Genomic DNA, 114,181 nt, shown 5'->3' with positions numbered 1-114,181 from the left:
GACGAGCTGCGGGCGGACTCCCGCCTGCGTCCGGCCCTCGAGCTGGTGCGGGGGGACGTGCTCGACGTGCCCGAGCCGCGGCGCCGGGTCCTTGACGAGGCCGCGGTGCGGGCCCGCGCGGTGGAGATCGTGATCACCGATCCCGACACCGCCCAGGGGTGAGCCTGCGCACGCCCCACCGCGACGAACCGTCGGCGATCCGTACACTGAGGTGATGGTCGTTCGCCTGGAATAATCCCTGACATAGGCACGGTACCCGCCTGAGGCTCCCCGAACGGGTCGTAGCTCCGGCGGCAACGTTATACCCACCCGACCACCGATCGTCAGCATACGGAGTCGCTTGTGATCACGGCTACCGGCCTTGAACTGCGCGCCGGTTCGCGCATCCTGCTCACCGACACGGCGTTACGCGTCCAGCCGGGGGACCGCATCGGTCTCGTCGGCCGCAACGGCGCGGGAAAGACGAGCACGCTGCGCGCGCTGGCTGGTGAGGGGCAACCGTATGCCGGTGAGATCACCCGGGCCACCGAGCTGGGATACCTGCCGCAGGACCCGCGAGAAGGCGACCTGTCGGTCACCGCGAACGACCGGGTTCTCTCCGCACGGGGCCTCGACGAGATCGCGCGGGAGATGGAGAAGTCGCAGGTCGCCATGGCAGAGCTTGCCGATGACACGGCGCGGGAACGCGCCGTGCGGACCTACGGCAGGCTGGAGGAACGGTTCGCCTCGCTCGGCGGTTACGCTGCCGAGAGCGAGGCGACCCGCATCTGCGTGAACCTCGGCCTCGAGCAGCGGGTGCTCGGCCAGCCCCTCGAGACGCTGTCCGGCGGGCAACGCAGGAGGGTTGAGCTGGCCAGGATCCTGTTCGCCGCGACAGAGGGCGGGCTCGGAGCCAAGTCGAACCGCATCCTGCTGCTGGACGAGCCGACCAACCACCTCGACGCCGACTCGATCAGCTGGTTGCGTGCCTTCCTCAAGGCCCACGAGGGTGGCCTCGTCGTGATCAGCCACGACGTCGACCTGCTCGACGAGGTCGTGAACAAGGTGTGGTTCCTGGACGCCCAGCGCGGCGAACTGGACGTCTACAACATGAGCTGGAGCCGCTACCTCGACGCCCGCGCGACGGACGAGAAGCGACGCAGGCGCGAGCGAGCCAACGCCGAGCGCAAGGCTTCGGCGCTGCAGCAGCAGGCCGCCAAGCTCGGCGCGAAGGCCACCAAGGCGGTCGCCGCGAAGAACATGGCGCGCAGGGCCGACGAGATGCTCGCGAACCTGGAGTCCGAGCGCACCAACGACAAGACGGCGTCGATCACGTTCCCCGCTCCCGCGCCGTGCGGGAAGACGCCGCTAAGCGCGGAAGGGCTGTCGAAGTCCTACGGCTCGCTGGAGATCTTCACAGGTGTCGACCTCGCGATCGACAAGGGTTCGAAAGTGGTGGTCCTCGGCCTCAACGGTGCGGGCAAGACCACGTTGCTCCGGCTGCTCGGCGGGTTGGAGCGACCCGACGCCGGCCGTACCGTGTCCGGGCACGGTTTGCGTATCGGGTACTACGCTCAGGAGCACGAGACCCTCGACCACTCGGCGAGCGTGTGGGAGAACATCCGGCACCTGGCCCCGGACACCGGTGAGCAGGAGCTACGAACCCTGCTCGGCACGTTCCTGTTCTCCGGCGAGCAACTGAACCAGCCTGCCGAGACGCTCTCCGGTGGGGAGAAGACACGTCTCGCACTCGCGGGCCTGGTCTCCAGCGCCGCGAACGTGCTGCTGCTCGACGAGCCGACGAACAACCTCGACCCGGCCAGCCGGGAGCAGGTTCTCGACGCGCTACGCAGCTACGCAGGCGCGGTCGTGCTCGTCACGCACGACCCCGGTGCCGTCGACGCGCTCGACCCGGAACGGGTGATCCTGCTGCCCGACGGCAACGAGGACTTCTGGTCCGAGGAGTACCGGGAACTGGTGGAGCTGGCATAGCACCACCGGACGACAGCCGGTCCGGCCGAGGCCACGCTGCCGGCTCTGGCCGGACCGCGGGTACACCCGCGGCTCCGTTCCGGCGGCGTGGTGGGTTCCACGGACGTGATTAGGCCGTCCGTGGGTGATCTTCCAGGGCATTTTCCTCTCCCGTCTGGCGTTCTGCGGCGCAGTGTTCGATCATTGCGACATAAGGGGCTGGCTGTGGCCCACACCACTCTCCGGTAGGAGGCGGGATATCGTGGCTGATCTGAAGAAGGGCGCGCGCATCACCGGTGACTCACGGGACAAGTTGGCGGCCGACCTGAAGAAGAAGTACGAGAAGGGCGAGAGCATCCGGAGCCTCGCGGAATCGACCGGGCGCTCCTACGGTTTCGTGCACCGGGTGCTCTGCGAGTCCGGTGTGCAGCTCCGCGGACGTGGCGGAGCTACCCGGACGAGGAAGAAGTAGCCCTGCCAGGCGTGCGGGCCGTGCCAGGGTGGCGGGCCGGTCCGCCACCAGGAATGTCCCGAGCAGTACCAGCGGCTACACCGCCCGGCTCGGCCGCATCGCCGGTGTGAGCACTGTGGCGACGCAGGGCCCGATGGCGGGGCGGGTCCGGCGGCACCGCGGCCGTTCGCCCGCGGGATCCGCAGATGACGCTCGATGGGGCGGGACGCCGTCCCGGGCGCGTACGTCCGTGTGACCGTGCGCGGACGCGTGTGCCTGACGTCCTGGCCTGCCGGCCGAACCGCCCGCGAGCCCGTCCGGCAGCGCCGGAACGCGTGCGCGCCGGCGCCCGGAGATCGGCGCCGGTGTGCGGGCGAGTCCCTGTCGCGCCCGTGCGGATCGGCCGGGTTGCGCCTTCCGGGAATCAATGCGACTCGATGATGCGTTAACCTGCTCAGGAAGCGCATAAACTTCGAGTATTGATTAACTTCGGAAGGTGTGCCGGGGCGATGGACAATACATGGTCACTGCTGAGTAGCACGATGCGCGGCGTCGACGCCCCGGCGCGACTCCGCACGGGCACGATCTCCCGGGTAGCCGGATTCTCCCGACCGTACTGGGCCCGCCTGTCGGTCTTCGGCGTCCTCACCGTGGTCGGGGCCGTGCTGGCGGTGAGTACCCCGTTACTGGCGGGCGAGGTCGTCAACACCATCGTGGACAGGCAAGACACCCGGATGGTCGTGATCCTGGCGCTGGTGATCGCGGCCGTGGCGTGTCTCGATGCGGCTGTCGGCCTCGCCGAGCGGTGGCAGTCCGCCCGGATCGGCGAAGGGCTGATCTACGACCTGCGCCGCGCGGTCTTCGAGCACGTCCAGCGCATGCCGGTCGCGTTCTTCCATCGCACCCGCACCGGTGCGCTGGTGAGCAGGCTGAACAACGACGTCATCGGCGCCCAGCGCACGTTCACCGCGACGCTGTCCGGACTGGTCACCAACTCCGTCCAGCTGATACTCGCCGTCGCGGTGATGGTCACGCTGTCCTGGCAGATCACCGCACTTGCCTTGGTACTGCTTCCGGTGTTCGTACTTCCCGCCCGCCGCATCGCCCGGCGGATGGCACACCTGCAACGCGAAGCCGCTCGGCTCAACTCCGGAATGACCACCCAGATGACGGAACGGTTCTCCGCGTCGGGTGCCACGCTGGTGAAGCTGCTCGGTGATCCGCACGCGGAGGCCGTCGAGTTCGGGCAGCATGCCGCACAGGTGCGCGATGTCGGGGTGCGCACCGCGATGCTGACCCGCTGGTTCATGACCACGCTGACGCTGGTCTCGGCGCTCGCGCTGGCCCTGGTGTACGGCCTGGGTGGCTGGCTGGCCCTCGGCGGTGCGCTGGACGCCGGGACCGTGGTCGCCATGGCCCTGCTCCTGACCCGTCTGTACACACCGCTGACGGCGCTGGCGAACCTGCGGGTGGACATCATGACCGCGCTGGTGTCCTTCGAGCGCATCTTCGAGGTGCTCGACCTCGAGCCGGCCATCACCGAACATCCGGACGCGCGGCGGATTCCCGCGGGTGAGGTGTCCGTGGAGCTGCGCGATGTACGGTTCGCCTACCCGCCTGCCGAGCACGTCTCGCTTGCCTCGCTCGAGGAGGTCGCCACGCTGGACTCCCGCGAAGGTGAGCAGGTCCTGAACGGCGTCGATTTCCGGGTGCAAGCCGGCCGGACGGTCGCGCTGGTCGGCGCCTCCGGAGCGGGCAAGTCCACGATCGCCTCGCTGGTACCGCGGCTGTACGACGTCGACACGGGCTCGGTGCGGCTTGCCGGGGTGGACGTGCGCGAGGTGAGCTTCGCCAGCCTGCGCGAGACGGTCGGCGTGGTCGCTCAGGACGGCCACCTCTTCCACGACACGATCCGGGAGAACCTCGCCTACGCGAGCAGGGACGCCACCGAGGAACAGATGTACGCCGCGCTCGACCGCGCGCGTCTCGGATCGCTGGTCGCCTCCCTTCCCGACGGGCTCGACACCGTCGTCGGGGATCGCGGGTACCGGCTCTCCGGAGGGGAACGGCAACGCCTGACGATAGCGCGGCTGCTGCTGGCGCAGCCACGCGTCGTCGTGCTCGACGAGGCGACGGCCCACCTCGACGCCGAGTCCGAGGCCGCGGTCGCCGCCGCGCTCGCTGACGCGCTCGACGGGCGGACGGCGCTGATCATCGCCCACCGGCTGTCGACCATCCGCTCCGCAGACCAGATCCTGGTCGTCGACGGCGGCACCATCGTCGAGCGTGGTACCCACCAGGAGCTCCTCGAAGCGGGTGGCCGGTACGCCGACCTCTACCGGACCCAGTTCGCGGAGACGGAGCCGGCCGCGTGAGGATGGCGAGGTGCATACCTGGCCCCGCGAAGTGATCCGCCGCCCCGGACTGTCCGTGCTGCCCGCCCGTGGCCCGACCAGAGGGGTGGTGATGGTCCTGCACGGCGGAGCGCAACACGGCGTGCGCGAGGTACGGCCCTGGTCACCGCCGTTCCTGCGGATGGCCCATCTTGCCGGTGTGGTGTGGCGTGCGGTCGCCGGGCAGGGCATCGAGGTGTGGTTGCTCCGCAACCGGGTGCGCGGTTGGAACGCACCCCGGCTGGATCCGGTGCACGACGGTCGTATGGCTATGGCGCGACTGCGTGCGCTGCGTCCCGGGGTACCCGTCGCGCTGGTCGGCCATTCCATGGGCGGACGGGTCGCCTTCCGCCTCGCGGACGACCCGGCGGTCACCGCGGTGTGCGGCCTCGCGCCCTGGACTACCGAGAAGGACTGGACGGGCCAGCTGGAGTCGGTCCGGACGGTACTCGTTCACGGCAGCGAGGACAGCGTGACCAGCCCGGAGAGCTCGTACGCGTTCGCCGAGCGGGCCTGTGCGGGTAGCGAGGTGCTGCGGTTCCTCGTGGTCGGGGAGGAGCATCGTATGCTGCGCCGCCCCGGCGTCTGGAGCCACGTCGTTCGGGCGTTCGCCAGGGACGCTTTCGCGGTGGGCCACCCGGACGGCGTCCTCGAACGAGCCAGGTCGTACCCGGCCGCCCGCCGACTCGAGATCGCGCTGTAGGCACCGCCGGCTGCGCGTCCGGCACGAACACCGCAGGCGCCCGCGCGGGGGCGCCGCGCTCGGTGCGACCGTACGGTGGGATTATGTGCGTCACATTCGTGGGTGTCCGCCGTCGCCCGTACCGGTGCCAAGCCGCCGCCGAGGAGGTAGGTGTGGACGTGGCCGGATGGGCCGCCCACGCGCACGGGAAGCGGCCGCACGGAAGGGACCGTGATGAGTTTTCGCGGAGGCGATGACCGGAGGGCGGATCGTGGTGCGCCACGCACCCAGCCCGGCTGGCAGGGGGGTGGCCGGCGCGGGCAGCGACGCGAACACCAGCCGACCCAGATGATGCCGCTACCCGGGCGCGGGTCCGCTCGGGCGGCAGGCGGTCGGGGGCGGGGCCGCGAGCAGCCGCCATCCCAGCCGCCGCACCGCCCCACGGTGCGGCCGAAGCGGATGCGCAAGCGGCGCAGGCGCCCGGGACGTGTGCTGATGAGCGTGTTCCTTGTGCTGCTGCTGGCGCTCGTCGCGGCGTGGGTCTACGTGGACTTCTCGCTCGACCGCGTCGAGGCCGTCAACGACTACGAGGGCAGGCCCGCCGCCGCATCGGGTACGAACTGGCTCATCGTGGGGTCGGACAGCCGGGAAGGGCTCGATCCGGAGGACCAGCAGCGCCTGTCGACCGGCGACAGCGGCGGCAGGGTGGCCGACACCATCATGGTGGCGCACCTGCCGGACAACGACACCCGGCCGACCCTCATGAGCGTGCCACGGGACCTGCGGCTGGCCATTCCCGGTCACGGGTCCGGGCGGGTGAACTCGGCCTACTCCCTCGGTGGTGCGCCGACCCTGGTCCGCACCGTCGAACAGGCCACCGGCCTGCGCATCGATCACTACGCCGAGATCGGCCTCGCGGGGTTCGAGGACATCGTGGACGCGATCGGTGGCGTGGAGTTGAACATCGAGTCCGATATGCACGACACCCGGACGGGACGGACTGTCGAGGCAGGTAATCGCAAGCTCAGTGGCGAGGAGGCGCTGCACTTCGTGCGCATGCGTCACAGCGACGCCACGCCACGTTCCGACCTGGACAGGGTCGCCAACCAGCGCCGCTTCATCGGCGCGCTCGCCGACCAGGCTGCCAGCCCCGCGACGGTACTCAACCCGTTCCGGCTGATACCCCTGCTTTCCGCCGGACCGGACGCGCTCACAGTGGACGACAGCGACCGGCTGCACCACCTCGTCCGGCTGGCATGGTCCATGCGCGGCATCTCGGATGACTCCGTGGTGACCACGACGGTTCCGGTGGCATCGGCTGCGGCGTCCGCGATGGACGAGGCGCGGGCACAGCAGATGTTCGACGCCTTACGGACGGACCAGCCGGTCCCCGAGGAGCTGGTCTTCGAGTAGCGTGCCGCGCGGCGTGCGTGCCGTCACGAGGACCTGCTCCGCAGGGCCGCCAACGCCTTCTCGGCGTGCACGCTCATCCGGACCTCGCTCTTGATGACCTCGAGGACCCGGCGGTCGGTGTCGATGACGAACGTCTGGCGTTTGGTCAGCAGCGGACCGAACCGCCGCCGTACCCCGAACCGCGCGGCGACCTCGCCGTCCGGATCGGACAGCAGGGGGTAGTCGAAACGGTGCTTGTCGGCGAACGTCGCCTGCTTGTCGACCGGATCGGGGCTGATACCGACACGCTGGGCGTCGAGCTGTGCGAACTCGGCGGCCATGTCCCGGAAGTGACAGCTCTCCGCGGTGCATCCGGGTGTCATAGCGGCGGGGTAGAAGAACAACACGACCGGGCCCGCCGCCACGAGCCCGGACAGGCTCCGCTCGGCGCCGGTATGGTCCGCGAGGGTGAAGTCGGGGGCGATCTCTGCGACCTTCATGCGGACAATCCTGCCTACCGTGCTCGGTGTGAGCCAGGGGGACCGGGACGGTCCCGTCACCAACCCCCGGTCCGGGCGACCTCGCTCGCCGAGCCGGTGAGCAATGTCTCGATCCGCTCCGCCGACGCGGACTCCAGGTAGAACGGTCCGCGCGCGGCTATCACGCCCAGTTCGCCGAGCTTGCGCGCCTGTTCGGCGGTGCGCACACCTTCGGCTCCGGCCCGGACACCGAGCTCGGCCGCGGTGGCGAGAAGGTGGTCGATATGCCGGACCGCCGAGCGGGGCTCGTCGTCGGTCCGGCGCCCCAGCCCCTCGATGATGGAGCCGACGAGGACGACGTAGCTGACCGGCAGCGAGTGTCTGTGGATCACTTCGAGGTCGGCCACCGACGAGACCTCCAGCACCAGCTGGGCACCCAGCTCGCGCAGCACACCGAGCGAGTCGAGCACCTCGCCGCGCGGGTCGCGCACGGTGTCGGCCGCGGCGCACAGCCGGAGCGACTGCGGAGGGACACCGGTGTTCTCGAGATCGCGCTTGACCATTCCCACCAGGTCGTGGTCGATGGCCAGGCGGGTGGGAAGCCGGAGGCACAGGTCGGGAACCGTGCCGTCGTCGCCGATGCTCTCGCGCCAGCGCGCGTGCGTGGACAGTGCCTCGGTCAGCATCCACCGCCCGATCGGCAGGGTCATCCCGGTAGCGTCGGCCATGGGCAGGAATTCCTCGCTCGGCAGCCGTCCCCATTCCGGGTGGTCCCACTGCAGCATCGCGTTGACCACGGGCAGGGCACCGCTGCCGTCCAATTTGACGGTCGGCTGGTACACCAGCTCGAACTCGCCGTTCTCCAGGGCGCCTGCCAGCGACGCCGCCATGCGATAGCGGTCGCGGTCGGCAGCGTCGGCATCGTGCTCGAACAGCACCCACTGGGCCCGGCCGCGCTCCTTCGCGCGGTGCAGTGTGGTCTCGCCCTTACGTTTGAGGTCGCGCGCCTGCCCTTCCCCGGTGCCCTGGACCACGATCCCTGCGCTGGCGTTGACGCCGACCGCTTCACCACCGATGTAGATGGGCTCGCTCAGCTCGTTCAACGCGCCGCTGACCTGCTCGATCACCTCGTTCGTGGTCAGCTCACCGCGCACGAGGACACCGAAGCCGTCCCCCGTCAGGCGTGCGACGAAAGTGTCGGGGGTGCTGAACGTGTCTGTGAGCTTGCCTGCGACGGCACGCAGCAGCGCATCGCCGACCTCGGAGCCGAGCCCGTCGTTGATCACCCGGAACCCGTCGAGGTCGAAGAAGACCAGCGCGATGCGCGAGCGCGAGGGGTCGGCCAGCCACGCTTCCAGGTGGTTCTCGAAGCTGCCGGCGTTGGGCAACCCGGTCAGCGGGTCGTGCACGTTCTGGTGCAGCAACCGCTCGCCGAGGGAGTGCTCCTGGTTGACGTCCTGGACCATCGCCACCGGGTACTCGCGGTCGGTGGTGTCGGCGGGCAGCGTGGTCAGGGTGACGACGGTGCGATGCTCCTCGTCCGTGCTGTGCCGGAAGTCGACGTGCAGCTGCCGGGGCTCGCCACCGTGCTGGACGTCGGCCAGGTGCTCCCGCAGGAGCTGGGCGCCGTCGGCTGTCGTCACGAGGTCGGGAAGGCACTGCCCACGCAGCTGCTCCGGTGAGTCGCCGAGGACGGTGGCGAGCGCCGCGTTGGCCTCGGCGATCGTGCCGGACTCGTCCGTCAGTGCGATGCCTACCGGCGCGTGAGCGTAGATGCGGGCGAACCGCTCCACCGCGGCGGTGTGCGCGGTCCGCAGGTCCTCGCGCGCCTCGGCGACGATCTGGCCGATCATCCGCTCGGCCTCGTCCCGCTCGAGATCGACGCCCCGAGTGTGCGTCAACGCCTCCGACCATCGTCGCGTGAGCTCGGCCTCACTATGGTCGTCCACGGTTCACCTCTCTGGTCACCTCTCTGGCCATGGCTTCGGCCCCGAACCGTCGTGCACTCGCGGCAGCGGCCGCCGCGATCGTCCCCGACTCACTTGACCGCACTACTTGGTCCAGCAGTGACCTTGCCAAACGACCACGAACAGGTGGGGATGTCTACCGGCCAAATGAGTGACGCGAGCGACACTCACGGATACATAACGTTATCAACATGTACACCGGTTCGCGACGCTCCCACAGGGGAAAGGAGCAGGCAGGACGGCCGATTGCCGTGTCACGCGCGGGTGCGGTCCGTAACTGCGCGTAGCCGGACCGGGAGACCATCGACAGGCACCGGCAGGGCGACATAGTCCCAACGGGCAAGGTAGTCCTGCGGAAGTGACCACGTGTAATGCATCAGGAGCTCGTGCAGCAAGGCTTTGACCTCGATGGTGCCGAAATGCATGCCGATGCATTTATGTGCCCCACCGCCGAACGGAATCCAGGCGAACCGGTGCGACTTGTCCTCACGCCTGCCCGGAGAGAAACGCTCCGGGTCGAACGTCATCGGGTCGGTCCAGCACTCCGGGGTGAAGTGGTTGACGGCAGGCGAGACGCCGATGAGGGTGCCTTGCGGGATGTAGTGGCCGAGCACCTCGGTATCGGTCAGCGCCTTGCGGGGCAGGCTGGGTACCGGCGCCACCATGCGCAAGGACTCCTTGATGACGAGGTCCAGGGTGTGCAGCGACTCGAGGGCCTCCAGATCGGGGGAGCCCGTACCGAGCGCGCGGGACTCCTCCCTGGCACGCTCCTGCCAGTCGGGGTGCGTACCGAGGTAGTAGGCGGCCGCTGTACTGGTGATGGTCGAGGTGTCGTGCGCCGCCATCATCAGGAAGATCATGTGGTTGATGACGTCCTCGTCGCTGAACCGCTCGCCATCGGAGTCCGTGGCGTGGCACAGCGCCGAGAACAGGTCACTGCCGGAGCCGGCGCGCTTGTCGGCGAGCCGCTCGGCGAAGAACCGTTCCAGCACCTTCCTGCCGCTCAGTCCCGCCGACCACCGGCCGCCGGGTACCGGATGCCGGATGAGGGCGGTACCCCCGCGCACCGTGTCCACGAACGCCCTGTTGAGCTCGTCGGCACGCTCCCCAGGCGGCATGTCCATGAACACGCGAGCGGCTATATCCAGCGTGAGCTGCTTGAGCGCCCAGTACAGCCGCATCGTACTGCCGGTCGGCCACTGCCGGATGCCCTCGCGCGCGACCCGGGTCATCTCCTCGGTGTAGGCGGCAAGGCGATCTCGGGTGAACGCCTCCTGCATGATCCTGCGGTGCATGCGGTGCTCGCCGAAGTCCAGCAGCATCAAGCCGCGGTGGAAGAACCGCTCGATGAAGAAGTTCCAGCCCTGCTGGGAGAACACCTTGTCCTTGTTGATCAGGGCGGTCTGGGTGGCATCCGGGCCCGCGAGCGCCACCATGCGTTGCCCGAACATGCCCATCCAGGACACCGGCCCGTAGCGCTCGTAACGGCGGAGGGCGAAGTCGGGGCCGAAGCGCATCGCGGTGAGGCTGTGCCCGACGAACGGTGGACCGAAGTCACCTGGCACCGCGGTCAGCCCGCTGCCCGGCGGGGGATCGGCCAGCGGCTCGCTCCGCCCGCGTGGCGCGAGCCACCGGGCATCGACCGCACGGGGCAGGGGCACTGCGGTCAGCGGCGGCACCCGTCCGCGCACGGCATCGGTAGCCTTGCTGAGCGCGGTCCCCATGACCCCTCACCTCCCGGTGCCGATCACACGGCTACTGTCCCGCCGCAATTGACAGTACGTCAAGAGTGTCCGCGCGGACTCACCCGAATAAACAAGCACTCATGCTTGCTTTTTTCTGGTGCCGATGCCATGCTTCCGGCATCGCCGAAGGAGACGTGCATGGTTCAGCTGGTGGAACTACTCGACGACCTCGATGCCGAGGGCGCCGACCTGGATACTCTGGTCGCCGAACTGCCGGCAGGGAAGTGGCGGTTGCCGACTCCCGCACCAGGGTGGACGATCGCACACCAGATCGCCCACCTCGCCTGGACCGATGAAGTGGCGCTGCTGGCGGCAACCCGGCCGGAAGCGTTCCGGTCCGAGCTGGACCTGGCGGCGAACGATCCGGAGGGCTTCGTGGACACGGCCGCGGAACGGGGAGCGGGCAAGGACGTGACGGAACTGCTCGCGACATGGCGCACCGGGCGGTCGCGGCTGCGCAGCGCGCTCGCGGAGCTGCAAGAGGGGACCAAGCTCCCGTGGTTCGGCCCGCCGATGAAGCCCGCATCCATGGCGACCGCGCGGCTGATGGAAACCTGGGCGCACGGTCAGGACGTCGCGGACGCGCTCGGCGTGGTGCGGACCGGCACGGAACGACTGCGGCACGTCGCCCACATCGGGGTCCGTACCCGTGACTTCGCCTACCTCGCGCACTCGTTGCAGCCCCCCGCCGAGGAATTCCGCGTGGAGCTCGAGGGGCCCACGGGCCGGCAGTGGACATGGGGACCCGAGGATGCGCGCCAGCGGGTGACCGGCAGCGCACTGGAGTTCTGCCTTGTGGTGACGCAGCGGCGGCACCCGGACGACACCGCGCTCACCGCCGAGGGAGACGAGGCCGGTCGCTGGCTGGGAATCGCACAGGCATTCGCGGGACCACCCGGTCGGGGACGGAAGGCTGGGCAGTTCGCATGATCCGGATCGGGAACGCATCGGGCTTCTACGGAGACCGGTTCGACGCGGTGCGCGAGATGCTCGCCGGTGGGCAGCTCGACGTGCTCACCGGTGACTACCTTGCCGAGCTGACCATGCTCATCCTGGGGCGGGATCTGCTCAAGGACCCATCCAGGGGTTACGCGAGGACGTTCCTGCGCCAGATGCGTGAGAACCTCGCTCTCGCCAAGCAGGCCGGGGTGGCGATCGTGGCCAACGCCGGGGGGCTGAACCCGGCAGGGCTGGCCACCGCGCTGCGTGAGCTGGCCGAGGAGCTCGAGGTTCCGCTGTCCGTCGCGCACGTCGAAGGCGATGACCTGCGAGAGCGGGCGCAGGACCTGGGTCTGGCCGTGCACACGGCTGACGGGCGTGAGCTGGCCCCGTTGACCGCCAATGCCTACCTCGGTGCCTGGGGCATCGCCGAGGCACTCGGCGCGGGCGCCGACATCGTCGTCACCGGCCGGGTCACCGACGCCTCGCTGGTGGTCGGACCCGCGGCAGCACACTTCGGCTGGCGGCGAACCGACTACGACGCGCTCGCCGGAGCTGTCGTGGCCGGGCACGTGATCGAGTGCGGGGCGCAGGCCACGGGGGGCAACCTGGCGTTCTTCACCGAAATAGGCGACATGACCCGGCCGGGCTTTCCGATCGCGGAGGTCGACAGCGACGGGTCCAGCGTGATCACCAAACACCCCGGGACCGGCGGTGCCGTCACCGTGGACAGTGTGACCGCGCAGCTGCTCTACGAGATCGCGGGCCCCAGCTACGCCGGTCCCGATGTCACGGCCCGGTTCGACACGATCGAACTGCACGCCGAGGACGTCGACCGGGTCCGGATCAGCGGGGTACGCGGGCAGGAGCCCCCTGCCCGCCTCAAGGTCGGGCTCAACGCCCTCGGCGGATACCGCAACCAGGTCACTTTCGTGCTCACCGGCCTGGATATCGAGGCCAAGGCCGAGCTCGTGCAACGGCAGCTGGTGGCGGCGCTCGACACCGCACCGAGCGAGCTGCGCTGGTCACTGGCGCGCACGGACAGCACCGACGCCGATACCGAGGAGGGCGCCAGCGCACTGCTGCACTGCGTGGTCAAGGACAGCGACCCCGCCGTCGTGGGGCGGGCCTTCAGCGGTGCGGCCATCGAGCTGGCCCTGGCGAGCTATCCGGGTTTCCACGTGACAGCGCCCCCGGCCGACGCGACCCCGTACGGGGCGTACGGCACGACCTTCGTCGGCGCGGCCGAGGTGCCGCACGTGGCCGTGCTACCGGACGGCGAGCGCGTGGACATCGCGCCCGCACCCGAGACCCGTGAGGTCGCCGAGCCGGACGAGCCCGCGTCACCGGAACCGGCCGGGTCGGCCGGGTCCGGCACGACACGTACGGCGCCGCTGGGACGGATCGCCGGGGCACGCAGCGGGGACAAGGGGGGAACCGCGAACCTGGGTGTCTGGGTTCGCGGCGCCGAGGCATGGCGGTGGTTGGTGCACACGCTGACCGTGGACGAGCTCAAGCGGCTTCTGCCGGAGACAGCCGACCTACCGGTCCGCCGGTACGTCCTGCCGAACATGCTCGCCGTGAACTTCGTGATCGACGGCATTCTCGGGGACGGTGTGGCATCGCAGGCCCGTTTCGATCCCCAGGCGAAGGCTCTCGGCGAGTGGTTGCGATCGCGGCATGTCGAGATACCCGAGGAGTTGCTGTGAACGAGTTCGAGACCGACGAGCGCCGCGCCCTGCGCGATACGGTGCGCCGCTTCACCGAGCGCGAGGTGCTGCCCTTCGCCGGGGCGTGGGAGCGCGACGGCGAGCTGCCGCGCGAGCTGCATCGCAAGGCAGCCGAACTCGGCCTGCTCGGGGTGGCCTTCCCGGAGTCGGCGGGCGGCGGCGGGGGAGACATCATCGACTCCCTCGTGGTGACCGAGGAGATGCTCTATGCCGGAGCTCCGGGTGGTGTGATCGCATCGCTGTTCACCAACGGCATCGCCCTGCCGCACATCGTCGCCGCCGACGATCCCGGACAGCTGGACCGCTGGGTACGCCCCACGCTGGCAGGTGAGGCCATCGGCGCGCTTGCCATCACCGAGCCGGACGGCGGGTCGGATGTGGCCGGGCTGCGGACCACGGCCAAGCGGGACGGCGCGGACTACGTGGTCAACGGTGCCAAGACGTTCATCACCTCAGGCACGAGGGCCGACTTCGTCACCACCGCCGTGCGCACGGGTGAGCCGGGCGCGCACGGCATCTCGCTGCTGGTGATCGAACGAGACACCCCTGGCTTCACGGTCAGCCGCAAGCTGGACAAGATGGGCTGGCAGTGCTCGGACACAGCCGAGCTGACGTTCACCGACTGCCGGGTGCCGGCGGCGAACCTGGTCGGCGAGGAGAACACCGGATTCGTCCAGATCGCGCAGAACTTCGTCGGCGAGCGCCTCGGGCTCGCGGTACAGGCTTACGCCGCTGCGCAGCGCGCGCTCGACCTGACCGTGCAGTGGTGCCGCGACCGCGAGACGTTCGGGCGCCCGCTGGTCTCCCGGCAGCTCGTGCAGCACACCCTCACCGAGATGGCGCGGCGAGTGGACGTGGCGCGCACCTATACCCGCGATGTGGCCGTGCGTCACGCCGCGGGCGAGGACATGATCGCCCAGGTGGCCTTCGCCAAGAACACCGCGGTCTCCGCCGGTGAGTGGGTCGTCCACGAGGCGGTGCAGCTGCACGGCGGGCTCGGCTACATGCGCGAGGCCGAGGTCGAACGGCAGTACCGCGACATGCGCATTCTCGGCATCGGCGGAGGAACCAACGAGATCATGACATCCCTTGCCGCGAACCGATTGGGATTCACATCATGACCGTACTCAAATCCATGGTGGACACCTCGGCCGAGGAGTTCGTCACCAACCGGGACGCGATGCTGTCCAAGCTGGACGAGGTCGAGGGCGAGCACGCCAAGGCCATCGAGGGTGGCGGCGCGAAGTACGTCGCCAGGCACAAGGAGCGGGGCAAGCTGCTCGCCAGGGAACGCATCGAGCTGCTGATCGACGAGGACTCGCCGTTCCTCGAGCTGTCCCCGCTGGCGGCATGGGGCTCCGAGTACCGGGTCGGCGGCAGCGTCGTGGTCGGGATCGGTGTGGTGGAAGGCGTGGAGTGCATGCTCATCGCCAACGACCCCACCGTGAAGGGCGGCGCGACGAACCCGTGGGGCCTGAAGAAGAGCCTGCGCGCCGCCGAGATCGCCGAACGCAACCGCCTGCCCGTGATCCACCTGGTCGAGTCGGGTGGGGCGGACCTGCCCGCGCAGAAGGAGATCTTCATCCCGGGCGGCAGGACGTTCCACAACCTGACGCGTTCCTCGGCCCAGCGGGTGCCGACCGTGTCGCTGGTGTTCGGCAGCTCCACGGCCGGTGGTGCGTACCTGCCGGGGATGTCGGACTACGTCGTGATGGTCGCCGAGCAGGCCAAGGTCTTCCTCGGTGGACCACCGCTGGTCAAGATGGCCACCGGGGAGGAGTCCGACGACGAGTCGCTCGGCGGCGCGGAGATGCACGCACGGTCCTCGGGGCTCGCCGACTTCCTCGCCGTCGACGAGGAGGACGCGATCCGTATCGGGCGCAGTATCGTCCGGCGGTTCAACTGGGACAAGCTCGGGCCCGCGCCCCGGGGTGAGTACACCGAGCCGCACTACGACCCCGAGGAGCTCCTCGGGGTGGTACCGAACGACCTCAAGGTGCCCTTCGACCCGAAGGAAGTCATCGCCCGCGTGGTCGACGGTTCCGACTTCGACGAGTTCAAGCCACTGTACGGAAACAGCCTCGTCACCGGTTGGGCCGATATCCACGGCTACCCCGTCGGGATCCTCGCCAACGCGCGCGGGGTCCTGTTCAGCGAGGAGTCCCAGAAGGCCACCCAGTTCATCCAGCTCGCCAACCAGACGGACACACCGCTGGTGTTCCTGCACAACACCACCGGCTACATGGTCGGCAAGGAGTACGAGCAGCTCGGCATCATCAAGCACGGCGCGATGATGATCAACGCGGTGTCGAACTCCACCGTCCCGCACATCTCCGTGCTGATGGGCGCGTCGTACGGGGCAGGCCACTACGGCATGTGCGGCCGCGCGTACGACCCGCGCTTCCTGTTCGCCTGGCCGAGCGCGAAGTCCGCGGTGATGGGACCGCAGCAACTGGCGGGTGTGCTGTCCATCGTGGCCAGAGAGTCCGCGGCGAGCCGAGGCGAGGCCTACGACGAGGACAACGACGCGGCCATGCGCCAGGCGGTCGAGCAACAGATCGAGGCGGAGTCCCTGCCGATGTTCCTGTCCGGGATGCTCTACGACGACGGCATCATCGATCCGCGGGACACCAGGACCGTGCTCGGTATGAGCCTGTCGTCGATCCACAACGCCGAGGTGCGGGGGACGGACCGGTTCGGCGTCTTCAGGATGTGAGGGGCGTATGACACACCCAGCGTTCGGCTTACCGCCCGCGCGGGCGGCGGGTATCCCGGGATACACAGTGAGGATGTCATGAGCAGCCAGTCACCGGCGGTGCCGGTCAACCAGATCGCCAACGTGCTCGTCGCCAACCGTGGCGAGATCGCGCGCCGCGTGTTCCGCACCTGCGGCGAGCTCGGCATCGCCTCTGCCGCGGTGTACTCCGACGCGGACGCGGACTCGCCCCACGTAGCCGAGGCCTCGGCAGCGGTCCGGCTGCCCGGCGACGCCCCAGGGGATACCTACCTGCGCTCCGACCTGGTTATCGATGCCGCCCGCGCCTGCGGGGCCGATGCGATCCACCCCGGATACGGCTTCCTGTCCGAGAACGCCAAGTTCGCGCGCGCCGTCACGGACGCGGGACTCACCTGGATCGGACCTCCGCCGGCCGCCATCGAGGCTATGGGATCCAAAGTGGAGTCGAAGCGGATCATGGCAGAGGCCGGCGTGCCGGTGCTCGCCGAGCTCGACCCCGCTGATGTCACCGAGGCCGACCTCCCGCTACTGGTAAAGGCGGCCGCGGGCGGTGGCGGCCGCGGGATGCGGGTGGTATACGCCCTCGACGAGTTGCCCGACGCCATCGCGGGCGCCAAGGCCGAGGCGGGCTCGGCGTTCGGTGACTCCACGGTGTTCTGCGAGCGCTACGTGGATACCGGCCGCCATATCGAGGTGCAGGTCCTCGCGGACGACCACGGCTCGGTGTGGGCTGTCGGGGAGCGGGAGTGCTCCATCCAGCGCAGGCACCAGAAGGTCGTCGAGGAGGCCCCGTCCCCGTTCGTGGACGACGGGATGCGGGCCGAGCTGTTCGATGCCGCGCGGAAGGCCGCCGAGGCCATCGACTACCGCGGGGCGGGCACCGTGGAGTTCCTCGCCACGGCCGACGGGGAGTTCTTCTTCCTCGAGATGAACACGCGCCTGCAGGTCGAGCACCCGGTCACCGAGTGCACGGCGGGAGTCGACCTGGTAGCCGAGCAGATCAGGATCGCGGAGGGACAGCGGCTGACCGACCCGGACGCCAGGGCGGAGCGCCCGAACGGGCACGCGATCGAGGTCCGGCTCTACGCCGAGACGGTCGTCTCCGCGGGCGACGACGTCGAGTGGCAGCCGCAGAGCGGCCCGGTGCACCGGCTGCACGTCCCGCGCGTCACAGCCGAGTTCGCGCTGCCGTCGCGGTTCGGGGTGCGGCTGGACTCCGGCGTCGGCGACGGCTCGGTCGTCGGCGTGCACTACGATCCGATGCTCGCCAAGGTGATCTCGTGGGCACCCAGCAGGGCCGAGGCGGCGCGCGCGCTTTCCACCGCGCTGGCGGAAGCCTCGGTTCACGGCCTGGCGACGAACCGCGACCTGCTGGTGAACATCCTCCGGCACCCGGCCTTCCTCGCCGGCGAGACCGACACGGCCTTCCTCACCCGGCACGACCTCGCGACACTGGCGTCCCCGCTGGCAGGCGAGGAGGCACACCGGCTGTCCGCGCTGGCTGCCGCGCTGTCGGCAGCCTCGATCAATCGGGACCGGGCGACGGTGTTGCGGGGTCTGCCGAGCGGGTGGCGGAACGTGGCGTCCCAGCCGCAACGCAAGAGCTTCACCGCGGGCGATCGGACCTATCAGGTGGAGTACCGGCTGACGCGGTCCGGACTGCACGCTGCCGAGTACCCCGGCGTCGACCTCGTCCAGGCGGGCCCGGACAACGTCACGTTGACGGTGCACGGTGTGCGCAGGAACTTCGAGGTCGCGCACCATCCGGGGCTCGTCTGCGTGGACTCGCCCCTCGGGCCCGTGGCGCTACGCCCGCTGCCCCGGTTCACCGACCCGGAGGCCGCGGTCGCGGAAGGATCGATGCTCGCACCGATGCCCGGAGCCGTCCTGCGGGTGGCCGTCCAGCGTGGTGAGCACGTAGCGGCGGGCCAGCCCGTGCTGTGGCTGGAAGCGATGAAGATGGAACACCAGGTCACGGCACCGGCCGACGGTGTCGTCAGCGAGCTCAACGTGGAAGCCGGTCAGCAGGTCGACCTCGGCGCCGTACTCGCGGTGGTGCGACCGGCGGACGAACAGGACGACGACTCTCGTCAGGAAGCGGGTACCTCATGAGCACAACCATGACCTTCACCGAGCCCGAGGAGCGTACCGCGCTGCGCAAGGCCGTCTTCGAGCTCGGCAGCTCCTACGGTCACGAGTACTACCTCGCGCAGGCGCGCAGCGGCGGGCACACCGACGAGCTGTGGGACGCGGCGGGCCGGCTCGGCTACCTCGGAGTGGCGGTACCGGAGCAGTACGGCGGCGGGGGAGGGGGGATCGGCGACCTGTCCGCGGTGTGCGAGGAGTTCTGCGCCGCAGGAACCCCCATGCTGCTGATGGTGGTCTCGCCCGCGATCTGCGCGACAGTGCTCTCCCGGTTCGGCACCCAGGAGCAACGAGACCACTGGTTGCCTGGCTTCGCCACCGGCGAGGTGCGGATGGCGTTCGCGATCACCGAGCCGGACGCGGGTTCGAACGCGCACAACATCACGACGACGGCGCGACGCGACGGTGACGGCTGGGTGCTCAACGGGCAGAAGGTGTTCATCTCCGGGGTGGACGAGGCCGATGCGGTGCTCGTGGTCGGCCGTACCACCGACGCGCGCACGGGCAACCTCAAGCCTGCCCTGTACATCGTGCCGACCGACAGCCCCGGGCTCGAGGCCAAGCCGATCGAGATGGATCTGACCTCGGCCGACAAGCAGTTCAGCCTGTTCTTCGACGACGTGCGGCTGCCGGGCAACGCGCTGGTCGGTTCCGAGGACGCCGCGATCGCCCAGCTGTTCGCCGGGCTCAACCCCGAGCGGATCATGGGGGCGTCGTTCTCGCTCGGCATCGCCAGGCTCGCGCTGGATCGGGCGACCGAGTACGCGAAGGTGCGCAAGGTCTGGGATACGCCCATCGGGGCGCACCAGGGCATCTCCCATCCGCTCGCGGAGATCAAGGTCGAGATCGAGCTTGCCAAGCTGATGACCCAGAAGGCGGCGGCACTCTACGACTCCGGCGACGACATGGGCGCCGGTGAGGCGGCGAACATGGCCAAGTACGCGGCTGCCGAAGCCGCGATACGTGCGGTGGACCAGGCCGTGCAGACCCACGGCGGGAACGGGCTCGCTTCCGAGTACGGGCTCGGCGCGATGATCGCGGCAGCACGTGTCGGGCGTATCGCGCCGGTGAGCAGGGAGATGGTGCTCAACTTCGTGGCACAGCACAGCCTCGGACTTCCCAAGTCGTACTGAGCCGGTACCGCACAGGTCGGGCGGACATCCGTTCGATACAGGGGCGGTGTCGGCGGGCCCGCCACGGGGCGGCGCCGCCCGCCCGCATAGTGTCGGGGTGGACGAGACACGTGCCGACCGTGTGACCGCGAACGCGAACGAAGGGCGACCCATGAGCACGCTCGCAGGTAAGACACTGATCATGTCCGGTGGCAGCAGGGGCATCGGCGAGGCGATCGCGCTGCGCGCGGCCGCCGACGGGGCGAATGTCGCCATGATCGCCAAGACGGCGGAGCCACACCCGAAGCTTCCGGGCACGCTCTACACCGCGGCCAAGGCTGTGGAGGAAGCCGGGGGACAGGCACTACCGATCGTCGGGGACATCCGCGACGACGACGCGGTCCACTCGGCGGTCGCCCAGACCGCCGAGCAGTTCGGCGGGATCGACGTCGTGGTCAACAACGCGAGTGCGATCGACCTCACCCCGACGGCGTCGATCGACATGAAGCGCTACGACCTGATGCAGGACATCAACACGCGCGGGTCGTTCCTGCTGTCCCAGAGCGCCATTCCGCACCTGCGGCAGTCCGGTAACCCGCACATCCTGACACTGTCGCCACCCATCAGTGTCGACCCCAAGTGGTTCGGTTCGGTCGGCACCGCCTATACCATCGCGAAGTACGGGATGAGCCTGGTGACGCTGGGGCTGTCCGAGGAGCTCCGTGCCGACGGCATCGCGGCGAACTCGTTGTGGCCCCGGACGACGATCGACACCGCCGCGATCCGCAACGTGGTGGGCGCCGAGCTGGCCGACCGGTCACGGACACCCGACATCATGGCGGACGCGGCGCACGCGATCGTGACGCGGCCGAGTGCCGAGGCCACCGGCCAGTTCCTCATCGACGACGAGGTCCTCGCCGCGGCCGGTGTGACCGACTTCGCCCGCTACCGCATCGGTGACCGGGAAGAGGACCTCGAGCTCGACTTCTGGGTGGAACGTGCCTGACCAGGGGCAGCCGAACGCGGTGCGGGAACCGCAGCAGGAACGCAGCAGGACCACGCGCCGCAGGCTGCTGGAAGCCGCTACCGCCTGCCTCCCGGAGCTCGGATGGACACGCACCACAGTCGCGGTCGTCGCCGAGCGGGCCGGCGTCTCCCGCGGCGCTGCTCAGCACCACTTCCCGGCGCGTGAGGACCTGGTAACCGCCGCGGTGCAACACATCTCCGATGTCCAGGTCGCGGAGCTGCACGAGAAGGCGGCGCAGCTGCCGAGCGGTCCGGTGCGGACCGAGGCGGTCGTAGCGATGCTGCTCGACCTGTACACGGGGCCGACCTTTCGTGCCGCACTGCACCTGTGGGTTGCCGCGTCGACCGAGGAACAGCTCGGCGCGATCGTGCGGCCCCTCGAGGCCCATGTCGGCCGGGAGGCGCACCGCACCGCGGTCGAGCTGCTCGGGGTCGACGAGACGGTGCAGGGGGTGCGAGAGACGGTGCAGGCCACCCTCGACCTCGCGCGCGGCCTCGGGTTGGCGAACCTGCTCAGCGACGACGCCGCCCGTCGCCGGAAGATCGTGCGGCAGTGGACGGCGCTGATCGAGCCCACCCTCGCCGAGGCGAGTACCGGTGCGCGGTCTGCCGGGTGAGATCCGCGAGCCACCGTCGACACGACCGGTGTGCCGCGTGACGCCTTCACTCCGCCAGATGGACTGAACGCGTCATGCGGCACGACTCCGGTCAGGTGCGCGCTCAGGCCGTCTCGGGCACCCGCAGGTGCGCAACGGCCAGCTCGAACTCGCAGACATCGAGAACCTCGACGCCTGCTTCCCGCGCACCTGCCGTGCGCAGGGAATCGGCGCGGTTCCTTGTGCGTTCCATCGCCTCCTCACTGTCGTAGGTCAACGACGAGACCGCGATCCCGGCCGCGCGGTCGACGAACAGGCTGGCGCTGCAGAACCCCTCGAGCTGCTCGATCTCGGGCAGTAAGCCCATCTTGTACACGTCGATGCCGCGATCGACATCGGCGGGATCGACCCGGAACCACGTTGCGCGGACGCAGGCTCCCTCGCCCGAGGCACGGTGGCGATGCAGCGCGGCGATCTCCCACTCGTCGACCTGGGCCCTGCCGCCGAGGAGCTCGGCGGCGCGATCACGGATGGTCCGGACTTCGTCTTCCGTGGCCCGCATGGCTTCCGCGGACTCCCATGAGCTCGTGGCAATGCAGCGACCCGATTCCCTGTCCACCAGCATGGACAGACCGTTGCACCCTGCCATGCCTTGCAACGCCGGCATGACCTCGTCGCGGATATGCCGGATACCGGCATCGATCAAGTCCGGACGCGCTTGGACTGTGGTGGAGCGCGCGTACACGATCCACCCCCTTCCGGATCGGGGTGGCACCCCGGTAGCGCCACCGCTCACCCTCCAGCCTGCTCCTCGGCGCCGGTCAGTGGCAATCGGGACGCCGAAGCCGGTCAGCGGCCGACCGGCGCGACACCCTCGCTCGCGGCTCGGCCCGCACACCTGCGGCAGATCGCCGGACACCGGGTGCCGGGTGTCGGACCACCGTGCGCCGGTGGTCCCTCAGCGCAAGGGCAGGCCCAGCATCGCCCGCATCGTGTCGGTGAGCACGCGGACCGGGATCGACGGGTCGATCGCGCGCTGCACGCCGAGCCCGATGCCGAGGCTGAGCACGGCCGCCGAGAGGTCTTCGGCGGGTACGGGCAGCTCGACGTCGAACTCGGTGAGGTTCGCCCTGATCAGGTCGGTGAGCATGCCCCGTATCGTGGCGTCCCGGTTGGCCAGCTCCGTCCGGAGCCGCTCGTCCCTGCGCACGTTGGTGGCGAACTCCACCTCCAGCGCGGTCCAGCTCTGGTCACCGATGGTCTCCTCGGCCCATTTCTCGAACCCGTCCAGTCGCTCGGCGAGCGTCTCCTTCCCGGCGATGGCTCGGACGATGCGTTCGGCCTGCTCGGCGTGGATCGCGTCGAGTACGGCGAGGCAGAGCTCGTCCTTGTTCCGGAAGTTCGAGTACACCGCGCCCTTGGAGTAGCCTGCGGCATCCGCGACCTTCTCCAGCGACGTCGCCCAGTAGCCGTCGGTCAGGAAGAGCTCCTTGGCCGTGCTGACGAGTTGCTCTCGGGTGCGCGCTTGGCTTTCCGCACGGGTGAGACGTGCCATGCGCACCACCCTACCGAGCCCTTCGTGGGAGGCGTCTCAGATCCAGCCGTTCCGGCACGCGTAGACGGCAAGTTGGAACCGGCTGACGACACCGGCACGTGTGGTCAGGCTCTCCACATGCCGGGAAAGGGTGCGCCTGCTGATCCCGAGCAGCTCGGCGATCCCTGCGTCGGTGATTCCGCTCGCGAGTAGCTCGATGATCCTGCGTTCGATCGGCCGGAGCGTGGACGGTTCCTTCGTGCCGAGATGCATGGGTAACGCGGCGCGCCAGGATGTCTCGAACAGGCCGTACAGCGCGTCGAGCAGGCTGGACTGCCGGACGAGCAGCATCGAGCGGTTGAGGTCGGCGCCGGTGTCGGACAGGGACACCATGGCGAGCTTGCCGTCATAGATCGTGAGCTTGACCGGGACGGTCGGTAGCACTCGCGCCTGCTCACCGGCGGCGATGCACGGCTGGATGTTCGACGAGTAGTAGTCCGGCTGGCGGACGGCAGCGCGGGCGTAGACCACCCGGTACGTGACACCGCGCCGCAGGTTGGCCACCTCCACGTCGTTCGGTCCGGACGGTGTGGAGTACGGCGGCGAGTCGAACCGGAGCACCTCGCTGCTTGCCGTGCTCTCCTCCAGCTCGACCCGTTCCGCGACATGGGGGGCCGTGATCACCTCGACGATGTCGTCCGGGGAGTGCTGCCACACCTCACGCTTGAACGAGCGGTAGGCGTTGACCGCTGCGACCTCGGCGGCCCGCAGCTCGGCCTCGCGGGTGCGGGCGAGGCGCTGCAACCCGGCGGTGGGCTCGACCGGGCTCGCGGTGTCGTCCTCGGAGCCGGTCGTGGTGACCAGGCCTGCTTGATAGAGGGTGGTGAGCCGCTTCCGCACCATGTCGGGGGACAGGTCCAACGCGGTGGCGAGCCGCTCGTGCCCGGCCGGTCCGGCGGCGAGCAGCCACACATAGACCTCGACGGCCCCGGGATCCAGCCCGAGCGTGTGCAGGTGGGTCGTCAGCTGATCATCCGTCATCGTGGATCCTCGCCGGGAACGCTACCCATGCGTAGATCCTACTGGCCAGCGGACCTCCCGGACGCGTTCGGCGTGTCGAGCGCGCCGAACCACATGCGGAAGTCCCGCATACTGACCGTGGCGAGCGGGCGGAGACCGGACAGGAATCCCAGCGGGCCGGCGTGCTCGACGGACCAGCGTGCGCGGCTCAGCGCCGGGCGCGCGCTGCCACGGACCCGGCTGAGTTGCGGTGTCGATGATCGCGACTGGAGGACACCGAGCGTGAACGGCACGCGGAAGGGGAGGGTGGCGAGCACGTCGAGGTCGGTCGTGGCGAGCACGCCCGCGCCGGGACCGACCTCCCGCGCCCGCCTGCGTGCTCCCGGCGTGACCTCGAAGGAGGCCAGCTCCTTCGGGATGGCCCACAGGGCGCGCCCGCCGTCCCGGGAGGCGGCGCTGTCGACCCAGATGTGGCTGATCGTCGGGAACAACCGCCTGCCGCGCCGCACGAGGACGGTGCACATCAGCTCCTCGTACTCCAGCACGCTGCCACGCTGGTAGCTCACCCATGCGGTGGCGAGCACGGCGCTGCGCCCGAACCGGGCCGGCGTGGCCCCGCGGGGTACCGCCCGCTGCACGGCGGCAGGCAGCCGCCGCGCGGGTACCCGCCACAGCGATACGTGTGCCTGCCCGCGCAGCGGCCACGGCTCGGGTGGGTAGGAGTGTCCTGCCTGCACGAGAACCCTCTCGTCGAGACGTCATTTATTGGCATTATGCCAGCAGCGGGTGCCGGACGACGCATTCACTCCCTCCCGTGGACCGAGAGCGTCATTCAGCCTGCACTCGCGGCGTGATCGAGACCACGGCTCGCGCCGATCGGGAAGCAACCGGCGCGCTCGCACGTTGACGCCGGGTGTGAGTGCACTGCAGGATGTGCCGCTGTCCGTGCTGGACCTCGCGCCGATCACCGAGGACGGGGACGCGCGCGCGGCACTACACAACACCGTCGATCTCGCCCGCCACGTCGAGGACCTGGGCTACCACCGGTACTGGGTGGCCGAGCACCACAACATGCCGGGCATCGCCAGCGCGGCGACGGCCGTGCTCGTCGGCCAGATCGCCGCGGCGACCGAGCGCATCCGGGTGGGCTCGGGTGGGGTCATGCTGCCCAACCACACGCCACTCGTGGTCGCCGAGCAGTTCGGCACCCTCGAGGCGCTGCACCCGGGCCGCATCGACCTGGGCCTCGGGAGGGCACCCGGTACCGACCCGCGTACCGCGCATGCCGTGCGCGGCGGCCGGATGGTCTCGCCGGAGGAGTTCCCGCAGCAGCTGAGCGAGCTCGTGTCCTACTTCGATCGCGACGGCGACCGCGCAGTCAACGCCGTCACCGCCGAGGGCAACGCGCCGCCGGTATGGCTGCTCGGCTCGAGCGACTTCAGCGCGAGGCTGGCGGGCCGGCTCGGGTTGCCGTTCTCGTTCGCACACCATTTCAGCCCGAAGAACACCGTACCCGCGCTGCGGGCATACCGGGACGCCTTCCAGCCGTCGTCCGTGCTGGATGCCCCGTACGTCCTGCTCGGCGTGTCCGTGATCTGCGCCGACACCGACGAGCGGGCCCGCACGCTCGCGGTGCCGGGGCTGCTCGCGCAGCTGAGCCTGCGCCGCGGGCGGCCGATCCCGCTGCCGAGCCCGCGGACGGCCGCACGGGTCGACCTCACCGAGCAGGAACGCGCCTACGTGGACAAGCGCCTGGAGAAGAGCATCGCGGGATCGCCGGACACCGTGCGGGCCCGGTTGCAGGACCTGCTTTCCGAGACGGGCGCCGACGAACTCATGGTCACCACCATGGTGTATGACCATGAGGATCGCCGGCACTCCTACGATCTACTCGCCAAGCTCGCACGCTGAGCGGGCACCGGTACCGGGGCGGCCGTGCCGATCGTTACGGCGCCCCGGTGCTGTCCGTGTCCTGCGCCGCTCGCTGGATATGCCTGCGCAGCAAGACGATGGACGCGGCGAGCCCGCCCCAGATCAGGGTGATGGCGATGATCATCATGATGATGGCACTCGTGGACATCAACGGCTCACTTTCGGGGTTTCGTCTGCGGGCTCTTCAGCGGACTCGGTAGTGGCACGCTTCCAGGGCAGGAAGGACATGATCACGCCGAAGACCACGGCGCCGATCGCTACTGCCCACCCCGCTGAGAGCAGGAACGACGTGGGGTAGTCCTCGTAGTTCTCCGCGATCTCCGAACGCAGGCTGTCCCACATCATCCAGCCGAGCACCAGCGGAGTGATCACGCCGAGCGTGACAGGCCACCACCAACCCAGCCGGATGGCCGAGGCCTCGTCCGCGTGCGTCTGCAGCTCCGGGAGCTTACGCAGCACCCAGCTGACGACCACGACCACGACCAGGCCTGCCAGCGCGATGCCGTACTGGTTGATGAAGTGGTCGGCTGCGTCGAGCAGGTACAGACCTTCTTCGGTGGGGAACAGCAGGATGGACGCCAGCGCGATCGCGCCGCCGACGCACAGCACCGCGGGTATCCTGCCGATCCCGGTGCGGTCCTGCACGGCGGCGATGACCACCTGGACGATGCTGATCAGCGAGGACATCCCGGCCACGACCAGGGAGCCGAAGAACAGCAGGCCGAACAGCGAGCCGGCCGGCATGTTGGAGATGATCTCCGGGAAGGCGACGAAGGCCAGGCCTATCCCGTCGGTGGCGACCTCGTCGAGCGCGATCCCGCCGGTGACGGCCATGAAGCCCAGTGTCGCGAACACACCGATGCCCGCGAGGATCTCGAACGAGCTGTTGGCGAACCCGGCGACCAGGGCAGAACCGGTGAGATCGGTACCGCGGCGCAGGTACGACGCGTAGGTGATCATGATGCCGAAGCCGATGGACAGGGAGAAGAAGATCTGGCCGTAGGCAGACACCCACACGGCGCTGTCGGTGATCGCCGACCAGTCGGGGGAGAACAGCGCGTCCAACCCGGACATCGCGCCGGGCAGTGTCACCGCACGCACCACGAGCACGAGGAAGAGCGCGGCGAGCAGCGGGATGAAGATCTTGTTCGCGCGTTCGATGCCGCGCCGCACACCGAGCGCCAGGATGCCCAGCGTCACCACCCAGACCGCGATCAGGGGCCACACGACCCCGGAGACGTAGGAGGAGACCATGCCTGGCTCCGCGGCGACCTGCAGGAAGTCCTGCATCAGGAAGCCTTCCGGGTCGTCGCCCCACTGCTGGCCGATCGAGAAGCCGGTGAAACGCACCGCCCAGGCGATGACCACGGCGTAGTAGGCGGCGATCACGAAGCAGATGGCTACCTGCCACCAGCCCAGTGCCTGGGTCGGCCGGGACATCCGCAGGAACGCGATCGGCGGGGAACCGCGGTACCGGTTGCCGAGGATGTACTCGAGCACGAGCAGGGGGATACCCGCTGTGAACAGAGCGATCAGGTAGGGCACGAGGAACGCACCACCGCCGCCTTCGTAGGCGACGTAGGGGAACCGCCAGATGTTGCCCAGCCCGACCGCCGACCCGATGGCGGCGAGCAGGAATCCGGCTCGCGTAGCCCATTGCTCGCGGACCTGGTTTGCCATGTACGAGGCTCCTTGTTCATACCTTCCATCGCTGCCGCGGGTGTCGCGGCAGCGACCGGCCGTACCGCTGGTTCGTGCCGCGCGTTCGCGGCAGCGCCCGACGATACTGAGCGGTATGTTCCTCGGCACAGCTGGGTCCGGCCCCGGGCGTGCCGAATGACACATTCAGTCCATTCGGCGGAGTGAAAGCGTCATTCAGCCGAGCTGCGCGGCCTCGGCGGCGAGACGCTCGATGCGCTGCCAGTCGCCTGCGGTCACGGCGTCCGCGGGGGTGAGCCAGGACCCGCCCACGCATCCGACGTTGGCGGCGGCGAGGTACCGCGGTGCGTTCTGAGCCGAGATGCCGCCGGTGGGGCAGAAGCGCGCGTGCGGAAGCGGTCCCGCCACCGACATGAGGTAGTCCAGCCCGCCCGAAGCCTCTGCGGGGAAGAACTTCATCTCGGTCGCCCCCCTGTCGAGCACCTCGAGCATCTCCGAGACCGTCGAGGTGCCCGCGAGATACGGCACCGGACACGCTGCCATGGCATCCAGCAATGCCGGCGTACTGCCCGGACTGACCAGGAACTGGGCCCCCGCGTCCACGGCTTCGCCGACCTGGGCCGCACCGGTGACCGTACCGGCGCCGACGGTGATCTCCGGTACCTCGGCCCGGATACGCCGCACGCCCTCCAGGGCCGCGGGCGAGCGCAGGGTTACCTCGACGATTCCGATCCCGCCGCGGGCCAGTGCACCCGCGAGGGGGGCCGCCTCGCCGGCATCGCCGAGCACGACCACCGGGATGACGGGGGATATGTCCAGAACGGATCCGGCGAGCTGTGCTGACATGGCCTTCCTCCTTCGGGTGCTCACTGTGTTCGCCGTACCGCTCACCGCGCAGGCGGGGACGACCGTTCCTGGAACCCGAACACGGTGGCTCCGCGGTCCGCGGCGCCGACCGTGCCCCGCATGGGTGCGAACAGCTCCCGTCCCGTGCCCGCGCCCGGCGGGGGAGCGGGGTCGGCCTCGCGCGCGCCGAACTCGTGCGCGTCGACAAGCACCTCCAGGGTCCCGGACGTGGTATCCAGCCGGATCGGGTCGCCGTCGCGCAGCCGAGCCAGCGTTCCGCCGTCCGCAGCCTCCGGGGTGAGGTGGATCGCGGCCGGGACCTTGCCGGAGGCTCCGGACATGCGCCCGTCGGTGACCAGGGCGACCCGGTGACCGCGGTCCTGCAAGACACCGAGCGTGGGGGTGAGCTTGTGCAGCTCGGGCATCCCGTTGGCCCGTGGCCCCTGGAAGCGCAGCACGGCGACCAGGTCGCGATCGAGCTCACCGGCCTCGAACGCGGCGAGGAACTCGCTCTGGTCGTCGAACACGCGCGCCGGCGCCCGCACCACGCGGTGCCCGTCGCGTACCGCGGACGTCTTGACCACGGCGTTTCCGAGGTTGCCCGTGAGCATCCGCAGCCCGCCCTCCGGGGAGAACGGGTCGGATGCGCCGCGCAGCACGTTCTTGTCCAGGCTCTCGGCAGGCGCGTCCCGCCACACAACGGATCCGCCGTCCAGCGCGGGCTCGGTCCGGTAGGCATCGGACAGCGCGTGCCCGCTGACGGTGCGGGTGTCGGGATGCAGCAGTCCCGCGTCCAGCAGCTGACCGAGCAGGAAGCCCATACCGCCTGCCGCGTGGAAGTGGTTGATGTCGGCCTGGCCGTTCGGGTAGATCCGCGCCAGCAGCGGGGTCACCGCGGAGAGCTCCGCGAAGTCCTCCCAGCGCAGGTCGATACCGGCCGCGGCTGCCATCGCCACCAGGTGCATGGTGTGGTTCGTCGATCCACCCGTCGCCAGCAGCGCGAGCACCCCGTTGACCACGGCGCGCTCGTCGACGACGTCGGCCAGCGGGGTGTAGCCGGAGTGCGTGGTGTCCTCGCCGGACGGTGCGGTCAACCCCACCACCCGCCTGCCTGCCTCGTGGGTCAGCGCCGCGCGCAGCTCGGTGCCCGGGTTGACGAAGCTCGTTCCGGGCAGGTGCAACCCCATCGCCTCCATCAGCAGCTGGTTGGAGTTGGCCGTTCCGTAGAACGTGCAGGTACCTGGACCGTGATAGGAAGCCGACTCGGCCTCGAGCAGCTCCTCCCTGCCGACCTTGCCCTCGGCGTGCAGCTGCCGGATCCTGCTCTTCTCGCTGTTCGGCAGCCCGGAGGTCATCGGCCCTGCGGGGACGAGGATGGTGGGCAGGTGCCCGAACGACAGGGCCCCGATCACCAGGCCGGGCACGATCTTGTCGCACACGCCGAGCAGCAACGCTCCGTCGAACATGTCGTGGGACAGCGCCACCGCCGTGGCCATGGCGATGACGTCGCGGCTGAACAGCGACAGCTCCATACCCGCGCGGCCCTGGGTGATCCCGTCGCACATCGCCGGAACGCCACCGGCGAACTGCGCGATACCGCCACCGTCGGCGACGGCCTTGCGGAGGGCGGCGGGGAAGTCCTCCAGCGGCTTGTGGGCGGAGAGCATGTCGTTGTACGCCGAGACGATAGCGATGTTCGGCTTCCTCGTACGTCGCAGCGCCTGCTTGTCCACCTCGCCGGCGGAGGCGAAACCGTGCGCGAGGTTCGCGCAGGCGAGCTCCCCGCGCGCGGGGCCCTGCCGTGCGGCCTGCCGCACCCGCGCCAGGTACGCGGCCCGGGACTGGTCGCTGCGCTCGCGGATCCGCTCGGTCACCGCGTGCACGACCGGATGGAGGTCTGCCGTCACTGAAAATCCTCCTCATGCCAGGTACGTCCGTCACGCTCGATCAGGGCGGTGGCGCCCGGCGGGCCACTGGTACCCGCGGCGTACCGCTGGGGGGACTCACCCGATGCGGCCCAGGCGGCCAGGATGGGCTCTGTCCAGGCCCATGCGGCCTCGACCTCGTCGCGCCGCATGAACAGGGTCGGGTTGCCACGTATGACATCCAGCAGCAATCGCTCGTAGGCGTCGGGCAGCGGCGACCGGAAGGTCTCCGCGAAGCTGAGGTTCAGTGGCACCGGCCGCAGCCGCACCCCGCCGGGACCGGGCTCCTTGGTGACCAGGTGCAGCCGGACACCCTCGTCGGGCTGCAGCCGCAGCACGAGCCGGTTCGGGGCGATACCGCCTTCCGTCCCGGGAAAGATGGAGTGCGGTACCGGGCGGAACTGCACCACGATCTCCGAGGCGTGCCGTTCCATGCGCTTGCCGGTCCGCAGGTAGAACGGCGTGCCCGACCACCGCCAGTTGGCGATGTCCACGCGCAGTGCCGCGAACGTCTCCGTCCGGCTCGGCGCGCCGTCCAGCTCGTCCAGATACCCGGGAACGGCGACGCCGTCGATCAACCCGGCGCCGTACTGTCCCCTGCAGGTGGCCCTGGCGACGTCGCTCTCCGACATCGGACGCACGGCCTGCAGCACCTTGAGCTTCTCGTCCCGCACGGCTTCCCGGTCGAGTGCGGTCGGCGGCTCCATGGCGACGAGGCACAGCAGCTGCAACAGGTGGTTCTGCACCATGTCACGCAGCGCGCCTGCGCGGTCGTAGTAGCCGGCACGGCTACCGACCCCGAGCGACTCGCTGACCGTGATCTGCACGTGGTCGATGGCACCGGAGTTCCATTGTGGCTCGAGCAGCGCGTTGGCGAACCGCAGGACCAGGAGGTTCTGCACGGTTTCCTTACCCAGGTAGTGATCGATGCGGTAGATCCGTTCCTCGGGAAAGACCGTGCCGACCTCGTCATTGATCCGCCTGGCGGAGGCCAGGTCGTGCCCGATCGGCTTCTCCAGCACGACGCGGGAGCGCTCGCTGACCAGGCCCGCCGAGTCCAGCCCTCGGCAGATGGTGCCGAACAGCTGTGACGCGCAGGCGAGGTAGAACACCCGTACCCGCTCGGCGTCCGCGCCGAGTACCTCTCCGACGGCACCGAACGACGCGTGCTCGGAGACATCGATCGTGATGTGGTGCAGCTGCCGCAGGAAGTCACCGATCGCCTCCGGGCCGGCGGATTCGGCAGGCAGGCTCGCCTGGAGCTCCGCGGCGACCTTGTCCCGGTACCCGGCGTCGTCGAGGCCGGAACGCGACACCGCGACGATGCGGGATCCGGGGTCCAGCTGACCGTCCCGTGCGCGCAGGAACAGCGCTGGCAGCAGCTTGCGCATGGCGAGATCGCCCGTTCCGCCGAACACGACCATGTCACACGGTTCGACCTGCGGTAGGGCAGTCATCAGTACGTCCTTCCGAATAGGGGCGCCTCGCCCAGACTAGTGACCCTTATGCATTCTTACAAGCATGCTTTTGCACTTAAAAGACAGTAGTGTTGGCTGGACTCAGCCGAACAGCAGCTCACACGCACGGCTGGGAACGTGGACGGGCGAGGACCGCCGGGCACCTCGGATAACCCGGACAACCCGGACACACGCGCGGATAGGGGAACGTGGGGTGAGGCGCCGATATGCGACGAGCGACAGCGGCACCGAGCGCACCGTCGAGCGGGGACGTGCTCCAGCTCATCCGGAACGGCACTGCTCAGACGCGGTCCGAGCTGGGCAGGCTCACCGGCCTGTCCCGCACCGCTGTGACCCTGCGTGTCGAGCAGCTGCTGGCGACGGGACTGGTGACCGAACGCCCCGACGGGGGGTCCACCGGTGGCCGCCCACCGGTACGGCTGGCCTTCGACGCCGGTGCCGGGACCGTGCTGGCCGTCGCGCTCGGAGGTAGTCGCGCCCAGGTCGCCGTCTGCGACCTCGCGGCAACGGTCAAGGTGCTGCGCACCCTGCCCGTCGACCTCGCAGACGGCCCGGAGGTCGTGCTGAACGCCGTGGCCACCGAGCTGGCAGACCTGATGAAGGAGTCGGGCGGCGACCCCGAACAGGTATGGGGAATCGGCGCGAGCATCCCCGGCGCCATCGACATCAGCACGGGACGCAGCCTCAGCCCACCGGTGCTGCCCGGCTGGGGCGACGTGCCCATCATCGAGCACTTCACGCCGCGGTTCGCCACACCCGTCGTGGTGGACAACGACGTCAACGCGCTTGCGCTGGCCGAGTACCGCAAGCACACCGGGGTGCGCGACCTGCTCTACGTCAAGGCTTCGACCGGTATCGGAGCCGGCATCGTCAGCGACGGGGAGCTGCGCCGCGGGACGCTCGGGGCGGCGGGTGAGATCGGGCACATCAAGGTGACCGGCGCCGACGAGCTCACCTGCCGCTGCGGTGACACCGGCTGCCTGGAAACGCTCGCGGCGGGGTGGGCGCTGGTACGTGCGCTGCCGGCGCGCGGCAGGCAGTTGACCGATACCCGCGATGTCACCGAGCTGGTGCGTACCGGCGACCCGGAGGCGGGCAGGATGGTCCGGAGTGCGGGGCGGGCGCTCGGCGAGGTACTGGCAGGGGCGGTCAACCTGCTCAACCCGGAGCTGATCGTGTTGGGCGGCGACCTCGCGCACGCCTACGAGCCACTGGTGGCCGGGGTCCGGGAAAGCATCTACCAGCGCGCGACGGCGATGGCCACGCAACGACTGCGGATCGAACAGAGCGCGCTCGAGGAGCAGGCCGGTGTGATGGCCTCGGCGGTCATGGCGCTCGAGTCGGTGCTCGCGCCACGCGCGGTCGACGAGGTGATCGCCCGCCGCGACGGTGAGGTCACGCGTAACCACCCCCGACGCCCGGAGTGAGAACCGGTCGCGGCCGGCCGGTCGCCGCCACCCGCGAAGACTCCGGTACGTACCCCCGGTTTGGGCAGCCTGCCCACGGGGTAACCCGACACGACCGGATACGTGCTCCCTGTACCGCGACATCGTCGACAGGGAGGGCTGTCCGTGCGACGCGAGAGTGGGCAACGCAGTCCAAGGGAGGACCTCCGAGATCCCCCCGTTCAGCCAACGCCAACAGCCGCGGGCGCGACCCGGTAGCCCGCGACACCGTCACCTGGTGCACGGAGTCCGAACATGCGCAACGAGGACGAGAACCAACGGCTCAGCGAGCTCGAGGAGCAGCTCGACGCCGCAGATCCCCGGCTCAGCCGTTCGCTCGACGACAGAGTACCGGCCGGATCGCGAGCGGCACCCGGGCATCTGATCGCCAGTGTCCCCGGCGTGTTGCTCACGGTGGCCGGCATCGTCTCGTTCGACGGGTCGCTCGTCGTCATCGGGACCATCGCCGTCATGGTCGCCGTTCTGATGTACGAGGGTGGCCGCGCAGAGGGGTGAGAACGATGTCCGAGTACGCGACGGACCCGCGTGGCGACGGGCCGACGCTCGTCAGTGACGGTCCGGTGAACGCACCGGCGGTCCTCGTGCTCGACCCGGCCGGTGCCGCCAAGCACGAGGACATTCCGGCCAGCTGGCACGAGTTGCTGGGCACCCGGCACGTCGTCTGGTGTCGCATGCCTGCCGGGGACGCGCTGTTCTCGGCAGGGGAGGCGCTCGCCGAGCTGGCGGACCGGCACGTCACGGTCGACGTGGTGACCAGCGGTCCGGACGCGGTCACGGCGATGGACTTCGTACGTGCCAGGGCGGATGTGGTGCGCGCACTGTTGCTGGTCGACCCGGCCGCCTCCGGCGCCCGCCTGGCGCACGACACGCGAGGCATGCGCGTCCCGGAGTCGCCGGGCGCGGACGCGCAGGCGGCGGATGCCGTATGGGAAGAGCGGTACCGGGCACGCATCGCGGCACTCGCCGACGCGGGTGTGGCAGTACGTACCGTCGCGCACAGCCCAGGGGGCGGCAGGGACCGGATACCGCCGCCCCTGCCCCTCGGCCATCCTGATGTGGTCGAGCGGATCACCGGCACGCTCCACGGCCTCGACGGCGAGACGGCCGGGGCGCTCGCCCGGTAGGCGGAGATCCCGCCGCGTCGGCCCCGATGCGGGGCCGTGCACCGTGCCGGCGGCGCCCGATAGCCGTCCGGCGACCGGTGAACGCCCTTCCGGCGCTGCTCCACCCGTGCGAACCTCCTTGAGGCCGAGCTGCCGGATCGGTCATCGTGTAGGTCGGTCGTGTCCACACCAGACCTGTCAGAGGGGGATTCTCGGGCGTTTTCCGGCACAGCCGTCCCTGTGCGCAGGGTGCCGGCTGCCGTTCACCGGTCGCGTAACGCACGGCGATTCCCCGACGAAACATCGGTGGGGAACGAACCGCCGGGTCAGGCAACGGTGCGTGCTCGGATACACCGGGAGGTGGCATCGCCATGATCGTGCCGCTGAAGATCGATATCGGGGCGGCGACGGTGCACGGCGCGATGATGCCGCCGGACGGCGCCGACAAGGGGCTCGTCGTCTTCGTGCACGGTTCCGGCAGCTCACGGCACAGTCCCCGTATCCGTGCCATGGCCAGGGGGCTGCAGGCAGAGGGTTTCGGCGCGCTGCTGCTCGACCTGCTCAGCACGCACGAGGAACGCATCGACGCGCGTACCGGTGGTTACCGGCTCGACGTCGAGTTCCTCGCGGCACGCCTGGTCCACAGCCTCGACAGGGTCTGGCTCGGCCAGGGGATACGGGCCATGCCGGTCGGGCTGCTCGGCTCCGGCAGGGGCGCGGCGGTGGCCCTGCTTGCCGCGGCACGTGTGCCGCACATGGTGCGTGCGGTCGTGTCGCACAGCGGCCGGCCCGAGCTCGCCGGTGCGGCCCTGACACGCGTGCGCGCCCCGACCCTGTTCGTCGTCGACGAGCGGGAGGAACACCTGCTCGAGCTCAACCACAACGCGGCAGCGCTGATGGTGACGCACGACGTCCGCACGGTGCCGGGTGCCGAGCATGTCGAGAGGGACGCGCACACCCTGGAGCAGGTGACGAAGTACGCCGGTGACTGGTTCACGCACCACGTGCGGTGGTGACCTCCGGTCCCACGGGAAGGACAGCCGGGGATGGGCCCCCTGCGAGGGATTGCCATTACGTTATGCAGCGATGATAATGCTCACCGTAATCACCTCGGAAAGGTCGTGAACCAGCCGGCAGGCAGGGCCGTCACGAATGTGGCGGTGCATGGCTGCCGGCTGGTTCGTGCGCCGACCGAGGGGGTACTCCCTTGCCGGCGAGGAGCGATTCGATGCAGGCGATCGGTTCCGACATAGTGATGCTCGACGGAGTTCCCCGTAACCTCGCGGGGTCGCGGCGGGAGCTGGAGGAGCTCGGCCTCCGGCTCGTCGACGTGACACAGGCCAACCGCCACCTCATCGCGGAGATGCTCAGCGCCAACGGCTACGGCGCACGGCACAGGTTCTGGGTGGAGTCCTGGGACGGTGTTCGCAACGACCCCGGCAACGGGACCACGTTCGTGGTCGCGGTCAACCAGCACGATCCGCACCAGCTCGACTGCGTGCTGGCCTCACCGAGCTACCCGTACCGACACCTGGCACAACGCGGCGGCTGACGCGCGTCTCAGGGCACGAGGACGATCTTGCCGACGTGCCTGGCCGCGCGGAACTCCCGTTGTGCCTCATGGATGCCGTCGAGCGCGTACCGCCCGGCGACACGGGGGCGCACGCTGCCGGTGCGCGCGAGGTCGACGAGCCTGTCGAAATGCCTGCGCGTGTGCATGGACGAGCCGACCAGGTTCCGGTTGTGCAGGTACAACCTGCGCAGGTCGAAGGGAACCACGGCCCCGGCTACGGCCCCGGCGATCACCAAGCGCCCCTCCTCGCGCAGCAGGGGCATCAGCTGCTCGAAGTCCTCACCACCGACAACATCGGCCACCATATCGAGGCCGCCCGGCGCGCACCCGGCGAGGCGGTCGGCCAGGCGGTCGGCATCGCGCAGCAGCACGTGAGCCGCACCCGCCTCGCGCACCCGGTCACTCTTGGACGATGTGGTCACCGCGAGGACCTCGGCTCCCCGTGCGGCGGCCAGCTGGACCAGCGCCAGCCCGACCCCACCCGAAGCCCCGGTCACCAGGACCGTCTCACCGGCACGCAACCCCGCTCGTTCCAGCATCCCCATGGCCGTGCCATAGGCCACCGGCAGGCATGCCAGCTCCTCATCCGTGAGCGGGGAGCCGGTGACGTCATGAGCATGCGTCTCAGGCACGGTCACGTACTCCGCGAACCCGCCGTCGGCCTCGCTGCCGAGCAGGCCGACCGGCGGCGCATGCCACCCCGTTCCGCGGTAGATCGCGGGATCGACGAGCACGCGGCTGCCGACGCGCTCGGCCGACGCGCCCGGCCCGACCTCGGTCACCGTCCCGGCGACGTCGCCGCCCTGAATGCGCGGGAACGAGACCGGACCGCGCCAGCCTGCCGGGGCGTGCGGGTTACCCGGTAGGCCGTAGGCGCCCTCACGTGTCCAGATGTCGGTGTTGTTCAGCGCGGCCGCACCGACCCGGACGAGCACCTCACCCTCCGTCGGCGCGGGATCGGGCACATCCTCGCGGTACTCGAGGGTCTCGGGTCCTCCGAACGCGGTGAGCACCACAGCACGCATGAACAGCCTCCCAGTTATACCAGTCGGTTTAGTGTCAGCGTGCCCGCGTGTCGCAACGCTGTCAACTCACCGGTAGGTATAGTGGATGTGTGGCCGAGCGCAACGAGATGACCGAAGCCGGGCGGAGCCTGCTCTCCGCGGCCTCCGAGCTGTTCTACCGGGAGGGCATCAACGCTGTCGGGGTAGCCGCCATCGCCGATGCGGCCGGGGTGACCAAGAAGACGCTCTACGACTGTTACGGCTCCAAGGCCAGACTGGTCGCGGCATACCTGGAGGATCGCCACGAGCGCTGGTGGGCCTACCTGCAGCAGCGCCTGGCCGAGGCGACCTCGCCGCGCACGCTGGTGCTCTACCGCGTCTATCTCGACCATCCGGCCCTTGACCTCTCCCGCGGATGCGGGTTTCTCAACGGGGCCGCCGAACTGCCTGCCGGGCACCCCGGGTTCGCGGTCATCCGTGAGCACAAGTCCGCCGTGCGTCGCCTGCTCACCGACCTCGTCGCGGAGGACCGCCCGGACGATCCCGATCCACGCACCATGAGCGAGCAGCTGTTCCTGCTACTCGAAGGCGCGGTGGCGCATCGTGCCGTCGACGGTGACACGCACCTGTTGCACAGCGCGGAGCGGATCGCCGAGGCGCTGCTCGTCCCGGGACGTGCCGGCGCGTAGCCGATTACACGGACAGCCGTTGCGGATAGCGAGACGGTTGCGCGTAAAGCAACAAACTGTCACGCTGGTGCTGTCCGGGAGCTGAGCCTCACGGGTCGCGCGCACCCGCCGGAGGACGGCTTCCCGGCTCCGTGCACGTCCATCGGAGCCCAAGGGGGCAGGCTGATGCACATCCTCCTCGCCGACGCCTTCCCGGAGGCCTACGTCCGCGGTCTCACCGAGCGGGGTCACCGGGTCAGCTACGAACCCGAGCTGGCAACGGAAGGCCTGGCGGGCCGTATGCCGGGCACCGAGGTTCTCGTCGTCCGCAGCACGCGCGTCACCGCACCGGTGCTGGGCGAGGCCGACGCGCTCCGCGCGATCATCCGCGCCGGCTCCGGCACCAACACCATCGACACCGCAGCCGCGACCCGGGCGGGGGTCGCCGTCTGCAACGTACCGGGACGCAACGCCGTCGCCGTCGCGGAGCTGACCTTCGGGTTGCTGCTCGCGCTCGATCGCAACATTCCCGACAACGTCTCCGACCTGCGCGCCGGGCACTGGGACAAGGCACGGTACTCCCGCGCGCGCGGCATCGCCGGACGCAAGATCGGTGTCGTCGGCCTCGGCGAGATCGGGCTGGCCTTCGCCGAACGCGCAGCCGCGTTCGGCGCCGAGGTCTTCGCCGTCCACAAGGCCGGTCGTTCCCGGCAGACGGCCGAACGCATCGACTCCACCGGCATCCGGCTGGTCGCCGACCTGCCGACCCTCGCGGAGACGTGTGACGTGCTGTCCTTACACGTTCCGGCCGGCGAGAACACAACGGGGCTGGTGGACAGCGAGCTGCTCGAACGGGTCCGGCCAGGAACCATCATTCTCAACACGGCGCGCCCGGAGGTGATCGACGAGGACGCTCTGATCGAGGCGATGGACAGCAAGGACATCCGCGCCGGAGTCGACGTATTCGCCGGAGAGCCGCAGCACAGCACCGGGACCGTCGACTCGCGGCTGGCCCGGCATCCCAACGTGTACGGCACGCACCACATCGGCGCCTCGACCGAGCAAGCCCAGCACGCCATCGCGGAGGAGGTGCTGAGCATGATCGACTCGTTGGAAGGCGGCACGGTACTGCACTGCGTGAACCCGGAAGCCGCGACCGCTGTACCGGTGCGGTCGAGCCACGCGGCGGCCGTGTCATGACCGAGCTGCAGACCCGCGCCGCGCGACCGGCCACGGATACCGGGCTGCTTCGACGTCCGAGCGTGCGTGTACTCGCCCCGAACGGCTGTGGAACCGGCGCGCTCGATCAGGCGCAACGCGATCACGCGGCTCTGACTCGGCTGCTCAGCGATGGAGCATCTCTCCAGCACGTGGAGCACTCCTACATCGTTTACCAGCTCGCCTCGGCAGGGCGGACATTGACAGGGGTAGTGGCGGAGATCTCCGTCGATGCCTACCGGCAGGGACGGATACGGCCACACGAGGACACCTCACCCGAGCGGGAACGGGAACTGGCCACGTCGCTGCGGGAACTGGGTGCCGCGTTCGTGCCCGTCACCCTCATGTTCGACGCGCCGCCCGCGCTGCGCGCGCGGCTGGCCGAGACGGCGACGGCTCCGCCGGACACGCACACCACCTCAGCGGACGGGGTGGTGCAACGCGCATGGCGGGTCACCGACCCCGACCTCGAGCTCGCTCTGCACAGCGAGCTCGCCGCCCTGTCGACCCTGCATATCGCGGACGGGCACCACAGGATGGGCGCGGCCGCGCGGCACGCGCGACGGGCCGAGCTGGGCGGGCAGCCGACCGCCTCCCGCTTCGTGCTGGCCGCGCTGTTCCCGTACGAGGACATGCACGTTCTCGGGTACCACCGCTGTGTGGCGCTGCCGGACGCCGTACCTGCCACGGACTTCCTGCACGCGATCCGGACCAGTCCCGGCTGCGCGAGGCTGAGCGAGTGCGACCGGGATGCCGCCGTGCACACCGCGCCCGGGGTGGTGGGGGTGTACCTGGACGGTTCCTGGTACCGGCTCGAGCTGCGCCGCCGCACCGGCAACTCGGACCCGCGATCCTCGCTCGACATCGTCGCGCTGACCGAGCGCGTCCTCGCTCCCGTGCTCGGCGTCGGCAACGTTTCCGCCGACCCGCGCGTCACACCTGTATCCGGCACGGCAGGGGCCGAGGGCATCGCCACGCGCTGTGCGGAGAACAACGAGATCGGCTTCATCCTGCACCCGCCGACAGCCGAACAGGTGATGGCGGTCGCCGACGACGGGATGGTCATGCCACCGAAGTCGACCTGGTTCGAGCCGAAGGCCCGTAGCGGACTGTTCGTCCACCTGCTCGACTGAGCGTGTCCGTGCACGGGTTGCCGATGAGGCCTTCCGACGTGCGGGCGAGCGGGGGCCGGGGTGGTGAGGTGCGTGCTTACCGGAGGAACCCGTAGGAGCCGGTGCTGATCAGGATGATGCTGGCGACCATGCCCCATGCCGGCGCGAAGATCCACAGGCTGTTCGTCCCGCCGATGAAGATCGCGAGGTTGCGTTTGGTGTGCCCGACGTACTCCTTGTTGAAGAAGTAGGCGACGTAGTAGAGGACCGTGCCGTAGAACATCATCCAGAAGATGAGCAGGCCCATGATCCCCAACGCGCGCGCCGGCATGATGTCGAAGGTGAGCCCGTAGATGAACAGCAGCGACGGGATCAGCGTCACGTACCCGTTGCCGGAGTCGGCCCAGAACCCGAACGACTTCCGGTTGGCATAGGCGGGATCGAACAGTGAGTACGACGACCAGACCTGCGCCCAGGTAGTGGGCCGCACGATCTCACGGAGCCGGATGGGGGTGGTGAAGAAGTCGATCACCCGGTCGAGTTCACGTCCACGGTAGTCCGCGACGAACTGCTCGTGCTGGCGCTCGATCAGGGAGATGCGCAGATTCAACGAGATCTCCCACAGCGCGATCATCACGTTGATCCAGGTGAACGTCACCAGGATGATGTGCCCGGCGTTGATGTCGTATCGCGCGATATGCAGGGCGATCGGCACCGCCGCACCTGCCACGACGAACGCGGCAACCACCATCCAGACACGGAGAATACCGGTGCCGCGCGCAGGGTGTTCCGATGTGGACTCGGTTACTTCCAACATTGGTTCCGGACTCCTTCGAAAGCTTGTTCGGTGAGCTGATGCAAGGTGGGGCCACGGGGATCGTCGCGTTCGAGCCAGCGCAGGAAGGCGAACTCGGCGGCAGCGAGGATCGTGTGGACGAGCAGGCCGGGCCGGAGGTCCTCCTCGGGTCGCGCGCCCATCCGGTCGCCGAGGATTTTGGTCAGCTGCGCGCGGTCGAACGGGCTGATCACCGCGGCTCGGTCGAGTAGATGCGGTGCTGCCCGAATCGCGGCGCGCCAGTTGCGCAGTGCCTCCTCATCGGCGATGAATGCGCGGCTCCACTGCAGGCTCGCCTGGCACAGCGCTTCTTCGGCCGACTCGCTGGCAGGCCGTGCCTGCAGGTTGTCGACGATGGCCGCGCCTGCCCGGCGAAGAGTGCCGAGCAGCAGGTCCTCCTTGCTGGTCACATACCGGAAGTAGGTGCTGTGCCCGATACCCGCGGCAGCCGCGATCTCCTCCGTGGTCACCGCGTCGAAACCGCGCTCGGCGAACAGCCGCAACGCTGCCCGTTGAATGTCTTGGCGGATCAGTGCCTTCTGCCGGTCCCGCAACGATTCAGCCACGCGTGGCCCCCACTTCCGGATGTGCGCGCCCGGCGACGACGGGCAGGTCCAGGCTGGACTTGATCCCGGGTGCGGCCGCGCAGACGTACGGGACGGAGTTGACGCAGTGGTTCGCGGTCGCCACGATGCCGGGATTACGTTTCAGTCCTTCCGCGACGGACGCGGGCTGCCAGCCCCGGATGGTCACGAAGGTGCCGGGGTCTCCCTTGATCTCGATCTCGTAGCGCTCCCCCTCGGGCCCGAACTCCCAGGCAGGTTCCAGGTCCTGCTGTCCCATCAGCCAGTTGACCGCGATCCGGACTACCGGCTGATCGCCGACCATCGCGTCCCACCCGAAGCGCTGGCCCGCGACCTGGCCCGGCTCGATGATCCCCATCGGCGACTCGATCGGCGCAGCGGCCACGGCGATCTCGTGGGAGGTCTGGATCGGGGCGTCGGCGAATCCGAGTGTGTCCAGGCACATCCGCACCGACTGGGTGAACCCGCCGGTCAGCAGCCCGAGCATCGGGGATGTGCGCGCCTGCTCGGGGGTGCCGCCGAAGCCCATCACCTCCCGCAGCACATCGGGGGCGTCGTAGCTGCGCATGTCGGAGAACTCCTCGGCCCGCACGAACGTCACCTTCGACGACATCGCCGAGAGCACCAGCGGATGCAGATCGGTAGTCCCACCGGGATTGATGCCGATGCCGTGCAACGTGACACCGCCGTCGGCGCACGCCCGCACCAGTTCGGCATCACGTTCGCTCGGATAGAACCAGCCGACCGGGGTGACCACGTTCTTGCCGGACCGCAGGATGCGCGCCACCTCACCCGCATTCGGGATCAGCGGGGCATACACCACCACGTCCGCGTCCAACGCCAGGATGTCCTCGACGTCGTCGGTTGCGGTGACACCCACCCGCTGCGTGCCGAGGATGTCGCCGACATCCTTACCGCGCTTGGCCACGGAATGGACATAGCAGCCGACCAGATCCAGCTCGGGATGAGCCCGCACCGCTTCGATCGCCGCCTTGCCGACTCCGCCGGTAGCCCACTGGACCACCCGCACCATGAACCCTCCGTAGATAGAGTCTCTTGATGTGAGAGAGACTCCCACACGGGGATAGAGTATCGCAACTGCGGTGTCGTCCAGATCCGGTTCGAACCCAGCGTCCTGCTCGTCCGCGTACACCACGCCGGACGCTCGTGGTCATCACCATGGGCTGCGGGGAACGCCTGCCCCTACGTACTTCCCCGGCGTCCACCCGGATTGCGAACCCGGCGACCCGGCAGGACGCGGCAGAGTGGGTCGAAACCGATCGTTCGTGCCCCGGTTCCGTCCCGCCGCACCGTCTTCGTGCCACCACGGGCCGCCCGCATACGGCAGGCCCGGTCGAATCGGCCCCAGCCAACGAACCAGCCAACGAGCAAGGGCCCGGGTCGCGTACGACCCGGGCCCTTGCTTCGTGTCGGAGGGGGGACTTGAACCCCCACGCCCGTTACGGGCACTAGCACCTCAAGCTAGCGCGTCTGCCTTTCCGCCACTCCGACGTGCTGCCCCGATAGCGTAGCGGATCCCGTGACCCGTTGATACACGGGGTACCCGGTGGCGATGAGCAGCGGAGCCGTACTCGGCGGACGGCGCACAGGCGCGGTCGCGACGCGCTCGGAGCCGGGGGATGATGATAGGAAGGACCGGTGACTGACTTGTTGACCATCGAAGACGTCGCAGCCGAAGCGGTCAGGTTGACCAGCGAGCTGATCCAGATCGACACCACCAATACCGGCGATCCGGACACGGTGGTCGGCGAGCGGGTCGCCGCGGAGTACGTCGCGGAGAAGCTGACCGAGGTCGGCTACGAGATCACCTACGTCGAGTCGGGGGGACGCGACCGGCACAACGTGGTGGCCAGACTGGCCGGAGCCGACCCGTCGCGAGGAGCGTTGCTGGTACACGGGCACCTCGACGTCGTGCCGGCGGACCCGTCCGAGTGGTCGGTGCACCCCTTCTCCGGCGCGGTGCGGGACGGGTACGTATGGGGCAGGGGAGCGGTCGACATGAAGGACATGCTCGGCATGTGCCTGGCCCTGGCGCGTTACTACAAGAGCAACGCGATCGTGCCGCCCCGCGACCTGATCTTCGCGTTCCTCGCCGATGAGGAGGCCGGTGGGTCGTACGGCGCGCAGTGGCTGGTGGACAACCGCCCGGAGCTGTTCGCAGGCGCTACCGAGGCGATCAGCGAGGTGGGCGGGTTCTCGGTCACCTTCGGGGACAACCGCGCATACCTCATCGAAACCGCGGAGAAGGGCATCCGGTGGATGAAACTGCGGGTGCGCGGAACCGCGGGGCACGGCTCGATGATTCACCGGGACAACGCGGTGACCGCGCTGGCCGAGGCCGTGACACGGCTGGGGAACCACCAGTTCCCGCTGGTGCTGACCGAGCCGGTGCGCGAGTTCCTCGACCGGCTCGGTCAGCTGACCGGCTGGGAGTTCCCGGAGGACGACCTCGACGGCGCCCTCGACAAGCTGGGCAACATCTCCCGGCTGATCGGGGCGACACTGCGCGACACCGCGAACCCGACGATGCTGGACGCGGGGTACAAGGCGAACGTGATCCCGTCGGTGGCCGAGGCGAGCGTGGACTGCCGCATCCTGCCCGGCCGGATGGAGGCGTTCAACGCCGAGCTCGACGAGATACTCGGTCCCGAGGTCGAGCGTGAGTGGATGGAGCTGCCTCCCGTCCAGACCACCTTCGACGGCGCCTTGGTGGAGGCCATGACCGCCGCGATCGTCGCCGAGGACCCCGAGGCCCACACGCTGCCGTACCTGCTCTCCGGCGGCACAGACGCCAAGGCGTTCGACAAGCTCGGGATCCGGGGCTTCGGCTTCTCACCCCTACGGCTGCCACCCGACCTCGACTTCTCCGCGCTGTTCCACGGTGTCGACGAGCGCGTGCCCGTCGACGCGATCCACTTCGGCACCCGCGTCCTCGACCGGTTCCTGCGCAGCAGTTGATGTCCGGGTTCACCCTGCCCGACGGAACCGCCCTGCACCTGGAGTGCCAGGGCGACCCGCAGGGGTCGGTGACGGTGCTGTTCGCGCACGCCTACGCTGTGGACCACCGTTGCTGGCAGGACATCGCGGGGGTCATCCCCACCGCGGTCGAGTGGCCCGTCCGGGTGATCAGCTGTGATCTGCGCGGGCACGGCTCGTCCAGCAGGGCTACGGAGAGCACCGCCACCGTGGAACAGCTCGCCGACGACCTGGCCGAGGTCATCGCGCACGCGGCTCCCGACGGCTCCGTGGTCGTCGTGGGGCACGGCATGGGCGGCCTCGCGACGCTGGCGCTCGGGCAGCGCCATCCGCAGCTGTTCGCGCGACACGCGCCGGATCAGCCGGCCAGGGTCGCCGGCATCGTGTTGCTGTCCACCGGGGTCGGTGACGTCGCAGCGGAGGCACGCGCCGCGACCGGCCTCGCCGTGGAAGGGTCGCGCTCACCCCCGAACCTGCTCAGCAAGGTCATCCAGGACCTGGAGGTGGTGCTGGGATCCCGGCTGGTGGACCTGGTCACCGACCGCGCGCACAAGGCGGCCGTGACAGCGATGCGGTGGTCGATGTTCGGCGAGGACCCCGACCCGGACGATGTGGTGCTCACCCTCCGCATGATCCGCGCGCACTGGCCCGAGACGATGGCCCTGTTCCGGCCGGGCCTGGACGCCTACATCAAGCAGGCACAGCTCGATGTTCCCGAACACACCCAGGTGATCAGCATGGTGGGGGAGCGCGACCGGCTCGTCGAGCCGGAGCAGGCGAGCGCGTTGCTGGGAACCGACCGCGCCGACGAACTCATCGTGCTACCGGACGCAGGCCATATGCTGCCCCTTGAGCGGCCGGCCCAGGTCATCCCCCGCATCGTCGCGGCGGTTCATGCCACCCACCGGAACCAGGGTGACGCTAGGTGATCAGCCCGGGCAGGCAGGCGCTGCTTGGCCGGTACCGCCGCCGGAGCCACACCCGGCGGCTGCCGTCGCCGTACAGGCGCACCGTGGACAGCTCCCAGTCGGCATACTCGGCATGGATGGACAGCTGGGTCACCGCGGCCGGGCGCGACACGCTCGACGGCAGGCGCAACCGCTGGTACTCCCAGCGCCCGTCGTTGTGATAGGACCCGTCGCTGTCGGCCTCGCCGCTCACCGCCTCGCTCATGGTTCGATCACCTGAATCCCTTCGCCCGCAGCAGATCCAACGACCACACGGCCGTCCTGGTTCTCGACGGTAACCGAATTCGGCTGGCGAACGGTGTCGAAGCGGTGGATTTCCTCCGGTTGCCCGCCTGCTACGTCGAACCCGACAACCTCGTTACGCGCTGTCACCGTGACCCACGCGATGTCGCGTCCGGCGTCGTAGGCGATCCCGTAGATGCCTCCGTGCACCGGGTAGCGTTGCACCAGCACCAGCGGGTCCGTCGCGAAGGCGAGCAGGCCGTCCGAGAGGGTATCGGTCACGAGCACGCGCCCGAAGCCGTCCGGAGCCGCGTTCGTCGCGCCCTGGCCCGCTCGCAGCCCGAGTCCGATATCGCGCTCGTCGAGGTCGACCTCGAAGACCGCGCTGCGCAACCGGTCCAGAACGACCACGGCGTCACCGGTACTGGCCACCCGATCGGCGCTGGCGATGTCGCCGCCGATGCTTGCGGTGCGTTGCTCGTGCTCGAACACGTCGACCTCGGCTCGTTCCCGGCTCGCCACGATGCGCGAATCGCCGTGCTGAGTGACACCGGCCGGAGCGCCTTCGATCCCGGTGCGTCCGGCGATGCCGCCCTCCGGAGAGAGGTGGAGCAGCTCGTCCTGTCCGGGAACGGTGGCCAGGAACCCGTTCTCCCCGGCGACGAGCTGCTCGACGTCACCGGGAACGACGGTCTCGTGTACCGGCCCGGTGAGATCGTCGAGCGGGTACACCAGCACCGTCGCCTCCGCGCCGCCGTCCGCGGTGAGCGCGGCCGCGAGAGTGCCGGACTCGGCGTGCACCGCCACGTCGGAGACACCGGCTGGCACGTCGATCACGGTCCCGTCCGGCGCGGAGGTCTGCTCCGGCGAGTCGACCGGGCCCACCGCCTCGGGGTCCTCGACGACCTGCAGCGCATCACCCTGGCCCTCGACCTCGGTGCACGCACCGAGCAGCAGCACGCAGGTGACGGCGAGCGCGGCGATCCGGACGCCGTGCCAGGGGCCGTGCCCGGCCATCCCGCGTGTCCGGGCGAACGATCGTTGCGTGGTGTGCACGGCACAAGCATCCCGCACGGCCGTGACACGGTCGCGCACAGGTCGCGGTGTCAGTGTTGCTCCGGGTAGCCCAGCTCGATGGCGCTGATGTCGTCCAATGCCGAGCGGATCTCGGCGGGCAGCACGATCTCCTCGGCCCGCAGCGCCCCGTTGAGCTGACCGGTGTCCCGAGCGCCGACGATGGGCGCGGTCACTCCCGGCCGGTCACGCACCCACGCCAGCGCGACCGCCAGCGGCGACGTTCCGAGACCGTCCGCTGCCGTGGTGACCGCTTGGACGATCCGCGCCGCCCGCTCGGTGCGGTGATGCTCCACATAGGCCGCGTACCGCGCCGAGGCCCCGCGCGAGTCGGCGGGAGTCCCCGACCGGTACTTCCCCGTCAGCACGCCCCGCCCCAACGGAGCCCACGGCAGTAGCCCGATCGCGTGATGCTCCGCGGCCGCGACGAGCTCCCGCTCCACACCGCGTTCGAGCAGGGAGTACTCCATCTGGGCCGAGACGATCGGACTCGCCGGGTTCGCGGCACGGCGGCGCTCGGCAGCGGTCGCCAGTTGCCAGCCCGCGTAGTTGCACACCCCGACGTACCGGGCCCTGCCGGACGACACCGCGGCGTCCAGCGCCCCGAGCGTTTCCTCCAGCGGTACCCCGCTGTCCCAGGCGTGCAGCTGCCACAGGTCGACGTGCTCGGTCCCGAGCCTGCGCAACGACGCGTCGAGCGCGGCGAGCAGCGCGCCTCGCGAGGCCCCGCCACCGAACGGCCCCCCTGCGCGGCGCGCGGCCGCCTTGGTGGCCAGCACGATGCTGTCGCGGGAGACGTGATCGCCGAGCAACGAGCCCAGGATCTCCTCAGCGGCGCCGTCGTTGTACACGTCCGCGGTATCGACCAGGGTCCCGCCTGCCTCGACGAACGCGGTGAGCTTGTCGGCCGCCTCCTCGCTGCCGGTCTCACCGCCCCAGGTCAGGGTGCCGAGCCCCATCCTGGATACCCGCAGACCCGACCCGCCGAGAGCTCGCAGTTCCATGGCGGTGAGCTTATCGACGATCACGCTCAGCGGCGCGCCGGAGGGTGCGCCGGCCGCGAGGCGCGGGATCTCGCCTGATCCGGTGACGGCCACGACGGCTGGTCGGGACGCGTGGCGATTTCGCTCGGCACGGGTGACTACGCTGGTGGTGTGGGTACCGTCATCTTGTTGCGGCACGCGCGATCCGACGCCAACGGGTCGGGCGTGCTTGCCGGGCGGACGTCACACGTCGACCTCGACGACACGGGCAGGCGGCAGGCCGCCGATCTGGTCGGGCGCCTCGCGGGCGTCGAGCTCTCCGGGATCGTACGCTCCCCCCTGCTGCGCTGTGCGGAGACGCTCGGGCCGCTGGCTCGGGCACGCGGCATCGATCCGGTCGTCGACGACGGTCTGAACGAGGTCGACTACGGGGACTGGACCGGGCGCTCGCTCACCGAGCTGCAGGAGGAGCCGCAGTGGAGGGTCGTCCAGGCCCGCCCGTCCGCGGCCCGGTTCCCGGGAGGGGAAGGGTTGTCACATGTCCAGCACCGGGCGGTCGAGGCCGTTCGCACCCATGACAGCAGGTTCACCGCCGAAGGCGGGGAATCGGCGGTGTGGCTGCTGTGCAGTCACGGTGATGTGATCAAGTCTATTCTGGCCGACGCGCTCGGGATGCACCTCGACCTGTTCCAACGGCTGGTCGTCGACCCGGGCTCGCTCTCGGTCGTGCGGTACACGGAACTACGGCCGTTCGTGCTGCGCCTCAACGACACCGGCGCCGGGGTGTCCGGCCTCGTCGCCGAACGTGCCGACCGGGCGGCTTCCGGGTCCGATGCCGCGGTCGGAGGGGGCGCCGGAGGCTCGGCGGCCGGGCCCGAATGACCCGAGCTACTCCGAGCAGGGCTGTCGCCTGCCCTGCTGGCGCCCACCCCGGCGAGCGGGCGCCAGCAGCGTGCCTCACACCAGTCCGAGCTTGCGAACGGCGTCGCGCTCCTCGACGAGCTCGTTGACCGAGGCGTCGATCCTGGGACGCGAGAACTCGTTGATCTCCAGGCCCTGCACGATCTCGTAGTTGCCTCCGGAGCACCGCACCGGGAACGACGAGATCAGGCCTTCCGGCACGCCGTACGAGCCGTCCGAGGGGATGGCCATGGACGTCCAGTCATCGCTCGGCGTGCCGTTCACCCAGGTATGCATGTGGTCGATCGCCGCGGACGCCGCGGACGCCGCCGAGGACGCGCCGCGAGCCTCGATGATCTCGGCGCCACGCTTGGCTACCCGCGGGATGAACTCCTCGGCCAGCCACTTCTCGTCGTTGATGGCCTCGGCGACGTTCCGCCCGGCGGCCTCGGCGTGGAAGACGTCCGGGTACTGGGTCGCGGAATGGTTACCCCAGATCGTGAGCTTCTTGATCTGCGAGACCGGGGTGTTCAACTTGCCGGACAGCTGTGCCAGCGCCCGGTTGTGGTCGAGTCGGGTCATGGCCGTGAAGCGGCCGGCAGGGACGTCCGGCGCGTGTGCCTGCGCGATCAGCGCGTTGGTGTTGGCGGGGTTGCCCACGACCAGGACCTTGACGTCGGAGGCAGCGCCGGCGTTGATCGCCTCACCCTGCGGCTTGAAGATGCCGCCGTTGGCCTCGAGAAGGTCGCCGCGCTCCATGCCCTTGGTGCGCGGGCGAGCGCCGACGAGCAGGGCGACGTTGCAGCCTTCGAACGCGCGCTTGGCGTCGTCGAAGATGTCCACACCGTCCAGCAGGCCGAACGCACCGTCCTCCAGCTCGAGCGCGGTGCCCTCGGCTGCGCTGACGGCCTGCGGGATCTCGAGAAGGCGGAGTCGCACGGGGGTGTCCGCGCCGAGCAGCTGGCCGGACGCGATTCGGAAGAGCAGCGCATAACCGATCTGGCCGGCCGCGCCGGTGACCGTGACGTTGACGGGAGCTTGGCTCATGACGTTCTCCTGCTAGCGGGTATACGACTGTTGCACGCGAGATGATGCTATCCGGCGCGCTCAGCGGCGGTCGTTCGCGTCGGCGGCAACGGTACCGCCGTCCGCTGGGCTGCCCAGGAGTGCGTACCCGCGCTGTGCGGTGCGGTCACGGGCATCTCGCGACCCGCCCCGCTCGCCTCCGCCCGGCCACGCCGCGGCGGGACGGTGCCGGATATCACAGGCCGGGTGCCGCACGGGGAGCCGTCGGTCACGTTGCCGCGTGGGAAGAAGCACACCAGCCGCTCCAGCGACTGACATCGATGCGCACGACCGGTCCCTGCGGCGTGCGTCCCGCGTACTGCCCGTACTTCTCGCACAACGCCCGGACCGATTCGTCCCGCGCGGCGCTCGCGGTGCCTGCGGGCAGGACCGTCGCCGTGCCGTCCGCGCGTGCCCACCACAGGTACGTCCAGTCCTCGTCATAGTGGTCGACCAGCAGGCTCACCGGTGGGTTCTGGTCGATGTTGCGCAACCGGCGCAGCATCGTCGTGCTCTTGGGTTTGTGATCGACCGCGAAGCACAGCCGGCCGCCGGCCAGTGCGAAGGTCACCGGCACCACGTGCGGCACAGCCTCGGCGTCGGCGGTCGCCAACCGGGCCACCCTGGACCGCCGGAACCGCTCGCGGGCCTGTTCGTCACTCAGCCGCATACCCGCAACCGTAGCTGCATGTACGGCGCTCCCGGGCCGCCGTGAACGGTCCGTACACCAGGCCCCTCGCGGCGTGACGGCCGATCCCAGGGGCGGCGGATGCCGAGTCACCGGGCGTGGCTTAAGGTCGGGGGTGCCATGGCTCGTGTCATCCACGTCTTCCGTCATCCCGATCGGTTCGTCTCCGGCACCGTCGGTGAACCCGGTGAGCGCACGTTCTACCTGCAGGCCAGCTCGGAGTCCAAGCAGGTCAGCGTCACGCTCGAGAAGCAGCAGCTCACCGTGCTCTCCGAACGGCTCACCTCGCTACTCGAAGAGGTCGCCAGCCGGTTCGACACCGAAGTCCCGCCGTCGGCACCGGAGGAGCTCACCGACACCGACCCTCTCGACGTTCCGGTCGAGGAGGAGTTCCGGGTCGGCACCATGGGGCTCGGGTGGGACGCCGAGAGCAGTTCGGTGGTTATCGAGTTGCTCGCCATCACCGAGGGGGAGGTCGACGAGAACATCGTGCTCGACGACACCGAGGAGGGACCCGACGCCGTGCGCGTGTTCCTCAGCCCGGCGCACGCCCGCGCCTTCGCCGAGCGTGCCGAGCGCGTCATCAACGCGGGCCGCAAGCCGTGCCCGCTGTGCGACGAACCGCTGGATCCCGAAGGTCACATCTGCCCACGGCAGAACGGTTTCCTGCGGGACAACCCCTTCACCGAGGGCTGAGGCCGAGCGTGTACGGGTGGCAGGGTTCCGAGGCTCTCCAGCTCGTCACCGACGGCACCCTGGAGATCGAAGGCAGGCTGCTCGACGCGTCCAACGTCACGCTCTACTGCACCGTGCGGCTGAACGGGATCAGCGCGCCCGCCGTGTACAAGCCGGTCCGTGGCGAGCGGCCGCTGTGGGATTTCCCGGAAGGCACGCTGGCCGGGCGGGAGGTGGCGAGCTACCTGCTCGCGTGTTCGGCGGAGCTGAGCACGATCCCACCGACGGTACTGCGGGACGGCCCGCTCGGTGCGGGCATGGTTCAGCTGTGGGTCGACACCAGCGAGGCCGAGCTCGTCGACGTGCTCGGTCCCGACGAGGTGCCGCCCGGCTGGCGCACGGTGCTGCACGCCTACGACCGCGGGGGATCGCCCGTCGTGGTCGCCCACAGCGATCACCCGCGGGTACGTGACATGGCCGTGCTCGACGCCGTCCTCAACAACGCGGACCGCAAGGGCAGGCACGTCGTCCAGGGCACAGACGGCGAGGTGTACGGGCTCGACCACGGCATCTGCCTGCACGCCGAGCCGAAACTGCGGACCGTGTTGTGGGGATGGGCCGGTGAGGACCTGCCTGCCGACGCGGTGGAGAAGCTGCGTAAGCTGCTCGCCGACCTCGACGGCACCCTCGGCGAGCAGCTGGCGGCGCACCTGACCGCGGCGGAGGTCGAGGCCGTGCGCTCGCGCGCGAGCGCGCTGATCGCGGAGGGAGCGTTTCCCGTCCCGGTCGACAACGCCCGGGCCGTGCCATGGCCGCTGTTCTGAGGGCCTGCTACCCGGCCGCTACGCCGCACCGGCCGCGGGGCGCACGGCCGAGCCCGCGACGCGCGGGAGCGTCCCGAACACACGCCGGGCACGCGTGCGGCGTAACGGCGAGGAACCCTGGAACACTGAGCGGTATGCGACGGCACTCGTACCGCGACAGGCTGACATCCCCACTGCCCGGCCCGCGAGACTTCGTCAGGATCATGCGCGAGGGCGGGTTCCGCGGCTCGACCGCCAACGCCGACCGTATCCCCGTGATGCGCACGGGCCTGCCGCCACTGCCACCCGGCGCGGCGAGCTGGACCTGGATCGGCCACGCGAGCTATCTCGTGCGGGTCGGGGGGCTGTGTGTACTCACCGACCCGGTGTGGTCGACGCGGCTACCGGGTACGCCGCCTCGCCTGACGCCGCCGGGGCTGTCCTGGAACGACCTTCCCGCCATCGACGCCGTAGTGATCAGCCATGACCACTACGACCACCTGGACGCGCCGACCTTGCGCCGGTTGCCGAGGAACACGCCGATCCTGGTCGGCGCCGGGCTGGGGCGGTGGTTCCGGGTACGCGGTTTTCACGCCGTGACCGAGCTCGAGTGGTGGGAGCACACCGAAATCGCTGGTGTACGGTTCGACTTCACGCCGACGCACCACTGGAGCCGGCGCGGGTTGTTCGACACGTGTGCCTCGTTGTGGGGTGGCTGGGTCATCACCGCACCGGACGGCACCCGGACGTACCACGCGGGCGACTCCGGGTACGGCCACAGGTTCGCCGAGGTCGGCGCGCGGTACCCGGGTATCGATGTGGCGATGATGCCGATCGGTGCGTACGAGCCGCGGTGGTTCATGCGCTACGTGCACATGACCCCGGCAGAGTCGGTCCGGGCGGTCGCCGACCTCGGCGCTCGTACCATGGCATGCATGCACTGGGGGACGTTCGTCCTGACCAAGGAGCCGGTGGACGAGCCGCTCCAGCTGGTCCGCAAGGAATGGGCGGCAGCCGGGGGCGACCCGGCGAACCTGTGGTCACTCGCCGTCGGGGAGACGCGCACGCTCGGCGCCGGCGACGAGTAGGACGTCCGGGAAGCGGGGCGGCAGGCACGGCGATCCGGCACACGACCGGACACGCGCACGCGCCTGCCGCAACCGGGCACGGCTGCCCGGTACGGTTGGCGATCGTGCGTGCTCACTCCTACGGTCGCGATGTCCTGTCCCGTTCCCGCAAGCCGGCTCCGGCAGAGGTCGAGGCCGAGCCCGGTCTCGTGGTCGAGGAGCGCGGGAGCGGGTTCTGCGGGGCTGTCGTACGTGACGATCGCCGCGCTGTCACGCTGGAGGACCGGCACGGCAACCAGCGTGTCTTCCCGTTCCTGCCTGCCGGGTTCCTGCTCGACGGCTCGCCGGTGACGCTGGTGCCGCATCGCGGGCGCTCCGCCGCGACCGAGCAACGTTCGGCATCGGGCTCGGTGCGCGTTGCGGGACTGCGGGCGCGCACCGCCCGGGACTCCCGGATCTGGGTGGAGGGCAAGCACGACGCCGAGCTCGTGGAGCGGGTCTGGGGCCACGACCTCCGGGTGGACGGCGTCGTCGTCGAGGAGCTACGCGGCGTGGACCGCCTCGACGAGCACGTCGAGGTCTTCGGTACCGCGTCGAACCGCAGGCTCGGAGTGCTGGTCGATCACCTGGTGGAGGGCAGTAAGGAGTCCCGCGTCGCTGCCGCGGTCCGCGACCCGCATGTGCTGGTCACGGGTCACCCGTACGTGGATATCTGGCAGGCGGTCAAGCCCGCCTCGCTCGGGATACCGGCGTGGCCGGAGGTGCCGAGGTCGGTGCCGTGGAAGGAAGGCGTGTGCGCGGCACTGGGGTGGGGCGAGCCGCACGAGGGCTGGCAGCGCGTCCTCTCCGCCGTGACCAGCTTCCGGGACCTCGAACCCGACCTCATCGGGGCGGTGGAACGGTTGATCGACTTCGTCACCGACCCCGTGGAGACCGGGTCTGCGTGATCATCATGTGACACCATGGGGCGATGGGTGCGCTGATCTGGCTGATCGCCGGCATCGCCCTGCTGGCAGCGGAGGCGATGTCCGGCTCCATGGTGCTGATCATGCTGGGGGCCGGGGCGCTGGCGGCCGCGGGGTCGATGGTCCTGGACGACAGCGTGATCGTCTCTGTCGGGGTGTTCGCGGTGACCTCGATCGGGTTGCTCGTGCTTGCCCGGCCCGCACTCAAACGGCGCTTCCTTCTCGAGCGGAGCGTGCCCACGAACGTCGACGCGCTGGTCGGTGCGCGGGCGGTGACGCTGTCCACGGTTGACGCCGAGCAGGGCAGGGTCAAGCTCAACGGCGAGGAGTGGTCCGCCCGCAGCTACGTCGACGGCCAGGTCATCGAGCCCAACACACCCGTCACCGTCCTGGAGATATCCGGAGCGATGGCGATCGTCTCACCGGGGCGGTAGTGCGACGCACGGCGTGGCCGGGGGTGGCCGGGGGTGGCAAGCAAGGTCACGCGTTGATCACGTCGGCCGCGAAACCTGGCACAGTGCCGTGCGTTCTCTGAGAGCATGACACCATGGGTGCGCTGATCTGGCTGATCGTCGGTATCGCCTTGCTGGCGGCTGAAGCACTCTCCGGCGATCTCGTGCTGATCATGCTGGGGGCCGGGGCGCTGGCGGCCGCGGGGTCGATGGTCCTGGACGACAGCGTGATCGTCTCTGTCGGGGTGTTCGCGGTGACCTCGATCGGGTTGCTCGTGCTTGCCCGGCCCGCACTCAAACGGCGCTTCCTGCACGGGCCCGGCTTGCGTACCAATGTGGACGCGCTGGTCGGTGCGCGGGCGGTGACGCTGTCCACGGTTGACGCCGAGCAGGGCAGGGTCAAGCTCAACGGCGAGGAGTGGTCCGCCCGCAGCTACGTCGACGGCCAGGTCATCGAGCCCAACACACCCGTCACCGTCCTGGAGATATCCGGAGCAACCGCTGTGGTGTCCGCGGAGCCGTGACCATAGGATTGTCGTACGAAACCGCCCGTAACCCATCGCTTACCCCGCGAGTCAACTGAACACACAGGAGAGAGACTTGGGAACCGCAACGATCATCCTCCTCGCGGTCATCGTGCTCTTCGTGGTGGTCGTCGTCTTCAAGGCGATCATGGTCATCCCCCAGGCACAGGCGGCCGTCGTCGAGCGGCTGGGCAAGTTCAAGACTGTGGCGCCCCCGGGGCTGAACTTCCTCGTTCCCTTCCTCGACAAGGTGCGCTCCCGAGTCGACCTTCGTGAGCAGGTCGTGTCCTTTCCCCCGCAGTCGGTGATCACTCAGGACAACCTCACGCTGTCGATCGATACGGTTGTCTACTTTCAGGTGACCGATTCCCGGGCCGCGACCTACGAGATCTCGAACTACATCACCGGTGTGGAGCAGTTGACCACGACGACGCTGCGCAACCTGGTCGGTGGCATGAGCCTGGAGGACACACTGACCTCCCGCGACCAGATCAACCAGCAGCTACGCGGAGTGCTCGACGAGGCGACGGGACGGTGGGGGATCCGGGTCGCCCGGGTCGAGCTCAAGGCCATCGATCCGCCGCCCTCCATTCAGGACTCGATGGAGAAGCAGATGCGCGCCGACCGGGAGAAGCGCGCGATGATTCTCAACGCGGAGGGTGATCGCGAGGCGGCTATCAAGAAGGCCGAAGGGCAGAAGCAGGGTCAGATCCTCGATGCGGAGGGGTCCAAGCAGGCGGCCATCCTCAGCGCGGAGGCCGAGCGCCAGTCCAGCATCCTACGTGCGCAGGGTGAGCGTGCCGCTCGCTACCTGCAGGCACAGGGCCAGGCCAAGGCCATCGAGAAGGTGTTCGCCTCGATCAAGGCCGCACGGCCCACGCCCGAGGTGCTCGCCTACCAGTACCTGCAGACCCTGCCGCAGATGGCTCAGGGCGACGCGAACAAGGTGTGGCTCGTCCCCAGCGAGTATGGCAAGGCGCTGGAAGGATACGCACGCAACCTCGGTACCCCTGGCGAGGACGGTGTCTTCCGTTACGAACCACCGGAGTACGAGGCCAGCCCTCCCGAGCTCGACGAGGAGGAGGTCGCGAGCTGGTTCGACACCACGACCGACCCGGAGGTCGCCGAGGCGGTGCGCGCGGCCGAGGCCGTGGCACGCAAGGAAGTGGGTGGCCCGATCGGTCCGGGTGGAACCGGAGGAGGCAAGAGCGCGTCCGCCGCCGCCGAGGCGCTCAAGGGCGACCCGAGCCAGCTCCCGCCGGAGGCGTCCCAGCAGCTCGGGATCCAGCCGCCCGGACAACCGCCGCAGGCCGGTGGCTCGTTCGGCACGCCCCAGCAGGGCGGCGCGCAAGGTCAGCAGTTCCCGTTCGCGCAACCGCAGAGCCCGCAGGGACCTCCTCCGCAGCAGGGGGAGGAGCCACCACCCGGCGGTCCCCAGGGAGGCCCCCAGGGAGGTCCCCAAGGAGGTTCACCGCCGCAACGTTAGATGCGCACGAGAAAGGCGCGCCGCCCCGGGTCGTGGACTCGGAGCGGCGCGCCTTTCTCGTGCGCGCGCTTTGCAGTTGACTTCGAGTTAACTCGAAGATCTAGGGTTGTTCTCAGCGAGGATCGAGCCCGTGCCGGTCGTCATGCGCCGGACCGAGCGAAATCGCGCGCGCAGTGTCGGGGGTGTCCGGCATGCTGGGCTGACCGACCGGAATCGAGGAGCGATGACCATGGAACATGCGATCTGGGCCGAGGGGTTGGTCAAACGCTTCGGGCAGACGACCGCGCTGGACGGGGTCGATCTGGCAGTGCGCCCCGGTACGGTGCTCGGCTTGCTCGGCCCGAACGGGGCCGGTAAGACGACCGCGGTGCGCGTGCTGGCGACGCTGCTTCAACCGGACGCCGGGCGCGCGACCGTACGTGGCTACGACGTCGTCCGCCAGGCCCACCAGGTACGCCAGCTCGTGGGGCTGACCGGCCAGTACGCCTCGGTGGACGAAGCACTGACGGGGGCGGAGAACCTGGTACTCATCGGCCGGTTGCTCGGCATGCCCCGCAAACGCGCGAAGCAGCGCGCGCACGAGCTACTGGCCCAGTTCAACCTCGGCGACGCGGCAGACCGTGCGGTGAAGACCTACTCGGGCGGCATGCGGCGCAGGCTCGACCTCGCGGCGAGCCTGGTCGGCCGGCCACCGCTGCTCTTCCTCGACGAGCCGACCACCGGCCTCGACCCCCGTGCGCGCAGCGAGTTGTGGGAGCTCATCCGCAACCTGGTCGCCGACGGCGTGACGGTGCTGCTGACCACGCAGTACCTCGACGAGGCGGACGCTCTCGCCGACGAGATCGTCGTCATCGACGAGGGCAGGGTGATCGCGACCGGGACACCCGAGGAGCTCAAGGCCAAGACCGGCGGGCAGAGCCTGGCCGTACGGCCGGCCGAGTCGTCCGACCTGCCTACCGTCGTGTCCGTGGTCGGCGAGCTCGCCGGGGTCGGCCCCGACGTCACCGGCGACCTTGTCACCGTGCCCGTCTCCGATCCGCACCTGCTTCCCGCCGTGATGCGCAGGCTCGACGAGGCAGGGGTCGTGGTCACCGAGCTCACGCTGAGCAGTTCCAGCCTCGACGAAGTGTTCCTCACCCTGACCGGGCATCCGGCCGAGAGTCAGGACGAGTCGGAAGGGAGCCCGGCATGACCACTGCGACGATCCCCGAGGTGAGTCCCCGGGTCGGTCCGGTCGAGGGGCTGCGCCAGAGCCTGACCCTCGCGTGGCGCACCGTGGTGCAGGTCCGCCACAACCCGTGGGAGATGAGCGACTTCAGCATCCAGCCGATCATGTTCGTGCTGCTGTTCACCTACGTGTTCGGTGGTGCGATCGCCGGATCGACCTCGGACTACCTGACCTTCATGTTGCCAGGGATGGTCGTGATGAACATGCTGTTCGTCACGCTGTACGTGGGTCAGGGACTCAACACCGACCTGACCAAGGGTGTCTTCGACCGGTTGCGGTCGCTGCCGGTGGCCCGGTGGGCCCCGCTCGCCGGGCGCATCGCAGCGGACCAGGTCAAGCAAGCCTGGTCGATCGTGCTCGTGCTCGGCGTCGGCATGCTGCTGGGTTTCCGGCTCGGCACGTCCGTTGCCGGGCTGCTCGGTGCCGTTGTGTTGCTGCTGGTGTTCGCGCTCGCCTTCTCCTGGGTGGCTGTCCTGGTGGGGGTGGTGGCCAAGGATCCGGAGCGGGTGCAGATCTTCGGGTTCACCGCGCTGTTCCCGCTCACGTTCGTCAGCAACGTCTTCGTGCCCGCCGAGACCATGCCCGGCTGGCTGCCGGCCTTCGTCAACGTCAACCCGATCAGCATCCTGGCCGACGCGTGCCGTGGTCTGATGCTCGGCGAGCCCACCTACACCGGCGCCGTAGCGGCACCGGTCATCCAGTCGCTGGTGTGGGCGGGAGCCATCCTCGCCGTCTTCGCGCCCTTGTCGGTGTGGGCACTGAAGCGGAGAGTCTGAGCCCGCCAGGCGGACGTCCCGATGAGGTCGTACCGGTACGGCGCGCGAGTGCGACGAGATCTCGGTCTATGCTCTGGTGCCGTGGCTTCGCTGACATTGGCCAACGTGTGCCCGTGGGGTGCCGCCCCTGTCGACGTGCTGATCGCGGACGGCACGATCTCGGATGTCGTGGCGGCCGGTACCGCGGATACCTCTGGCGTGACCGTCGACGGCGGTGGCCTGCTCGCGTTACCAGGGTTCATCAATGCGCACGCGCACGTGGACAAGAGCTGGTGGGGACAGCCATGGGTCTCGTACGGGGGCGAGCCCACGACGCAGGGACGGATCGCGCACGAGCGTGCCGAGCGCGACAAGTACGGTATCCCGAGCATCGACGGTGCCACTGCCGTGTTGCGGGAGTTCCTGCGCCACGGCACGACGGCGACCCGCACGCACGTCGACGTCGACCTCGGTACCGGTCTCCGTGGCATCGACACCGTTCGTGCGGCGGCTGCCGCGCTGGACGGCGCCGTCGAGGTGGAGATCGTCGCCTTTCCACAGGACGGCGTTGTTCGGCGTCCCGGCGTCCTGGAGCTGCTCGACCAGGCCGCCGCGGCGGGGGCGAGCAACATCGGTGGAATCGACCCGGCGTCGATCGACCGCGACCCGGTCGCGCAGCTGGACGGCTTGTTCGAGATCGCCGAGCGCCGCGGTGTCGGGATCGACATCCATCTGCACGATGGTGGCGAGCTGGGCGCGTTCCAGATGGAACTCATCATCGACCGCACCCGCCGGGCGGGTCTGCACGGCAGGGTGACGATCGCGCACGGGTTCGCTCTCGGTGAGCTCCCGGCACACCGCCAGGCCGAGCTGCTGGACGAGCTCGGCGAGGTAGGTATCTCGTGGACGACCGTGGCACCGGCACCGTCGGCCCCGCTGCCGTGGCGCGACATGCGCGAGCGAGAGATAACGCTCGGCCTCGGCACTGACGGGATCCGTGACCTGTGGTCCCCGTACGGGGACGGCGACATGCTCGGTATCGCCCTGAGGTTCGCACAGCTACATCGCCTGCGGACCGACGAGGACCTCACCCGCGCTGTCCGGCTCGCGAGCACCGGGGGTGGCGGGTTCGTACACCGTCCCGCCTTCGATCTGGCTCCCGGTGCGCGCGCCGACATCGTCCTGCTCGACGCCGAGAACGTCCCGGACGCACTGGTACGCGCACCCCGCAGGCGGCTCGTGATGGCAGGCGGCCGGGTCGTGGCCAGGGACGGCGAAGTACTGCTCTGACCACAGGTGCCAGGGTGAGCCGATCTCGGTCCGGACCACGCGGCGCGCCCGCTCGCGTAGGTACGCGACCACCGGCATGCTGGGCCGCATGGAGGTATCCGACGCCGTCGAGGTGTTGCGGGAGAAGAGCCGCGCGGTGCTCGCGACCATGCGCGCGGACGGAACACCGCAGATGTCACCCGTACTGGCCACCGTCGACGATGCGGGCGCCGTCCTGATCAGCACGCGGGAGCACGCCTACAAGGTCCGCAACCTTCGGCGTGACCCGCGTGCGTGGTTGTGCGTGCTCCCCGAGGGGTTCTTCGGCGACTGGGTCCAGGTCGAAGGCACCGCCCGGATCACGCAGCTGCCCGAGGCCATGGACGGGCTCATCGAGTACTACCGCAGGCTCTCCGGCGAGCATCCCGACTGGGAGGAGTACCGCAGGGCCATGCGGCAGGAGGAGCGCGTACTCGTCACGCTCGCCATCACGCGTGCCGGACCCGACCGCTCCGGCTGAGCAGCGTGCCGAGCGGGCGGCCCGCCATCGGCCACGTCCCGGTTCGCCGGGTACGCGACGTCACCGCGGCCTACACTGGCCACATGAGCGCGGAGCACGACGAACCAACGTCCGGGCGCGTCTCCTCGCCGGCGTTGCGCGCGGCGACCGGAATGGGCTGGACGGACTGGCTGGCCACCCTGGACAGCGCGGGAGCCGAGCAGTGGGACCACAAGCGGATCGTGGGCCACCTGGAGCAGGAGCACGCCGAGACCACGACGGCATGGTGGCGCCAGTCCATCGCCGTGGGCTACGAGCAGGCGCGCGGTACGCGAGTACCCGGACAGACCGCGGATGCCGGTTTCCAGGTCGGCGTCCAGCGCAGCCTCCCGGCCAGCAGGTCCGCCGTCTGGGAGTGCCTCGTCACCAGGCCCGAACTGTGGCTGGGGCCCGGAGCAGCCGTGACCTTCGAACCGGGAGCGCGCTACCGGGTCACGGGCGGGACCGACACACCACCGGCACACGGCGAGATCCGGGTCGTCAAGCCGGAGCACCGTATCCGCATGACCTGGCAACCCGACGGGTGGCAGGCACCGGCGACGCTCCAGCTCACCCTGGCGGCGGCAGCCTCCGGCAAGACCAGGCTCACCGTGCACGTGGAGAAGCTGCCGGATGCCACGGCCAGGACGCGGATGCGCGAGCACTGGAAAGCCGTGCAGCAGCGCATCGCGGCGGCCGTAACCTGATGGGATGAGCGAGAAGGACAGGACGTCGATGGCTTCCGAGCCCGCGCCGACCCCGGTGCCGCGATACGAACTGCACTGCCATCTCGACGGGTCCGTGCGCCCGAGCACGATCGCCGAGCTGGCGCGTGAGCAGGGCATGACGCTGGCCGCGCCCGTCGAGCACCTGGTCGTCGCGCCGGCGCACTGCGGCAGCCTGAGCCGGTTCCTGTCCTACATCGACGTGCCACTCCAGGTACTGCAGAGCCCGGAGGCGCTGCGCAGGGCCGCACGCGAACTGGTGGAGGACTTCCGTACCGACGGCGTCGTCTATGGCGAGGTGCGCTTCGCCCCGCAACTGCACTGCCGCCGGGGAATGACCCAGGACGAGGCCGTGGCCTCCGTCGCCGAGGGCCTGGCAGCCGGCCGGGAGAGCACGGGAGTAGCCACCGGGTTGCTGCTGTGCTGCCTGCGACACCAGAGCCCGCAGGAAAGCCTGGCGGTCGCCGAGACCGCGCTGCGCCACAAGGACGCGGTCGCCGGACTCGACCTGGCCGGGGACGAGCAGAACCATCCCGCCACTCCACATCGCGAGGCCTTCGAGCTCGCTCACGCCGCGGGACTCGCATGCACTGTTCATGCCGGTGAGGTAGCCGGTCCGGCCAGCATGTGGGAAGCCATCGACGTGCTCGGCGCGCGCCGGATAGGCCACGGCGTCCGCTGTGTCGGCGACCGTGCCCTGCTCGACCGCCTGCGGCGGGAGCGCATCGCCCTGGAGATGTGCCCGACGAGCAACGTCCAGACCGGGGCCGTGGCCGGTCTGGACGACCATCCGGCCACGACGCTTCTCGACGACGGACTGGCGGTCACCGTCAACACCGACACCCGCACCACATCAGCCACCACCCTCAGCCACGAGTTCGGCATGCTGCGCGAGGTCGCCGGCTGGACCACGGACCACGAAACTCGGGTCCGGTTCCACGCCGCAGCGGCCGCCTTCGACCTGCCCACCGCGAGAGCCCCCGGCGCGCCCTCGGCGTAGCGGGACGGCGCACCCGACAATGGCCCGAGCGAGGAGTCGCATGCGGGCGATGACGTCAGGCTGGGTTCATGAGGGGTCGAGCAGGGTGGTGAACTCGGTCAGGACGTCGTCGAGGGGCCCGGTGTCGCGATGGACACGACAGAGGACAACCGCGCCCTCGATGGCGGCGATCGTTAACGTGGACAGGCGCTTGGCGCGGTCGGCGGGAGTGCCGGCGCCAACGAGTAGCTGCTGGATTCTGGTCTGCCAGGAAGCGAAGACCTCCTGTAGCAGTTCCGCCGCCTGCGGAGCGTTCTGGTGGCTGTCCACTGCGAGAGCGAGGACCGGGCAACCGGCTAGGTAGTCGGTGTCGATCAGCGTTTGCTTCCAGAACCACACGAACCGTTCCAGTGCCCGCCGCGGGCTCCCGTCGGCGATGGCCTCATCGAGTAGCTCCCCGATGTGTTCGCCTGCCAACCCGACCGCGCTGAGGATCAGCTCGCTGCGTCCGCCAGGAAAGTGGTGGTACACCGAACCCCGGGGTGCGCCGCTGTGCGCGAGGACGGCATCGACCGTGACACCCGCGGCTCCGCGTTCGCGCAGCAACGATACCGCGCTGGTAAGCATCTGTTGCTTGCTCCCACCCGACGTGCGCTGCATCACCAAATACCTTCCCATCACACAAAGCCTTGACTATGGAGTATGCCATATTCCATAGTTACCTGTCAGTAGCCCCGGTCGAGTCCGGCCAAGCGGCTGCGAAGGCCGATCGAACAGGAGATACGTCTGATGGATGCACCCGAGACGGGCGAGGACGCCGTGGTGACGGTGCAGTTGCGCGGGCACGTGCTGCTGGTGGGGCTCAACCGGCCGGCCAAGCGCAACGCGTTCAACCAGGACCTGCTCAACGGGTTAGCTGAGGCCTACGCCCGGTTGGAGGACGATCCGCAGGCGTGGGTGGGGGTGCTGTTCGCCCACGGTGAGCATTTCACCGGCGGGCTGGATCTGGCGCAGGCTGCGGGGCGGATCGGTGAGCGCAAGCCACGCTATGACTCCGAGCGGGCCGTGGACCCGTGGGGGTTGATCGGGCGGGAGCGCTCCAAGCCGATCGTGGCGGCCACCCAGGGCTGGTGCATGACCCTGGGGATCGAATTGCTGCTCGCGGCCGACATTCGTGTCGCCGCACGTGACAGTCGTTTCTCGCAAATGGAGGTACAACGGGGCATCTACCCGTTTGGCGGGGCGACGATTCGGTTCCCCCACGAGGCCGGTTGGGGCAATGCAATGCGGTGGCTGCTCACCGGCGACGAGTTCGACGCTGCCGAGGCGATCCGGATCGGGTTGGTTCAGGAACTCGTCGAACCCGGTACGCAGTTCGACCGGGCGGTGGAACTGGCCGAACACATCGCCGGGCAAGCTGCCCCGCTCGGCGTGCGCACCACACTCGCCTCTGCCAACCGCGCCCTGGTAGAGGGCCGGAGCGCAGCCGCCGATCGCCTCGTCAGCGACGTAGGCGCACTGTTCGGCAGTGAGGACGCCGCCGAAGGGGTGCAGTCCTTCGTCGAACGCCGCCCAGCCCGCTTCACGGGCCGTTGACGACAAGCTCGCCACAGGTACACGACACCAAGGAAACGATGATGACAGCGGAACCGAGCACGCCAGACACCCCACAGCCAGCGTGGAAAAAGACCGCCTGCATTCTCTGCGAATGTAACTGCGGTTTGGAAGTACAGGTCACCGATCGGAGCCTGACCAAGATCCGGGGCGACAAGGAACATCCCGGCTCGGCGGGGTACACGTGCGAGAAACCGCTGCGGCTGGAGAAGTACCAGAACGGGCGGCACCGGATCGACACGCCACTGCGCCGCCGCGCCGACGGCAGCTACGAGGAGATCGACTGGGACACCGCGCTCGACGAGATCGCCGCCGAGCTGGCCGCGGTCCGCGACGCCCATGGCGGCGACAAGATCTTCTTCTACGGAGGCGGCGGGCAGGGCAACCATCTCGGCGGCTCATACGGCCGCGCGTTGTTCCATGCGGTCGGCGCGGAGTATATGTCGAATGCCTTGGCGCAGGAGAAAACCGGCGAGGGCTGGGTCGACCAACACCTCTACGGCAACCACACCTCTGGGGACTTCGAGCACACCGAGGTCGCCATCTTCATCGGGAAGAACCCGTGGCAGTCCCACGGGGTGGCTCGCGCCCGGCCGGTACTCAAGGAACTGGCCAAGGATCCCGAACGGGCCATGATCGTGATCGACCCGCGCCGCTCCGAGACCGCGCAGATGGCCGATATTCACCTACAGCTCAAACCCGGTACCGACGCCTGGTGCGTGTCCGCGATCGCGGCGACCCTGGTGCAGGAGGACCTGCACGCCCAGGCCTGGCTGCAGCGGCACACGACCGGCAGCCACGACGTTCTCGCCGTGCTGCGCCGCATCGACATCGCCGACCATGCCCGGGTCTGCGGCGTAGCAGAGGAGCAGATCCGCGCCGCCGCCCGCCGCGTCGCCGCGGCCAAGAGCGCGGCCACTTATGAGGACCTCGGCGTTCAGCAGTCCCCGAACAGCACCCTGGTGTCCTACCTGAACAAGATGATGTGGATGCTCACGGGGAACTTCGCGAAACCCGGCGGGGTACACATCCACTCGTGGATGTTTCCCATCGCCGGGCGCTGGCACCCGGTCCCGTCCGAGCAGGGTCCACCCCCGGCCGCGTGTGCCCGCGCACGGCTGGCTACCACGTTGATGAAGCGGGGTGCGACGCCGCTGCTCCGCGCCGTGGCGGCGGCAGCGCGGAGCCCGTGGTCGCGCCACATCGCCGACCGCGGTGCGGACGTCGCGCTGGGGATGTTCTTCGAGCCGGTGTCGGTGCCCGCCGCCCGCCGCATCGCCGACACCCTCGGCAGGCCCGACGCCAACGGCACCACCCCGGTTTCGGGCGCGAACATCGTCGGCGGCCTGATCCCGTGCAACGCGATCACCGACGAAATCGTCACCGATCACCCCGATCGGCTACGGGCGATGTGGATCGACGCGTCGAACCCCGCCCACTCACTCGCCGAGTCGGACCGGTTCCGAGAAGCGATGCGTTCCCTGGAGCTGACGGTAGTGGTCGACGTCGCCATGACCGAAACCGCGCGCCAAGCCGACTACGTGCTGCCCGCGGCCAGCCAGTTCGAGAAGCATGAGGCGTCGCTGTTCACGCTGCACTTCCCGCACAACACCTTCCAGCTGCGGGCACCGTTGATGGCGCCTCTGCCGGGCACCCGAACCGAACCCGATATCTACGCCGCGATCATCGACCGGCTCGGCGTTGTCGAAGCTCGTCTGCTCGACGACCTCACCGCGGCGGCCAGGGTGAGCAGGCGCGCGTTCGCACTGGCGTTCTTCTCCGCGATCGAGCAGCGGCCCGAACTGGCAGGTCTGGTCCCGTACCTGCTGTACAAGACACTGGGCGCAACCCTGCCCGAGGGTGAACGGTCCGTGGCGTTGATCTGGGGGCTGGCGCACCTGTGCGCGATCGCGCAACCCGACGCCGTCGCCCGCGCCGGATTCAGCGGCCGCGGATTCGCCCAGGGCGAGCAGCTGTTCGACGCCATCCACACCCGCGGCGAGGGCGTGCTGTTCGCGGAGGATCGCTACGAGGATGCGTGGGGCTACATCCAGCACCCGGACGGTAAGATCCACGCGGCCATCCCCGAGCTTCTCGAGGAACTGGCGCGCATCGCCGCGACCGAGCCCAGCTACACCAGCGACGAGTTCCCCTTCACCCTCTCCGCCGGGGAGCGCCGCTCCTTCACCGCTAACGTGATCATCCGCGATCCGGAATGGCGCCGCCGGGACAAGGAAGGCGCCCTACGGATCAGCGAGGCCGACGCAGGCGAACGCGGCCTCCACACCGGCGACACGGTGCGCGTGGTCACGGCAACCGGCGCTGCCGAGACCAGCGTGGAGGTCAGCGACATGATGCAACCTGGCCACATCTCGCTGCCCAACGGCATGGGCGTGACCTACCCGGACGACGACAACCCCGACCATGTGGTCGGGGTGGCACCCAACGCGCTGACCTCCGGCACCCGGCGAGACAAGTTCTTCGGCACCCCCTGGCACAAGAACGTGCCCGCGCGCATCGAGCCACTACCCGCCGCGCGAGCCACAGGCGACGAAACGGCGGCGTGAGCGCATGGCCCCCGACGCCGTTTCCCGGCTGGCCACGGCCCAACGGGGAAAACCGATGCGGAGGCAGCCTGCGCCGCTCGACACGACCGGCTGCCAGTCGACCTGCCCCGCGCTGAGCGCCGAGCTCACCCGGTGCACAGTGCGCGAGATCATGCTCACCGCCCCGAAGACCCTGCCGACCGACACGTCGAGCGCACGCGCGGCAACAGTGTTCGAGGACCCCCACGTACACATGCTCCTGCTCACGACGAACGGGATCTTGCGCGGCACCCTGACGCGCGAGGACCTCACCACCAGTTCTCCGCCCACCGCGTCGGCGCTGAGGCTTTCGACACTGACATGCCGGACCACCGCACCCGAGCAGCCGATCCTCACCATCCATCGATGGATGGTCACAAGCGGTCAGCGTCGCCTCGCCGTCGTCGATCCGGACAACCGACTGCTCGGCCTGCTCTGTCTCAAACGGGACCGGACAGGCTTTTGCACCGACAGCGGCGTGGCTGCCCGCGCTCGGGAGCGGGCAGCATACGTCGAGCCCTGATCGCACAGCGGAAGGATTAACGCCGTTCCCACACTTCACCGGACTGCTGAGAACGGAACTGAGCGTAACTGTGTCTCTTGGAGATGTAGCCCTGGCTCACTGTTGGGCGCACGCGACGGTCGCCCACATGCCGTTGGAGTCGGGTGCGTGGTGGGTGACCGTGAGCCCCGCGGCATCGATCCGCGCTACGAGCGCGTCGGGGGCGATGCGCAGCTTGGGGTAGCTGCTCTTGTGCAGGTGCCAGCCGTCGGACGTTCGGATGTAGACGAGATCGTTGACGGTCACCGTCTCCGGGCTGTCGTAGTCGAGAGCGCAGAGCATGATCCGGTCCTCATCGCTGCGCACCGGCAGGAAGCGGTCCGTTCCCTCGAGCTGCCGGGTCAGATCGCGGTAGGTCAGCACCAGTGTTCCACCAGCAGCCAGTGATGCGCTCACCTGACTCAGGAACGAGTCCACCGCGTCCATGCCGGGCAGGTGCAACAGCGTGTCGCGCATGCACACGACAACGTCGACCTCACCGGACCCGGCTATCTCAGGGAGAACGTCGAGAAGGTCGCCGTGATGCGTCCGCACTGCAGAGCGGGAGTATGCGAGGTGGACGAGCTCGTCGAGCAGCTCCTGACTAGTGTCGCCACCGACGACGGTGCCGAACCCCATATCGGCCAAGGCCAGGGTTTGCGGGCCCGGGCCACAACCCAGATCGACCGCCATTCCGTGTTCGGAACGCACGCTGAGGCCGAACTTCTCGAGCAGGTGCCGGTCCTGAACCAGCGACCTGCTCGACGTCCCCGCCCAGCATCCAGCTGTAGTGCGAGGCCAGCAGATCACGATAGTGCGCGGTCACATCCACCAGTTCGCCTCCCAGATCACCCGAGCGCCGCCGACATCCTAATGGGACAGGTGTGCTGAGGCACCCCGCTCGATCGATACGTCCACTCAATCCCACGAGCCAACCGTTGATTTTCGGCGTGCGTTACCGCCACCCGGGGTAGGCTCGCACCGTGCATCTCGCGCTGGTCACCATCGTCGTCGACGAGTACGACCCGGCGATCGACTTCTTCGTCGACACCTTGGGCTTCGAGCTGACCGAAGACTCCCCGTCGTGGACCGACGACGGCCGCCCGAAACGCTGGGTTGTCGTGCGGCCACCCGGCGCCGAGACGGCTGTGCTGCTGGCTCGCGCCGACGGCGACGACCAGCCGGCTGTGACCGGACAGCAGGTGGCCGGCCGTGTCGGGTTCTTCCTCCATGTCGATGACGTCGAGGCGGCCTACGCGCGGATGGTGGCGGCCGGGGTCGAGTTCGTCACGGCGCCCCGCGCCGAACCGTACGGGCACGTCGCGGTGTTCCGTGACATCGCGGGCAACCGCTGGGACCTCCTCGGCCCGGCGTGACAGGTCCGCTCGGGCCGACGGGTGCTCCAGGCGCTCACTCCGAACCGGCGGCCCCCGGGTCCGGCCTGCCTTCCACCGCCTCCAGCAGCGCGTGCAGGTTCTCACGGACACCGCGCTCGGCGGACGGCTGCCCGGCAGGCTCCGCCGAGCCGCGCTCCTCGGGCAGGTGCGGGATCGCTTCGCTGACCGTGCTGCGCACCAGCTCACGCAGGTGTGCGAGGTCATTGGCCGCCGTCTCGGCCCGCTCGGTCAGCCCGGCTACCTCGTGCTGGTAGCTCCCGACCTGCCGGTTCAGCTCGGCTATCTCGGCAGCGTGCCGGGCGGACTCGCTGTCCCGCCAGGACTGGTGTTCCGCGCGCACCTCGGCCAGCTCCGCGGCGGCACGCTCGCGCTCCTGCCGCAGTTCCGCCTGATGCTCCTCCCGGAGCCGGGCGAGGGCGGCCTCGTGGTCGGTACGGAGCCGTTCCGCGCGGTCCCGTTCGTCCTCGGCACGCTCGGCGGCCGCGGTCGCCTGTTCCCGCAGCGTCGCCGTCTCGGCCGTCGTCGCGGCAAGGCGCTGGTTCAGTTCCTCGGCGTGCGCCGCCACCTCGTCCGCGCGTGCCTGCGCGCGCTCGGCCTGCTCCCGCGCGTTGTCTCGCTGCGTCTCGGCGCGCAGCTGGGCACGTTCGGCCTCGTGCTCGGCCTCGCGAGCGCGGTCACGCTCGGCGACGGCGCGCTCCTCGTTGTCCGCGGCGGCGGAACGGGCGGCCTCGGCGTCCTCGGCACGCCGGTCCGCCTCGGCCGCCCGTTCCTCGGCGGTGGCGCGTAGCCCGCTCTCGTGCGCTGCGGTCCGCGCGGCCTCGTCCCGTTCCCGCTTGGCCTGCGCGACGTCCGACTCCAGCTGCTCACGCACCTGCTGCAGGGCGTCGACCAGTTGCTGGGCCGGACCGACGGCGGCGGATATGTGCTCGGCCAGCTCGGTGACCGGCAACGGCACAACATCGGTCGCCGACGAGATCGAGGCGAGCAGCTCCTCGGCGTGGCCGGCCTGCTTGCAGCTGACCCCTTTCGCACCCCAGGTCTTGCCGTCCTGGCAGTAACGCGCCCGGTTGCCGGGCCCGCTCGTCACCGGCAGGGGAGCGCGACACCGGCTGAAGGCGCACAGCCGGGCCCCATCGACCCCGTCATGTTCCGCGCTGGTCATCGGCTCGTGAGTGTCATCCGTACCCTGCTGAATCGTCACAATACGATTGTACATCACTGTATACGTGAACGTAATTAGCTATAGCGTCCACGTATTTACTATACGCACGCGCAGATCAACCTGTGATAAGGTCACATATCGTGACCCAGAAACCGGACGAACCGACGAGCGACGACGGGGGAGCGGCAAGCCCCGGCACAGGGGCCGCCGAGACACGCGATCGAGCCGCGATCGAGCCACAGGAACGCTTGGCGCGGTTGGATGCCGTCGCTGAGGCGTACGTACGCGAGCAACGGCCCGCCAACACGCGACGGGCCTACGCCGAGGCATGGAAGGTGTGGGAGGACTACACGCGCGACGCGGGGATCCCGATGCTGTCCGGTACGGTCGGCGCGCTGGTCGGGTTCGTGCGCTGGATGGAGACGACCAGGCAGGCCGCCGTGGCCACCGTCGACGCGCGGTTGGCCGGAGCGGTGGCGGGGCTGCGCCAGTCCGGCGTCTCGGTGGACAGGAACGCGACCAGGGCGGCGTGGCAGGCGCTGAAGGGCTACGAGCGCAGGCTCGCCGAGGAAGGAGCGGCACGGGGGAGAGGTAAGGCTCAGCCGATCACGCTGGCACAGCTGCGCGCGCTCGTGCGGGCCTGCCCGGAGACCAACGCCGGGCTCCGCGACCGGGCGCTGCTACTGATCGGGTTCACCATCGCGGCCCGGCGCAGCGAGCTCGCGGGGCTACGCGCCGAGCAGCTCACCATCGACGGCACGCACGGCCTGGTCGCCGCGCTCGGATACACCAAGACCGGCCCGGACGAGCGGCCGATCCCGCACGGAACGCACCGCGAGACCTGCCCGGTACTGGCGTGGCAAGCCTGGACCGAAGCGGCCGACATCACCGAGGGCCCCGCGTTCCGCCGTATCGACCGGCACGACCACGTGTTCGGGTCCGGACTGTCCGCGCAGGCCGTCGGCGAGATCATCACCCGCTGCGGGAAGCGTGCCGAGCTGCCGTTCCGCATCACCGGGCACTCGCTGCGCGCGGGCCTGGCCACCGAGGCGCGCCGGAACGGTGCCGACCACAAGGCGGTCTGCGACCAGGGCGGCTGGGTCTACGGCTCCAAGGCCGTGCACGGCTACTTCCACACGGTCGATCGCTGGAACGACAACCCGGTCCGCGGCATCGGGCTGTAGGGGCACCCGAACGCGCCCGTGTGCCGGCTCGTACCCGGCACGGGTCGCGGTGGTTGACACGCCATCGCCCCATACCTAGATTTTCTATGTATGGGGCGTGGAGATGCTCGAAGCAGCCTGCTGGTGCTGCTGCTGGCGCTGCTGTGCCGCGGCCGCGCGCACGGTTACGCCCTCATGGCCGGGCTGCGCCACCGTGCCGGCCCAGCGCTGGACTACCCGGAGGGCAGTGTGTATCCGGTGCTGCAGCAGATGGAGCGGGACGGGCTCGTCCGCAGCAACCGGGAGATCGTCGACGGCCGCAGCCGGCGCGTCTACGAGGTGACGGAGCGGGGGAGGGCGTACTACGCCGAGCAGCGCGAAGCGTGGCTCGAGTACCTGAAGGCGATGTCAACGATCCTGGAAGGGTGATGGGGTGGTGGATACACCGCGAGTGCCGGTACGCCGCCCGCGCGTACGCACGCTGGAGAACTACCTCGCGATCCTCGATCACGAGATCGGCGGACTGGCCGGGCGTCGCGCGGAGCTGATCGCCGATGTCCGGGCGCACCTGGAGGACATGGTGGCCGAGTCGCAGGCGCGGGGGACGGACCGGGCCCCGGCGGAGAGGGAGGCCATCGAGCGGTTCGGCGATCCTGTGGTCGCAGGGCACAGGCTACGGTCGACAGCCACGCTGGTCTACGAGGAAGCGGTACGTTCGGCGTGCTTCGGCCTGCTCGTGCTCTGCGCGATCTGGGTCCTGCCAGGGACCCCGCTGCCGGGGTGGCTTCCGGCGGTGGTCGCGCTCGTCGCCTATCCCGTCGGGCTCGGCCTGCGGGTGTGGGAACGCAGGCGGCACGTCCACGGTGAGCACGTACCCCCGATCGTCACCCGGCTCAACGGCAGCACGGCAGGGTATGCCGTGCGCGTGCTGGCGGCGCTCGGGGCGGTCGCGGTGCTCGCTGCCCCGGCGGCCGACCATTACGCGGGCCTCGGCCCGGCCGTGGCAGCCGGGCTGGCGCTGGTGGCCGCGGGGTGGGTGCTCACCCTCGCGACCCGGCTGCCGCGCGTGACGGCCCCGGTGTCCCGGCGGCATGCCGCCGGAGCCATGCTGGGGGTGGCGGTGCTGCCCATGGGCCTCTACGTGACGTTGCTGGCCGCCGACGCCTGGCCGTCGTACGACCCCGCCGGTGACGGCCGGGTGATCTCCTGCGATAGCGATGGCGAGGCTGTCACCGCGACCGTGCGCATCACCAACCACGACGACGAGCCGCACGGCTACCTCTACAGTCCGGAGGTCGTGCACCGCGACCGCACGATCGCACACCTGACCGACACGAGCGGATTCGTCCCGGTCGAGCCCGGGCAGACGGTGACGATGCAGTACTCGGGAGTGCCCCGGCACCCGGCCACGGGGGAGCGGCAGCCGCTCCCGGGCTCCCCGGAGCCGGTCCCTGAGCATTTCACGTGCCGGGCAGGACAGGCGGAGCTGGAACGGGACCTGCACGGGTTCCTGCCGTAGCGAGGGGACCGGCACCGGACGGCCTGGTCCGCCTAATGCCTGTCACGCGTGTCCAGGCGGGGTGTGAGGGCGTCCGAGAGGACCCACTGGCCTTGCTGTGCAGTTCCGGTGCCGGACCTGACGGGAAACGTCACCCAGCCGACCCAGTGGCCTGTGGTCGTCCGGTCCCACATCCGCAACTCGCCCGGCACGGTCATCTGCAGATCCAGACCGTCTGCCAGGAAGAGCCGGGGCCGGTCAGCGATCGGGTAAACCGCGCCGAGGTCGACCCAGACCGCCTTCGGCGGCTTGACCGGCCGGAGGTGCCCCCGTCGCTCGGGTGCCGGCTGTTGATCGAACACAAGTTCGATTATTGTGCATGGGTCCGGCGATGTCGATGAGAGGACGCACACAGGCTGGTCGCGGGATCGTCGTAACGGAGAACGCGGGGACGGAACGCGACGTCCGCACTGCGGACGGGGAGCACGGCGTGGCCGTGTCCTATACTCTGCCCGGCGCGGCCAGCGATGAGCAGGATATAGGTGGCAGTGACTCGGCGACGTTACTCTTCCCCGAACCGGACCGGTGACGGGCTGCCGCTGCTCCTCATCGCAGGTGTCCTCGCCCTGTTCGGCCATCTGCTTGGCCCGCACACCGACAGTCACGTCATCACTGGTGCGAGCGCCTCGGTAGTGGCACCGGAGACCGGAGCCGTATCCGGGTACGAACATACGCACCACCAGGTCGCACCCGGGCACGAATCATCAAGCTCCGGTGCCGACTCGATGCCCGCCCACGACGAGGACGGGCATGCGGCGTCGTGTGGCTACCTGCAAGCGGGCGACCCCGAGAACCCCGTGGCCGTATATCCGGTGCAGACTGCGCGCGTCGCGCCGACCATCCCCGCGACACATCTCCTTGTGGTGTTCGGGCAGCCGGCGGGCAAGCGAGACCCGCCCAGCCTCGTCCGCGAGCTGCAGGTCATGCGGATCTAGTCACCGGCGCGATCGCCGACCCAAGACGATTCCGCATGACCGTTCTCCGTGCGGGCGCACTACCGCACGGGTTGTGAGCTCGAAGGACATCTATCTATGTACATGCAGCACAACGCCACGTCCCGGTGGCAACGAACCGATATCCGGCTGGCGACCGTTGTCGCGGCGTTCGCATCCGTGGGCGCAGGCGTCATCCATGCCGCGGTCACTCCGCAGCACTGGCAGGAATGGATCCCGGCGGGGGCGTTCTTCGCCGGCATCGCGCTGTTCCAGCTCGCCTGGGCCGGGGCGGTCCTACGGCTGCCGCACACCCCGGTGATCGGCGTCGCGATCGCCGCGAACCTGGCTTCGATGGCCCTGTGGGGTGCGAGCCGGACCTGGGGCGTGCCGTTCGGACCGCATGCCGGCGAGCCCGAGGCGATCGGTATCGCCGGTGTGCTCGCCGTCCTGTTCGAAGCCATCGTCGTGCTCAGCGCGGCGTGGTCGCTACTGCCCAGGGAACGATCCGCCGTGTTCGCCCCCGGTGCCTATCGCTTCGCGGCAGCAGGCGCTGCCGTGTTCGTCGTGGCACTCACACCGCTCGGCGTGCTGTCCGGCCTCGAGCACACCCACGGTGGCCCCGGGGAGAGTCACACCGGCAGCCACAGCGACGAGCAGGGCGAGCCGGCTCCTGCGCCGGAACGGGACACCTCGCAGGAGCCGACACCGGACGCCGACACGCCACCGTCCGAGGAACCGGGCACCGGGAACCACGAGCACGAAGACACCGGTCACTCCCACGACTGAGCAGCGACGTCCGGCCAGTGCGTGCGACATCGAGGGCGCTATCGACACCGCCTTGCCGCACGGTCATGTGTCCTTCTCGTCCAACCACTCGTGCAGGACATCGGCGGTGCGTCCGGGCTGGTCCTCCGCGGTGTAGGTGTAGGAGTCATCGATCGTGCGCAGCCGGGCACCGAGCTCGGTCGCGTACCGCCGCGCGTCGTCGAGGGCGAAGACACGGTCCTCGGCGCCCCACATGCACAGCACGGGCAGTGGGCGGGATTGCCGGAGCTGCTCCGCAGCATGCCTGCTGTACCGCGCGGAGACCGTGCTGATCGCCTTGCGGCCGTCGAGACGGATGTCCCGCCTGGTGATGACCGGCCGGACGTAGCTACGCATCGCGTCGACATCGATGGGGTACTTCGCCAGCCAGCCATAGGTGTTGCGCCACCGCCACGCGCGCTCCCAGCGAAGCGCCTGGTAGAGCGCACGGTGGCTGACCGGATGTCGCGCGGCGGCCTTGAGTATCCCAAACCCTCCGGGGTTCGGGGGCCAGGAGCACCACGGCGTCTCGCAGGAGTTCAGCACCAGGCCGCTCAGCCGTCGCGCGTGCCGTGCGGCGACGAGCTGGCTGTAGGCACCGCCGGAGTCGTTACCGACGAGCGTGACGTCGCGCAGATCCAGCGCTTCGAGGAAGCCTGCGATCAGCCGCGCGATACCGGTCGGGGAGAGGTCGGCCTCGGAAGGCATGGGAACCACGTGCGAGCCGAGCGGCCAGTCCGGCGTGATGCAGCGGTACTGTTCGGACAGCAGGGGAACGAGCTTGCGCCAGATGTTGGCGTTCACGAGATAGCCGTGCACGAACACGAGCGCGGGCCCGTCGCCGGCCTCGTGGTACCGGACTCTCCCGGCATCGAGGCGTACCTCGTCGGTACGGCCGAGCCGGGGGTCCCTCCAGCGTGCATGGCCGGTCACGGCTTATCTCCTCAGGAAGCGGCGTCGTCCGGTCAGTGGTCCGATGCCCGAGCGCCACCACGGCAGCCATGAGCTCGGGTGAGTGAGCAACGCCTTCGCGACAGGCGAGGGGTCGAAGAACGCCTCACGACGCACGACCACGGCGGACGGGGTGATATGCAGCTTGTCGACGGTGCGGAAGTCCACACGCGCACGGCCCGCTGTGCCGGTGATCCGCAGCTCGATCAACACGACGTCGCCGTGGCCTGCCCAGGTCAGGACGTCGCCACGCACGTCGGGGGCGAGCGCGAGCAGGCGTCGAACCTCATCGTGGTAGCTGCCCAGCCCTGTGGCGTCGGCCAGCAGCGGCTGGGTGAGCTCGACGTCCTCGGCGAGCAGGTCGTCCCAGGCGTGGACGTGTGGTTCGGCCCAGCCTCCGGCGAACGTATCGACGACCTGCTCGTGCACCTTCGACCAGTCGGTCCGTTCGGTCTGCCTGCTCATCAGCGTCACCCCTGTACCTGTGCCGGGTTGGATGGTCCGTCGAGCAGGCCGAGCTGTTGCTGGGCGGAAGCGATATCGAGGTAGGTGTCCTTGCGGTGCACCTTGCCCGCGACGACCGTGATGACGTCGGCTCCGGTGAGGGAGATCCCGTCACCGGTGGGGTACGCGATGAGCGCGCCGAACGGCATGGGGCAGGCCAGAGTTCCGCTCATGACGTACCGGTGCACGAAGAATCCGGTGCCGTAGCTGAGCTGTTCGGTGGCGAAGTGGATATCGGGCCACGCCCCGATGAGGCCGGCGAACGCCTCGCGGACGGCCTCTCGGCCGACGATGTCGGGCGCATCGAGCAGGTGCAGCCGGAACGCGGTGTCGTCGGTGTGCAGGGACATGATCGCGTCGAGGTCGCGGTCGTTCCACGCCGGTCCGTAGCGCTCGGCGAGCCTCTGGATGTCACTTTCCGAGGTCATGTGGTCGCTCCTTCGGGTGGGTAGCGGTACTGGCTCTGGCCAGCCAGGCAACCAGGACGGTGACGCCGACCAGCGCCACAGCTTCAGCCGGTCCGACGATCGCCGGGTGCGCATCCGTGACATGGACGATGTGGGAGACCGCGTGCAAGCCGTTCCACACCGCGGCCATCGCCAGAACCGGTGGGCGCCAGTGCGGCTTGTTCCTGGCGAGCAGCAGGCCGATACCGAATGTGGCCGCGCACGCCCCGAAGTCGCGAAGCAGGTGCACGTTGGTGGGGCCGAAGTTGGCGATCGCCGTTTCGAAGGAGGCCGGATGCACAGCTGCCCACAGGGCCAGCGCGAGATAGCCGCTGCCGAGGGCGGTCAGCAGTAGGCGCCAGCGTGGTTCGGTCATGGGGTCGGCTCCATGGCATCCTCGGTCGCGAAGGCGCGGTCGACCTCATCGGCAACACGCTCGCCCGCGGTTACGGCGCCATCCATGGAGCCGATATTGCGGGTAGCCGTCTCCGAGCCGGCCCAGTGAACGCGACCGTGTGGCTGGCGCAGCCACCATCCGTACGAAGTTAACGCGCCGGGCACGAAGTAGCCTGCGTAGCATCCCCGGGTCCACGCGTCCTCCGACCAGGAGTGCACGAGAAGCCTGCGCGGTTTCCGGGCACGCTCGCCGAACCAGCGAGCGAAGCAGTCCAGCACCTCCCGCCTGCGATCCTGCTCCGCCAGCGAGAGCAGCCGGCGGGCGTGTCGCCCCACGACGAAGCCGAGCAGAATGCCGGGGTCGCCGTCAGGAGGGGAGTTGTCGAAGGTGGCACCGACCGGTCCACGGTCGCTGGCGACGTGTCCGGACATACCTTCCTGACGCCAGAACGGTGTGTCGTAGACGGCGAGACATTTGAAGGTGGTGCCTTGTGGTGTGCGTGCCAGCAGTTGCTCGCGGCCTGCGGGCATCGCGGGCTCGTACTCGATGCCACCGGCGAGCATCGGGGGAACGGCGACGATCACGCGGTGGGCCTCGACGGACAGCCCATCGGTGTGCACCGTGACGCTCCGGTCAGACTGCACGATCCGGCGCACGGGGTGGCCGAGTGTGGGTGGCTGCGGCAGCTGATCCGCCAGCCGCAACGCGATGAGTTGCGAACCGCCCGTGAACCGATCCTGCTGCGCTCCACCGCGAGTCCGCACGAGACGCTGGAGACCACCCGCCCCGTTGATGACGGCGAGGCTGTACAGCAGCGAGACGTCTGCCGGTTCGTGCGCCCACACCGCCCGGATCGTCATGTCCAGCAGCCTGCGCGCTCGTCGGGACCGCACAGTCCGGCGCAGCCATCCGCCGAGCGTCTCGGCATCCCATTGCGCGGCCCGCGACGCCAGCCACGGCGCATCCGGTGGAACCTCGCGAGCCATCCGGTTGAGCGTTCGCTGTGCGTGCAGATAGGACATGGACGCTGCGAGGCCCGCCCACGGGACCTCTCCGCTCCACCGGCGTGTGCCGGCGCCCAGTTCGACCAGATGAGTCCCGGCCTGGTGGGTGGGGAAGGTGGTCACGCCGAGCTCGGCGGCAACCCGCTGGATCGCGTCCTGCCCAGGGCCGGTGAACTGGCCCCCGATCTCGACGTGCTTGCCGCCACCGACGTCCGTGTTGAGCGTGCGGCCACCCACCCGGTCACGGGCCTCGAGAACGCAGACCCGGTACCCCCCGGCCGCGGTGAGCCGCCGCGCAGCGACCAATCCCGAGATGCCCGCACCGACCACGACGACGTCGGTTCGTACGGCTGGTCCCATCGCGACCTCCCGTAAGTCTTGCAACGATTACAAGAACTTGTCGGGTAGGCTAACCTGAAACCGAAGTTCGTGCAACCGTTGCAAAATAACTAGGGGTGACATGGACCGGCGCAAGGAACGGACGGTCGCCGCGCTGTTGCGTGCGGCTGAGGAGGTTTTTCGCGAACGCTCAGCCGATGACGTGACCGTCGAGGAGCTCGCAGAGCGGGCGGGCGTTGCCGTGGGTTCCATCTACAACCACTTCGGTTCCAAGGCGGGATTGCAGGCGGCCGTCGTGGAGCACGCACTGCAGGCCGACCGCGACTTCATGGACCGTGCGTATGCTTCCGGTACGACTCCGCTCGAACGGATCTACGCTGCCGCCGAGGAGTACCTGGCGTTCTACCTGGCCTACCCTGACTACTTCCGGATGCTGGCCTTCCCCAACAGTCCCGGTCAGTATCAGGCTGGGCAGGAACTCGCCGACCGGCTCGCCCGGTCCGTGGATGAGCAGAACAAGCGACTTGTCGCGGCATTGCGCCAGGGCATCGAAGCCGGTGAGTTACGCGAGGTCGACCCGGAGGAGGTCGCCACCGTCCTGTGGGCTGCCTGGAACGGCATCATCAGCCTCGGCTGGCGTCCGGACCGCCTGCGCCACGACGAAGCAGAGCTGCGACGGCTGCTCCGGGTTGCCACGGATGTGGTCGGCGACGGCCTGTTGGTCGGCGACCAGCAGAGCAGCACCGGCCGGTGATCTGCTCGGCAGCGGGGAAGTGGTGGTGACGGCGGCGCACTCGAGGCGCGACCCCTCGCCGGATTCCGACCACCGGATCCGCATCGAGATGTCACAACCCGGCCGCCTGCGGTGTCTTCATGTCGAAGCCATCGACAACGGGAGGAAACATGGCCGGCACACCCCGGATCCCCAAAGCCGAGATCACCGGCGTATACGGCGCACTGGTCAAGAGGTTCAGCAGGAAGATGTTCGGCGAAGTGCCCGAAGCCGTCGGAGTGATGTGGCACAACCTGCCGGTGCTCAAGACCAGCATGGGCCTCAGCCGCAAGGCTGCCAAGTGGAAGGAGTGCGACGAGAACCTGAAGTCCTACGCCCACATGGCGGTGGCATCCCTGGTCGGCTGCTCGTTCTGCCTCGACCTGGGGTATTTCCAGGCGCACAACGAGGGTCTCGACGAGACCAAGGCCCGGGAGGTGCCACGCTGGCGGGAGTCCCACGTCTTCACTCCGCTGGAGCGCGACGTGATGGAGTACGCCGAGGCGATGAGCCGGACGCCGCCGACCGTCACCGACGAGCTGTCTGCCCGCCTGCTCGAGCAGCTCGGCGCACCGGCGATGGTCGAGCTCACCGCGTTCGCTGCGATGACCAACCAGATGGCGCGCGCGAATGTCGCGTTCGGGATCGAGGCGCAGGGGTTCGCGTCGTCCTGCGGCCTGCAGCCTCTCGCGCAGCCGAGCGACATAGGCTCCCAGGCATGACCGACGACCCGTTCGTCACCCACCGCAGCCTGCTGTTCACGGTTGCCTACGAGATGCTCGGCTCGGCCGCCGACGCCGAGGACGTCGTGCAGGAGGCGTGGCTGCGCTGGGCGGACATCGACAAGGGCAAGGTGGGCGACCCGCGGGCGTACCTGGTGCGGATCGTGACCCGGCAGGCGCTCAACCGCCTCCGCACCCTGGTGCGGCAGCGGGAGGAGTACGTCGGGGAGTGGTTGCCCGAACCGCTGCGAACCAGTCCCGATGTGGCTGAGGACGTCGAACTCGCCGAGAGCGTCTCGATCGCGATGCTCACGGTGCTGGAGTCGCTCGGCCCGACGGAGCGGGCCGTGTTCGTGCTGCGGGAGGTGTTCGAGGCGCCGTACGACGAGATCGCCTACGCACTCGAGAAGTCCCCGGCGGCGGTTCGCCAGATCGCCCACCGGGCGCGGGAGCACGTCGCGGCCCGCAGGCCCCGCATGGACGTGAACCACACCGAGCAGCAGTCCGCCGTTGAGCGGTTCCGCTCGGCGGTCGAGACCGGCGACCTGCAAGGCCTCCTCGACGTGCTCGCGCCCGACGTGGTGATGATCGCCGACGGTGGCGGGCTGGTGCCGGCGATCCCACGCCCGCTCGAGGGCGCGGAACGCGTGGCCCGCATCCTTGCCGGTGTTGCCAGGGTCGCGCCCGAAGCCCGTATCGGGACCGTGTGGCTCAACGGCGCCCCGGCGCTCCGGATCGACATCGACGGCGAGCTCAGCGCCGCGGTCAGCCTGGCCTTCGATGCGGGCCGGGTCACCCGCATCTACGGGATCCGCAACCCGCACAAACTCGCCCGGCTCGGGACAAGCATGCGGCTGAGCCGGGCCCACTGACGTAGCGGCTGCAGGCAGGGTCCGGCGTGTCCATCGACTGGCTCTACCGCGACTGTGCGGGGAGCGGCGAGTAACGGCACCGGAAAGTTTACTTAACATAATGTACATTATCGGCGCCCGAGAACCGTGCCGGGAGAGCGGCGCGGGCCCCTGCCGAAGCGTCACTGTGACGATAATCCGGCATCTTCCCGGTCCCGCCCGCTCAACGCAGCTGCTCGATTCCCTTGGCGGCTCGCGCCAGCTCGCCGGCCAGCTCGCGCAGATCCTCCGCCGGCGCACGGTCGTCGGCTGCCGTCACGATGTCCTCGGCCGCGCAGCGCAGCTGGAAAAGTCGATCTTGAAGTGCGGCGACCTCCGCGTGTGACAGCACGACGGCATCCTCGGGTAACCCGCTGCGCTGCACGGCCATCCGCCGCTCGTACGCGCGCTGACGGCAGGATTGGCCGCAGTACCGTCGCCTCCGCCCGATGCTGCCGCCATCCGCGAGGCGCGCCCCGCACCATCCGCAGTACCGGACGTTCCCCTGCCCCGCGCTCAATTCGTCACGTGACGCATTTTCGGTAATGATCGTGTCCACGACGATGGACCATATACGGCTATCGGCTCGTTACCTCGCGGCCACGCCGGACAGGCACACTGTCAGTGTGAGTCGACGTCATCCGTACCTGGCAGTACCCGGCCACCGCGCCTTCGCCCACCGTGGTTGGCACATCGACGAGCTGGACGGCATGGAGAACTCCCTGGCGTCGTTCCGGCGAGCATCCGCCGAGGGCTACCGGTTCATCGAAACCGACGTTCAGGTCACAGTGGACGGCGTGGTGGTCGTTCACCATGACAGTGACCTCGAGCGGACCACCGACCGGAGCGGACAGGTGAGCTCGTTGCGCTGGTCCGAAGTGAGCAGAGCGCGCATCGGCGGCATCGAACCCGTCAGGCGGCTCGAGGACGTACTCGAAGAGCTTCCGGAAATCCAGTTCAACATCGACGTGAAGAGCGACGCTGCCGTTGAGCCGTTTGTTCGTGTCATCGAACGCACTGGCGCGATCGACCGGATCGGTGCCGCGGCGTTCTCCGGACGCAGGCTGGCCCGCCTGCGTCGCCTGGCGGGCCCGAAACTCGCCACCGCGATGTCGCCGTGGTCGGTACATACCCTGTGGAGTGAGTCACGGTTCCGCGCGGCCAGGCTGGGACGCCGGATCACCGGCGTGATGGCCCAGGTACCACCGGGCTACGGGCGGTTCGCGTTGCTCGATGAACGCTTCGTGCGCACCGCGCACCGCACCGGAGCGGAGGTACACGCGTGGACGATCAACACGCCGTTGCAGATGCGCCGGCTGCTCGACATGGGCGTGAACGGTATCGTCACCGACCGGCCGGACCTGCTGCGCGCCGTTCTCCGCGAACGCGGGCTGTGGGCCCCGCCCGTCGGATAGGCGGCTGCGTCCCGTGCCCGGCCCGCATACGACGAGCGACGTCGCCGAGCCGTCCTCAGTTCGGCGGCTCTCCCTCCCATGCCGCGCGCCACGTCTTGGGACCCAGCCGACCGGAGTCGTTGATCCCGTTGGCGCGCTGCACCGCGAGTACTGCCTCCCGCGTCTTCTCGTAGTAGCACCCCGAACCCGTGAACTCGTGATCGAAGTCGTACGCGTTCATCCGCAGCTGGAAGTCGCGTAGTGCGGTCGCGCAGTCCCCGTAGGCGTAGACCACTCCGGGCCACGGTGGCATGGTCTCCGGACCGGTGTCCGGTTCGTGCGGCGGGCGAGGCTCGGGCTGGGGTGCTTCGGGATCACCGATATAGGTGGAGTCCTCGTAGGACGGCACCACACCGCTACGCGCATCGCTGTCCTCACGCAGTTCGAGGAAACCCTCGCCCGCGCACTCCCACGGCTGCCACCCGCGCATCCGATACAGGTACAGCGCGCGGTAGTCCTGTTCGGCAGGCGCGGCCCGATCGGGCCTGCCCTCTCCCCCGACACTGCGCCACGTCGCCAGGTCGAACTGGTACGCGCCGTAGTACCCGTTGCCGGTATTGGTGCCGTAACGGTCGCTGGACTCGCACATACGCAGCTCGGCCCAGTCCTCGTACGAGGGGTCGGCCGCGACCGGAACCACTGCCCCGGCGCCGGCACAGCCGAGGACGACGGCAACGGCGAACACGCGAGCCAGTACCGCGGCACTGGCCGGAAATCGCCGGAACGCCGGTAGAACCGTCATGATCGGCACGGTAGATATCATTCACACGAGCCACAAGACACACACCAGCATCCTCAGTCTCAATTCCCACCCCCGGGTTACCCGCCACCGGCAATGGTCCGGGTTCAACCGGGCCGGGAAGGGACGCTCGCGGCCGCCGGCCGCCGGTGCCGGATGATCCCCTGTGACGTGCGCGTGGTGCGTAGCCCGAGGTATGACTGAGACACGCGGACAGCGAGGGGGTCGTGCATGAGCCGGACAGTGGTCCGCCGGTTCGACGAGACCGACCGGGCGGACCTGCATGAGCTCTTCGGCAGGGCGGGGGAAGGCACGCCGCCCGACGCGCTCTGGGGACATGCGGAGTCGGAAGCCGCCGTCTACCTCACTCCGTACGCCGACCTGCAACCCGACTCCCTCTTCCTTGCCGTGCTGGACGGTGAGCTCGTCGGCTACCTGGCAGGCTGCCTGGACAACTCCGCGTTGCCGAGTGAGCGCGAGCGCATGGCACGGGCCATCCGGATGTACCGGTTACCCGTGCGACCCGCACCCGCGGCTTTCCTCGCGCGAAGCATGCTGGACACGGCGCGATCCGCACTCCGCGGCGAACCCGCGCCCACCGAGCTCGACGACCCTCGGTGGCCCGCTCACCTGCACATCAACCTGGTACGAAAGGCCAGGGGAACCGGGCTGGCAGCCACTCTGATGGACCACTGGTTCGATCGCCTCCGGCGAGCGGGCTCGCGTGGCTGCTACCTGCAGACGCTTGTCGAGAACGCGCGGGCGGTCCGGTTCTTCGAGCGCATGGGTTTCGAGAAGTACGGGCCGACCCCGAGGGTGCCCGGCATCCGGCATCGCGGGCAGCGCCTGCACCAGCAGACCATGGTGTGGAGTCCGTGACCGCCCGTCCAGCCCGGCTGATGTATCCAGGACATCACCACCGGTCGTACGCTGCGATAACAGTCCCCCGTACACGGGTGCGCCCGACGCACCGGCGTCAGCGAGCTGAGGTGCTATGACCAGTCACCAGAACGCGGCGGTGCCGGCGGCCGATCCCGCCCGGCGCAGACGCGAACAGATCGGTTGGTACTTCTACGACTGGGCCAACCAGCCGTTCTTCACCACGGTCACCACCGCGTTCGGGGCGGCCTACATCGGTGGGCTCGCCTCCGACTCGGCGCAGGCAGACATCGAGCGCAACGGCCCCGACCCGTGTGTCGACGCTGCCGGAAGCGCCAACAACCTCGTCTCCTGCGACATCGAGCTGCTGTTTCTCCAGTTCCCCGCGGGCGTGCTGTGGAACTACCTTGTCGCCACGGCCACCGTGATCCAGTTCTTCGTGCTTCCGGTCGCGGGCGCGATCACCGATCGCAGCCGCAACAAGAGGCTGCTCCTGGCGATCTTCGCGTTCACCGGCGCCACAGCCGTATCGATGATCGTCTTCGCCGCCGGAACCAACTGGCAGCTCGCCGCCGGAATGTACCTGATCGGGCAGGTCTCCTACGGCGGCTCCATCGTGGTCTACTACTCGTTTCTCGCCGACGTCGCCTATGCCGATGAACGGGACACCGTCTCCACGCGGGGCTGGGCAATGGGGTACCTGGGCGGAGGCATAGCCCTGGCGCTGCAGCTCGTGCTCGTCCTCAACCACGACGCCGTCGGCCTGACCCAGACCGAGTCCGTACGCCTGGCGTTTCTGAGCTCCGGCATCTGGTGGGCGGGCTTCACCCTCATCCCGCTGTTCCGCCTGAGGCAGCACAGCGCCCCCCGCTCGGTCGAACCGGGCCGATCGCCGCTGACCGCGGGATTCGTGGAGCTGGGCAAGACACTGCGCGGCGCCCTCGCGTTCCCGCTCACGCTGTGGTTCCTCGGCGCTTACCTGATCTACAGCGACGGCATCTCCACGGTGGTCAGCGTGTCGGCGCAGTACGGCAAGGAGCAACTCGGGTTCGCGCAGGACGTGCTCATCATCACCATCCTTGTGGTGCAGTTCCTCGCCTTCATCGGGGCACGCCTGCACGGCCTGGTCGCCGAACGTACCGGGGCCAAGCGCACGATCATGGCAAGCCTCCTGCTCTGGATCGGCGTGCTGATCGCCGCCTACCACCTCGAACCAGGCAACGAGCTGATGTTCTGGTCCGTGGCCGCCGCGATCGGCCTGGTACTCGGCGGGGTCATGGCGCTGTCCAGGTCGCTGTTCAGCCAGCTCATCCCCCCGGGCAAGGAGGCACAGTACTTCGGCCTGTACCTGGTCACCGAGCGCGGCACACCCCAGTTCGGCACCGCGCTGTTCGGGCTGATCGCACAAGCGTCGGGCTCGTTCCGGCCCGCCATCATCGCCTTGGCCGTGTTCTTCATCCTGGGCTTCCTGCTGCTGGCCTTCCTCCCCGTCCGCAGGGCCATCCGGGCAGCGGGCAACACCGAGCCTGCCGTGGTGTGAGACGGCGAGCCGAACCGGTAGAGACATACGCCATCCGTGGGCGTGCGACGACCTTTCGGAACCACGGGTTGATCACGTTAAGTGATCAACCGTGCTCCCTGACGATCCATCAATGCACCGGAACCCGCACATGCATCGGCCGGTCGTAGCGGCGCTGTGGGTAACCGTTAACCTGCATGTGGGAGACCTGTGGGTCGGTGGTTCGCTTCCCCCGGGGCTGCTCGCATGCGCGTGAGCAGCTCTGTGAACCAGCGACACGCAGGTTCGCGGGGACAACGGCCGTCATGAGCCGGTGACAGCGATGTCTCCGTGGAGAGGAACTCCTCGAGCTCCGAGATACTGCGCACCGGAGGCGGCACTGCTCCATAAGGGAACCCTGGAACGGCGCCACTCGTTGCACAGTGTGAGCACCCTGTCGCTTGCCGAGCCGACCGAAAGGATCACACAATGGCCGACCGCGTTCTCCGCGGTAGCAGGTTGGGGGCGGTCAGCTACGAGACTGATCGTGATCACGACCTCGCGCCGCGGCGTACCGTGCACTACGCCTGCCCCAAGGACCACAGCTTCGAAGTACCGTTCTCCGACGACGCCGAGATCCCGCAGACCTGGGAGTGCAGGCTGCACGGCACCGAGTCCGAGCTCATGGACGGCAGCCAGCAGGAACAGAAGAAGGCCAAGCCGCCACGGACGCACTGGGACATGCTGCTCGAGCGCCGATCCGTCCCCGAGCTGGAGGAGTTGCTCAACGAGCGCCTCAACGAACTGCAGGAGCGACGTAACCGCGCCACCTGAGATCACGGCCCGGCCACCCACCACTCGCCCGTGACGAGGGCCCCACCCGCCGCGGTGGGGCCCTCGTCGTGTTCAGTCTCGAGGGCCGTTCCGGCGCGCCAGTGCCGCGCGAAGCTGCCTGCCTCGATGGCGCAAGCCCCACGCTCCCACGTTGAGCACGGCCTCCCGCACGATCGAGCCGGTCATCTTGGAGTGGCCGACCTCCCGCTCGGTGAACGTGATGGGGACCTCGGCCACCGAGAACCCGGCCCGGATGGCGCGCCAGGCGAGGTCGATCTGGAAGCAGTACCCCTGCGAGTCAGCGTCCTCGAGCGGGAGCACGTCCAGCACGGCCCGGCGGTACGCACGGTAACCGGCGGTGATGTCCTTGACCCGCACCCCGAGCGCGAGCCGCGAGTACAGGTTGCCGCCCTTCGACAGCATCTTCCTGCGGCGCGGCCAGTTCACCACGCTGCCGCCGGGGACGTAACGCGACCCGATGACGAGGTCGTGCTCGGTAACGGCCGCCAGGATGCGCGGCAGGTCCTCGGGGGCGTGCGAACCGTCCGCGTCCATCTCCACCAGCGTGCCGAACTCCCGATCCAACCCCCAGCGGAACCCCGCGATGTAGGCGGCGCCGAGCCCGGCCTTGCCCTTTCTGTGCAGCACATGGACGCGCTCGTCCCGCGAGGCGAGCTCCTCGGCGAGCGCGCCGGTACCGTCCGGGCTCCCGTCATCGACGACGAGCACGTGCGAGTCCGGCCGTACGCGGTGTAGCCGCGTCACCAACGACCCGATGTTGTCGCGCTCGTTGTAGGTCGGCACGATCACCAACACAGCGTTGTTGTCCATGGCAGGGGCTACCCACTCCTGTCCTGGTCGGCGCTACGCGAGAACGGGGCACGATCGCGAAACCGCAACCCTATCGACACCAGAACCGCGGCCAGCCCGCCACCGACGAGGATCCGTTCGGGCCAGGCACCCAGCGCGGTGGCGACGGTGCCGGTATCGCGCAACGGTACCGGCCGCACGAACGACTCGGCCGTGTACAGCTCCGTCCGGTGCCGGACCGTACCGTCCGGTGCGACGACCGCGCTGATCCCGCTCGTGGCGGCCACGACGGTCGCACGGCCGTGCTCGATCGCGCGCATCCGGGACATCGCCAGGTGCTGGTAGGTCATCTCCCCTCGCCCGAACCAGGCATTGTTGGTCGGTACGACCAGCAGCTCCGCCCCACTGGACACCGCATCGCGCAGCACGTAGTCGTAGGCCGACTCGTAGCAGATCGCGAGGCCCACCCGGGTCTGCCCGACCTCGAGGACCGCACGCTCCCGGCCCGGGGTCATATCGACCATGTTGTCGACGAACGGCGTGAACCAGCTCGCGATCGCACGCATCGGTATGTACTCGGAGAACGGCACGAGCTCCTGCTTGGCGTAGTAGTCCTGCGCCCCGCTGTCCGGGTCCCACCGGACAACGGCGTTCTCGCGCTCGTTTCGCACCGGGTCATGGAGCATCGCCCCGATCAGCGCGGGAGCTGCGAACCGGCTCACCAGATCGTCCACGACCGGGTCACCGTCGACGACATCGGTCGCGGTTTCCGGCCACACCACGAGATCCGGCTCATCGTGCCGCCCCGATGCGAGGGCGTCCAGGAACCGCTCGCTCTCGGCGATGTGGTTCCTCCGGATCGTCTCCCGTGCCCCGAGCAGGTCCAGCCCGGCATCCGGCGCGTTACCCTGCACCACACCGACATCGATCGTCCCGTTCGTCGGGTCCGTACCGATCGCGGGCCAGGTCGCCACGGCAATGACCAGCGGAAGCGCGACCCCGGCCGCCGCTGCGCCGAGGGGCCGTGCCGTACTCCGCCACGCGCGTTCCCGCCCGTACGCGACGGCGCACAGCACCAGGCGCGCCAGGCACAGACCCGTCAGAACCACAACGAAGCTCACGAGGGGTGCGCCACCGAGCGCGGCCAGCGAGCCGAACACCCCGTCCGGCTGGCCGAAGGCCACCCGCCCCCAGGGAAACCCGTTGAGCGGCCACGCCCCGCGGACCCATTCCTGGGTGACGAACAGCGCGGCCATCCACACCGGTCCCCCCGGCAACCGCGCGACGAGGGTCATCGCCGCGCACGCCAGCGCGATGAACAGCGCGATCAGCGCCGACAGCGCCAGCCACGGCCACGGTCCGAGGTCCGCACCGAGAAAGTCCTGGATCCACACCAGGTGGGCCAGGGTGAAAACCAGACCGAACGCCATGCCGTAGGCCGCACCGCCCCGGATGCCGGCCCTGTGCAGCGCGAGCCCGAGACCGGCGAACGCCAGCGCGGCGAGCCACCACCATTCGCGGGGCGGGAAGCTCAGGAACAACAGCCAGCCGGACCCGGCCGAAAGCGCCAACCGCACGGCCGGGGCCACCGCACGCCGGCGCATCCATGCCGGCAGGACAGCGAAGGCGTCCCGAGGCTCACGTTCACTCACAGGACTCAGCCTATGGGGACGTGATCACGCCCGTCGTGCGGGTCGCCACGCGGCACACGGGCGAGCCGAAGGACCCCTCCGGTACATATGTGGTACCCGAGGAGTCCCTCGGCTCGCCACGGGACGGCGGGATGTCACGAGGGTCCGAAGAGTGTCTCGCCGCGCAGCACCGTGCGCAGACAGCGTGGCAACGGTGCATCGGGGTCGACGCGTGGCAGCGGGGGCACCCGTGACCGGGGGTCGGTGGACCAGCGCTGCACCCGCGCGTCCGGTGCGGCGACGGACAGCTCCCCGACGTCCCATACCGCGTAGTTGGCCGGGGCCCCGGGAACCAGCCTCCCGCTGAGCCCGTCGAACAGCCCCGACGCGCGGTAGCCGCCCCTGGTGTGCGCGTTGAACGCCGCGCGGGGCGACACGCCCGCTCCCGGAGTGTGATGGTGCACTGCTGCTCGCACGGCCTGCCACGGGGCCAGCGGGGTCACCGGACTGTCCGACCCGTAGGCCAGCGCCACGCCACGCGCCGCGAGCATGCTGAACGGGTTGAGCCCGCGCGCCCGGTCCCGGCCCAGTCGCCGCTGGTACATGCCCTCCGCACCACCCCACATCGCGTCGAAGGCCGGCTGCATGGATGCCGTGACGTTCCAGCGGGCCAACTGCGCTGCCTGTTCCTCGTCGACCATCTCCAGGTGTTCGACCCGGTGGCTCCGCGCGGCGAGGGCGCGCTGCCCGAGTGCCCGCTCGGCCGCACCGAACCCCTCGATCACCGTGCTGACCGCCCGGTCCCCGATCGCGTGAAAGCCTGCCTGCATTCCCTCCTCGGTGCAGGTGATGACATGCGCGGCCACCTCGGCCGCGTCGAGGTACCGGATACCGCGCGAGCCCGCCGAGTGCTCGCCGGGGTCGGCGTAGTGCTCGTGCAGTGCGGCGGTGCGCGAGCCGAGCGCGCCGTCGACGCACAGGTCCCCGGCCAGGCCTGCCACGCCGAGCTCGCGCGCGCGACGTACCGCGTCGGCGCCGGTCGAGCCCGCGAACTCACCCCAGTAGGGCACGACATCCGGCCGCCGGGTGGCCGAGGCGAGCTCGACCAGCTCCCGCAGGTCGTCCTCTCCCGAGATGGTGGGACCGGCGCATTCGTGCACGCTCGTGATGCCCGCGGCGGCCGCCGCGTCGAGGAACGTGCGCTGCGCCAGCCTGCGCTGCTCGGCCGGTACCGCGGCCTGCGCGGCGCCGCGTAACAGGTGATGCGCCTCGGAGGTGACCGGCCCGTCGGCGGTCCACCCCGCTGCGTCGGAGGCTCCGGGGGCAAGGGCCGCGAGAGCGGAGGACACCAGTGCGGAGTGCACGTCGATACGGCTGAGGTACACCGGTACCGCACCGCAGGCCTCGTCGAGCTCGGCCCTGCTCGGCAGGCGCGAGCTCGACCACGTCTCCTCGTCCCAGCCGTGGGCCAGCAGCACATCCCCGGCGGATGCGGCCGCGCACCAGCCCCGCACGGCTTCGAGCAGCTCATCGGCCCCGCCAACGGTGGCCAGGTCGGGCCCCGACAGGTACAGGCCCGTCGCGGTGGCGTGCACGTGGGCATCCACGAACGACGGAGCGACGAACGCGCCGTCCAGCGGGATCTCCTCCGCGTCCGGATGCAGTGCTCGCCCGGGCCGGTCCTGTCCCAGCCACGTCACCGTTCCGCCCTCGACGGCCATCGCCGTGGCATCGGGCGCGCTCGGCGAGTGGATGCGCCCGCCGGTCAGCAGTGTCGTCCGTGATGAGTTCACGGCTCGCAGTCTGCCGGTTCCCGCTTCGGCCGCGCGCATGGCCCCTGCGCACGGTGACACCGGCAACCCCATGACCTGGACGCGCCACTTGAGAAAATATTTACGTCATTACCAATGTTTGACAGGAGATATTCCGTCCTGCTTCGGTGTAATCGAAAGAGCATGTCAGCAGCCGAGCACGACCTGCCCGGCCACGACCGGTGAGGAGCGGACACCATGACCGCGGTAACGGAGCGATCCACCGCGCACGCCGACCAGAACCTCGAGCAGCCGTACGTCTACCAGCGCACCGAACTCGTCGAACCCGACTGGCGACGGTTTCCCGGGTGGTCGGATGTCACCGAGGCCCAGTGGCGCGACGCGCAGTGGCAGCGGGTGCACTGCGTGCGCAACATCAAGCAGCTCCGCGCGCTCATGGGGGACCTGCTCGACGAGAGCTTCTACGCCGATCTCGAGGCCGATCAGCAGCAGACCGCGACGATGTCGATGCTGCTTCCACCGCAGATGCTCAACACCATGGCTCCTGCGGCCGCGGCGGGCGAGTTCACCGAGGCGTTCCTCGCCGATCCGCTGCGCAAGTACATGTTGCCCGTGCGGTCCGACCGGCTGCCCACCTGGCCGTCGCATCCCTACGCGGAGCGGGACTCGCTGCACGAGGCGGAGATGTGGGTCGCCGAGGGGCTTACCCACCGCTACCCCACCAAAGTTCTCGCCGAGCTGCTGTCCACCTGCCCGCAGTACTGCGGGCACTGCACCAGGATGGACCTCGTCGGCAACTCCACACCGCAGGTCGACAAGCTCAAGCTCGAGCTCAAACCGGCCGACCGGCAGGACGCCATCATCGACTACCTGCACGACACCCCGGGCGTGCGGGATGTCGTCGTCTCGGGTGGTGACGTCGCGAACGTGCCGTGGCACCAGCTGGAGAGCTTCCTGATGCGGCTGCTGGCCATCGAGTCGATCCGGGACATCCGGCTGGCCACCAAAGCCCTCGCGGGGCTGCCTCAGCACTGGCTCCAACCCAAGATCGTGGAAGGGCTCGAACGTGTGGCGCGCACCGCGGCACGGCGTGGTGTCAACCTCGCGATCCACACGCACGTCAACCACGCTCAGTCGCTGACGCCGCTCGTCGCGGAGGCCGCACGCACCGCCCTCGAGGTCGGCGTTCGTGATGTGCGCAACCAGGGGGTGCTGATGCGCGGCGTGAACGCCACCCCGGATGCGCTCCTCGACCTGTGCTTCGGCCTGCAGGACGAAGCGGGCATCCTGCCCTACTACTTCTACATGTGCGACATGATCCCCAACGCGGAGCACTGGCGGGTCTCCGTGGCGCAGGCACAGCACCTGCAGCACGCGATCATGGGCTACCTGCCCGGCTACGCCACGCCGCGCATCGTGTGCGACGTCCCCTACGTCGGCAAGCGCTGGGTGCACCAGCTCGCCGAGTACGACCGCGAGCTCGGGATCTCGTACTGGACGAAGAACTACCGCACGGGCATCGAGACGGACGACCCCGACGCGCTGACCCGCCGGTACCCCTACTACGACCCGATCGACACGCTGCCCGAGTCCGGCAGGCGTGCCTGGGAGCACGCGGCCGACTGAGCTCGGCCGTGTACCCCGGGTACCCCGTGCCCGGTGGTGCTCGCCGCCAACGGGGTCGTGCGCGCCACCGGGCACGTGACCCGCACCGTCACACAGCAGGTATACAACGCCGCCCGTACGATGCACGGTGATGCGGAGGTTCCCGACCCCACGGTTGCGTTGGTGGCACGCCGCGCTCGCGGTCGTGGCGGGTGCCGCGCTGGTGGTCGTACTGGTTGTCGTCGACTTCGCTCCCGACGAGCAGCCGGAACCGGGTCCCCCCGAGGACGCGCCCCGGACGCTGGTCAGCATCGGCGACAGCACCCTCTCCGGTGACGGCATCGGCGAGTACACGGAGGGCACCGACGGCCTCGACGGCAACTGGTGCCGCCGGTCACCGCTGGCGGAGATACACAGAACCGATGTCCCCGGCGTCGACGAGACCGTCAACCTGGCGTGCTCGGGTGCGACCACCGAGCACGTCCGGCTCGGTGACCGGCAGCGCTACGGCGAACCATCCCAGGCACAGCAGCTCACCGAGCTCGCGCGCACGAACCGCGTCGTCGGAGTCGTGGTCGCGATCGGCGCCAACGACGAGCCTCGCTTCTCGTCCCGGGTTCGTGACTGCATCCAGGCGTACTTCACCGAGTCGCCGTGCAACGAGTCACTCGCCCCGGAGTGGTCGGACATCGTGGCGGAGATGGTGCCCGATGTCGAGGCCGCGCTGTCCGATGTGCGTACGGCGCTGGCCGATGCGCACTACGATACGGACGACTACCAGCTCGTCCTGCAGTCCTACGCCCCGCCGATCGCTCCGGACATCCCCGCGGAGGTACGCAACCTCAATGGCTGTCCATTCCTGACACAGGACCTGGAGTGGCTGAGCTCCCAGGCCGTGACCGAGCTCAACGACGGGCTCCGTGCCGCGGCCGGCGAGGCGGGCGCGCGATTCCTCGACCTCTCCCGCGCCAGCGAGGGCCGTGAAGCCTGTACGGGCGGTGCGGATCCGAGCACCGAGTGGTTCACCCGGCTCACCGTGCGGTTCGACGACCTCGACGACGCCGACCGGGCCCGCCAGGCGATCCGCGAGTCGTTCCACCCGAACGCCGCCGGGCACCGCCAGTTCGGTGACTGCCTCACCCAGTTCCTGACCACCGACGCGCAGGAGGCGGCCTGCCTGGTCACCGAGGACGGCACGTTACGGGCGGCACCGGGCGTACCGGGTAGCTGACGACCGGCCCGGGTGCCGGGCGAGCCGGTCACGACGGCCGGAGCGGTGTCCGAACGGCTCAGATCGGAGCGGGGCGCCCTTCGAACGGTGTGGACAGCACCACAGTCGTCCGGGTCGATACGTTGGCGACCTCCCGGATCTGGCGCAGCAGCTCCTCAAGCGCGCGTGGCGAGGTCACCCGCACCAGGAGCACATAGGACTCGTCCCCCGCGACCGAGTAGCATGACTCGATCTCACGGATGTGCTCGAGGCGCTGCGGGTAGTCATCGGGGGCAGCGGGATCGGTCGGTGTCAGGGAGATCAGCGCGGTCAGCGGCAACCCGATCTGGTCCCCGTCCAGCTGAGCCGTGTAGCCCTTGATCAGCCCCCGCTCCTCGAGCCTGCGGACCCGCTGGTGAACGGCTGAGACCGACAGGCCGACCCGGGCGGCGAGATCGGTGAAGCTACACCGCCCGTCGGCGTTGAGCTCCCGCGCGATGGCCTTGTCCACCGGCTCGAGTGCCGAACTCACTCCCCGACCACCAACAGGTCACGCGGGCGCTTGTTCAGCGACTCGACGCCGTCGGAGGTGACGACCACGATGTCCTCGATCCGGGCGCCCCACCGTCCGTTGTGGTAGATACCCGGCTCGACACTGAACGTGACACCGGGCTCGAGAAGTAACTCGTTGCCTGCCATCACGAACGGCTCCTCGTGGACGTCGAGCCCGATACCGTGGCCGGTGCGGTGGATGAACTGGTCACCGTAGCCGGCCTCGGCGATCGGCTGCCGGGCCGCCGCATCGATGTCCTGCGCGGCGACACCGGGACGTACCGCTGCCACCGCGGCCTCCTGCGCCTGTTGCAGTACCCCGTACGCCGACCGCACGTCCGGTTCACGGGGCTCGCCCACCGCGTACGTCCGGGTACAGTCCGAGTAGTACCCGGACGCTATCGGTCCCCCGATATCGACCACGACGACGTCACCACGTTCGATCGTGCGGTCGGATACCTCGTGGTGCGGGCTGGCGCCGTTCGGCCCCGAGCCGACGATGATGAACTCCGCCCCGGTGTGTCCTTCCTCGATGATGGCCGCTTCCAGGTCGGCGGCGACCTCGGCCTCGGTGCGCCCGGCGCGCAGCATGCCGGGCACGCGCGCGTGGACACGGTCGATGGCCTCCGCGGCCGCGCGCAGCGCGTCGACCTCCGCCTGGTCCTTGCGCATGCGCAGGCTACGCAGCACGGTACCGGCCAGAACCTGCTCGGCGTCCGGGATCGCGTCCCGCAGCGCGAGCACGTGCCGTGCCGTCATCGCGTCGCTGACGGCTACCCGGCCCGGTTCGGCGGAGAGGCGGACCAGATCCGCGACGAGCTGGTACGGGTCCTCGCCGTCCCGCCAGGTCACCACCTTCAGCCCGAGCTCGTCAGCGGGGACCTCACCGTAGGCCGCATGCTCCAGCTTCGGCAGCACCAGCGAGGGCGCGGCATCTCCCGCGGGCACGATGAGCGTGGTGAGCCGCTCGTACGAGCCGCCTGCCACGCCGAGCAGGTATCGCAGATCCGCGCCTGGGGAGATCAGCAGCGCATCGGTGCCGGACTCGGCGGCGACCGCGCTCGCGCGCTCGATCCTGGCACGCAGGCTTTCCGGATCAGGTGCGACATGGTGCGGTGATGGACGCGACATGGCCCGAGCGTATCCGCTCGATCGCCACGCAGCACGAGGGAGGGACACGCACCGGTCGGTAGCCGGTCACACGGCCGCGGAGCCGGCGCGGCTCCCGGGTGGGTACTGGCTGTACCGCGTGTGATTCCCTGTGGCACGCTGCGGTACGTGACTGCTCCCCTCGTGCTCCTGGACACCGCGAGCCTGTACTTCCGCTCGTTCCACGCCCTGCCCGAGTCGCTTCGCGCGCACGACGGCACCCCGGTCAACGCCGTGCGGGGTTTCGCCGACACCCTCGCCCGGATCATCCTCGACCGGTCTCCCGGCAAGCTCGTGGCATGCCTCGACGCGGATTGGCGCCCGCAGTTCCGCGTCGACCTGCTGCCGAGCTACAAGGCGCACCGGGTGGACAGCGATGCCGGTGACACCGTCGAGGAGGTGCCGGACACGCTCGGCCCGCAGGTACCGATCATCCTCGAGCTCCTCGACGCGATGGGGATCTGCACCGCAGAGGCTGCCGGCTACGAGGCCGATGACGTCATCGGCACGCTCACCGCGCGGGAGACTGCCGCGCCGGTCGAGATCGTCACCGGGGACAGGGACCTCTTCCAGCTGGTGCGTTCCGCACCCACGCCCGCCACCGTGATCTACGTGGGACGGGGCTGGGCGAAGGCCGAGATCCTCGGGGAGCGGGAGCTCGCCGACAAGTACGCCTTGCCGTTCGACACCGCGGGCGCCGCCTACGCGGACATGTCCGTGCTGCGCGGTGACCCCTCGGACGGGTTGCCTGGAGTGCCCGGGATCGGGGAGAAGACGGCGGCCAAACTCATCGTCCAGTTCGGTTCGCTCGCCGAGCTGCTGCACGCGGCACGTGCCGGCGAGCCGAGCGTGCCCGCCAAGACCCGCGCGCGGCTGGCCGAGGCAGCCGACTACCTCACCGTCGCGCCGCGAGTCGTCGGCGTGGTACGCGATGCCCCCGTGCACCTGTCCGGGGACCAGGCCACCCCTGCCGCGCCCGCGGACCCGGCCCGCGTCGGGCGCCTCGCCGAGCAGTGGAACCTCGGCGGGTCGGCGGATCGCCTGCTTGACGCGGTACGTACCGTCTCGGCCCGGCCCTGACCGGCCCGGTCCTATTCCGGTCGGCCCACGGTGTAGGAGCCCTCGTCACTGGTGACCGTGATCGGCACGCTCCGTTCCGCACCGGAGATCACCGCGGTGCAGGTGAACGTGTTGCCCTTCGCCACAACCTGCTGCGGAGGGCAGGTCACGACATCGAGATCGTCGATCCCGTAGTCCTCGGCGAGCACGGTGTGCACGTCATCCTGCACGGCCGCGTCGTCGAACACCGGCGGCCGCCGTTCGGGTACGGACGTGACGTCCGGCACCTCGTATGCCGCCGAGGAGCGTGTCGACCGGGACTCCTCGCCCGGCCCCGACTCGCCTGGCGCACATGCCACCACGAGCAGCACCACCGGCACCAGCAGGAGCAGGCCGCCACGTACCGCCCCACCCGTCGACCGGTTCGGGAAGGGAAGGGGCACGCCAACCTCCTTGACACGCTGTCTCCGTCAGAAGCCCGTCCCGCACCAGGGCGGCACGGCCCCGGCGAACAAGCGGTCGGCCGGCTCCACGGCGGCCGGATCGATGACCTCCAGCCTGCCCACACCGGCAAGCGCGCTCGGACGCCATGTGCCAAGGTACAACATCGCCAGCGTGTCCACCTCCGCGCGCAGCTGCGCCGCCAGGTCCGTGCGCTCGACACCGGCAGCGGAGACCCGGTAGGTGCCCGAGTTGTCCGGCAACACCGGGTCGTGCACCGACAGCACGACGGCGGCGTCCGGACCGTAGGCCCGTGCCGCGAGCGCGGCCGGCACATCGACCAGGCGCAGCCACAGGTGATCGTGCATGCCGGTCGTGCGGCACGCCTGCGGGTCGTCGAGTAGTGCATCGACCGGCTCGTCGAGCGGTCGGTTCGACACCTCGACGCGGTCGACCAGATCGACCCCCAGCAGGAAGCGCCAGAGCTCGGCGAATGCCGAGTCCGAGCAGGCGAGCATGTCGTCGACGGACAGCACGCACGCGCCGTCTCCCCCGTCCCGGCCACGCTCCACGAGGTACATCGCGTAGCCCTCGACACCGTCGCGGCCGTGGTACACCACGCCCCGCGCCACGCCGCTCGACCGGCGGTAGAAACCTTCCCACCCGGCCCAGAGCTGCTCCGGCCTGCTGAGCATGCCCGGCCGCGCAGGTGCCAGCGACCGGTAGATTTCGGGAACCCGCCGCACCGCAGCGTCCATGTCGAGCAGCTCGACATCGCCGCCGGACGGTGCCTGCTCCCGAACCCGCGTGCCGTGCCGCCACACTCGCAACGAGCGTTCCACGGTGGCCACGCCGTAGCCGAACCTGCCGTATATCGCGCCCTCGCTGGCCAGCAGCCCCGCGAGGGGAACCCCGCGCTCGCGGAACGCGCCCAGCTGGGCATTCATCAGCTCGCGCAACACGCCGCGGCGGGTGCGGTGCGGCCGCACCCCGACCCCGGTCACCGCCGACGCGGGTACGGATCCGCCCCCGGGAACCGCCACCGACGCGTCGACCGACCTGGCCGTGCCGACCAGCTCGTCACCGTCGAAGGCACCCAGGCAGCGCCCGACCTGATGCGCCCGCTCGATGCGTTCCCGGTTCTCGTCGGCACCGCGCGGCGCGTGCAGAGCCTCGGCGAAGACCTCGTACGCGGCCAGATGCTCGGATCGGTCCAGGGTGCGGACCACTCGGTCTGTCATGCCGGGATCCTGCCGCACGCGGCCGCGACAGCGCCACGGAATTACTCCGGCGTGCCCACTTCGTAGTTGCCGTCCTCGCTGGTCACGGTGATATTCACGGAGCGGTCCTCGCCGTTGATCACCGCCGTGCAGTCGAACGAATGGTCCACCTCGACCTGCTGCCCGTCCGGGCAGGTCACGCTTTCCACGCCCTCGATCTGGTACTGCTCGGTGAGCACGTCCTGCACACCGCGCTCCATTTCCTCGTTGTCGAACACAGTGGACGTGAACCACCCGGGTGCGACGAAGCCGAGGAACGCGACGGTGCCGATCAGCAGTATCAGGATGAGTACACCGATCCACAGCGCCAGGCCGGACTTCGAACCCGAACCGCCGTCCCCGGCGCCACCGGGGAAGCCACCGTGCTGGCCCGGGTACCCGACCGGCGGTTGCTGGTAGCCGCCCTGCTGGTACGGGTCGTACGGAGGTTGCTGTTGCCCCCACTGAGGCTGGCCGGGCTGGGGCTGTCCCGGTTGGGGCTGCCCCCACTGCTCCTGGCCGGGCTGCGGGTAGCCGGGATGCTGCCCCGGGTACGGCTGGCCGGGCTGCTGTCCCCACTGGGGCTGGCCGGGCTGGGGCTGCTGGCCGGGCTGCGGGTAACCACCGGGAGGTTGCTGTTGCCCCCACTGCTCCTGGCCCGGCTGCGGGTAGCCGGGCTGCTGCCCCCACTGGCCCTGCGCCGGGAACCCGCCCGACGGCGGCCCCCCGTGCGCCTCGCCGCCGTAGGGTTGCTGCCCCCATTGCTGGGGGTCGTTGCCTCCGTACGGCGTGCTCATCGTTCGCCTCCGCAGAATCGCCGTCCAGTCGTCCTCTCGCGATCCAACCACAGCAGGTGGAGCCGCATCCCCAACGGGGTCCGGCGAGAACCGGTGGCACGGTACCGGCCCGCCCGGTGGCAGGCTACGTCGCTCCGGCAGCCACCACGCCCCTGCGAATCGCTCGCACGGCGTCCCCGGCCGCATTCCCGATCTCGTCGCTGTTGCCGAGCACGTCGCGAAGCTGTTCGAGCAGGTCGACGACCTGCCGGCACCAGCGCACGAAGTCACCTGCGGACAGTTCCTGTCCCGCCGACTCGGACGCTGTCATCACTTTCTCCAGCGACTCACCACGCGCCCAGCGATAGACGGGCCAGGCGAACCCCGCATCCGGCTCCCGGGTACGTTCCAGCTTGTGCCTGCGCTCGTCCTCGGCGAGCTCGGACCACACCCGCGTGGTGTGCTCCCACGCCTCGGCGACACCGCCGGATGGCACCTTGGGTTCCCCGGCACTGTCCCTGCGAGCCTCGTACACCAGGGTCGATACGACCGCAGCCAGCTCGGCCGGGCCGAGCCCGCGCCAGACATCGCGGCGGATGCACTCGGCGGTCAGCAGGTCCGATTCGCTGTAGATCCGGGCGAGCCGGTAGCCGTGCTCGGTGACCCGGGTGATGCGGCCATCTCCGGAACCGTCCCCGGACTCGCTGTCGGCGAGATAGCCCCGCTCCGTAAGCAGCGCACGGATCTTGTCGAACGACCGGGCCAGCGAGTGCGTACGCGCTGCTACCTTGCGCTCCAGCTTGTTGTTCTCCTGCTCGAGTCGTTCGTATCGCTCGACCCACCGCACGCGGGACTCCCGGTCGGCCAGCCCGTGCGCGGGATGCGCGCGTAGCTCGTCGCGCAGCCGGGACAGCTCCGGGTCGGAGTGCGCGTCCGTCTTGCCCCGCTTCTTGCCCGGCGGGGCGATGCCGGTGTTGCGCAGCGAGGAGGCGACGTCACGACGCACCCTCGGCGAGCGCACATCCACGTGTTTGGGCAGGCGGACGCGTCCGAGCGAGGACACCGGACTCGGGAAGTCCGCGACCGACAGCGGCCCCGACCAGCGATCCTCGGTCACCACGACCGGCCGGGGCTCACGCGCCGGATCGGTTCCCGGATCGATCACGACGGCCAGCCCGGCGCGCTTGCCGTTGGGGATCGAGATCACGTCGCCTTTGCGGAGCCGCTCCAGCGAGTCGGCGACCTCGTCCTGTCGAGCGTACTTGCGCTTCCTGGCAAGCGTTTTCTCCCGATCGGAGATCTTCCTGCGCAGCTCGACGTATTCGCGCAGCTGCGCGAAGTCCTCCCCCGCTGCCTCCGCGTACCCGGTGAGGGCTTCGTTGTTCCTGTCGATCTTGCGAGAGAGCCCCACCACGGAACGGTCGGCCTGGAACTGCGCGAAGGACTGTTCGAGCAGCTCGCGCGCTTGCTCGACGCCGACCTGCCCCACGAGGTTGACGGCCATGTTGTAGCCGGGGCGGAACGAGGAGTGCAACGGGTAGGTCCGGGTCGAGGCCAGGCCCGCCACGTGCTTCGGGTCGACCCCCGGCTGCCACAGCACGACCGCGTAGCCCTCGACGTCGATCCCACGCCGCCCGGCACGGCCCGTCAGCTGCGTGTACTCGCCCGGCGTGAGATCCACGTGCGCTTCACCGTTGTACTTGACCAGGCGTTCCAGCACGACGGTGCGCGCGGGCATGTTGATCCCCAGTGCCAGGGTCTCCGTCGCGAAGACCACCTTGACCAGGCCGCGCACGAACAGCTCCTCGACGGTCTCCTTGAAGGCGGGGAGCAGCCCGGCGTGATGTGCCGCGATACCGCGCTCCAGCGCATCGCGCCACTCCCAGTAGCCCAGCACGCCCAGGTCGCGCTCCGGAAGGTCCGCCGTCCGCGCGTCCACGATCGCGCGCACCTGCTCGACCTCCTCCGGCCCGTTGAGCCGGGCATCGGCGCGCGCGCACTGCTCGACGGCGGCGTCGCAGCCGGCCCGGGAGAAGATGAACACGATTGCAGGGAGCAGCCCTTCGGTGTCGAGCCGCTGGATCACATCCATCCGTGACGGGGGCCGGAACTTCGGCCCCCGCCCGCCACGCGGCGGCGGGCCCTTGCCCCGTCCCCGATGGTTGCGCTGCCCGCGCTGCCCGCGAAGCCCCGCCGGACCGAGCGCCGCCCGGGCCTCCTCGGTGCGCTTGACGAGCGTCGGGTTGATCCGGGCCCGCCCCTCGCCGTCCGCGGCGAAGAGGTCGAACATCTGCTTGCCCACCATCATGTGCTGCCACAGCGGCACGGGCCGGTGCTCGTCGACCACGACAGCGGTGTCCCCCCGCACCTCGACCAGCCACTCACCGAACTCCTCGGCGTTGCTCACGGTCGCCGACAGCCCGGCGACGCGAACGTGTTCGGGCAGGTGCAGGATCACCTCCTCCCACACCGCTCCGCGGAAACGGTCGGCAAGGTAATGGATCTCGTCCATCACCACGTAGCTGAGCTCGTTGATCGCCGAGGAGCCCGCGTACAGCATGTTCCGCAGCACCTCGGTGGTCATCACCACGACAGGCGCCGTGGAGTTGATCGCGGTGTCCCCGGTCAGCAGGCCTACCGAGCCTTCCCCGTACCGCGCGGTGAGATCGGCGTACTTCTGGTTCGACAGCGCCTTGATCGGCGTGGTGTAGAAGCACCGGCGTCCCTCGGCGAGCGCGAGGTGCACGGCGAACTCGCCGACGACCGTCTTGCCCGCGCCGGTCGGGGCGCAGACCAGCACGCCGTGGCCGTCCTCGAGAGCCTCGCAGCCACGGCGCTGGAAATCGTCGAACTCGAACGCCATCTGCGCGGCGAACTCGGTGAGCTGCGGATACGAAGCCCGGCGCTTGGCGGCCACGTAGGCCTCCGCCGGGGAGAGATCTAGGCGTTCAGCCACGCACCCAGGGTTGCACACCTGGGACCGTGTCCGCAGTCGGATTCGCGTCGCGTCGTCATGTCACGTCATCGGTGCGCCCGCCGGAGGAGGAGTCCGGGCCCGGCTGCTCGGCCGGGTCCTCTCCCGCGCTGCTGGTCGGGGTGTAGGTGAACGGGGCGGCCTCGTCGTCGGACAGGCCGTCGAAACCTTCGGCCACCCGTTGCCGTTCCAGCTTGCGGTCGTGCATCCGGGCGAGCTGGATGGCGAGCTCGAACAGGCCGGTCAACGCGCAGGCCAAGGCGATCATGGAGAACGGGTCGGTCGGAGTCACGAAGGCGGCGAAGACGAACAGCGCGGCGATGATCCCGCGCCGCCAGCGTTTGAGCTGCTCGTACTGCACGACGCCGACCTTGTTGAGCATCACGATCAGCAGCGGCAGCTCGAAACTGATCCCGAAGATGACCAGTAGCGCGAGGATGAAGGAGATGTACTCCTGGCCGCGCAAGGCCGTCATGAAGGTGTCGCCACCGAACCCGACGAGTACGCCGAGCGCGAGGGGAACGATGACGAGGGCGAGCGCGGCACCGAGCGCGAACAGCAGCGACGCCACGCATACGAAGACTCGCGCGTACTTGCGCTCCCATTGGTACAGGCCGGGCGCGAGGAACGCCCAGATCTGGTACAGCCACAGTGGTGCGGTCAGCACCATACCGGCGGCGATGCCGACCTTCAACTGGATCATGAAGGCTTCGAAGGGCGCCGTCTGTAGCAGCTGACACCCGTCACCGGTGTCCAGGCGGGCTTCCTCGGGAATGTCGCAGTACGGGCCCTTGATGACGTCACCAAGAGCGGGGAGGGGGCCGACACTCATGCCGAACCACGCGAACCCGATCGCGCCACCGGCCACGACCACCAGCAGCGCGTAGAGCAGCCGCCTGCGGAAGTCGTACACGTGTTCGATGAGGGTCATCGACCCGTCGGGGTTGTAGCGACGGCTCCGGCGCCGCCGCGCGTCCCGGCGCGTCGTCCGTTTGGACGTGGCGTCAGCGCTCATGACCCGCCCAACTCAGCCACGGTGTCTCTCCGATACACATACGTCACTCGCGTCGTTCACCCGGCCCCGGCTGCACGCCGCCTGCGATGCCCGCTCGCCAGGCACACGCCACCGCGCGAGCGACCGTTACACGACGCGTACGCGGCCGGCGTCCGCCGTTGCCGGAGGATCGATCCGCCGGGTCGTCAGCTCGCGTTCCGGTGTGGTTCGTCGGCGTTGCCCTTCATCTCGTTCAGCTGACGCTGCAGGTCCGCGATCTGCTCGTCCGCCGAGGCGTCCTCCGACTTGTCGGTGCGCGTCGCGGAGGCTTGCGTGGTGGGAAGCTGCCGCATATCCGGGTCCGATGACGACGCCGCCGATGCCGGCTCCGAGGACGTCTCGGCCGTCGAGTCCGCACCGTCTTCCTCGCGGAGTCCCTTGGTCTCGGCCTTGAAGATCTTCATCGACCTGCCGAGGGAGCGGGCAGCGTCCGGGAGCTTCTTCGCGCCGAACAACAGGACGAGCACGACGACGAGGATAGCGAGCTGCCACGGTGAAAAAGGTCCCATCGTGGCCTCCTTTCTTGCCTTGCGGCCATTCTACTGTTCCTCGATCCAGCTAACTGGATAGCAGGAAAAGGATCAACCCGAACGAGCACCGAACCGTTCCCGAAACCCGACACGCACGCCGGCGGCCCGCGCACGCAGTAACCGGACGTGTCCGGTGAGACTCGCGAGAACCAGCCGCGACGTCGTGCGGTACATGCGCAACGAGCGATACGTACGCACCGACAGCGCCAGCAGCGCCGTGAGGGCGCCGAGAAGCACGACGCCGAGGATGGTGAACACAGTGACCTCGCCCACGCCGATACTGTACTCCCCGCTCCCTCATTCCCGGGTTACCGGCAGGTGTCCGGCGCGCTGCAGTGCCTCGACCGCACGGGAACGGACCCGTTCGGCCAGCTCGACCGGATCCTCGACGGTGACATCCCCGCCGAGACCGAGCAGGAGCCGCACCATCCAGTCCTCGTCGCCGTAGCGCATGCGGACGCGCAGCCTGCCGCCGGTCAGCTCGCCGAGCTCCTCGCAGGAGTAGTACTCCGCCATCCATCGCGTTTCCGGAGCCAGCACCAGGACGGCCTCGCTGTGCTCGGGCCGGGGCGGGAACAAACCATCGGAGACGTCCATCGGCTCCGCGTCGGGCGGGGCACTGGCCCGCTCGTCGAGCACCTCCAGCATGTCGATGCGGTCGAGCCGGAACATACGCACCCCCTCCGCGCGCCTGCACCAGGCCTCGAGGTACCCGTGCCCGTCGACGATGAGCATCCGCATCGGGTCGGTGACCCGCTCGGTGATCTGGTCCGTCGACGCCGTGTAGTACCGCATCCGGAGCGCGCGTGCCCTGGTCAGCGCGTCCTGGACCGCTCGCCGGGTCGACGCGGTCGGGTCGGACTCGCGTACGCCCGGATCGATCACCACCCCGTCCGGTCGCGCCTCCCCGCTCGCCGACTCGATCTTGGCGATCGCCCTGCGGACCGCGTCGGCGTCCAGCACTCCTGGCGTCTCGGCCAGTGCCCGCAGCGCGACCAGCAGCGCGGTGGCCTCCCTCCCGGTCAGCCGCAGCGGCCGCCGCATCCCGGCATCGAAGGTGACCGTCACGGTGTCGGCGTCGAAGGACAGGTCGATCAGGTCGCCCGGGCCGTAACCGGGCAGCCCGCACATCCACAGCAGCTCGAGATCCTTGCGCAGCTGCTGGGGGGTGACGTCGAAGTCCGCTGCCGCATCGTCGATCCTGATACCCGGACGCGCCAGCAAGTACGGCACAAGCGCGAGCAACCGCGGCAACCGCTGCGCGACCGCCTTCATGCCCGGATCCCTTCCCTGGCGATGGCATCCAGCCGCTCGTGGACGGTCTTGGCGAGCACGTCGGGATCGAGCACCACGGCATCGGGGCCGTAACCGGCGATCCACCGGGCAGCGCTCTCCATGCAGTACAGCTCGATCTCCACCTCCTCGCCGGGCTCTCCACCCAGCGCACGCCTGCCGATGACGGTGGCCTTCCGCCGGATACCGGCCGCCTTGCCCTCGGCCAGCCACAGGCGGGCGGTACTCACCTGCCCCCCGTCGTCGTCCGGGTTACCCGCGACCAGCCCCAGCAGATCCACCCCGTGCGGTGCTTCCACGTCCCCGGGCCTGCCGATCAGACGGACCTCCCCGATGACACGCGAGAGCCGGAAGCACCGTGTGGCCTGCCGGTCCCGATCGTGCCCGACCGTGTACCAGCGCCCTCGCCAGGACACGACGCCCCACGGTTCGAGCGTCCGCGTCCTGCGCTCGGCGGAGTCGCCGCGCCGGTAGTCGAACCGGACGGGCCTACCCTGCTGCACCGCCGTGAGCATGGGGGTGAAGGCGCGTTCGGTGCGTACCCGGGGCTGCACGATCCCGGAGCCGGAGGTGTCCACCTCCACCCCCGCGGCGCGCAGCTTGACGAGCGCGCTGTCGGCGGGCCCGGTCAGCTCCGGCGAGTCCCAGAGCCGGACGGCCAGGCCGACGGCGGCGGCCTCGTCCGCGGCGAGATCGATGTCCCCGAGCTCGTAGTCCCTGCGTGCGATGCGGTAGCCGTCGGTACTGTCGAACACCGAGCTACGGCCGGTCTCCAACGGCACACCCAGCTCGCGCAGCTCGACCTTGTCCCGCTCGAACATGCGGAAGAAGGCCTCGTCGCTGGTCGCGCCCGCGTAGCCGGGCACAGTCGCCCTGATCCGCTCGGCTGTGAGGTACTGTCGCGTGGACAGCAACGCGAGTACCAGGTTGACCAGACGTTCGGCACGTGCGGTTGACACGCCCCGAGCCTAACGCCAACACCTGGTCACGCGCGGCAGGATCGGGCCAGTCGTATGGACTTTCCGCGCGGCAACCACCACAGGCACGCCGGCGGCGCCGTCACTCCCGCAACGAGGTGGGAGCCGGATGTCACGTTCGGCGCCTACTTGGGCGCCCGGTGTCACATTCGGCTCCCACCCCGCCGGAGTCAGAGGCTCGCGATCAGGCGGTCGACACGCTCGTCGACACTGCGGAACGGGTCCTTGCACAGCACGGTGCGCTGCGCCTGGTCGTTGAGCTTGAGATGCACCCAGTCGACCGTGAAGTCGCGCTGCGCGGCCTGCGCCGCGGCGATGAAGTCTCCCCGCAGCTTGGCCCTGGTCGTCTGTGGCGGCGTGTCCTTGGCCAGCTCGATCTCACCGTCATCGGTGACCCGTTTGACCAGCCCCTTGCGCTGCAGCACATCGAAGATGCCCCGGCCGCGACGGATGTCGTGGTAGGCCAGGTCGAGCTGAGCGACGCGCGGGTTGGACAGGTCCAGGCCGCGCTTGGCCCGGTAGCTCTCCACGAAGCGGTACTTGATGGCCCAGTCGATCTCCGTGTCGATCTTGCTGTAGTCCTGCTGCTCCACGGCTTCCAGCGCCCGCCCCCACAGCTCGACGATCCGCTTGGTCGTGGGGTCGGCCCCGTGTGTATCGACGAACTGCACGGCACGCCTGTGGTACTCGTGCTGGATCTCCAGAGCCGAGGCCTCCCGGCCACCCGCGAGACGCACCTTGCGCCTGCCCGTCATGTCGTGGCTGATCTCGCGGATCGCCCGGATCGGGTTGTCCAGCGTGAAGTCCTTGAACTGCACGCCCTCTTCGATCATCTGCAGTACCAGGTTGGCGGCGCCGACCTTGAGCAGCGTGGTCGGCTCCGCCATGTTCGAGTCCCCGACGATCACGTGCAGCCGCCGGTAGCGTTCCGCGTCGGCGTGCGGTTCGTCCCGGGTATTGATGATCGGCCGGGATCGCGTGGTGGCGCTCGATACCCCTTCCCAGATGTGCTCGGCCCGCTGGGACAGGCAGTACACCGCTCCCCGCGGCGTCTGCAGCACCTTGCCCGCACCGCACACGAGCTGCCGGCTGACCAGGAACGGAAGGAAGACATCGGCGATGCGGGAGAACTCGCCGGACCGGCCGACCAGGTAGTTCTCGTGGCACCCGTAGGAGTTGCCCGCCGAGTCGGTGTTGTTCTTGAACAGGAAGATGTCACCGCCGATGCCCTCATCGGCCAGCCGCCGCTCCGCGTCGACGAGCAGATCCTCGAGAATGCGCTCGCCTGCCTTCTCGTGCGTGATCAGCTGCGTCAGGTCGTCACACTCCGCCGTGGCGTACTCCGGGTGCGACCCCACGTCCAGATACAGGCGCGAGCCGTTGGACAGGAAGACGTTCGACGACCGCCCCCACGATACGACCCGGCGGAACAGGTAGCGGGCGACCTCGTCAGGGGACAGCCTGCGCTGCCCGTGGAACGTGCAGGTGACCCCGAACTCGGTCTCGATGCCAAAGATCCGGCGTTCCATCACGCACACCTGGTTCGTCGACGACCGTGTTCCGTGTTACCGCCTGCGTCGCGGGCCATCGGTGCGTGCCGACCGCTCATCGACCTGCCCCCTCGTCGCCGCTGTCCGACTCGGCCCCGCCCTCGGGCTCGTTCTCCTCGGATCCGGCCGAGGTATCCGTGCCGTCCTGGGAATCGTCGCCTGCCCCGTTGCCCTTACCGGACCCCGCGTCAGGCATCAAGGCGGTCAGCGCCGCACCGGTGATGCGCCGGAACGCCCTCCGCGGCCGCGCGCGCTCGAGGACCGCGACCTCCAGCTTGCCCAGCTCGCTGCTGGACCCGTTGCTCGTCGCGGCGCTGAGCACCGTCACGGCAAGGCGCACCGCGTCCTCCAGCGAGCAACCCGCCTCGTAGCGGTCGTTGAGCTTGCTGACGATGGGCTCCGTCTGGCCTCCCATCACCAGGTACTTCGGCTCGTGCACGATCGAGCCGTCGTAGGTCAGCCGGTAGAGCTGGTCCTCCTCCGGCATGGTGCCGACCTCGGCCACGGCCAACTCCACCTCGAACGGCTTGACCTGCTCGGTGAAGATCGACCCCAGGGTCTGTGCGTAGACGTTCGCCAGCTGGCGTGCCGAGACATCCCGCCGGTCATAGGAGTAACCCCACAGGTCGGCATGCTTGATGCCGGCCCGGCGCAAGCTCTCGTACTCGCTGTAGCGACCGGCAGCGGCGAACCCGATCCGGTCGTAGATCTCGGAAACCTTGTGCAGTGTCGGTGACGGGTTCTCCGCCACGAACAGCACGCCGTCGGCGTACTTCAGCGCCACTACGCTGCGACCGCGCGATATGCCCTTGCGGGCATACTCCGACTTGTCGCGCATGAGCTGTTCGGGGGATGCGTACAGCGGCATCGTCACGGTGATCGATCTCCACTCTTCTCAGCAGGTTGCTGGTCGCACTCCTGGCCTGCGTACGAATGCCGTTCCGGACGTCCGGCGTCAGCCCGTCCCGCCCTCGGCGCGGGTGCGGGCAGCGACGACCTCCTCGGCGACGGATGCCGCGCGGTCGTCCGACAGCCGGGTGGCGCCATCGGCCGTGATGGTCACCACGCTGGGGAAGATACGCCGGACGAGGTCGGGCCCGCCGGTGGCGGTGTCGTCGTCGGCCGCGTCGAACAGTGCCTCGATCGCAACCCGGATGGCCTGGTCCTCGCCGGCATCGGGGTCGTAGAGCTTCTTCAACGAGGACTTGGCGAACAGCGACCCGGAACCGATCGCGTGGTAACCGGCGGTTTCCTCGAACCGGCCTCCCGTGGCGTCGAACGAGACGATACGTCCCGCTTTGTCCGGTTCGGTCGCTTCGATGTCGTACCCGGCGAACAGCGGAATGACGGCGAGGCCTGCCATGGCCACGTCGAGGTTGCCGCGCACCATCGTGGCCAGCTTGTTCGTCTTGCCGTCCAGCGACAGCGCGATCCCTTCGATCTTCTCGTAGTGCTCCAGCTCGACCGCGTACAGCCGGACGAGCTCCAGGGCGATACCGGCCGTACCGGCGATACCGACTGCCGAGTGCTCGTCGGTGACGAACACCTTCTCCAGGTCACGAGAGGCGATCACGTTTCCGGTCGTGGCCCGGCGGTCGCCCGCGATGAGGACGCCACCGGAGAATGTCATCGCGACGATCGTGGTGCCGTGCGGTGCGTTCAGCTCCGACGCGGAGCCGTTCGATCGGCTGTGTGGCAGTAGGTCAGGTGCTTGGTTGCGAAGGAAATCGGTGAAGGACGAGGACTCCATTGACAAGTAACCCGATGGCAGAGCCCCGCGGTTGTGCGCGGGCGACGTGTTGTCCATACGTTCTCGCGGTTCCCATCTCTCTGACGTGACGTGCGCTGGAACGGAGCGTACGCGGGCGAGTGCGCGACACCCGGCGAGGCGGGCACGACCCGGCCACGTAACACGCGGTGACCTGCTACTGACCGCCCTTCTGCACGTAGGCGCGCACGAAGTCCTCCGCGTTCTCCTCGAGTACGTCGTCGATCTCGTCCAGGATCGTGTCGACGTCCTCGTTCATCTCCTGCCGGCGTTCCTGACCCGCGGGGCCACCCTCCTCGTTCTCCTCCTCGGAATCGCCACCGCCGTGCCGTTCGATCTTCTCCTGAGCCATGTCGCCTCCTGATCAACGGTGCTCATGTCCAGGCTACCTAGTATTCGGGCCATACGGGGTTCTCGTTCGTACAACGAATGCCCCGGCGCGCCCGCTCGTCAGCCGGTCAGTTCCGCCACGAGCTGCTCAGCGGTCTCGGCCTCGTCGAGCAGCTGCCCGACATGCGCTTTCGTGCCCCGCAACGGCTCGAGCGTGGGGATACGGACGAGCGACTCCTTGCCGACGTCGAAGATGACGGAGTCCCAGGAGGCGGCCGCGATCGAGGCCGCGTACTTCTCGAGTGCCCGCCCCCGGAAGTACGCCCTGGTGTCCTCCGGCGGCGCGGTCATCGCCGCGTGCACCTCGTCCTCGCCGACCATCCGCCGCATCGAGCCGCGCGTGACCAACCTGTTGTACAGGCCCTTGTCCAGGCGCACATCCGAGTACTGCAGGTCGATCATGTGCAGCCGCGGCGCGGCCCACCCGAGCGCGTCCCGTACCCGGTAGTTCTCCAGCAGCAGCAGCTTCGCGGGCCAGTCCAGCAGGTCGGCGCACTCGGAGGGGTCCCGGGCCAGCTTGTCGAGGATCTCGCCCCACAGCGACAGCACGTCGTCCCGTGTCTCGTCGCGCTCGCGCTCGGCGAAGGCCAGGGCCCGCTCGTGATAGGCGTACTGCAGGTCCAGCCCGGAGAACATCCGCCCGTCCGCCAGCTCCACCTTCGCCCTCAGTGTGGGGTCGTGGCTGATCTGGCGCACCGCACGGACCGGGTCGTGCAGCTTCAGGTCCTCGAACGTGATGCCGGCTTCGACCATGTCCAGGACGAGTGCCGTACTGCCCAGCTTGAGGTAGGTGGCGTACTCGGCGAGGTTCGCGTCCCCGATGATCACGTGCAGCCTGCGGTACTTGTCCGCGTCCGCGTGCGGTTCGTCGCGGGTGTTGATGATGCCGCGTTTGAGGGTGGTCTCCAGGCCGACCTCGACCTCGATGTAGTCCGCACGCTGGGAGAGCTGGAAACCTTCTTCCTCGCCCTGCTGCCCGATGCCTACCCGGCCCGACCCCGTGATGACCTGGCGGGAGACGAAGAACGGTGTCAGCCCCGTGATGACCGAGGTGAACGGGGTGTTGCGGGCCATAAGGTAGTTCTCGTGCGTGCCGTAGCTGGCGCCCTTGCCGTCCACGTTGTTCTTGTACAGCTGCAGCTGGGGCTGACCAGGGACCGTCGCAGCCTTCATCGCGGCCTGCTCCATCACCCGCTCACCGGCCTTGTCCCAGACCACGGCGTCCCGCGGGTTGGTGACCTCGGGAGCGGAGTACTCCGGATGGGCGTGGTCGACGTACAGGCGCGCCCCGTTGGTGAGGATCACGTTGGCCGCCCCCAGATCCTCGACATCGGGGTCCTGCGGCGGTCCGCCCTGCCCGCTGAGGTCGAACCCACGCGCGTCCCTGAGCGGGGACTCCACCTCGTAGTCCCACCGTGCCCGGCGCGCCCGCGGGATGTCCGCTGCCGCCGCGTACGCGAGCACGACCTGTGTGGATGTCAGTACTGGATTCGCCGTGGGGTCACCCGGCACCGCGATGCCGTACTCCACCTCGGTTCCCATGATCCGCCGCATGACTCCAGCCTACGGGTAACCGGCCTATGGCCGTTCCAGGGCGTCGGCGGCGATCGGCGCGAGCCGCTCGATGGCTTCCTCGGCGCGCGGCGCCCACCGTGCGGTGACCCGTACCACCGAGAAGACCTGCTCGTGCTGCAGAAGGGCCGTACACGTGGAGTCCTCCTGCTCGACGTGCACGCACAGGGCGGTGTGCTCGTCGATACCCGTTACGTCGACGTCCAGTGGCTCGCCAGGGCAGTCGAGGGCCGCGAGGACGGAGCCGGAGTCCGCGGGCAGCGCGGTGACATAGTGATCCAGATGTGAACCGGTGGGGTACTCCCAGGCGGCGGCGTGGTAGGAGTCCGTAACCTCATCGCTGTCCGTATCGCCGCTGTCCCCCTCGCCGTCCGAGGCATCGCCCCCGCCACCGTCCAGGACCTCGGCCAGGCAGCCCTCTGGCGTGCCGGGACCGGACTCCCGACGTTGCACCCCTTCATCGGCGACATCGCCGTCCCACATCAGCGCGGCGCCCGCCGTGCGCTGGGCCTGGGCATCGACGGTACTGGCAGGCTCGTCGTCGGTTCCGGGACCGTCGGCCTGGCCTGCCTGCTCGGCCCGCTCGGTCGAGCCGTCCCGGTCGTCGTAGTAGGTGTCCAGGTCATTGGGGCGGTCCGCACACGCGGAGAGCACCGCGACGAGCGCGACCCCGACCATCGCCGTTATCGGCCCGTGACGCACCGTCCAACCCTTTCCTCATGATCCGGGGCACTCCCGCGCCGTGTTCCCACGCACCGGAGTCGGGCAAGAATCCAACATAATGGACGCGCCGCCGTGTCGCGCTACCGCCCCGGGCGCTTCCGCCCCGCGATGCCGTGCCCAGTGATTACCCGCCCATCACCTGCGGCGGCGTGCCGAGCGGGCACTCCAGCGCCGCACCCGTCCGGGAAGGTCGGGTCAGCTCCAGGCCAGCAGGCCGCGGTGCTTCCAGTACGCGTGCGCGTCCTCGGCCTGCTCGTGCAGCGCGGTGAGCTCCGCGCCGTCGAGCGTCACATCGGCGGCCGCCAGATTGGATTCCAGCTGGCCCGCGCTCGCGGGGCCGAGCAGCACCGTGTCCGCCCACGGCTGGGCACACACCGCGGCCAGCGCGACAGCGTCCGGTCCCACCCGGTGTTCCACGGCCAACCGGGTCACCGGTGCGGGCGGGTGCACCACAAGACGCCCGTTCGCCAGCGGCTCCTTGACCAGCACGTGACATCCCGCGGCGTGGGCCTCGGCAAGAGCCGCTCCCGCGGACGGCTCGAGGACGTTCCAGGTGGACTGCACAGCCGTGAACACCCGCTCCCCGTCCACCTCAAGGTCCAGCGCAGCCCGGATCACATCGGCCTGTGCGGCACCGGAGGTGGAGAACCCCACCCGCACCCCGCTCGCTGCCAGGTCGGCGAGTGCCCGCAGCAGGGGCCGGTCGGTGAACAGCGGGCTGTCCACCGTCAGCGAATGCACCTGGTAGAGCGCGATGGCGTCGCCGAGCGCCTCGCGACTCTCCAGCCACTGTGTGGTCAGTCGCGCCAGCGAGTGTTCCTTGACCTCATGCACCTCGGCGTCGGTACGCCACCCGCCGACATAGGCGTAGCCCCACTTGCTGGAGACGGTCAGGTCCGGGTACCCACGCAGGGCCATCCACTCGCCGAGGAACTCCTCCGCCCTTCCGTAGGAGCGCGCCACATCGATCCAGCGCACCCCCGCCGCGTAGGCGGTGTCCAGCACCGAGGCCGTCACCGCGCGCATCGCCTCGACACTCCGCTCGGCCGGCAGCTCCTGTGCCCGGCCCAGGTTGATGTACGCGGGCCTGCCGACCGCGGCCAGCCCCAGGCCGAACCGGGTCACCTCCGCCATCGTCCCGCCATGCGCCGGCTTCCGTGCCACCCGCGTGCCCGAACGGGCACCCCGCCTGCCGCAGGAGCCGCGCCCCTTGGCCGGAGCCCGTGAGGGGCCCGTGCCGAACGACGTGACCGCCAGGGACCGACACAGCGGCGGGCGGCGCCGGGACAGGTTCCCGGCGCCGCCCGCGCGGTCGGTTGCCGTACAGCCCTCAGAGGTACTGCCCGGTGTTCGTCGCGGTGTCGATCGCCCGACCCGAGTCCTGGTTCTTCCCGGTGACCAGCGTGCGGATGTAGACGATCCGCTCGCCCTTCTTCCCCGAGATACGCGCCCAGTCGTCGGGGTTCGTGGTGTTGGGCAGGTCCTCGTTCTCCGCGAACTCGTCCACGATCGCGTCCAGCAGGTGCTGCACCCGCAGCCCCGGCTTCTTGGTCTCCAGCACCGACTTGATCGCGGCCTTCTTCGCCCGGTCCACGATGTTCTCGATCATGGCGCCGGAGTTGAAGTCCCGGAAGTACAGCACCTCCTTGTCACCGTTGGCGTAGGTGACCTCGAGGAAGCGGTTCTCGTCGCTTTCCTCGTACATCCGTTCGACGGTGTGCTGGACCATCGCCTCGATGGTCGAGCTTTCGTCGCCGCCGAACTCGGCCAGGTCCTCGGCGTGAATCGGCAGGTCGGAAGTGAGGTACTTGGAGAAGATGTCCTTGGCCGCCTCGGCGTCCGGACGCTCGATCTTGATCTTGACGTCCAGCCTGCCCGGCCGCAGGATCGCCGGATCGATCATGTCCTCGCGGTTCGAGGCACCGATCACGATCACGTTCTCCAGGCCCTCGACACCATCGATCTCGGAGAGCAGCTGGGGCACGATCGTGGTCTCGACGTCCGAGGACACGCCGCTTCCCCGGGTACGGAAGATCGAGTCCATCTCGTCGAAGAACACGATCACCGGGGTACCTTCCGACGCCTTCTCCCGCGCGCGCTGGAAGATCAGCCGGATGTGCCGCTCGGTCTCACCGACGAACTTGTTCAGCAGCTCCGGTCCCTTGATGTTGAGGAAGTACGACTTGGCGTCGCTGAGCCCCTCGTCGCCCCGTCCTGCGGCGACCTGCTTCGCAAGGGAGTTCGCCACGGCCTTGGCGATGAGTGTCTTGCCGCAACCGGGTGGCCCGTACAGCAGCACACCCTTCGGCGGGTGCAGCTGGTACTGGTGATACAGGTCCGCATGCAGGAACGGCAGCTCGACCGCGTCCCGGATCTGTTCGATCTGCCGGTAGAGCCCGCCGATGTCCTCGTAGCGCACATCGGGGACCTCCTCCAGCACGAGGTCCTCGACCTCGGCCTTCGGCACCCGCTCGTACGCGAAACCGGCCTTGCTGTCCACGAGCAGCGAGTCGCCCGACTTGAGCTCCTGGTCGGCGAGCGGGTCGGCGAGGAAAACGACCCGCTCCTCGTCGGTATGCCCGACGACGAGTGCCCGCGCGCACTGGTCCTCGCTCGGCGCGGCGAGCACCTCGCGCAACCCGCACACCTCGCCGGTGCGCTCGAACTCACCGGCCTCCACCACGGTCAACGCCTCGTTGAGCCGCAGCGCCTGACCACGACGCAGGTTCTCGACATCGACGTTCGGCGAGACCGAGACACGCATCTTCCGTCCCGAGGTGAACACGTCGACCGTCTTGTCCTCGTAGGCGCCGAGGAACACGCCGTAACCGCTCGGCGGCTGAGCGAGCCGGTCGACCTCTTCCCGCAGGGCAAGCAACTGCGAGCGCGCGTCACGCAACGTCTCGACGAGCTTGTTGTTGCGTTCGGTCAGCTGGTTGATCCGCTCCGACGCCTCCGCGAGGCGCTGCTCGAGCACCCTGTCACTCTGCGCCGAACCGGCGGCCCTACGCCGCAGGAGAGCCACTTCCTCCTCGAGAAAGCGAATCTGCCGCGCCTGCTCCTCGGCGAGCTCGCTGTCAGTGGCGGCGTCCCTCGTCGTGCCGCTGGTATCAGTCGGCTCGGCGTCGTCCTGCCGGCTACCGGGGTGGTCGTTCTGCATGCGGCACCTCCTCGGACGTATTTCCCTCAACGGTACCGGTGATCTTCCGCAATCAAAGCCCTTTCTGTATTACAGAATCGACGCGTCGCCTCCCAAACACAGCGGGCGCGTTGACGCAATGCTCCGATTTCGTGTACCAGGGGTCGAGTATCCGGCTACCCGGAGTTGATCTCGCGCAAACCTCGGACATCGCTGGCCGAGCATGAATAGTCCCTCCGGCTGACAGGATTGTCGAGCAGATCCCGTGACTCCACCGACAAGGCCACGGAGAGTGTGGCACGCTCCACACACACCGAACCGGATAACGACTTCGCGTAGGATGCCGTACCGCGTGCCACACCGGCGTCAGCGGCGCGTGCCGGACGGACACCCGGATCCTTGTCAATACGCCATGAAGGGATCTCCATGACGCAGCCTCCGCGACAGCCGGGACAGAACGGGCCGCAGGACCCGTACGGACCCCAGCCGGGGGGTGGCTTTCCCGGCGGTCAACCTCCACACCCTCCAGGATACGGACAGCAGCCGGGTGCTCCCCCGCACGGCTTCCCGGAGCACGGCCGGTCCGGCCGTGACTATCCGCACCATCAGCCGCCGCCGGGGCCCGATCCCACAAGGCAGTACACCCAGCCGGGGGCATACCCGGCGGATCCGGCCGGTGCCTACGGGCAGCCGCAGGATCCCTACCGCGGCGGCTACGGCCCGCCGGGACCGCCGGGACCGCCCGGCCCTGGCGGCCCCGGCGGCGGCTTCGACGAGTTCGACGAGGCGGACCGCAGGCGGCGGAAGCGAGGGATCCTCATCGGTGTCGCCGTGGCGGCAGCGCTGCTGGTAGCCGCCGGGATCGTGGCACTGATCCTGATAGCCGGCGGCGATGACTCCTCGGACTCCGAGGATGCCGCACCGCAGGCCACCGAGCAGGCCGAACGGCAGGATGACCCCGCCGAGCAGGAGGACGAACCTCCTGCGCCGGACGTGCAGGATCCCGACGAGGGGCAGGATGACGGTGGGCAGGACGGTGCCCGGGATCAGGAGGAAGCGCGCGACACGGCCGAGACGGCCATGCGGGCGCTCAAC

General features: G+C 69.3%; 113 protein-coding genes and 1 tRNA gene (2 of these 114 cut by a window edge). 59 read left to right on the top strand and 55 right to left on the bottom strand.

Annotation, left to right across the window (positions count from 1 at the left end; translation table 11 throughout):
• The 6 genes from H0B56_RS10255 to H0B56_RS10230 form a co-directional block, all read left to right on the top strand.
• Window positions 1–162, top strand: partial view of an acVLRF1 family peptidyl-tRNA hydrolase gene (locus tag H0B56_RS10255; RefSeq protein ID WP_180892741.1) — the 3' end only. Its footprint begins 531 nt before the window's first position; 162 of the gene's 693 nt are visible here — the last part of the coding sequence; its start codon lies off the left edge, out of view; it ends in the stop codon at window positions 160–162.
• A 180-nt stretch (window positions 163–342) separates the two neighbouring features.
• Window positions 343–1,971: an ATP-binding cassette domain-containing protein gene (locus H0B56_RS10250; RefSeq protein WP_180892740.1), complete on the top strand. Its 1,629-nt coding sequence runs from the start codon at window positions 343–345 to the stop codon at window positions 1,969–1,971.
• Between the two features lie 241 nt (window positions 1,972–2,212).
• A complete protein-coding gene (locus H0B56_RS10245; RefSeq protein WP_089302697.1) occupies window positions 2,213–2,422 on the top strand; it encodes a helix-turn-helix domain-containing protein in 210 nt (69 codons plus the stop codon).
• 488 nt (window positions 2,423–2,910) lie between these two features.
• Window positions 2,911–4,776, top strand: coding sequence for an ABC transporter ATP-binding protein (locus tag H0B56_RS10240; RefSeq protein ID WP_180892739.1), 1,866 nt, complete (start codon window positions 2,911–2,913; stop codon window positions 4,774–4,776).
• Between the two features lie 10 nt (window positions 4,777–4,786).
• The gene (locus H0B56_RS10235) at window positions 4,787–5,497 is read left to right on the top strand and encodes an alpha/beta hydrolase (RefSeq protein WP_343063839.1); all 711 of its coding nucleotides are present in this window, start codon (window positions 4,787–4,789) and stop codon (window positions 5,495–5,497) included.
• A 474-nt stretch (window positions 5,498–5,971) separates the two neighbouring features.
• A complete protein-coding gene (locus H0B56_RS10230) occupies window positions 5,972–6,889 on the top strand; it encodes an LCP family protein (RefSeq protein ID WP_246361022.1) in 918 nt (305 codons plus the stop codon).
• Window positions 6,890–6,912: 23 nt separating this feature from the next.
• Here H0B56_RS10230 and H0B56_RS10225 read toward each other — a convergent pair whose 3' ends face one another.
• The 3 genes from H0B56_RS10225 to H0B56_RS10215 all read right to left on the bottom strand — a co-directional run bounded on the left by H0B56_RS10225 (window position 6,913) and on the right by H0B56_RS10215 (window position 11,038).
• Entirely contained in the window at window positions 6,913–7,368 is a 456-nt protein-coding gene (locus tag H0B56_RS10225) for a peroxiredoxin (RefSeq protein ID WP_180892737.1), read from the bottom strand.
• Between the two features lie 56 nt (window positions 7,369–7,424).
• Complete coding sequence (locus tag H0B56_RS10220; RefSeq protein WP_343063838.1) at window positions 7,425–9,296, bottom strand: EAL domain-containing protein; 1,872 nt, start codon at window positions 9,294–9,296, stop codon at window positions 7,425–7,427.
• A gap of 272 nt (window positions 9,297–9,568) precedes the next feature.
• Window positions 9,569–11,038 (bottom strand): cytochrome P450, encoded by a 1,470-nt coding sequence (locus H0B56_RS10215; protein ID WP_180892736.1) that lies wholly within the window; start codon window positions 11,036–11,038, stop codon window positions 9,569–9,571.
• Window positions 11,039–11,197: 159 nt separating this feature from the next.
• Between H0B56_RS10215 and H0B56_RS10210 the strand changes: the two genes are divergently transcribed.
• From H0B56_RS10210 to H0B56_RS10180, 8 genes are all read left to right on the top strand, one after another.
• Window positions 11,198–11,989, top strand: coding sequence for a TIGR03084 family metal-binding protein (locus H0B56_RS10210; protein ID WP_180892735.1), 792 nt, complete (start codon window positions 11,198–11,200; stop codon window positions 11,987–11,989).
• Window positions 11,986–13,707, top strand: a complete 1,722-nt coding sequence (locus H0B56_RS22800; protein WP_246361021.1) for an acyclic terpene utilization AtuA family protein — start codon at window positions 11,986–11,988, stop codon at window positions 13,705–13,707. The genes H0B56_RS10210 and H0B56_RS22800 overlap by 4 nt, the downstream gene beginning before the upstream one ends.
• Complete coding sequence (locus H0B56_RS10205) at window positions 13,704–14,849, top strand: acyl-CoA dehydrogenase family protein (protein WP_343063837.1); 1,146 nt, start codon at window positions 13,704–13,706, stop codon at window positions 14,847–14,849. The genes H0B56_RS22800 and H0B56_RS10205 overlap by 4 nt, the downstream gene beginning before the upstream one ends.
• Window positions 14,846–16,444, top strand: a complete 1,599-nt coding sequence (locus H0B56_RS10200) for an acyl-CoA carboxylase subunit beta (RefSeq protein WP_180892733.1) — start codon at window positions 14,846–14,848, stop codon at window positions 16,442–16,444. Before H0B56_RS10205 ends, H0B56_RS10200 begins: the two co-directional genes overlap by 4 nt.
• A gap of 78 nt (window positions 16,445–16,522) precedes the next feature.
• Window positions 16,523–18,577, top strand: coding sequence for an ATP-binding protein (locus H0B56_RS10195; RefSeq protein ID WP_180892732.1), 2,055 nt, complete (start codon window positions 16,523–16,525; stop codon window positions 18,575–18,577).
• 8 nt (window positions 18,578–18,585) lie between these two features.
• Window positions 18,586–19,743 carry an acyl-CoA dehydrogenase family protein gene (locus H0B56_RS10190; RefSeq protein WP_180892959.1) on the top strand — a complete coding sequence of 386 codons (1,158 nt, stop codon included), beginning with the start codon at window positions 18,586–18,588 and terminating at the stop codon, window positions 19,741–19,743.
• Window positions 19,744–19,894: 151 nt separating this feature from the next.
• Entirely contained in the window at window positions 19,895–20,728 is an 834-nt protein-coding gene (locus H0B56_RS10185; RefSeq protein ID WP_180892731.1) for an SDR family oxidoreductase, read from the top strand.
• Window positions 20,721–21,365: a TetR/AcrR family transcriptional regulator gene (locus H0B56_RS10180; RefSeq protein WP_343063836.1), complete on the top strand. Its 645-nt coding sequence runs from the start codon at window positions 20,721–20,723 to the stop codon at window positions 21,363–21,365. Before H0B56_RS10185 ends, H0B56_RS10180 begins: the two co-directional genes overlap by 8 nt.
• 103 nt (window positions 21,366–21,468) lie before the next feature.
• Here H0B56_RS10180 and H0B56_RS10175 read toward each other — a convergent pair whose 3' ends face one another.
• The 4 genes from H0B56_RS10175 to H0B56_RS10160 all read right to left on the bottom strand — a co-directional run bounded on the left by H0B56_RS10175 (window position 21,469) and on the right by H0B56_RS10160 (window position 24,635).
• The gene (locus H0B56_RS10175; protein WP_180892730.1) at window positions 21,469–22,089 is read right to left on the bottom strand and encodes a hypothetical protein; all 621 of its coding nucleotides are present in this window, start codon (window positions 22,087–22,089) and stop codon (window positions 21,469–21,471) included.
• A 213-nt stretch (window positions 22,090–22,302) separates the two neighbouring features.
• Window positions 22,303–22,899 (bottom strand): TetR/AcrR family transcriptional regulator, encoded by a 597-nt coding sequence (locus H0B56_RS10170; RefSeq protein ID WP_180892729.1) that lies wholly within the window; start codon window positions 22,897–22,899, stop codon window positions 22,303–22,305.
• A gap of 36 nt (window positions 22,900–22,935) precedes the next feature.
• Window positions 22,936–23,919 carry a helix-turn-helix transcriptional regulator gene (locus tag H0B56_RS10165; protein ID WP_180892728.1) on the bottom strand — a complete coding sequence of 328 codons (984 nt, stop codon included), beginning with the start codon at window positions 23,917–23,919 and terminating at the stop codon, window positions 22,936–22,938.
• A 38-nt stretch (window positions 23,920–23,957) separates the two neighbouring features.
• The gene (locus tag H0B56_RS10160) at window positions 23,958–24,635 is read right to left on the bottom strand and encodes an acetoacetate decarboxylase family protein (RefSeq protein ID WP_180892727.1); all 678 of its coding nucleotides are present in this window, start codon (window positions 24,633–24,635) and stop codon (window positions 23,958–23,960) included.
• Between the two features lie 178 nt (window positions 24,636–24,813).
• Here H0B56_RS10160 and H0B56_RS10155 point away from each other — a divergent pair, with 178 nt between their 5' ends.
• Window positions 24,814–25,809, top strand: coding sequence for an LLM class flavin-dependent oxidoreductase (locus H0B56_RS10155; RefSeq protein WP_343063835.1), 996 nt, complete (start codon window positions 24,814–24,816; stop codon window positions 25,807–25,809).
• 34 nt (window positions 25,810–25,843) lie between these two features.
• Here H0B56_RS10155 and H0B56_RS10150 read toward each other — a convergent pair whose 3' ends face one another.
• From H0B56_RS10150 to zwf, 5 genes are all read right to left on the bottom strand, one after another.
• The gene (locus H0B56_RS10150) at window positions 25,844–25,978 is read right to left on the bottom strand and encodes a methionine/alanine import family NSS transporter small subunit (RefSeq protein ID WP_180892726.1); all 135 of its coding nucleotides are present in this window, start codon (window positions 25,976–25,978) and stop codon (window positions 25,844–25,846) included.
• Window positions 25,978–27,510 carry a sodium-dependent transporter gene (locus H0B56_RS10145; RefSeq protein ID WP_180892725.1) on the bottom strand — a complete coding sequence of 511 codons (1,533 nt, stop codon included), beginning with the start codon at window positions 27,508–27,510 and terminating at the stop codon, window positions 25,978–25,980. Before H0B56_RS10145 ends, H0B56_RS10150 begins: the two co-directional genes overlap by 1 nt.
• A gap of 195 nt (window positions 27,511–27,705) precedes the next feature.
• Window positions 27,706–28,335 carry a bifunctional 4-hydroxy-2-oxoglutarate aldolase/2-dehydro-3-deoxy-phosphogluconate aldolase gene (gene eda / locus H0B56_RS10140; RefSeq protein ID WP_180892724.1) on the bottom strand — a complete coding sequence of 210 codons (630 nt, stop codon included), beginning with the start codon at window positions 28,333–28,335 and terminating at the stop codon, window positions 27,706–27,708.
• 41 nt (window positions 28,336–28,376) lie between these two features.
• The gene (gene edd, locus H0B56_RS10135) at window positions 28,377–30,242 is read right to left on the bottom strand and encodes a phosphogluconate dehydratase (RefSeq protein ID WP_180892723.1); all 1,866 of its coding nucleotides are present in this window, start codon (window positions 30,240–30,242) and stop codon (window positions 28,377–28,379) included.
• On the bottom strand, window positions 30,239–31,717 hold the full coding sequence (gene zwf / locus H0B56_RS10130) for a glucose-6-phosphate dehydrogenase (protein ID WP_180892722.1): 1,479 nt from the start codon (window positions 31,715–31,717) through the stop codon (window positions 30,239–30,241). The genes edd and zwf overlap by 4 nt, the downstream gene beginning before the upstream one ends.
• Before the next feature lie 227 nt (window positions 31,718–31,944).
• On the opposite strand from zwf, the gene H0B56_RS10125 reads away from it, so the two are divergent.
• From H0B56_RS10125 to H0B56_RS10105, 5 genes are all read left to right on the top strand, one after another.
• On the top strand, window positions 31,945–33,165 hold the full coding sequence (locus tag H0B56_RS10125) for an ROK family transcriptional regulator (protein WP_180892721.1): 1,221 nt from the start codon (window positions 31,945–31,947) through the stop codon (window positions 33,163–33,165).
• Between the two features lie 273 nt (window positions 33,166–33,438).
• Window positions 33,439–33,699 carry a DUF3040 domain-containing protein gene (locus H0B56_RS10120; RefSeq protein ID WP_180892720.1) on the top strand — a complete coding sequence of 87 codons (261 nt, stop codon included), beginning with the start codon at window positions 33,439–33,441 and terminating at the stop codon, window positions 33,697–33,699.
• Between the two features lie 5 nt (window positions 33,700–33,704).
• Window positions 33,705–34,328 carry a hypothetical protein gene (locus tag H0B56_RS10115; protein ID WP_180892719.1) on the top strand — a complete coding sequence of 208 codons (624 nt, stop codon included), beginning with the start codon at window positions 33,705–33,707 and terminating at the stop codon, window positions 34,326–34,328.
• Between the two features lie 350 nt (window positions 34,329–34,678).
• Window positions 34,679–35,323 carry a dienelactone hydrolase family protein gene (locus tag H0B56_RS10110; protein ID WP_180892718.1) on the top strand — a complete coding sequence of 215 codons (645 nt, stop codon included), beginning with the start codon at window positions 34,679–34,681 and terminating at the stop codon, window positions 35,321–35,323.
• Between the two features lie 212 nt (window positions 35,324–35,535).
• Entirely contained in the window at window positions 35,536–35,859 is a 324-nt protein-coding gene (locus tag H0B56_RS10105) for a hypothetical protein (RefSeq protein ID WP_180892717.1), read from the top strand.
• An 8-nt stretch (window positions 35,860–35,867) separates the two neighbouring features.
• Here H0B56_RS10105 and H0B56_RS10100 read toward each other — a convergent pair whose 3' ends face one another.
• Window positions 35,868–36,905, bottom strand: coding sequence for a zinc-binding dehydrogenase (locus H0B56_RS10100; protein WP_180892716.1), 1,038 nt, complete (start codon window positions 36,903–36,905; stop codon window positions 35,868–35,870).
• Window positions 36,906–36,994: 89 nt separating this feature from the next.
• Here H0B56_RS10100 and H0B56_RS10095 point away from each other — a divergent pair, with 89 nt between their 5' ends.
• The 3 genes from H0B56_RS10095 (at window position 36,995) to H0B56_RS10085 (ending at window position 39,903) form a co-directional block, all read left to right on the top strand.
• Window positions 36,995–37,573: a TetR/AcrR family transcriptional regulator gene (locus tag H0B56_RS10095; RefSeq protein WP_343063834.1), complete on the top strand. Its 579-nt coding sequence runs from the start codon at window positions 36,995–36,997 to the stop codon at window positions 37,571–37,573.
• A gap of 165 nt (window positions 37,574–37,738) precedes the next feature.
• A complete protein-coding gene (locus tag H0B56_RS10090) occupies window positions 37,739–38,752 on the top strand; it encodes an NAD(P)-dependent oxidoreductase (protein ID WP_180892715.1) in 1,014 nt (337 codons plus the stop codon).
• Complete coding sequence (locus H0B56_RS10085) at window positions 38,749–39,903, top strand: DUF1015 family protein (protein ID WP_180892714.1); 1,155 nt, start codon at window positions 38,749–38,751, stop codon at window positions 39,901–39,903. Before H0B56_RS10090 ends, H0B56_RS10085 begins: the two co-directional genes overlap by 4 nt.
• 76 nt (window positions 39,904–39,979) lie before the next feature.
• On the opposite strand, the gene H0B56_RS10080 is transcribed toward H0B56_RS10085, so the two are convergent.
• From H0B56_RS10080 to H0B56_RS10065, 4 genes are all read right to left on the bottom strand, one after another.
• Window positions 39,980–40,699, bottom strand: a complete 720-nt coding sequence (locus tag H0B56_RS10080; protein WP_180892713.1) for a hypothetical protein — start codon at window positions 40,697–40,699, stop codon at window positions 39,980–39,982.
• Window positions 40,687–41,283 carry a TetR family transcriptional regulator gene (locus H0B56_RS10075; RefSeq protein WP_180892712.1) on the bottom strand — a complete coding sequence of 199 codons (597 nt, stop codon included), beginning with the start codon at window positions 41,281–41,283 and terminating at the stop codon, window positions 40,687–40,689. The genes H0B56_RS10080 and H0B56_RS10075 overlap by 13 nt, the downstream gene beginning before the upstream one ends.
• Window positions 41,276–42,334 (bottom strand): NAD(P)H-dependent amine dehydrogenase family protein, encoded by a 1,059-nt coding sequence (locus H0B56_RS10070; RefSeq protein WP_180892711.1) that lies wholly within the window; start codon window positions 42,332–42,334, stop codon window positions 41,276–41,278. The genes H0B56_RS10075 and H0B56_RS10070 overlap by 8 nt, the downstream gene beginning before the upstream one ends.
• Before the next feature lie 395 nt (window positions 42,335–42,729).
• A tRNA-Leu gene (locus H0B56_RS10065) sits at window positions 42,730–42,813 on the bottom strand.
• Window positions 42,814–42,960: 147 nt separating this feature from the next.
• On the opposite strand from H0B56_RS10065, the gene H0B56_RS10060 reads away from it, so the two are divergent.
• Complete coding sequence (locus tag H0B56_RS10060; protein ID WP_180892710.1) at window positions 42,961–44,280, top strand: M20/M25/M40 family metallo-hydrolase; 1,320 nt, start codon at window positions 42,961–42,963, stop codon at window positions 44,278–44,280.
• A complete protein-coding gene (locus H0B56_RS10055) occupies window positions 44,280–45,227 on the top strand; it encodes an alpha/beta fold hydrolase (protein ID WP_180892709.1) in 948 nt (315 codons plus the stop codon). Before H0B56_RS10060 ends, H0B56_RS10055 begins: the two co-directional genes overlap by 1 nt.
• Here the strand turns inward: H0B56_RS10055 and H0B56_RS10050 are convergent.
• From H0B56_RS10050 to H0B56_RS10040, 3 genes are read right to left on the bottom strand one after another with little or no spacing between them, the layout of a single operon-like run.
• Window positions 45,220–45,471, bottom strand: a complete 252-nt coding sequence (locus tag H0B56_RS10050) for a DUF5703 family protein (RefSeq protein ID WP_180892708.1) — start codon at window positions 45,469–45,471, stop codon at window positions 45,220–45,222. The two genes, H0B56_RS10055 and H0B56_RS10050, sit on opposite strands and share 8 nt — an antisense overlap.
• A complete protein-coding gene (locus H0B56_RS10045) occupies window positions 45,468–46,544 on the bottom strand; it encodes a YncE family protein (protein ID WP_343063833.1) in 1,077 nt (358 codons plus the stop codon). Before H0B56_RS10045 ends, H0B56_RS10050 begins: the two co-directional genes overlap by 4 nt.
• Window positions 46,545–46,594: 50 nt before the next feature.
• Window positions 46,595–47,566, bottom strand: a complete 972-nt coding sequence (locus H0B56_RS10040) for an aldo/keto reductase (RefSeq protein WP_180892707.1) — start codon at window positions 47,564–47,566, stop codon at window positions 46,595–46,597.
• A 150-nt stretch (window positions 47,567–47,716) separates the two neighbouring features.
• Here H0B56_RS10040 and H0B56_RS10035 point away from each other — a divergent pair, with 150 nt between their 5' ends.
• Window positions 47,717–48,427: an MSMEG_4193 family putative phosphomutase gene (locus H0B56_RS10035; protein ID WP_180892706.1), complete on the top strand. Its 711-nt coding sequence runs from the start codon at window positions 47,717–47,719 to the stop codon at window positions 48,425–48,427.
• Between the two features lie 75 nt (window positions 48,428–48,502).
• On the opposite strand, the gene H0B56_RS10030 is transcribed toward H0B56_RS10035, so the two are convergent.
• Together H0B56_RS10030 and H0B56_RS10025 are read right to left on the bottom strand one after the other, a co-directional pair.
• Window positions 48,503–49,492: a malate dehydrogenase gene (locus tag H0B56_RS10030; RefSeq protein WP_180892705.1), complete on the bottom strand. Its 990-nt coding sequence runs from the start codon at window positions 49,490–49,492 to the stop codon at window positions 48,503–48,505.
• 247 nt (window positions 49,493–49,739) lie between these two features.
• A complete protein-coding gene (locus H0B56_RS10025) occupies window positions 49,740–50,180 on the bottom strand; it encodes a TIGR03668 family PPOX class F420-dependent oxidoreductase (RefSeq protein ID WP_180892704.1) in 441 nt (146 codons plus the stop codon).
• Window positions 50,181–50,318: 138 nt separating this feature from the next.
• On the opposite strand from H0B56_RS10025, the gene H0B56_RS10020 reads away from it, so the two are divergent.
• The 13 genes from H0B56_RS10020 to add all read left to right on the top strand — a co-directional run bounded on the left by H0B56_RS10020 (window position 50,319) and on the right by add (window position 61,685).
• Entirely contained in the window at window positions 50,319–50,894 is a 576-nt protein-coding gene (locus H0B56_RS10020; RefSeq protein ID WP_089302730.1) for a DUF3090 domain-containing protein, read from the top strand.
• An 8-nt stretch (window positions 50,895–50,902) separates the two neighbouring features.
• Window positions 50,903–51,697: an SCO1664 family protein gene (locus H0B56_RS10015; RefSeq protein ID WP_180892703.1), complete on the top strand. Its 795-nt coding sequence runs from the start codon at window positions 50,903–50,905 to the stop codon at window positions 51,695–51,697.
• 134 nt (window positions 51,698–51,831) lie between these two features.
• On the top strand, window positions 51,832–52,764 hold the full coding sequence (locus H0B56_RS10010; protein WP_219632554.1) for an MBL fold metallo-hydrolase: 933 nt from the start codon (window positions 51,832–51,834) through the stop codon (window positions 52,762–52,764).
• 104 nt (window positions 52,765–52,868) lie between these two features.
• The gene (locus tag H0B56_RS10005) at window positions 52,869–53,690 is read left to right on the top strand and encodes a DUF3097 family protein (RefSeq protein ID WP_180892701.1); all 822 of its coding nucleotides are present in this window, start codon (window positions 52,869–52,871) and stop codon (window positions 53,688–53,690) included.
• 23 nt (window positions 53,691–53,713) lie between these two features.
• The gene (locus H0B56_RS10000; protein WP_180892700.1) at window positions 53,714–54,142 is read left to right on the top strand and encodes an NfeD family protein; all 429 of its coding nucleotides are present in this window, start codon (window positions 53,714–53,716) and stop codon (window positions 54,140–54,142) included.
• A 113-nt stretch (window positions 54,143–54,255) separates the two neighbouring features.
• Window positions 54,256–54,684 (top strand): NfeD family protein, encoded by a 429-nt coding sequence (locus H0B56_RS09995; RefSeq protein WP_180892699.1) that lies wholly within the window; start codon window positions 54,256–54,258, stop codon window positions 54,682–54,684.
• Window positions 54,685–54,760: 76 nt separating this feature from the next.
• On the top strand, window positions 54,761–56,170 hold the full coding sequence (locus H0B56_RS09990; protein WP_425484520.1) for an SPFH domain-containing protein: 1,410 nt from the start codon (window positions 54,761–54,763) through the stop codon (window positions 56,168–56,170).
• Between the two features lie 229 nt (window positions 56,171–56,399).
• Window positions 56,400–57,362: an ATP-binding cassette domain-containing protein gene (locus H0B56_RS09985; RefSeq protein WP_180892953.1), complete on the top strand. Its 963-nt coding sequence runs from the start codon at window positions 56,400–56,402 to the stop codon at window positions 57,360–57,362.
• Window positions 57,359–58,174, top strand: coding sequence for an ABC transporter permease (locus H0B56_RS09980; protein ID WP_180892698.1), 816 nt, complete (start codon window positions 57,359–57,361; stop codon window positions 58,172–58,174). Before H0B56_RS09985 ends, H0B56_RS09980 begins: the two co-directional genes overlap by 4 nt.
• An 81-nt stretch (window positions 58,175–58,255) precedes the next feature.
• Window positions 58,256–59,443: an amidohydrolase gene (locus H0B56_RS09975; protein ID WP_343063832.1), complete on the top strand. Its 1,188-nt coding sequence runs from the start codon at window positions 58,256–58,258 to the stop codon at window positions 59,441–59,443.
• A gap of 88 nt (window positions 59,444–59,531) precedes the next feature.
• Window positions 59,532–59,942 (top strand): PPOX class F420-dependent oxidoreductase, encoded by a 411-nt coding sequence (locus H0B56_RS09970; protein ID WP_180892696.1) that lies wholly within the window; start codon window positions 59,532–59,534, stop codon window positions 59,940–59,942.
• 83 nt (window positions 59,943–60,025) lie between these two features.
• Window positions 60,026–60,667, top strand: a complete 642-nt coding sequence (locus H0B56_RS09965; protein ID WP_180892695.1) for an SRPBCC domain-containing protein — start codon at window positions 60,026–60,028, stop codon at window positions 60,665–60,667.
• A gap of 4 nt (window positions 60,668–60,671) precedes the next feature.
• A complete protein-coding gene (add, locus tag H0B56_RS09960; protein WP_246361019.1) occupies window positions 60,672–61,685 on the top strand; it encodes an adenosine deaminase in 1,014 nt (337 codons plus the stop codon).
• A 66-nt stretch (window positions 61,686–61,751) separates the two neighbouring features.
• Here add and H0B56_RS09955 read toward each other — a convergent pair whose 3' ends face one another.
• A complete protein-coding gene (locus tag H0B56_RS09955) occupies window positions 61,752–62,324 on the bottom strand; it encodes a TetR/AcrR family transcriptional regulator (RefSeq protein ID WP_219632552.1) in 573 nt (190 codons plus the stop codon).
• A gap of 129 nt (window positions 62,325–62,453) precedes the next feature.
• Here H0B56_RS09955 and H0B56_RS09950 point away from each other — a divergent pair, with 129 nt between their 5' ends.
• Genes H0B56_RS09950 through H0B56_RS09940 form a run of 3 tightly spaced genes read left to right on the top strand, consistent with a single transcriptional unit; the run spans window position 62,454 to window position 66,386 of the window.
• Window positions 62,454–63,260, top strand: coding sequence for a crotonase/enoyl-CoA hydratase family protein (locus H0B56_RS09950; RefSeq protein WP_180892694.1), 807 nt, complete (start codon window positions 62,454–62,456; stop codon window positions 63,258–63,260).
• Window positions 63,261–63,298: 38 nt separating this feature from the next.
• A complete protein-coding gene (locus tag H0B56_RS09945) occupies window positions 63,299–65,845 on the top strand; it encodes a molybdopterin-dependent oxidoreductase (RefSeq protein WP_343063831.1) in 2,547 nt (848 codons plus the stop codon).
• A gap of 4 nt (window positions 65,846–65,849) precedes the next feature.
• Complete coding sequence (locus H0B56_RS09940; protein ID WP_180892692.1) at window positions 65,850–66,386, top strand: CBS domain-containing protein; 537 nt, start codon at window positions 65,850–65,852, stop codon at window positions 66,384–66,386.
• 96 nt (window positions 66,387–66,482) lie between these two features.
• Here the strand turns inward: H0B56_RS09940 and H0B56_RS09935 are convergent, their stop codons facing one another.
• Window positions 66,483–67,097 carry a class I SAM-dependent methyltransferase gene (locus H0B56_RS09935; protein WP_219632551.1) on the bottom strand — a complete coding sequence of 205 codons (615 nt, stop codon included), beginning with the start codon at window positions 67,095–67,097 and terminating at the stop codon, window positions 66,483–66,485.
• Between the two features lie 290 nt (window positions 67,098–67,387).
• On the opposite strand from H0B56_RS09935, the gene H0B56_RS09930 reads away from it, so the two are divergent.
• A complete protein-coding gene (locus H0B56_RS09930) occupies window positions 67,388–67,780 on the top strand; it encodes a VOC family protein (RefSeq protein WP_180892691.1) in 393 nt (130 codons plus the stop codon).
• Window positions 67,781–67,814: 34 nt separating this feature from the next.
• Here the strand turns inward: H0B56_RS09930 and H0B56_RS09925 are convergent, their stop codons facing one another.
• Complete coding sequence (locus tag H0B56_RS09925; RefSeq protein ID WP_180892690.1) at window positions 67,815–69,002, bottom strand: coiled-coil domain-containing protein; 1,188 nt, start codon at window positions 69,000–69,002, stop codon at window positions 67,815–67,817.
• Window positions 69,003–69,103: 101 nt separating this feature from the next.
• Between H0B56_RS09925 and H0B56_RS09920 the strand changes: the two genes are divergently transcribed.
• From H0B56_RS09920 to H0B56_RS09910, 3 genes are all read left to right on the top strand, one after another.
• A complete protein-coding gene (locus tag H0B56_RS09920; RefSeq protein WP_180892689.1) occupies window positions 69,104–70,147 on the top strand; it encodes a tyrosine-type recombinase/integrase in 1,044 nt (347 codons plus the stop codon).
• Window positions 70,148–70,237: 90 nt separating this feature from the next.
• Complete coding sequence (locus H0B56_RS09915; protein ID WP_180892688.1) at window positions 70,238–70,555, top strand: PadR family transcriptional regulator; 318 nt, start codon at window positions 70,238–70,240, stop codon at window positions 70,553–70,555.
• Window positions 70,556–70,562: 7 nt separating this feature from the next.
• Window positions 70,563–71,645 carry a permease prefix domain 1-containing protein gene (locus H0B56_RS09910; protein WP_180892687.1) on the top strand — a complete coding sequence of 361 codons (1,083 nt, stop codon included), beginning with the start codon at window positions 70,563–70,565 and terminating at the stop codon, window positions 71,643–71,645.
• A gap of 32 nt (window positions 71,646–71,677) precedes the next feature.
• On the opposite strand, the gene H0B56_RS09905 is transcribed toward H0B56_RS09910, so the two are convergent.
• Entirely contained in the window at window positions 71,678–71,986 is a 309-nt protein-coding gene (locus H0B56_RS09905) for a hypothetical protein (protein ID WP_180892686.1), read from the bottom strand.
• Window positions 71,987–72,172: 186 nt separating this feature from the next.
• On the opposite strand from H0B56_RS09905, the gene H0B56_RS09900 reads away from it, so the two are divergent.
• On the top strand, window positions 72,173–72,619 hold the full coding sequence (locus tag H0B56_RS09900; protein ID WP_180892685.1) for a hypothetical protein: 447 nt from the start codon (window positions 72,173–72,175) through the stop codon (window positions 72,617–72,619).
• Window positions 72,620–72,715: 96 nt separating this feature from the next.
• Entirely contained in the window at window positions 72,716–73,405 is a 690-nt protein-coding gene (locus tag H0B56_RS09895; protein ID WP_180892684.1) for a hypothetical protein, read from the top strand.
• Window positions 73,406–73,468: 63 nt separating this feature from the next.
• On the opposite strand, the gene H0B56_RS09890 is transcribed toward H0B56_RS09895, so the two are convergent.
• The 5 genes from H0B56_RS09890 to H0B56_RS09870 are packed head-to-tail and all read right to left on the bottom strand — an operon-like array spanning window position 73,469 to window position 77,085.
• Window positions 73,469–74,356, bottom strand: a complete 888-nt coding sequence (locus H0B56_RS09890; RefSeq protein ID WP_180892683.1) for an alpha/beta fold hydrolase — start codon at window positions 74,354–74,356, stop codon at window positions 73,469–73,471.
• Window positions 74,357–74,359: 3 nt separating this feature from the next.
• On the bottom strand, window positions 74,360–74,839 hold the full coding sequence (locus H0B56_RS09885; protein ID WP_180892682.1) for a nuclear transport factor 2 family protein: 480 nt from the start codon (window positions 74,837–74,839) through the stop codon (window positions 74,360–74,362).
• A 5-nt stretch (window positions 74,840–74,844) separates the two neighbouring features.
• The gene (locus H0B56_RS09880; RefSeq protein WP_180892681.1) at window positions 74,845–75,306 is read right to left on the bottom strand and encodes an ester cyclase; all 462 of its coding nucleotides are present in this window, start codon (window positions 75,304–75,306) and stop codon (window positions 74,845–74,847) included.
• Window positions 75,290–75,700, bottom strand: coding sequence for a hypothetical protein (locus H0B56_RS09875; RefSeq protein ID WP_180892680.1), 411 nt, complete (start codon window positions 75,698–75,700; stop codon window positions 75,290–75,292). The genes H0B56_RS09880 and H0B56_RS09875 overlap by 17 nt, the downstream gene beginning before the upstream one ends.
• Window positions 75,697–77,085: a flavin monoamine oxidase family protein gene (locus H0B56_RS09870; protein WP_180892679.1), complete on the bottom strand. Its 1,389-nt coding sequence runs from the start codon at window positions 77,083–77,085 to the stop codon at window positions 75,697–75,699. The genes H0B56_RS09875 and H0B56_RS09870 overlap by 4 nt, the downstream gene beginning before the upstream one ends.
• A gap of 100 nt (window positions 77,086–77,185) precedes the next feature.
• Here H0B56_RS09870 and H0B56_RS09865 point away from each other — a divergent pair, with 100 nt between their 5' ends.
• From H0B56_RS09865 to H0B56_RS09855, 3 genes are all read left to right on the top strand, one after another.
• Entirely contained in the window at window positions 77,186–77,818 is a 633-nt protein-coding gene (locus tag H0B56_RS09865) for a TetR/AcrR family transcriptional regulator (protein ID WP_180892678.1), read from the top strand.
• Between the two features lie 149 nt (window positions 77,819–77,967).
• Window positions 77,968–78,558 carry a carboxymuconolactone decarboxylase family protein gene (locus H0B56_RS09860; RefSeq protein WP_180892677.1) on the top strand — a complete coding sequence of 197 codons (591 nt, stop codon included), beginning with the start codon at window positions 77,968–77,970 and terminating at the stop codon, window positions 78,556–78,558.
• Entirely contained in the window at window positions 78,555–79,430 is an 876-nt protein-coding gene (locus H0B56_RS09855; protein WP_180892676.1) for an RNA polymerase sigma-70 factor, read from the top strand. The genes H0B56_RS09860 and H0B56_RS09855 overlap by 4 nt, the downstream gene beginning before the upstream one ends.
• Before the next feature lie 202 nt (window positions 79,431–79,632).
• On the opposite strand, the gene H0B56_RS09850 is transcribed toward H0B56_RS09855, so the two are convergent.
• The gene (locus H0B56_RS09850; RefSeq protein ID WP_180892950.1) at window positions 79,633–79,998 is read right to left on the bottom strand and encodes a hypothetical protein; all 366 of its coding nucleotides are present in this window, start codon (window positions 79,996–79,998) and stop codon (window positions 79,633–79,635) included.
• A gap of 76 nt (window positions 79,999–80,074) precedes the next feature.
• Here H0B56_RS09850 and H0B56_RS09845 point away from each other — a divergent pair, with 76 nt between their 5' ends.
• The gene (locus tag H0B56_RS09845; RefSeq protein WP_343063830.1) at window positions 80,075–80,863 is read left to right on the top strand and encodes a glycerophosphodiester phosphodiesterase family protein; all 789 of its coding nucleotides are present in this window, start codon (window positions 80,075–80,077) and stop codon (window positions 80,861–80,863) included.
• 55 nt (window positions 80,864–80,918) lie between these two features.
• Here the strand turns inward: H0B56_RS09845 and H0B56_RS09840 are convergent, their stop codons facing one another.
• Entirely contained in the window at window positions 80,919–81,644 is a 726-nt protein-coding gene (locus tag H0B56_RS09840) for a transglycosylase family protein (RefSeq protein WP_246361017.1), read from the bottom strand.
• Window positions 81,645–81,872: 228 nt separating this feature from the next.
• Between H0B56_RS09840 and H0B56_RS09835 the strand changes: the two genes are divergently transcribed.
• From H0B56_RS09835 to H0B56_RS09825, 3 genes are all read left to right on the top strand, one after another.
• The gene (locus H0B56_RS09835; protein ID WP_180892673.1) at window positions 81,873–82,520 is read left to right on the top strand and encodes a GNAT family N-acetyltransferase; all 648 of its coding nucleotides are present in this window, start codon (window positions 81,873–81,875) and stop codon (window positions 82,518–82,520) included.
• A 115-nt stretch (window positions 82,521–82,635) separates the two neighbouring features.
• Window positions 82,636–84,060: an MFS transporter gene (locus tag H0B56_RS09830; protein ID WP_180892672.1), complete on the top strand. Its 1,425-nt coding sequence runs from the start codon at window positions 82,636–82,638 to the stop codon at window positions 84,058–84,060.
• Window positions 84,061–84,507: 447 nt separating this feature from the next.
• Entirely contained in the window at window positions 84,508–84,852 is a 345-nt protein-coding gene (locus tag H0B56_RS09825) for an RNA polymerase-binding protein RbpA (RefSeq protein WP_180892671.1), read from the top strand.
• Between the two features lie 72 nt (window positions 84,853–84,924).
• Here the strand turns inward: H0B56_RS09825 and H0B56_RS09820 are convergent, their stop codons facing one another.
• The 3 genes from H0B56_RS09820 to H0B56_RS09810 form a co-directional block, all read right to left on the bottom strand.
• Window positions 84,925–85,683, bottom strand: a complete 759-nt coding sequence (locus tag H0B56_RS09820; RefSeq protein ID WP_180892670.1) for a polyprenol monophosphomannose synthase — start codon at window positions 85,681–85,683, stop codon at window positions 84,925–84,927.
• Window positions 85,684–85,691: 8 nt separating this feature from the next.
• The gene (lnt, locus tag H0B56_RS09815) at window positions 85,692–87,314 is read right to left on the bottom strand and encodes an apolipoprotein N-acyltransferase (RefSeq protein ID WP_343063829.1); all 1,623 of its coding nucleotides are present in this window, start codon (window positions 87,312–87,314) and stop codon (window positions 85,692–85,694) included.
• 134 nt (window positions 87,315–87,448) lie between these two features.
• Complete coding sequence (locus H0B56_RS09810; protein ID WP_180892669.1) at window positions 87,449–89,086, bottom strand: amidohydrolase family protein; 1,638 nt, start codon at window positions 89,084–89,086, stop codon at window positions 87,449–87,451.
• 216 nt (window positions 89,087–89,302) lie between these two features.
• On the opposite strand from H0B56_RS09810, the gene H0B56_RS09805 reads away from it, so the two are divergent.
• A complete protein-coding gene (locus tag H0B56_RS09805; protein WP_180892668.1) occupies window positions 89,303–90,691 on the top strand; it encodes a KamA family radical SAM protein in 1,389 nt (462 codons plus the stop codon).
• Between the two features lie 130 nt (window positions 90,692–90,821).
• Entirely contained in the window at window positions 90,822–91,901 is a 1,080-nt protein-coding gene (locus H0B56_RS09800) for a GDSL-type esterase/lipase family protein (RefSeq protein WP_180892667.1), read from the top strand.
• Between the two features lie 58 nt (window positions 91,902–91,959).
• Here the strand turns inward: H0B56_RS09800 and H0B56_RS09795 are convergent, their stop codons facing one another.
• A complete protein-coding gene (locus H0B56_RS09795) occupies window positions 91,960–92,412 on the bottom strand; it encodes a winged helix-turn-helix transcriptional regulator (protein WP_180892666.1) in 453 nt (150 codons plus the stop codon).
• On the bottom strand, window positions 92,409–93,563 hold the full coding sequence (locus H0B56_RS09790; RefSeq protein ID WP_180892665.1) for a M24 family metallopeptidase: 1,155 nt from the start codon (window positions 93,561–93,563) through the stop codon (window positions 92,409–92,411). The genes H0B56_RS09795 and H0B56_RS09790 overlap by 4 nt, the downstream gene beginning before the upstream one ends.
• A 147-nt stretch (window positions 93,564–93,710) precedes the next feature.
• Here H0B56_RS09790 and H0B56_RS09785 point away from each other — a divergent pair, with 147 nt between their 5' ends.
• Window positions 93,711–94,661 (top strand): 5'-3' exonuclease H3TH domain-containing protein, encoded by a 951-nt coding sequence (locus tag H0B56_RS09785; protein ID WP_180892664.1) that lies wholly within the window; start codon window positions 93,711–93,713, stop codon window positions 94,659–94,661.
• Window positions 94,662–94,672: 11 nt separating this feature from the next.
• On the opposite strand, the gene H0B56_RS09780 is transcribed toward H0B56_RS09785, so the two are convergent.
• The 17 genes from H0B56_RS09780 to arc form a co-directional block, all read right to left on the bottom strand.
• Window positions 94,673–95,083 (bottom strand): DUF4333 domain-containing protein, encoded by a 411-nt coding sequence (locus H0B56_RS09780; RefSeq protein WP_180892663.1) that lies wholly within the window; start codon window positions 95,081–95,083, stop codon window positions 94,673–94,675.
• A gap of 27 nt (window positions 95,084–95,110) precedes the next feature.
• On the bottom strand, window positions 95,111–96,322 hold the full coding sequence (locus H0B56_RS09775) for a GNAT family N-acetyltransferase (protein ID WP_180892662.1): 1,212 nt from the start codon (window positions 96,320–96,322) through the stop codon (window positions 95,111–95,113).
• A gap of 41 nt (window positions 96,323–96,363) precedes the next feature.
• On the bottom strand, window positions 96,364–97,137 hold the full coding sequence (locus H0B56_RS09770; protein WP_180892661.1) for a DUF4333 domain-containing protein: 774 nt from the start codon (window positions 97,135–97,137) through the stop codon (window positions 96,364–96,366).
• Between the two features lie 124 nt (window positions 97,138–97,261).
• Window positions 97,262–100,072, bottom strand: a complete 2,811-nt coding sequence (locus H0B56_RS09765) for a DEAD/DEAH box helicase (RefSeq protein ID WP_343063828.1) — start codon at window positions 100,070–100,072, stop codon at window positions 97,262–97,264.
• 55 nt (window positions 100,073–100,127) lie between these two features.
• Window positions 100,128–101,105 carry a twin-arginine translocase subunit TatC gene (gene tatC, locus H0B56_RS09760; RefSeq protein WP_180892660.1) on the bottom strand — a complete coding sequence of 326 codons (978 nt, stop codon included), beginning with the start codon at window positions 101,103–101,105 and terminating at the stop codon, window positions 100,128–100,130.
• 185 nt (window positions 101,106–101,290) lie between these two features.
• Window positions 101,291–101,653 carry a Sec-independent protein translocase subunit TatA gene (gene tatA, locus H0B56_RS09755; RefSeq protein ID WP_180892659.1) on the bottom strand — a complete coding sequence of 121 codons (363 nt, stop codon included), beginning with the start codon at window positions 101,651–101,653 and terminating at the stop codon, window positions 101,291–101,293.
• 72 nt (window positions 101,654–101,725) lie between these two features.
• Window positions 101,726–101,947 (bottom strand): hypothetical protein, encoded by a 222-nt coding sequence (locus tag H0B56_RS09750; RefSeq protein ID WP_180892658.1) that lies wholly within the window; start codon window positions 101,945–101,947, stop codon window positions 101,726–101,728.
• A 24-nt stretch (window positions 101,948–101,971) separates the two neighbouring features.
• Window positions 101,972–102,949 carry a helix-turn-helix transcriptional regulator gene (locus H0B56_RS09745; protein WP_180892657.1) on the bottom strand — a complete coding sequence of 326 codons (978 nt, stop codon included), beginning with the start codon at window positions 102,947–102,949 and terminating at the stop codon, window positions 101,972–101,974.
• Entirely contained in the window at window positions 102,946–103,926 is a 981-nt protein-coding gene (locus tag H0B56_RS09740) for a WYL domain-containing protein (RefSeq protein ID WP_180892656.1), read from the bottom strand. The genes H0B56_RS09745 and H0B56_RS09740 overlap by 4 nt, the downstream gene beginning before the upstream one ends.
• Before the next feature lie 188 nt (window positions 103,927–104,114).
• Window positions 104,115–105,473, bottom strand: a complete 1,359-nt coding sequence (gene pafA / locus H0B56_RS09735) for a Pup--protein ligase (protein ID WP_180892655.1) — start codon at window positions 105,471–105,473, stop codon at window positions 104,115–104,117.
• Between the two features lie 76 nt (window positions 105,474–105,549).
• A complete protein-coding gene (prcA, locus tag H0B56_RS09730) occupies window positions 105,550–106,368 on the bottom strand; it encodes a proteasome subunit alpha (RefSeq protein WP_180892654.1) in 819 nt (272 codons plus the stop codon).
• 81 nt (window positions 106,369–106,449) lie between these two features.
• Window positions 106,450–107,301: a proteasome subunit beta gene (prcB, locus tag H0B56_RS09725; protein WP_180892653.1), complete on the bottom strand. Its 852-nt coding sequence runs from the start codon at window positions 107,299–107,301 to the stop codon at window positions 106,450–106,452.
• Between the two features lie 118 nt (window positions 107,302–107,419).
• A complete protein-coding gene (locus H0B56_RS09720) occupies window positions 107,420–107,614 on the bottom strand; it encodes a ubiquitin-like protein Pup (protein ID WP_089302767.1) in 195 nt (64 codons plus the stop codon).
• Between the two features lie 98 nt (window positions 107,615–107,712).
• Entirely contained in the window at window positions 107,713–109,206 is a 1,494-nt protein-coding gene (gene dop, locus H0B56_RS09715; RefSeq protein ID WP_180892652.1) for a depupylase/deamidase Dop, read from the bottom strand.
• A 24-nt stretch (window positions 109,207–109,230) separates the two neighbouring features.
• The gene (locus H0B56_RS09710; protein WP_180892651.1) at window positions 109,231–109,902 is read right to left on the bottom strand and encodes a hypothetical protein; all 672 of its coding nucleotides are present in this window, start codon (window positions 109,900–109,902) and stop codon (window positions 109,231–109,233) included.
• Between the two features lie 240 nt (window positions 109,903–110,142).
• Window positions 110,143–111,081 carry an aldo/keto reductase gene (locus H0B56_RS09705; protein ID WP_180892650.1) on the bottom strand — a complete coding sequence of 313 codons (939 nt, stop codon included), beginning with the start codon at window positions 111,079–111,081 and terminating at the stop codon, window positions 110,143–110,145.
• Window positions 111,082–111,277: 196 nt separating this feature from the next.
• A complete protein-coding gene (gene arc / locus H0B56_RS09700) occupies window positions 111,278–113,107 on the bottom strand; it encodes a proteasome ATPase (protein ID WP_180892649.1) in 1,830 nt (609 codons plus the stop codon).
• Between the two features lie 405 nt (window positions 113,108–113,512).
• Between arc and H0B56_RS09695 the strand changes: the two genes are divergently transcribed.
• Window positions 113,513–114,181 carry the 5' portion of a hypothetical protein gene (locus H0B56_RS09695; protein ID WP_180892648.1) on the top strand. It continues 237 nt past the right edge of the window, so 669 of the gene's 906 nt are visible here — the first part of the coding sequence; the start codon lies at window positions 113,513–113,515; its stop codon lies off the right edge, out of view.

The sequence above is a fragment of the Haloechinothrix aidingensis genome (assembly GCF_013450155.1).
Lineage (GTDB): Bacteria > Actinomycetota > Actinomycetes > Mycobacteriales > Pseudonocardiaceae > Haloechinothrix > Haloechinothrix aidingensis.
The sequence above is the reverse complement of the archived record's forward strand: the minus strand, read 5'-3'. Positions and strand labels throughout refer to the sequence as shown.

Coding starts and splice junctions, on each gene's coding strand:
- H0B56_RS10150 (WP_180892726.1), bottom strand. CDS start 25,978: ATGTCCACGAGTGCCATCATCATGATGATCATCGCCATCACCCTGATC.
- H0B56_RS10105 (WP_180892717.1), top strand. CDS start 35,536: ATGCAGGCGATCGGTTCCGACATAGTGATGCTCGACGGAGTTCCCCGT.
- H0B56_RS09970 (WP_180892696.1), top strand. CDS start 59,532: ATGGAGGTATCCGACGCCGTCGAGGTGTTGCGGGAGAAGAGCCGCGCG.
- H0B56_RS09820 (WP_180892670.1), bottom strand. CDS start 85,683: ATGGACAACAACGCTGTGTTGGTGATCGTGCCGACCTACAACGAGCGC.
- H0B56_RS10125 (WP_180892721.1), top strand. CDS start 31,945: ATGCGACGAGCGACAGCGGCACCGAGCGCACCGTCGAGCGGGGACGTG.
- H0B56_RS10170 (WP_180892729.1), bottom strand. CDS start 22,899: ATGGCACGTCTCACCCGTGCGGAAAGCCAAGCGCGCACCCGAGAGCAA.
- H0B56_RS10055 (WP_180892709.1), top strand. CDS start 44,280: ATGTCCGGGTTCACCCTGCCCGACGGAACCGCCCTGCACCTGGAGTGC.
- H0B56_RS10000 (WP_180892700.1), top strand. CDS start 53,714: ATGGGTGCGCTGATCTGGCTGATCGCCGGCATCGCCCTGCTGGCAGCG.
- H0B56_RS09835 (WP_180892673.1), top strand. CDS start 81,873: ATGAGCCGGACAGTGGTCCGCCGGTTCGACGAGACCGACCGGGCGGAC.
- H0B56_RS09790 (WP_180892665.1), bottom strand. CDS start 93,563: ATGTCGCGTCCATCACCGCACCATGTCGCACCTGATCCGGAAAGCCTG.
- H0B56_RS09705 (WP_180892650.1), bottom strand. CDS start 111,081: ATGGCGGAGGTGACCCGGTTCGGCCTGGGGCTGGCCGCGGTCGGCAGG.
- H0B56_RS09940 (WP_180892692.1), top strand. CDS start 65,850: ATGGCCCCCGACGCCGTTTCCCGGCTGGCCACGGCCCAACGGGGAAAA.
- H0B56_RS10185 (WP_180892731.1), top strand. CDS start 19,895: ATGAGCACGCTCGCAGGTAAGACACTGATCATGTCCGGTGGCAGCAGG.
- H0B56_RS10100 (WP_180892716.1), bottom strand. CDS start 36,905: ATGCGTGCTGTGGTGCTCACCGCGTTCGGAGGACCCGAGACCCTCGAG.
- H0B56_RS10020 (WP_089302730.1), top strand. CDS start 50,319: ATGGCTCGTGTCATCCACGTCTTCCGTCATCCCGATCGGTTCGTCTCC.
- H0B56_RS09995 (WP_180892699.1), top strand. CDS start 54,256: ATGGGTGCGCTGATCTGGCTGATCGTCGGTATCGCCTTGCTGGCGGCT.
- H0B56_RS10145 (WP_180892725.1), bottom strand. CDS start 27,510: ATGGCAAACCAGGTCCGCGAGCAATGGGCTACGCGAGCCGGATTCCTG.
- H0B56_RS09965 (WP_180892695.1), top strand. CDS start 60,026: ATGAGCGCGGAGCACGACGAACCAACGTCCGGGCGCGTCTCCTCGCCG.
- H0B56_RS10195 (WP_180892732.1), top strand. CDS start 16,523: ATGAGCAGCCAGTCACCGGCGGTGCCGGTCAACCAGATCGCCAACGTG.
- H0B56_RS10115 (WP_180892719.1), top strand. CDS start 33,705: ATGTCCGAGTACGCGACGGACCCGCGTGGCGACGGGCCGACGCTCGTC.
- H0B56_RS09805 (WP_180892668.1), top strand. CDS start 89,303: ATGACCGCGGTAACGGAGCGATCCACCGCGCACGCCGACCAGAACCTC.
- H0B56_RS09950 (WP_180892694.1), top strand. CDS start 62,454: ATGGATGCACCCGAGACGGGCGAGGACGCCGTGGTGACGGTGCAGTTG.
- H0B56_RS10210 (WP_180892735.1), top strand. CDS start 11,198: ATGGTTCAGCTGGTGGAACTACTCGACGACCTCGATGCCGAGGGCGCC.
- H0B56_RS09980 (WP_180892698.1), top strand. CDS start 57,359: ATGACCACTGCGACGATCCCCGAGGTGAGTCCCCGGGTCGGTCCGGTC.
- H0B56_RS09885 (WP_180892682.1), bottom strand. CDS start 74,839: ATGAGCAGGCAGACCGAACGGACCGACTGGTCGAAGGTGCACGAGCAG.
- H0B56_RS09875 (WP_180892680.1), bottom strand. CDS start 75,700: ATGACCGAACCACGCTGGCGCCTACTGCTGACCGCCCTCGGCAGCGGC.
- prcB (WP_180892653.1), bottom strand. CDS start 107,301: ATGGACAACACGTCGCCCGCGCACAACCGCGGGGCTCTGCCATCGGGT.
- H0B56_RS09955 (WP_219632552.1), bottom strand. CDS start 62,324: ATGCAGCGCACGTCGGGTGGGAGCAAGCAACAGATGCTTACCAGCGCG.
- H0B56_RS10030 (WP_180892705.1), bottom strand. CDS start 49,492: ATGAGCCAAGCTCCCGTCAACGTCACGGTCACCGGCGCGGCCGGCCAG.
- H0B56_RS09800 (WP_180892667.1), top strand. CDS start 90,822: ATGCGGAGGTTCCCGACCCCACGGTTGCGTTGGTGGCACGCCGCGCTC.
- H0B56_RS09710 (WP_180892651.1), bottom strand. CDS start 109,902: ATGGTCGGGGTCGCGCTCGTCGCGGTGCTCTCCGCGTGTGCGGACCGC.
- H0B56_RS10240 (WP_180892739.1), top strand. CDS start 2,911: ATGGACAATACATGGTCACTGCTGAGTAGCACGATGCGCGGCGTCGAC.
- H0B56_RS09720 (WP_089302767.1), bottom strand. CDS start 107,614: ATGGCTCAGGAGAAGATCGAACGGCACGGCGGTGGCGATTCCGAGGAG.
- H0B56_RS10165 (WP_180892728.1), bottom strand. CDS start 23,919: ATGACGGATGATCAGCTGACGACCCACCTGCACACGCTCGGGCTGGAT.
- H0B56_RS10040 (WP_180892707.1), bottom strand. CDS start 47,566: ATGGAACTGCGAGCTCTCGGCGGGTCGGGTCTGCGGGTATCCAGGATG.
- arc (WP_180892649.1), bottom strand. CDS start 113,107: ATGCAGAACGACCACCCCGGTAGCCGGCAGGACGACGCCGAGCCGACT.
- H0B56_RS09825 (WP_180892671.1), top strand. CDS start 84,508: ATGGCCGACCGCGTTCTCCGCGGTAGCAGGTTGGGGGCGGTCAGCTAC.
- H0B56_RS09770 (WP_180892661.1), bottom strand. CDS start 97,137: ATGAGCACGCCGTACGGAGGCAACGACCCCCAGCAATGGGGGCAGCAA.
- tatC (WP_180892660.1), bottom strand. CDS start 101,105: ATGAGCGCTGACGCCACGTCCAAACGGACGACGCGCCGGGACGCGCGG.
- H0B56_RS09840 (WP_246361017.1), bottom strand. CDS start 81,644: ATGACGGTTCTACCGGCGTTCCGGCGATTTCCGGCCAGTGCCGCGGTA.
- H0B56_RS10200 (WP_180892733.1), top strand. CDS start 14,846: ATGACCGTACTCAAATCCATGGTGGACACCTCGGCCGAGGAGTTCGTC.
- H0B56_RS10215 (WP_180892736.1), bottom strand. CDS start 11,038: ATGGGGACCGCGCTCAGCAAGGCTACCGATGCCGTGCGCGGACGGGTG.
- H0B56_RS10025 (WP_180892704.1), bottom strand. CDS start 50,180: ATGCGGCTGAGTGACGAACAGGCCCGCGAGCGGTTCCGGCGGTCCAGG.
- H0B56_RS09830 (WP_180892672.1), top strand. CDS start 82,636: ATGACCAGTCACCAGAACGCGGCGGTGCCGGCGGCCGATCCCGCCCGG.
- H0B56_RS10225 (WP_180892737.1), bottom strand. CDS start 7,368: ATGAAGGTCGCAGAGATCGCCCCCGACTTCACCCTCGCGGACCATACC.
- H0B56_RS09870 (WP_180892679.1), bottom strand. CDS start 77,085: ATGGGACCAGCCGTACGAACCGACGTCGTCGTGGTCGGTGCGGGCATC.
- H0B56_RS10010 (WP_219632554.1), top strand. CDS start 51,832: ATGCGACGGCACTCGTACCGCGACAGGCTGACATCCCCACTGCCCGGC.
- zwf (WP_180892722.1), bottom strand. CDS start 31,717: ATGACTGCCCTACCGCAGGTCGAACCGTGTGACATGGTCGTGTTCGGC.
- H0B56_RS09865 (WP_180892678.1), top strand. CDS start 77,186: ATGGACCGGCGCAAGGAACGGACGGTCGCCGCGCTGTTGCGTGCGGCT.
- H0B56_RS09775 (WP_180892662.1), bottom strand. CDS start 96,322: ATGACAGACCGAGTGGTCCGCACCCTGGACCGATCCGAGCATCTGGCC.
- H0B56_RS09895 (WP_180892684.1), top strand. CDS start 72,716: ATGTACATGCAGCACAACGCCACGTCCCGGTGGCAACGAACCGATATC.
- dop (WP_180892652.1), bottom strand. CDS start 109,206: ATGCGGCGGATCATGGGAACCGAGGTGGAGTACGGCATCGCGGTGCCG.
- H0B56_RS09880 (WP_180892681.1), bottom strand. CDS start 75,306: ATGACCTCGGAAAGTGACATCCAGAGGCTCGCCGAGCGCTACGGACCG.
- H0B56_RS10120 (WP_180892720.1), top strand. CDS start 33,439: ATGCGCAACGAGGACGAGAACCAACGGCTCAGCGAGCTCGAGGAGCAG.
- H0B56_RS09935 (WP_219632551.1), bottom strand. CDS start 67,097: ATGGCGGTCGATCTGGGTTGTGGCCCGGGCCCGCAAACCCTGGCCTTG.
- H0B56_RS09745 (WP_180892657.1), bottom strand. CDS start 102,949: ATGAAGGCGGTCGCGCAGCGGTTGCCGCGGTTGCTCGCGCTTGTGCCG.
- H0B56_RS09945 (WP_343063831.1), top strand. CDS start 63,299: ATGATGACAGCGGAACCGAGCACGCCAGACACCCCACAGCCAGCGTGG.
- H0B56_RS09985 (WP_180892953.1), top strand. CDS start 56,400: ATGGAACATGCGATCTGGGCCGAGGGGTTGGTCAAACGCTTCGGGCAG.
- H0B56_RS10085 (WP_180892714.1), top strand. CDS start 38,749: ATGACCGAGCTGCAGACCCGCGCCGCGCGACCGGCCACGGATACCGGG.
- H0B56_RS09855 (WP_180892676.1), top strand. CDS start 78,555: ATGACCGACGACCCGTTCGTCACCCACCGCAGCCTGCTGTTCACGGTT.
- H0B56_RS09915 (WP_180892688.1), top strand. CDS start 70,238: ATGGGGCGTGGAGATGCTCGAAGCAGCCTGCTGGTGCTGCTGCTGGCG.
- H0B56_RS10090 (WP_180892715.1), top strand. CDS start 37,739: ATGCACATCCTCCTCGCCGACGCCTTCCCGGAGGCCTACGTCCGCGGT.
- H0B56_RS10230 (WP_246361022.1), top strand. CDS start 5,972: ATGAGCGTGTTCCTTGTGCTGCTGCTGGCGCTCGTCGCGGCGTGGGTC.
- H0B56_RS22800 (WP_246361021.1), top strand. CDS start 11,986: ATGATCCGGATCGGGAACGCATCGGGCTTCTACGGAGACCGGTTCGAC.
- pafA (WP_180892655.1), bottom strand. CDS start 105,473: ATGGAACGCCGGATCTTTGGCATCGAGACCGAGTTCGGGGTCACCTGC.
- H0B56_RS09860 (WP_180892677.1), top strand. CDS start 77,968: ATGGCCGGCACACCCCGGATCCCCAAAGCCGAGATCACCGGCGTATAC.
- H0B56_RS10050 (WP_180892708.1), bottom strand. CDS start 45,471: ATGAGCGAGGCGGTGAGCGGCGAGGCCGACAGCGACGGGTCCTATCAC.
- H0B56_RS10080 (WP_180892713.1), bottom strand. CDS start 40,699: ATGTTGGAAGTAACCGAGTCCACATCGGAACACCCTGCGCGCGGCACC.
- eda (WP_180892724.1), bottom strand. CDS start 28,335: ATGTCAGCACAGCTCGCCGGATCCGTTCTGGACATATCCCCCGTCATC.
- tatA (WP_180892659.1), bottom strand. CDS start 101,653: ATGGGACCTTTTTCACCGTGGCAGCTCGCTATCCTCGTCGTCGTGCTC.
- add (WP_246361019.1), top strand. CDS start 60,672: ATGAGCGAGAAGGACAGGACGTCGATGGCTTCCGAGCCCGCGCCGACC.
- H0B56_RS10110 (WP_180892718.1), top strand. CDS start 34,679: ATGATCGTGCCGCTGAAGATCGATATCGGGGCGGCGACGGTGCACGGC.
- H0B56_RS10190 (WP_180892959.1), top strand. CDS start 18,586: ATGACCTTCACCGAGCCCGAGGAGCGTACCGCGCTGCGCAAGGCCGTC.
- H0B56_RS10070 (WP_180892711.1), bottom strand. CDS start 42,334: ATGGTGCGGGTGGTCCAGTGGGCTACCGGCGGAGTCGGCAAGGCGGCG.